The sequence below is a fragment of the Kitasatospora sp. NPDC094016 genome, from assembly GCF_040304045.1.
Classification (GTDB): domain Bacteria; phylum Actinomycetota; class Actinomycetes; order Streptomycetales; family Streptomycetaceae; genus Kitasatospora.
The window spans coordinates 229,556-342,438 of record NZ_JBEOUK010000002.1 but is presented as its reverse complement, the minus strand read 5'-3'; the positions used below and the strand labels follow the sequence as shown (position 1 = coordinate 342,438).

Sequence of the window (112,883 nt, the reverse complement as noted above, 5' to 3'; positions counted from 1 at the left end):
GCGGGCTTCAGCCGCTTGCCGCGTGCTGGCCCTGCCCCGTTCGGTGCTAATAGTTAGACCGATTTTTCGAACAGAGAGAAGCCTTGGGGACGACTCGTGTTCGTCAAGTTTCCATCAAGGAAAGGATCTTGAGGCCACGTCACGTGGTTCCGACAGAGGAACCGGCCGGAGTTCCCCGGGCGGCCCGGCGCTGCCGGTCTCGACCCGGGCCCGGGAGGTGGCCCGTACCGCACAGGACGCCCACCAGGAGGACGCCGCCGTCGACGGCACCGTCTTCGCCACCGCCGCCCCCTCCGGCGGCGCCGAGGTCGGCTTCCACCTGCCACCCGCACCGGAGGGCTGGACGGATGACACTGAGCCGGATTCCCAGGGCCCTGACGGGCCCTGGGTGGCGGTAGGCGTGCCACCAGTGCGATCAGCTGGAAAACGGGCGCCCCGTGGCGGTTCGGGCGAACCCGGAACCGCCACGGGGCGGGTCGTGCCGGTCGTCACCGGACCGGCACGGTCCCCGGCCTGTGCGTCCGGGGCGACCCGGGCGGCCGGAGAGGTGTGCTCAGGAGAGGTGTGCTCAGTTGAAGACCAGGAGGTCGGTGCGCATCGGCAGCGCACTGCCCCAGCCGATGTTGATCTTGAACGTCACCAGTCCGTTGCCGGGGGCGATGCTCGACACCTGGAAGGGCGCCGCGCCGACGAACCGGTTCCCGTTGCTGTCGATCTCGGAGGCCGTGATGACGACCGTCGAGTCGATCCCGATGACGTTCCAGGCGATCTGGAGGTTGAACGTCCCGTTCCCCGGGGTCCACGTCCACCACCCCCGCCACACGGCGCCGACGTTGCCGCCGATCGCCGCGAGGCCCTGGTCCCGGTCGGCGGGCTGCGAACTGCTCGCGATCCGCGGCACCTCGATGGAGGAAGATTCGGCTGCGGCCATGACGGCTCCCCTCGCGCCGGGAGAGCCCCCTTAGGCTCCCCGAATACTTTGAGTGTCCGGCAATGTGCACAGCGTCACAATCACTCGTGCGAGTGAACCCCCGGCGCGCCTCCCCCGGGACTTTCGTTACGGCCTCTGGTCGGGCGGTTCGATGGCGAGGGCGTGCCGGAAGATGTTGCGCGGGTCCCAGCGGGCCTTGATCTGCTGCAGGCGGGGGTAGTTGTCCTTGTAGTACAGGGTGTGCCACGGGGTACCGGAGGTGTTCCACGCCGGGTCGGCGAGGTCGGTGTCCGCGTAGTTGATGTAGGAGCCGTCACTGACCTCGCCGGGGACGGGGACGCCTCCGGTGTCGCGGTACACATCGCGGTAGAAGCCGCGGACCCAGGACAGGCGGGCCGCGTCGTCCGACTCGTCGGCCCAGACGGTGTAGTAGACGGCCTTCATGACCGAGTCGCGCTGGGCGACGGCGGTGGCGTACGGGGGCACCGCGTTGACCTGGCCGCCGTAGCCGACGAGGAGCAGGCCGCACTCCGCACCGCCCGTGCCGTCCGTCAGGTACCGGTAGGCGGTGGCGAGCTGGGGGTCGGTGAGGGAGCGGCGCAGGTAGCCGGCCTTGTCCTTGTAGCGCCGGGTGATCGAGTTGCCGGCCTCGCCGGTCCCCGGCCAGGTGCTGGTGGGCAGCCAGGGCATGGTGCCCCGGAGGGTGGCGGGTTCGGTGGCACCCACGTCGGCGGTCACCGCGCGCACGAAGTCGGTGAGCACCGCGTCGGAACCCGGAACGCCCGCGTCGATCTGCACGACCAGCTCAAGGGTGCCGGACTTGCGGTGTCCGGCGATGAGGACGGCGTACAGGTTCGCCGCGGGGGTGCCCGGTTCGCTGTTGCGCTCGTGCCAGGCGCCGTAGTTGCGCAGCAGGGTGGTGAACGCCCGTTCCGTCATCTTCTCGTCCCAGGTCCAGGCGACCAGGCATCTCCGCAGCTCGCCCGGGGCGCGCGGCAGGAGTGCGGCGGGGTCGCCGTGGGTGCGGGTGCCGGGGCCGAAGGCGTCGGGGTCGGGGTCGGGGGTGTCGGGGCCGGGGGCGTCGGGGGTGTCGCGGGAGCGGAGCCAGTAACGGGTCACGACGCCGAAGTTGCCACCACCGCCGCCGGTGTGGGCCCACCACAGGTCGTGGTTCGGATCGTCCGGGTCCCGGGTGGCGACCACCACCCGGACGGTCCCGTCCCGGTCGGCCACCACCACCTCCACGGCGTGCAGGTAGTCCACGACCGAGCCGTAGGCGCGGGACAGCGGACCGTACCCGCCGCCGGCCAGATGCCCGCCCGCGCCCACCTCCGGGCAGCCGCCGGCCGGGATCGTCACGCCCCAGCCCTTGAACAGGGTCCGGTACACGCGCCCGAGGGTCGCCCCCGGCTGCACCGCGAAGGCACCCATCGCGGGGTCGAAGCCGACGGCGTCCATGGGAGAGAGGTCCAGCAGGAGCTGCACCGCCGGGTCGCCGGTGAAGTTCTCGAAGCAGTGGCCGCCACTGCGCACGGCGATCCGGCGCCCGGAGCGGACGGCGTCGGCGACGGCCCGCACCACCTGCCCGGTGGAGCCGGCCAGGCGGATCTCCTCCGGCCGGCCGACGAAACGGTAGTTGTCGCCCCGCAGCAGGCTGTCGTAGCGGGAGTCATCGGGGCGGACCGTGACCGGCCCGAACGGCCGCTCCTGCGGCCCGCCCCCACCTCCCGCCGGACCACCTTCCGCCGGACCCGGGTCTTGGCGGCCCGCCGCCTCGGCGGGCCCGACGGCCAGGCCGGCGACCGCACCGCCGACCGCCACCGCACCGGCCCGGGCGAGCAGGTGGCGACGCCCCAGCCGTTCGTCTGCCGACCCGTCCATCTCTTCCTCCGTTCACCACGACCATCCGTCAGCGCATGCTACCGGCGCCCGTGACATCCAAATATGCTCACCATGACGATAATTGACGCACAATCAGCAAGACCGATCGTCGACACGCCCGGCCGCCGCCCCCGGCGGACGTTCAGCGGGCGCCGCAGAAGACGGCGTCGAGGAACTTGATGCCCGCCTCGTTCTGCGCCACCTGCTCGGCGCCGTCGCCCCGCGAGGTGTAGGAGAGCGCGACCTGGCGGTCGGCGGTGCCCCACAGCTGGGTGGTGAAGCCGAAGGTGCCGCCGTTGTGGCCCAGCACGGTGGTGCAGGAGAGCTGCGCCCGCGCCAGCCCCATCCCGTAGTCGATCTCGTGCGAGCCCGGCACGGTCTCCAGCACCGTGGTCATCTCGCGCTGCTCCGCCGGGCGCAGCAACTTCCCGTTCAGCAAGGCCCGCTGGAACCGGATCAGGTCATCGGTGGTGGAGATGATCTCTCCGGCGGCGCCCGCCCAGGAGGGGTTCTGGTCGGTGACGTCGATGTCGGTCTTCTTGACGTTTCCGGTGCCTGCGCCGTCCACGGTGGTCCAGTAGCTGTGGGCGTGCGGGCCGGGGATCGTGGTGGAGCGGCCGGGGACCGTGGTCTTCGTCATCCCGAGCGGGCGCAGGATGCGCTGACCGACCTCCTGTCCGTAGGGGTGCCCGGTGACCTGCTCGACGATCAGGCCGAGGATGTCGAAGTTGGTGTTGGAGTAGCCCCATTGGGTGCCGGGCGCGAAGTACGGAGCGTGGGAGACGGAGGCGGTCACCAGCTGGCGCGCGGTGAACGTACGGTTCAACCCGCCCTGGGCCAGCCACGTCCGGAAGACGGCCGGGTCGTTGAGGTCGGGAAAGACGTCGGTGCCCTTGTTGGTGGCGTCGAACAGGCCCGTGCGCTGGTTGAGCAACTGGCGGACGGTGATGTTCTGCCCGTTGGGGACCAGCCCCGGCAGGTGGCTCGACACCGGGTCCTCCAGGCCGAGCCGGTGCTCGCCGACCAGTTGCAGCACCGTGGTGGCGACGAACGTCTTGGTGACGCTGCCGATCCGGAACCGGCCGTCACCACGGACGGGCGCCTGACCGACCAGGTCGGTCACCCCCGTGGTGCCGCGCCACCGCTGGTCACCGTCACGCACCTCGGCGATCGCGGACACCGCCCTGGCGTCGGTCAGCCCGTTGAGGGCGCGTTGCAGCGGACCGCCACGCGGGCGGGCCGACGAAGCCGCGGAGTCCTCGGCTCCCGCCACGGCGGCGGAGGCGGGTGACGCGGACACCGCGAGACAGAAGGCTGCGATCAGGGCACTGGTCAGACGGCGAGACATGGAGCTTCCCTTCACTCGGGCGAACAGGAGTTCGCCACGAGTCAGCCTGTCAGCGCCGCCGCCGAGGGAGCATCACTCCGGATGGGGACCCATCCATCCTTCAACAGGATTACGAAATCAGCACCTTAGGACACCAAAGAGGTACGCGAGGGGTCGTCCGGCGGTCGCATCCGGGGATGCGCCCGCACGCTCGGTCGAGTTGTGGCCGGGGGAGCCTCTGGTCTGGTGGCTCCCGCCGGCGTCGGCACAAGGTCCCACTCTTCGGCCGGTCAGCCGGTCAGCCGGCGTTGATGACCTGGCCGCAGACGATCGTTCCGTTGAGCGTGACCGCTTGACCGAGGTCGGAGGTGGCGACCACCTCCGTGTTCGTCAGCGTGACCGTCCAACTCTCGCCGGTCTTCGTCGCCTTGATACCGGTCGCGTTGTTCTTCACATAGCCGCCGGCGTGGGCGGCGGTGCTGACCGGCATCATCCAGCCGGTGCCCGACTGGACGCCGGCGACGCTCGGGCCGCCGGCGTTCTGGTCCGACGGCGCCTGGAAGGACTCCAGCTCGCCCTTGATGACGGTGCAGGTGCTGTCGGCGGCCTTGATGGAGCCGGACTCCGCGCCGCTGAAGGTCACGTCGGCGCTGCCCTTGCCGGCCTTCCCCGGCGCGCTGGTGGGGGCGCCCGCCGCCGGGGGCGCTGCCGCGTCAGCCGTCGCCGCACCCGCGGACGTCGAGACCGCGGCCCCAGGTGCGGTGGCGCTCTTCGCCGTGCTCGACGATCCGCATCCGGCAAGGGATATCAGCGTCGCACCGGTAATGAGCCCGATGACGACACGTCGTCGGTGGAGTTCGGTCCGTGACATGTTCTCGCCCCTAGATCTCGCGTGTGAGTACTCGCGTGTGAGTACTTGTCGATCACTGCGCAGAGTACGGCAGGCGGCTGTCGGTCGCGGGATGCCGGCCGGATGCCGGGCCGGTGTTCTGCGCTGTGATCGCCATGCCCGGCACCATAGCCTGACGGTCTGACAAAAAGTTTTCGCACGCGAGTTGGTGGACACCGGTCCACCTGGCAGCAGAACGGCCGACCCTGACCCGCCACGCCGGAGGGCCAGGCGGAGCGGGTCGACAGGCTGCTGGCCGGATACCGGGCCGGCACGCTGGCCGGGCGTCGTGCTCGCCGACGACCAGGTGGTCGGGCAGATCAACGACCGCCGGGCCGCACACGGGCCTCTGGAGACCGTGCGACGGCCTGATCGGCGGTTCCGTGTCCTGAGCCGGCGTGCTACCCGGTCAGCGCCGCGTGCAGGGGGGCCAGCAGAGAGAGGTCGTCGGTGGTGACGGTGAGGTGGGTGGCGCCGGCGGACCGCCAGGCGTCGGCGAGGGAGCGCCAGGTGTCCGCCCGGCCGGGGGCGGGGCGGAGGCGGGCCTCGACGCCGAAGGCGCTCCAGTCGCGGCCGGCTTCGGTCACCGCCGTCCTCAGTTCGGCGATGAGTGCGGCACCGCGGTCGACCCGGTTGGCGAGCAGGCCGGACATGGTGAAGCCGTCGGCGAGGGTGGCGATCCGGCGCAGTGAGCCGGGTCTTCCTCCGGTGCGCAGGGTGCCGCCGCCCATCCAGAGGGGTACGCGACGCGGCCGGGGGGTGAGGGTGACGCCGGAGAACGCGACGTGCGCGCCGGCGAAGTCCGCGTCCGGCCGCGTCCACAGCAGGCGCAGCGCCTGGACCTGTTCCTCGAACAGTGCGGCCCGGGTGCCCGGGGCGACGCCGAGGGCGGCGGACTCGGCGGGGTCGGATCCGATGGCGACGCCCAGCCGCAGCCGGTCGCCGCTGAGGTGGGCCAGTTGCGCGGCCTGTTTGGCGGCGAGCACCACCGGGCGGTGCGGCAGGATCGTCATCGCGGTGGCCAGCTCGATCCGGGTGGTGACAGCTGCCAGGAACGCCACCAGCGTCAGGCTCTCGTAGGCGGGAACGCCGGACACCAGGTGTTCGGGGACGGACAGGTGGTCGTACCCGAGGCTCTCCGCCGTCACCGCGAACGCGCGGAGTCCGGCGGGTGAGAGGGCCGTCGGGACGGTCCAACCGAGGCGGAGGGTCATTTGCGGAAGGCCTCCGGGTCGGCGGTGGAGACGAACACCGCGCGCGGGCGTTCGGCGGGCAGCAGCTGGGAGTTGAGGAGGTGGCGCAGTGCCTTCTCACCGCCGGGGAGGGTGCCGGTGACGGACAGGTGGACGTGGAGGACCTGCGTGCCGTCCTCGGTCACCACCTCGGGCACGCAGTGCACGACCCCCGGGATGGCGTGCGCGGCCTGCCGGACGGTGTTCAGTGAGACCTTCTCGCCGCGCAGGACCACGAAGTCCGACAGGCGTCCGTGGAAGGTCAGATAGCCGTCGTCGATCGAGAAGGCGTCCCCGGTGGCAATCGTCCGCGGCCCCAACAGGACTCTGCTGCTGTGCTGCCCGACCCGTCGCAGCAGGACGGTGCCGGATTCGACCAGCAGTTCGCCCACGTCGCCCTGCACCTCGCGCAGTGACGCGCGCACTCCCGGCAGCGGGCGGCCGACCGAGCCGTACCGGTGCGCGGGCTCGGCGTGCGCGGCCAGGGTCGACACGCGTGGTCCGGCCTCGGTGAGCCCGTAGGTCAGGTACAGCTCCGCGCAGGGCCGCACGGCCAGCAGGCGGGCCACCTCCGCGGGTGCGAGCCGGTCCCCGCCGACCGCCAGTGCCCGCAGGCCGCGTGGCACGAGCCCGGGGTCGGCCAGCAGTTGGCGGGCGATCGTCGGGGTCACCGCCGAGTGGGTGACCCCGCGCGCGGTGACGGCGTCGCGGTACGCGGTCGGCGAGAACGGCGGTCCGTCGAGCACCAGTCGCGCCTTGGTCACGTACGCGGCGAGCGCCTGTGCCACGAGGGCGTAGGAGTAGTACAGCGGCAGGTTCACCAGCAGGGTGTCGGCCGGGGTGATGCCGGTGGCGTCGGCGTGCAGGCGGGCGTTGTGCAGGAGCGAGGCCACCCGGTGCACGCACGCGCTGAACATCCCGGAGGTGCCGGAGGTGGACAGCAGGATCTCGCCCGGCCGGTACGGGGTGGTGGGGTGCCCGGTCGGCACGGCCAACGCGCCGCCCACCGGCAGCTGCGGCCCCACGCCGGCCAGCCGGGTGGTCACCACGACGCCGGCCCCGACGTGCCCGGCCAGTGCGCGCACCCGCTGCCACGGCGTGCTCGGCGGCACGGCCAGCGGCACCAGGCCCAGCAGCAGCGACGAGAGCAGCACGCGCAGCAGTTCGACTCCGTTGGTGAGGCAGAGCACGACCGCGTCGCCCGGTGCCAGGCCCAGCCCGGCCAGGTCCGCCAGCACGTCGTCCACCCCGGCCGGGGCGACGCCGCCCGGACCGGCCGGGGTCGCCTCGACCCTGGTCAGGAAGTCGGCCACCCCGGACCGGGTGAGGCTGTTCACCGGTCGTCCCGGGCGCTGGTCAGGACCAGGCAGTGGCACAGCTGTCCGCCTCCCGGGGCGGGTTGCAGGCCGACCAGGAGCACGTGCCGGGCGTGGCCGTCCGCGAGCCAGCCGCCGAGCACCGTGAACGCGACGGGGGTGGCCCGGTCGGGGTGCGCCGCCAGCAGCAGGGACGGCCCGCGCAACCCGTGGCGCAGGGCGGGCAGTCCGGCCAGCACGCCCGGGTTCGCTCCGGCGAAGCGCAGCGGCGACACCCGGGACCTCGGCACCGAGTCGGCGATGCGGCGCATCGTCCGTTCGCTCCCGGTCGCGCTCATGACCAGGATCCCGGTGTCGGCGGCGTCGTCGAGCACGGGTTCGGCGCAGTCCGCCAGCGCCCGGTCCACGGTCTCGGCGACCAGCCAGGCCGCCGGGTCGGCGTAGAAGGACGGCTTGTTCACCGCGTACTCGTCCGGGTCGTCGGCGACCACCGTCGCCGAGCCCAGCACCCGGGTGCCCGTCGGCATGTGTGTCACGCCCTCACCCCTTCGAACAGCAGGCACGTGTTGAACCCGCCGAACCCCAGCGTCAGGCTCAGTCCGGCGCCGGGGCCGACGGGTTGCGCCGATCCCGTGGCCAGCCGCAGCGGGGCCGCCGGATCGCGCAGCCCGAGGACCGGTGGGACCTGTCGGTGGCGCAGTGCCAGGACCGTCGCCACGGCCTCGATGGCCCCGGTCGCGCCCAGGCCGTGTCCGAACGCCCCCTTGGTGGCGAACACCAACGGGCCGTCGGCTCCGAACAGTTCCAGCAGGCTGCGCGCCTCGACCTCGTCGTTGAGCGGTGTGCCGGTCCCGTGGGCGTTGACCACCGCGATGTCCGCGGGTGCCAGGCCCGCGGAGACCAGGCAGCGTTCGACGGCGCGCAGCACGGCGCGTCCGGACGGGTCCGGTGCGGTGAGTCCGGCGGCGTCGTTGGCCGCGCCGGCCCCGCGCAGCCGGGCGTGCACCCGGGCGCCGCGCTCCCGGGCGGAGTCGGGGTGTTCGACCACCACGAAGGCCGCGCCCTCGCCGAGCAGCATCCCGTCGCGCGCCCGGTCGAAGGCCCGCAGGCCGGTGGGGCTCATCGTGCCCAGCGCGGAGTGCCCGAGCCGCTTGGCCTCGGTGACCACGTCCACCCCGCCCGCCACGCAGACCCGCCGCTCGCCCGAGCGCACCAGGGCGTGCGCGACGGCGATCGCGTCCGATCCCGCGGAGCAGGCGGTCATGACGCAGACCGGGGTGCCCGGGTGCCCGATGCCCGCCGCCGCGTCGTCGGCCCAGGCGTGCAGCGTCGGCTCCGCCTCGTCCAGGCAGGCGCCGAAGCTGGTGCCCAGGACGAGGCCGACCTCGGGGTCGGTGGTGGACAGACGCGCGTCCGCGAACGCGGCGGACAGCGTCCGCCCGGCGAGCGCGCGCTGGCGTTCGCCCGCCCGGGTCCCGTACGGCACCGACGCGACGACGGCGGCGGCGGTGTTGCGCAAGGGGTACGGCGAGTGGACGGGCGCCAGGGCCGAATCGCCCGCGCACAGCCGTTCCCACACCGCCTCCTGGTCCCGGCCCAGCGGAGTGTCCCAGGCCAGTCCGGTGATCACCGGGGTCACCGGGGTCACCGGGGTCACCACGGCCGGGCCGCCGCGGGATCGACCTTCGTCCGGCTCATCGCGCCGCGGAATCCGGCGACGGAGCGGCCCTCCACGGTCACCACGGCGGAGAAGGCGAAGGTGGGGCCGGACAGCCGGTCCGCGCGGACGTCGAGCACGACCTGGTCGCCGGGCACGACCGGGGCGAGGAATCGGGACTTGACCGTGCCGACCAGGGTGACCTCGTCGTCGGCGAGCGGATCGCTGCTCAACTGGTAGAGCAGGACGCCGGACTGGGCGAAGGCCTGCATGGTGTGGCTGCCGGGCAGGATCAGCCCCGGGGTCAGGCCGCGCTCGGGCAGGTGCCCGGACAGCGCGCCCATCTCCGCCGAGACGGCGAACATGCTGCGCAGGAACACGCCGGGCTCATGGTCCAGAACCCGGTCGATGAACAGGCGGGGGTGGCGTCCGCGCACCAGGGCCGCGATGGCCGAGGTGCCCAGCGGCCGAGCCTCGCGGACCGTGACGGGAGGGGGCGCCGATTCGTTCGGGTGTCGCATCCGGGACGATTCCTCTCAGGGCCTGTCGCAGCGGTGCCGGTAGGGGCACCGCGCGCCGGGTGTCGGGGGCGACGGCGGCGAAGACGAGGTCGCCGGCCACCAGCGGGGTGCGGGTGCCGTCCTGCTCCTCCCGCAGCAGACGTACCGCGAGGGCGAACCAGGCCGCGCCGACGTGGTCGACCCGGGTGTCCCCGATGATCACGTCGCGGTACACGGCGCTGTTGAGGTAGGTCACCCGCAGGTCGGTGACCACCAGGTCGACGTTCGCCGCGCTGAAGGCGGTCAGACCCGCGTCGTGCGCTTCGAGGTGTTCGGTGCCCGCGGTCTCCATCAGCGAGGTGTAGCGGGAGAAGTGCACGATCCCGGTCGCGTCGGTGTCGACGTGCTCGACCCGGGTGCGGAACCCCGCGCTCACCACAGGGCCCGGGCGCCTGCCGCCACCCGGTCCACGATCTCGTCGGCCTGCGTCCCGGTGGTGATCAGCGGCAGCACGATCCGCAGGGTGGGGTGGACGTAGCGCCGGCCGCCGGAGCGTCTGCCCGCGCCCGCCATGAACTCGGCGTACACGCCCGCTTCGATCAACTCCCGGCGCAGCGCGCCGATCCGGTCCGCCGCCGCGGCGGTCAGTTCCACGCCGAGCATGACCCCGCTCCCGCGGACCTCGGTGAACACGTCCGGGTGGCGGCCCACCAGGGCGTCGTCGAGACGCTTGGCCAGGTCCACGCCGACGTCGGCCGAGCGTCGCAGCAGCCCTTCGGTCTCGATGTGCTCGATGCCGTCGCGGATCACCGCGCAGTTCGGTGGCCGCAGGTCGGAGGTGGTCACGGCGCCGGAGGAGCGGACGGCCAGCTCCGTGCGGGCGATCACCATCGAGGTGGACACCGCGCCCATGCCCAGGAACTTGCCGATGACGGTGATGTCGGTGGGCACCGGTCCGTCCGCGTCGCGCATGGCGAACCAGCTGCCGGTCTTGGCGAACGTCAGCACCTCGTCGGCCACCAGCAGCACGCCGTCGGCCGCGCACCGCCGCGCGAGTTCGCGCAGGTATCCGGGCGGAGGCGCGAGGATGCCCGCGTCGCCCTGGATCGGTTCGACCACGACGGCCAGCAGCCGGTCGGCGGACTCGGCGAAGTACTCGGTCAGGGCGTCGAGGTCGCCGAACGGGATGTGGTGGACCCGGACTCCGTACGGGCCGGCGGTGTCCGCGCCGGGCAGCCCGGCCCGGTAGTACCTGCGGTTGAGCAGCTGCACCAGCCCACTGGTCCAGCCGTGCCAGGCGCCGTGGAAGGCGAGGATGGTGTCGCGCCGCTCCTTGCCCGGGCGGTGGCACAGCCGCCGGCCGTCGAAGCGGGACTCCAGCACCAGCCGCAGCGCCAACTCGTTGCCCTCCGATCCGGAGTTGCGTCCGCTGACGTGGTACCGCCCCGCGGGGAAGTGGTCGGTCCACAACCCGCCGGGGCCGAAGAGCCGGTCGAGGAGCTCCGCCCGTTCCAGCGAGCCCAGTTCGTCGGTGACGTTGCCGACTCCGGTGCCGCGCGCCAGCGCCGCCCGTACGACGGGGTGGCCGCCGCCCAGGGTGGCGCTGGCGTAGCCGCCGCTGGCGTCGAGCAACCTCAGCCGCCTGCCCCGGCGTTCCGGGCTCAGGTCGACCACGTCGAGGTGCAGGCCGCTGCCGCCCACGCAGGCGAACGGGAGCCGGGCCGCCCCGTAGTGGTTGAGGTGCAGGTCCGTGCCGCGCGACAGCACACCGGTCGGGTCCCCGGCGTGGTCGTCACCGGCGACCGGGGCCGTGCTCACGCGGTGGCCGGGGGGCGGTCGGCCCCCGACAGCCGCTCGACCAGTGCCAGCACATCACCGAGGGTGGACAACTCCCCCGCCGCGACGGCCTCGTCGGGGATGCTGATGCCGAACGCCTCTTCACACTGCACGCGCAGTTCCACGAAACCGAGCGAGTCCATGCCGTAATTCTCGCGCAGCCTGTCGTCGAGTCGCATCCGGTCGATCGGCACCTCCACCAGCACCTCGGAGTGCAGAATTCGTTTGATGGTCTGCAAAGGATTCACCAGAACTTCCCCTCTGGGTGGGTTCATTCGAACAGGCGGCGACCGCGCGTCCGGCGTGCGGGAATGCCGAGTGAGATCGCGGAAACGGTCGGACCGAAAGTGGGACGACGCCGATCGAATACAAGGGGGCGTCAGTCATTCACGCTTTATCGAAGCTAGCCGAGGCTTTATCGCCTGTCAATGGTCGCCGATTTACCCGCCACGCACCTTCGAACGCCGTAATCGAGGATTCTTTTGCACGTCAGTTCGACGGCGATTCGGCCATTGCCGAGCCCATGGTCCGTACACCTGCGAAAACCAGCCCGCAGCGCGCTTCCCGAGCGGGCCGGCGCCGACGGCCAGGCGGCAGAATGCACCTTTTGCGAGATTTGAGACGCATCTCCGACTGGCGCATATGTTTCTTGTCCTGGTGAATCATCCCGAACTAGCCTGAGGTCGTCCATTTGTCTGGATGGACGCACAACGCGGGAACGGGCACGCCATCGGGCTCCCCGGTGGCAGCGTCAGGCCTCAACACCCGACTCCCTCCCGGTTCACCGCAAGCGCACCATCCGATGGCGCCGACCACTTCTGCTTCCTGTTCCTGCCGGCCGAAGTCCGCCCCCTTGCACGGCCGTCGGCAGACTCCTTCGAAGGAGCTTCGAAACATCGTGAAAGTCACCCCGGACGCCCTGCGCGGCGTCACCGTGTTCGTCGGCGGCCCGATCCAGCACGCCCTGGTGCCCGGCGGAATGGCGGCGCCGATCCAAGATTTCCTGAGACTGACCATCGACCAGTCGCAGCAGGCCGGCGCCACCGTGCTGTCCGCTCACGTGGCCGAACGGTTCGGTGCCGACACCGCTTCGTTCACCCCCGAGGAGGTGTCCGTGCGCGACTACGCGTGGATGCGCGAATGCGATGTGTTCGTGCCGGTCCTGCCGGTGCTCGACGGCACCCTGCTGCGCACGGACGGCACGCACATCGAACTGGGGTGGGCCAGCGCGCTGGGCCGCCCCATCGTGGGCATCACCGACCAGCCCTTCGCCGAGTCGGCCAGCCACCTGCTCAAGGGGCTCGCCCAGGTCGCCGCCGCAACGTTCCTGTCCGCCAAGGAGATCGCCAAGGACCCGGCACTGCTGGTCGACGGCGTGCTCGCGGCGCTGGGCCGGACCAGGGCGGCGGCCTGACATGACGGCCCCGACCCACCTGCTGGGAATGCACCTGGCCAATCCGGTCGTGGTCGGCTCCGGCCTGCTCACCGACCAGGAGCGCAACATCCGCAGGCTGCTGGACACCGGCGCGGGCGCGGTGGTCACCAAGACCATCCACCCCAACCCGCCGATCGGCCTGGACGAGCGCCTCGTCAGACTGCCCACCGGAATGATCAACAGCACCACCTACTCCAAACGGTCCGTCGATCACTGGGTACGCATCCTGCGCGACCTGACCCGGGACGGACTGCCGGTCATCGCGTCCCTGCACGCCGACAGCCCGGCGGAACTCGCCGAGTTGGCGGCCCGCGTGGAGGCGACGGGCTGCCGGGCACTGGAACTGGGCATCTCCTGCCTCAACGAGGAGGACGGCCTCGACGACACTCCCGAGCGGGTGCACGCCTACACCGCGGCCACCCGCGCTGCGACGCGGGTGCCGTTCTCCGTCAAGCTGGCCAGCGGGGAGGGCCTGCACGCCCGGGCGTTCGCCGCCGCACGGGCCGGCGCCGACGCCGTGACCATCAGCGACACCCTGCCCGCCGCCGCCGTGCACCCGGAGACCGGTGACCTCCAACTCGGCGGCGTGTTCGGCTACTCCGGGCCGGGCATCAAGCCGCTCGTACTGGCCTCCCTGTGGAAGCTGCGCCGAGCCGGGTTCACCCTTCCCGTGCTGGCCTCCGGCGGCGTGCAGTCGGGCCGGGACGTGCACGACTACCTGGCGGTCGGCGCGGTGGCGGCCCAGGTGTACACCGCGCTGCACACCGACATGTACCCCACGCTCGCCCGGATCGTGGCCGAGACCACCGGACCGGGGAACACCAACGCGGGGATCACCGACGCCGGGAACACCGGCCGGGGCCTCGAACCCTCCACCGGCGCGGACCGATCCGGGCAGGTGCGGCCGTGACCCCCCGGAGCGCCGGGCCGCAGCTGTGCGACCTGAGCAGCGCCGACGTCCTGGCGGCCACCACCGGGCGGACCGTGGTGTGGCCGGTGGGAGCCACCGAACAGCACGGTCCGCACCTGCCGCTGTCCGTGGACACCGTGCTGGCCGAAGCGTTCGCCCGGCAGATCGCCTACGAGCTGAACGCCCTGACCCTGCCGACGCAGTCCATCGCGGCGCGATCGCTGCCGCAGAGCGGCGGCGGCCTGGCCTTCCCCGGCACCGTCTACGTACGCGGCCGGTCCCTGCTGGCCTTCCTGGAGGACGCGCTGGAGTCGCTGTGTGCCCTGCCGTGGAGCCGACTGCTGGTCGTCAACGGCCACTTCGAGAACGAGCCGTTCCTCTTCGAGGCCCTCGACGAGGTGGGCCGACGGCCGGCGGCCGCGGGCAAGGAGTTCATCGCGCTGAGCTGGTGGAGCCTGGTCGACACCGACTGGCTGGCCGGGCGAGTGCCGCTCTTCCCGGGGTGGCACGCCGAGCACGCGGGGATCACCGAGACCAGCCTGATGCTCTACCTCCGCCCGGAGCTGGTCTCGCCCGCACGGCCCGACCACGCCGACCCACCCCGCCCGGGGATCTACCTGCACCCCGCCGACGTGAGCCGCACGACCAACCAAGGTGTCCTGTCGAGCACTTCGGGCGCCACCGTCGCCCTGGGCAAGGAGCTCTTCTGGCACGTGGTCTCGGCCGCGGTCGACCTGGTGTCACAGAGCAACGCACTGCTGCACGAGGAGAAGAAATGACCGTCCCCACCCTCTGCGTCAGCAACGCCGTCGACACCCTGCGCGACTTCGCCGTCCGCGCCGACGGCGTCGACGAGCTGCTGTCGGAGTGCTACGCCCAGCAGGACCAGGCGCTGTTCTGGGGGCCGCTGGACAAGATGCTCGTCACCTACGAGCCGATCGGAGACCTGGACTGGCAGCGGAAGTTCCTGGAGATCGACGGTGTGGTGAACCTCAGCCCGGCGGGCCGCACCGGCTCGCTGTTCGCCGACATGCTCGCCGATCCCGAGCTGATGGCCGCCGTGGCCGCCCACGCCGGGCCGGGCCGCAGGCTCCGGCTGATCCCGCACACCACCACCGCCGACCTGTGGCGGTTCACCGAGGCCCTGCGCACCCGGTACGACGTGGTGACCGAGTTGCCGGAGAGCTCGCCGCAGCAGGCCCTCCGGGACCTGCTGGACACCAAGACGGGCCTGCGCGACCTGGCCACCGACCTCGGCATGACCGACGGCCCCTGCCGCATCCCGCCCGGTACGCACTGCGCCGGGAAACAGGACGTGCCGGCGGCAGTCCGGGACATGCTCGCGACCGGCACACCGTGCATCGTCAAGGCGGACCGCGGGGAGGCGAGCCTCGGCCTGCTGATCTTCCGGCCGGGCGACGACGACATCGCCGAACGCCTGGCCGCGAGCACGTTCTACGACGAGGACCCGGTGGTCGTCGAGGAGTTCCTCGACGGCGACATCACCTTCCCGTCCGTGGAGTACATGGTGCCCGCGGACGCCCCGCCCCACCTCTGCTACACGACCGACATGCTGTTCGAGGGCGCCACGCACCTGCGCGGCAACGTCACCGCGCGCGAGCTGCGCAGCGCCTGGTGGTACCGCCCGCTGACCGAGGGCGGACTCCGGCTGGCCGAGGAGATGCAACGGCGAGGCTACCGCGGGCGCTTCGGCATCGACGCGATCGCCCGCGACGGCGTCGTCTACCTGCACGACCTCAACGCCCGCCGTACCGGGTCGAGCCACGTGCACGAATTCGGCGAGCACCTCATCGGCCCCGGCTACCTCGACACCCACGCGGTCGGCAACTACGACTTCTACGGCCTTCCGACCGGGCTGTACCTGCCGGAAGTGCTGCGCCTGCTCGGACCGCTCGTGGCCTCGCCCCGACACACCGACCGGGGTGTGGTCCCGACCGAGCTGACGGACCTTCAAACTGGCAGACTGAGCTGCATGTTCTACGCCCCCGGCCTCGCCGAGCTGCACGACCTGATCGACAGAGCCAGGGCGGCTCTGGACCTCGGCCGGTGAGCAGCACGCTGCCCGTGGTCGGGACGGCCCGGCGCTGGCTGGTGCTGACCGTGGTGCTGCTGTGCTTCCTGCCCGCCGCCGTGGACGTCACCATCCTCACCATCACCGTCCCGACCCTCGCCCACGACCTGCGGGCGTCCCCGACCGAACTGCTGTGGGCGGTGGACGTGTACTCGCTCCTGATGGTCGGACTGGTGCTGGTCAGCGGGCCGTTGGGCGACCGGATCGGACACAAGCGGCTGCTGCTGGCCGGACTGGCCGTCTTCAGCGCGGCCTCGGCGCTGTGCGCGGTGGCACCGGGTCCGCCGGCCCTGATCGGCGCCCGGGCACTGCTGGCGATCGGCGCGTCGATGATCATCCCGGCCACGCTGGCGCTGATCCGGCAGACCTTCGGCGACGGCCGCGACCACGCGGTGGCCATCGGGGCGTGGAGCGCGGTCGCCGCCGGCGCGTCGGCGCTGGGACCGGTGGCCGGCGGCTTCCTGCTCCAGCACTTCTGGTGGGGCTCGATCTTCCTGGTCAACCTGCCGATCGTGGCACTGGCCGTGCCCGCCGTGGCACTGCTGCTGCGCAACGAGGTCGAGTCCGAGCGGCAACCGTGGGAGGCCACCTCGCCCCTGCTCTCGATGGTGGGGTTCCTGGGCTGCGCCTACGCCATCATCGCCTTCACCCACGACGGCGTCGGCATCCCGGAGGTGGTGCTGCCGGCGGCGGCGGGCCTGACCGCGCTGGTGCTGTTCGTGCGACGGCAGCAGCGGATGCCGCACCCGATGCTGGACCTGTCCCTGTTCCGGCTGCCCGGGCTTCGCGCCGGAGTGGTGGCCTCGGTGCTGCCGGTGCTGGTGATGGTCGGCTTCGAACTCCAACTGGTGCAGTACCTGCAGATCGCCGGGGGACTGTCGGCGGAGGCCGCCGCGCTGTACCTGATCCCGATGCCGTTGGCCGCGACGGTGGCGGGGCCGGTGGGCGGACTGCTCCTCTCCCGCCTGGGACAACCGCGCGCGGGCGTGCCCGCCGGCCTGCTGCTCGCGGCGACCGGATACGTCCTGGTCGCCTCCGGCACGGTGGTCCCGCTCGGACTGGCCCTGATCGGGTTCGGCCACGGCCTGGTCCAGATGGTCGCCTCGAACCTGATCATGACCACCGCGCCGTCCTCCCAAGCAGGCGCGGCGGCGGGCATCGAGTCCGTCGCCTACGAGGCCGGCGCCGGCCTGGGGATCGCCGTCTTCGGCACGGTCACCACGGTGGCCTACCGGCTGCTCCTCCCCCCGGGCACGTCGTCGTCCCCGCTGGACGCGGGCGCCTCCCCGGAAACCGCCCGGGCCTTCACCGACGCCTTCCACTCCACCACCTGGCTGGCTGCCGCCCTCACCCTGGCCACGATCCTCCCGGCCACCCCGACGAGGACGTCGACGCGGTCCACAACACCCGGCGCGGCCGCGAACGCCTCGACTTCCCCGGCACCGCCGGGTTCGGGGACGAGCAGCACACCGAGCAGGAGACAGCCGAACGAACGGACCTGACAGCCGTCGTCGACCAGACCGACCAACCGAATCCCCCGGCGCGCGGAGCCCGCTCCGGCCGAACCGGTGGGGCTGAGCGATGTCAGCCTTCGGTAGTAGCCTGCGTGGACGGGCGTCCTCCACGACTGTCCGGCGGGGCGACGCAGAGCCCGTGTGCACGGCGGCCCTGCCGGGATGATCCTGAAGACCAGGGGCGGCAACACGCGAGGCGGCGATGGACACCACACACGCAGCACCGGAAGAGACCGAGGCCTGGGTCGTGGCGCAGCCGGGGCCGGTGGGTACGGCACGCCCGGGGCCGTTGGTGTGGGAGCGGCGGCCGCTGTCCGCACCCGGACCGCAGGAGATCCTGGTGGAGGTGGAGGCCTGCGGGGTGTGCCGTACGGACCTGCACCTGGCGGAGGGGGACCTCGCTCCCCGGGTGGCGAGGTGCTCACCGGGGCACGAAGTGGTCGGGCGCGTGCGGGCGGCCGGTCCCGCGGTCGAGGAGTTCACGGTCGGGGACCGCGCCGGGGTGGCCTGGCTGGCCCGGACCTGCGGCAGCTGCGGGTACTGCCGGACGGGGCGGGAGAACCTCTGCCCGGATTCGCGCTACACCGGCTGGGACCGGCACGGCGGCTACGCCCGCCACGTGGTCGCGGACGCCCGTTTCGCCTACCGCCTGCCCGAAGGGCCGCCCGCCGAGGAACTCGCCCCGCTGCTGTGCGCCGGGATCATCGGCTACCGGGCGCTGGAGCGGGCCGAGCTGCCGCCGGGCGGGCTCCTGGGCATCTACGGCTTCGGCGCGTCCGCGCACCTGACCGCCCAGCTCGCCCTCGCCCGGGGCGCGCGGGTGGCCGCGTTCACCCGGGGTGCGGCGGCGCGACGGCTCGCGCTGGAGCTCGGCGCCGAGTTCGCCGGCGACTCGTCCGACCCGCCCCCCGAACCGCTGGACGCCGCCGTCCTGTTCGCCCCGGCCGGCGGCCTGGTGCCGGTCGCCCTCGCGGCGCTGGACCGGGGCGGCGCGCTCGCGGTGGCCGGCATCCACCTCAGCGACATCCCACCACTCGACTACCAGCGGCACCTCTTCCAGGAACGCACGCTGCGCAGCGTCACCGCCAACACCCGGGCCGACGGACGGGCCTACCTGGCCGAGGCCACCCGCACCCGCCCGGTGGTCCACGTGCGCCGCTACCCGCTGCGGCACGCCGACGCGGCCCTCGGCGACCTCACCGCGGGCCGCGTGACCGGAGTCGCGGTGCTCGTCCCGGAGTAGGCGACGGCGGACCGGGCCCCGTCGGCTGTCCGGCAGTTCGCCCGCCGAATACGGGCGGCAGGGGGGTCACGGACGACCACCGGAGGAAGCGGTTCCGACGGGATCGGCTCCCGAATCGGCGGGGACAGGGGGTCCGGATTCGATCCGAGCGCGGACGAGTTCGACCGGGCCCCGGAACCAGCCCAGTTTCTCCACCCACCAGGTGAGGCCGGCCGCCCGGTACGGGGCGACGACCCTGGCGTCGGTGTTCCGCTGGAACCCGGATGTCTGGCCCTCCATGACGACATCGAACGACTCGTTCTGGACGGCCTGTTGGGCGCGGACGTAGGAGACCACGGCTTCCAGGTCTGCAGGAGGCATCATCTGGGTGTGGCCCACCCCCGCCCGGGTGGGGAAGACGCCGTCCCAGTGCGCGGCCCGCCGCATGGGGCGTCGCGAGGGCCAGGTGCCGGCGATCCACACCGGGATGCGAGGACGTTGCGGGCTCACCGGCTGGAAGGCGAGGTCCGTGACCGTGAACCAGCGGCCGTGGAAGGTGAACGGCCGGCCCGCCCACAGCCCGTCGAGGACGTGGAGGGCTTCGTCCAGTTTCTCCGCACGCACCCGTGGGTCCGGATCATGGCCCAGCGCCTGGAACTCGGCGGCGGAGGAACCCAGGCCGGCGCCGAAGATCAGCCGTCCGCCACTGAGAAGGTCCAGCGCGACGGTCGCGCGGGCGACTTCGGCAGGACGCTTGAGGGCGAGCACGCTCACCATGACGCCGAGTCGCAGGCGCGACGTGTCGGCGGCGATCGCGGCAAGGGTGGTCCACGAATCGGTGACGTGCTCGTCCGGGTGTTCCGCGACCTGGCCGTCCCAGAGGAAGAAGCCGTCCCAGCCGGATTGCTCTGCCAGCACTCCCAGTTCGCGGAGCAGGCGGGGATCCGCGTACTCGCGCCTGTTGGGCAGTCCGACGGCGTATCGCAGCGGCTGCTGTGGCGTGGCGTCCATCGGCTGTCGCCTTCCTGGTCGGACACGACGGTCGCTGACGCAACCGGTTCCAGCCTCGATGATGTCGGCGGCGCGACGACCGGGGCAACCGGAACGGCGCCGCTCCGGTCACCCGGCCAGGTGACCGGAGACAGGCGGGCGGACGCCCTCCGACGCCGTGGCCGCCCGCTGTCCCGGCGTCGGAGGGGCGTCGGAGGGGCGTCGGAGGGGCGTCCGCCCAGGCAGTCACACGGGCACGGATCAGTAGTCGGATTTCCATGACGCGCAGCAGGTCAGCGGTCCCTCCACAGGCGGAGAGCCAGGCGCGGTGCTACGGTCCACTGGGAGCCTGAACCGCCGGCGGCGGTTCCGATGCCCTCCCCGCGTGGCGGCGTCTCCTTCGGCCGGACGGCACGCCACCCTCCCCGACATCAGCGATCAACCGGAGTCCCTCGGCCGCTGCGGGCTACGGCGGGGCGGAGGACGCCTCCGATGCCGGCGAGGCCTGGCCCGCGCCGCCCAGACCTTCCACACCCACCTCCCACACCCATCGCCTTCGGACGGAACAGCGCCGGAGGATTCGAAAGGGAGCAGCGATGTCCGAGAACAGCGCGGCCCCGGCGCCCGGCGACGAGGTCCTGGTGATCGGCGGCGGGTTCACCGGCCTGGCCGCCGCCCACGAGCTCGCCCTGGCCGGGGTGGCCTGCCGGGTGCTGGAGCGTGAGCCGTACGTCGGCGGCCTGGCAGGGTCGTTCGAGGTCGGGGGAGCCCGGCTCGAACGCTTCTACCACCACTGGTTCTCCTCCGATCTGGAGGTCCAGGGGCTGTGCGCGGAACTCGGCTGCTCCCACCTGCTGCAGCCGCACCGGACCCGGACCGGCGTCTACTACGCGAACTCCGTGTACCGGTTGTCGAGCCCGTGGGACGTGCTGCGTTTCGCCCCCCTCCCGCTGCCCGACCGGGTCCGGCTGGGCTGGTCCGCGGTGCGCGCCCACCAGGTGAAGCACTGGCGGGACCTGGAGGACCTCACGGCCCGCGAGTGGCTGTTGGAGCTGAGCGGGCCACAGGTCTACGAGACGGTCTGGCGTCCGCTGCTGGAAGGCAAGTTCGGCCAGTACGCGACCGAGGTCGGCGCCACCTGGATGTGGACCAAGCTCCACCTGCGCGGTGGCAGCCGGTCACACAGCGGCCGCGAGGTCCTCTACTACCTGCGGGGCGGCTGCGCCGCCCTGCTGGACGCGTGGGTCTCGCGCCTTTCCGAACTGGGAGTCCGGATCTGCACGAGCACCCCGGTACGGCAGGTTCTGACCGACGCCCACGGGGTGTGCGGGGTCCGCACCGGGAGCGACGTACTGCCCGCACGGCGGGTCCTGGCCACCACGGCACCGGACCTGCTCGCCGGCTTCCTCTCCCCTGCCGCCGGACCACCGCCCCATCCGAACGTGCCCGCCGTCCGCCGGCGACTGTCCGACATCCCCTACCTCGCCAATCTGTGCCTGGTGCTGCAGAACGACCGGTCCCTGTCGGACACCTACTGGCTCAACGTCACCGACCCGTCGTTCCCCTACGTCGGCGTCATCGAGCACACCAACCTGGAGGCTTCCGACGCCTACGCCGGGCGCCATCTGGTCTACCTGTCCGCCTACCTTCCGACCAGCGCCGAGCTGTACCGGATGGACGACGACGCGGTGTTCCACGCCAGCCTTCCGCACCTGAGCCGGATGTTCCCGCAGTTCCACCGCGACTGGGTCCGGCGCTACCACGTCTGGCGGGCCGATCACGCCCAACCGGTCATCACCCCGCACTACTCCGACCGCATCCCGGCGATGGAGACCGATGTGCCGGGGCTCTACCTGGCCAGCATGGCCCAGGTCTACCCCCAGGACCGGGGCACCAACTACGCCATGCGGCAGGGGCGACACGTCGGCCGCCTGATCGCCGACCGGATGCGCACCGCCCACCGCACCGCCCCCGACCCACGGCTTCCCGACGCCGGGCACGGCACGGGTCCGCAGTCCGGCCCCGAGGAGGGGACGTCATGAACTCCCTGATCAGCATCGAGGATTGCGAGCGGATGCCCATCGCGCGGGTGCACGAGCTCTACCATCGCCATGTCAGCCGGGGCCAGGTGACGCTGCTCTCCGCCTTCGGATTCGGCCGCGATGTCGTGGACAGCGCCTCGGGTTGCTGGATCACCCTGCGCGACGGGCGGCGGGTCCTGGACTTCACCGGCGGGATCGGCGTCCTGAACCACGGCCACAACCACCCCCGCATCCTGGCCGCCCGCCGGCGCTTCCAGGAACTGCAGCGCATGGAGGTGCACAAGAACTACTTCTCCCCGTACGTCGCCGCACTCGGACACAACCTGGCCCAGCTGCTGCCCGCGGACCTCGACGTCAGCTACTTCCCCAACTCGGGCGCGGAGGCCGTCGAGGGCGCCCTCAAGATGGCCTACAAGTACCACCGCGGCCGTCGCGGCACCGTCCTGCACACCGACATCGCCTTCCACGGCAAGCTGCTCGGCGCCGGAAGCCTGACCACCTCGCCGGAGGTGCACTTCAGCTTCCCCAGGATCCCCGGCACGGACGGTTTCGCCTTCGACGACCTTCCCTCCCTCGAACTGGCCCTGGAGCGGCACACCACGCCCGAGGGCGAGAGCGACGTCTACGCGTTGGTCCTGGAACCCTTCAGCGCTTCCAGTCTCCGCGAGTGCTCGGAGGAGTTCCTGCGCGAGGCGCGCCGGCTGTGCACCGAGCACGACATCGTCCTGATCTTCGACGAGGTCTACACCTCCTGGGGCAAGACCGGTTCACTCTTCCACTTCATGCGCCACCCCGGCCTGGTCCCGGACGTGGTGACCACCTCCAAGTCCTTCGGCGGCGGCAAGGCGTCCATCTCCGGCTACGTGGCCAGGGAGCCCGTCTTCCGCCGAGCCTATGACTCGCTCCCCGACGCCACCCTGCACAGCACCACCTACTACGGATTCGGGGAGGAGACGGTCACCGCGCTGGAGGCCGTCGCGATCGCGGTCGAGGACGACTACCCCGCCAGAGCCCGCCGCCTCGGCGAGCGGCTGAGCCGCGGCCTCGCTGCCCTCGCCGCCGCCCACCCGCAGCTGATCGCGGAGGTGCGCGGCGCCGGTGCCCTCCAGGGCGTCGTCCTGCGCCACGGTCCGGCCGGCCTCGGCCACGCGCTGCGCCTGCTGCCGTCCTCCTTCGCGCGCGACCCGCAGGCCGGCGCCAAGCTGGCCACCGCTGCCGTGGTCGCCGCCCTCTACCGCGACCACGGTGTGCTCACCTACTACGGCTCCAACCACGACCTCCCCCTGATCGCCGCGCCTCCGCTGGTGGCCGAGGACTCCGACGTCGACCTCTTCCTGGAGGCCCTGGACGCGGTACTGGCCAAGGGGATGCCCCGTCTCCTGGCGGGCCTGGTCAGGGAGAAGGTCACCGCATGAGCTCCCCGGCGGCCCGTCCGGCCCCGCCCGCCGAAGGGTCCCGTACCGCGCGGGAGCACCGTCGCCTGCGGGTCTGGGAACGGCGCGTACACTCCGCCGGGCTCCCGCCGCTCTGGGCGGGCCGCTGCACGGCCCTGTCCGAACCGTCCCGCCAGGCCGCCGCGGTCCGGCACACGGCCGCCACCTTCGCCGCCCTCCCGAAGCCGTACCGCCTGGTGTTCGCCCTGCTGATGCGGGCGTTCCCGGTCGCCGTTGTCCTCGCGGACCCGACGGGCCCGCTCCGGGGCACCTCGGACCGGGCCCGTCCGCAACGGGTCGCCGACCGGCTGTCCACGGTGCCCGGCTGCGCCGAACTGCTCAGGGTGAGCCTCGCGCTGGCCCTGCACGGCGCCCTGGACGGACCCTCCACCACGCCCCGGCAGGAGCCCCTGTGAGCAGCACAGTCCGCACCGTCCGCTGCGACGCCCTGGTGATCGGCTCGGGAGCCGGAGGCGGCACCGCCGCCCTGGAACTCGCCGGCGCGGGCCGGGAGGTCCGCGTCCTCGAGGAGGGCCCGCTCGTCCCGCAGGCGCGGATCACCCGGGCGTCCCCGGCGGAGAACCTGCGCCTGCTCTACCGCCAGGGCGGTCTGGTGCCCATCCACGGCGCGCCCACCATCCCCTTCGGGGAGGGGCGTTGCGTCGGGGGAACCACCGTGGTCAACGGAGGGCTGCTCTGGCCTCCTTCCGAACACCTGCTGGAGTGCTGGGCGTCCGCGGGCGTCGACGGCTTCCGGGCCCACCACCTCGCCCCCCACCTGGCCGAGGTGGAGCGGCGCCTCGGTGTCATCGACCAGCCGCCCGGGCGGGGAAACCGCGACTCGGTGCTGCTCGCCCAGGCGGCCGACCGACTCGGCTGGCGCTGGGCACCGGCCCGCCGGGCGGTACGAGACTGCCGGCACGCCAACCGGTGCGTCACCGGCTGCCCCACCGGGGCCAAACAGAGCATGCTGGTGAGCTACCTGCCCGCCGCCGAACGGCTCGCAGCGGTCGTCGAGCCCGACACCCGGGTCGTCCGGCTCGAACACGACGGCACCCGGGTCACGGTCGTACACGCCCTGCGCGACGGCCGACGACTGCGCTACCTCCCGCAGACGGTGTTCCTGGCCGCTGGCCCGATCGGAAGCGCGCTGCTGCTGCGGCGCAGCGCCATCGGCGGACGCGGCCCGGGCCGGGCCATCGCGTTCCACGTCAACTTCCGCACAGTGGCGCGATTCAGCGAATCCGTCCGCGCCACCGAGGGCACCATCTTCACCGCGCAACTGCAGGAGTTCGCCGACCGGGGTGTGCGGGTGATGCCCGCGAACCTCACTCCGGGGTCGCTCGCCGCGGCGCTGGCCGCCCACCCCGCCGGGACCGTCGACCGGATGCTGGCCCAGCTGGACCGGATCGCGGTCTACACGACCCAGGTGAGCGTCCAGGGCACCGCACGGCTGCTGGCGGTACCCGGGCTCGGCGCGGTCCTGCGGCACCGCCTGACCGGCAGCGACCGGGACCTCCTCCGCTCCGCCTTCCGGCACACCGCCGAGCTCCTTATGGAGGCCGGCGCGGTCGAACTGCTGCCGCCCGCACCCGTCAGCCTGACCACCGCCGCGCAGGCGGCCGACTTCGCGCTGCACGGCCGGCCCGAGAGCTGGGACCTGATCTCCGTCCACGCCATGGCGTCCTGCCGGATGGGCCCACCCGCCCTGGGCGGAGTGTGCGACGCCCAGGGACGCCCGCACGGCTTCACGAACCTGCGGCTGTGCGACGCGAGCGTCCTGCCGGGCGCCACCGGCATCAGCCCGCAGGAGACCATCATGGGCTTCTCCCACCTGATCACGGCCCGGTACCTGGAGCAGCCCCCCGGCCATCGGCCCGAGGGCACCTGAGCGGCCGTGGTCGGACCGCCTACGAGCGACGCGAGGGGCCTGACGTTCTCGTCCGACAAGGCCGTCGACGTGCCGGACGAATCCCCGACCGGCTCGCCGAGCGTGCGGGTGCTCGCCGTCACCGAGCCCGGCCCCACTGCCGGCCCCTCGGCCGCAGTGGGGCCGGAGCCCACGGCAGGTACTGCACAGAACTCTTGCGGGTTGCCGCCCTGGCCGGCGTCGCGGCGCAGGAGATCGCCCTCACTCGATGCGACACGGAGCAGCCCTGGCCTCAGGCCTCCACGCCGTAGTACTGCGCGAGGAAGCCGATCACGTCGTCCGCGTGCGGGAGCAGCTCCGGCAGGGTTCTAACGGTCGTCGCAACACCTCAGCTCAAGGGGTGCGATGGACTTCGAGATCCGGGCGAGGACGGCGGCCGCCTGCGCCGGGTTGGCGCGGAGCCAGGCGGCCAGGTGCTCTCGGACGGCCTCGGCTACGCAGGCGCGGACCGGTCCGTTGCCCAGTCTGTCGCGGATGGCCCCCAAGAACTCGGGGCGATCGAGCTTCACCGACACGACCGCCGTCAGGCCCGCGCCGAGCTGGGCGGGGGTGAGGTCGAGGTCGGACGGCGTGAGCAACTGCCGCTCGCGGGCGTGGGCGTTGAGCGCGGCCGCCAGGCCGTCGCGGAAGCCGAGCTCGTGCGTGCCGCCGCCGGTGGTCGGCCGGCTGTTGGCGTAGCTTGCGACCCGCTCCTCGCGTGAGTCGCACCAACGGAAGGCCACCTCGACAGCCCCCTCCATTTCGGAGTACTCGCGCTCGAAGCCGATCACGTCCGGGTGGAGGGGGTCGGCGCCCTGCTCGGCGATGTGGTCCCTCGGTCCGCCCGGGAACCGGAAGCGGACGGCCCGGGGCGCCGCGGGGTCGCGGTCATCGGCCAGGGTGATGTCCAAGTCCCGGTTCAGGAAGGCCAGTTCACCGAAGCGCTCGGCCAGCGTGTCGAACGAGAACTCCAGTGTCTCGAAGATCTCGGCATCGGGACGAAAGGTGATCGTCGTCCCACTGCCGTCGGCCGGTCCAGTGCGGGTGGGCGTCGCGACAGCTACGCCTCGCTCGTACTCCAGCACCCAGCGGGCGCCGTCGCGCCGCACCTCGGCCGTCAGACGGCCCGACAGTGCGTTGACGGCAGCCAGTCCCACGCCGAAGTAGCCGCCGGACAGCGAGCGCCGATTGGCCGGCTGCGCCCCGCAGGAGAGCACGGTCAACCGGGCCTCCACCGCAGGGCCGTCGCTGTGGCCGGCGTGCTCGACCGGCAGGCCCGTGCCGTCGTCGGCGACGCGGACGCGACCGTCGGCGGTGAGGGTGATCTCCACACGGCCGGCGGTGCCACTGAGGATCTCGTCCAACGCCCGCTCGGCGGCCTCGAACACCATGTAGTGCAGGCCGCGTTCACCGACCGATCCGATGTACATCCCGGGCCGCTTGCGAACGGCCTCCAGTCCCTCGAGAACCACGATCTTGCCGGCGTCGTACGCGTTTGATTCCTCGCTCATGATGCCCCTTCCGAAGGTGCCCGACAAAGCTCCCCCAGCCTAGGAGATTTCCGAGAAAACACCAGGTCAGAGCCAGTTCGACGAGGTCGCGGACGGGCTCCTGAGGGGCAATCACGAGCGCCCGGCCGGGACGGCTGCGCACTACCGGCGCAATCCGGCCACGGCCCCCTGAGGGGCGCCTGCGGCACCGTTCCGGGCGACCGCGGGGCCACGAGTTCCAAGAATTCCCACGTCGCCCCGGGCGTACAGCGTCTGCCGCTGTCAGACGGGACGCCGAGATGGTGTCAGCGGCCTGTCGTGCAGTCGCCACCTGTGACAACGACCCTGATGACGTACGCGGGCACCACGGATCCCGACGCGCCGACCACCCGCACCGGCGGCGTGCCGCAGTGCGCCACCTGCAACGGACCGATGCACGTCGTCCAGCTCAAGAAAGGACGGGACCACGCCACAGCGATGAACTTCGGCGGTCGCGGCGAGGCCTACGCCTTCGCGTGCGAGCCCTGCGCACAAGCCGTGTTCATGTGGCGATCTGGAGAACCACTGGGGACCCCCACCTGAGCGTCCAGCCTGGTACGGCGAGATCGCCGAGGGCTGCTGGGAGGTAGACGAGTCCGGCATCCAATCGGGCGTTCTGCTGCTGTGGGGAAGCGACGAACACGGTAGCCCGGACTTCTTCCGCGCGGTCGAGGGCGACCCCACCGAGTGGCGGATCACCATCAGCAGTGACCGGGAACTCCGGCTCGACCCCAAGCGCGTCCGGGCCGGGCCGTAAACCCCCGCAGGCCCCGCTCACGCTGAATCGGTGAAGACCGCCAGCGCAGCGTCACGGACGTCCGGCTGGAGATGGCGGCGCAGCGTGTGCAGCACGTCCCGCCAGGCAGTGGGCCAGTCGAGCTGTGCCCCGGTCGTCGTCAGGGTGACGGCGAACAGGCCGGGAGCGAGTCCGTCGTCGGCGGCCAGTCGGCGGGCGGCCTCCAGAGCATGTTCGGGAGCCTCCCGTCGTCCGCATCCGTACTGGCTCAGCAACCCGGCGGTGACCACCGCCAGCGCCGGACGGTCGGCGACCAGGACGGCCAGCTCGGCGAGGCGCTCGCCCAGGTCGGGCGCGTCCTGGTCGAGCGCCGCGACCAGTCGGCGGGTGGCCTCGGGAAGCAGGGCGGGCTCGGTGAGCAGGAGTGAGGCGACCGCGCGCTGGGTGGCTCGGAAGGATTCCGCCGGGGCGCTCGAGTTCCAGAACGAGCCCACGAGCGCGGCGATCCGCCGCCGGGCCGGCTGGTCGCGGCCGGGGAGAGCCGGTTCCCCGGCGTGCACGATCCCGATCAGTGTGGTCAGGGTGTCCGCCAGGACGCTGCCCGGTGCGCAGCCGCCGAGCGGGTGCGGGGCGTCCGACAGCGCCACCCCGGTCACTACCCGGGCGGCTCCCTCCCAGCGGTCCCGCTCGGCGAGGTCGGTGACCAGAGGGGTGAGGGCCCGCACGGCCTCCGGCGCGTACCGGCCCCAGGAGACGAGTTGTCCGCGCGCGGGTGCGGCGACCAAGTGTTCGTCGTCGAGCGACAGCCGGGCCATCAGGCCGGCGAACGCGGGGCGGTGTTCGACGGGTACCTCGTGCGCGCGGAGGTGCCGGACGACCGTCGACCGCAGCTCCGACGGTCCGTCGGCCGTGTCGGTGAGCACGTCCCACAGCGGCAGGTCGGCGATCCGCTCGCTGATCGTCGCCAGCACGGTGGCGCGGACGTCCTGGTGCTGCTCGGGCGCGGCGAACGCCTCACGCAGCAGGGCGGCCGCGTCGGCGAGAACCAGGTGTTCGGCGGCGAGCCGGACGGCCTGCTTGCGGCTGGTCACCTTCACCCCCGGTTCGAGCGCGATCCGGCGTAGTTCCGGACCGAGTTCGGTGCTCCGCGTGAACCAGGCGGCGCGGCCCGCCGCGTACAGGGCGACCCGGGCCCGGTCGTCGGCCGCGTGGGACAGCAACTCGGGCAGCACCTCGGCGGGGCGCTCGGTCCGGGGCAGTGCGGCGAGCGCGGCCTCGGCGAGGACGATCTCGGCGGATTCCGCGTACCGTCGCAACAGCGCCTCGCCGTGGACGGGGACCGAGGCGGCGGCCCGTAGGGCGGCGGCGCGCTCGCTCAGGCCCAGGGTGAGGTCACCGACCGTGCGGGCGAGCTGTTCGACGGCCGCGTGCTGTTGCGCGGGGAGCCAGCGGTCGGCCTTGACGAGGTCGGCCGCGGTCAGGGCAGTGGTGAGCAGGGGGCCGAGCAGGTCGGTGCGGACCGTGGTCAGTACGGCCCGCACCGGGGCCAGGGTGATGGCCGACGGCCTCAGGGCGAGCAGCCGAGCCACGCGTCCGGAGCCGGTGGCGGGGGCGCGCAGCAGCTGTGTGGCGGCCCGTTCGACGGCACGGTCGCTGCCCGAGTGCAGGACCTGCTCCAGGAGTTCGGCGAGGGCGGGGGCGCGTCGTGACCGGGCGCCGAGCGTCTCGGCCAGTGCGAGCAGCAGTGCGGCGTCCCGGGACCGTGCCGAGCGTTCCAGGGCGGCCCTCAGCTCGTCGACCGCCGCGTTTTCGCGCCGTGCGGGGAGGGTGAGGCCCACGCCGCCGGTCCGCTCGACGGTGCGGACGGCCCAGGCGAGCAGTTCGCGGGCGGGGCCGCCCGCGTGCTCGCCGAGGACGCGTCCGGCGAGGCGGACGAGCGCGGCCCGAGTGCCTGCCGAACAGTCCCGGGCCGTCAGGGCGTCGCCGGTCAGCCGCTCCAGCAGCCCGGCGGTGGCGTCGCCGAAGAGCCTCGGCGGCACCGCCGCGACCGCGTCCAGCGCCTCATGCCGGACCGGGTCCTGCTCGTTGCGCAGTCCCGTGAGCAGTTCGAGCGCCTCGGGCAGGGCGCCTGGCTCCCCGGAGAGCACGGCGTGGTGGACCAGCTGTGCCCAGGCCCAGCCCCGGTCCCAGGCGTCGGCCACGCGGGTTTCGGCCAGCAACCTCGGCCGTGCCTCGGCGACCGGCAGCAGGACGAGCGGGACGACGTCCTGGCTGTCCGCTGCCAGCTGGGCCCGCGCCCGCACGTGCCGCTCCTTCGCGGGCAGCACGGCGAGGACTTCGACGGAGTAGCGGTACGGGCCGGGCAGCGCCGCCACCTCGTCGTAGAAGGCGGGCCGCCGGGCCGGGGGCATCTGCCGCAGCAGCGCCAGGTGGGTCTTGTCGTGGCGGTGCGCGAGCGCGGCGAGACCGTCCGGCCGGGCCGCGACCAGCCGGCGGGCCACGTTGACGCGCAGCGGCGGCTCGTGGCGGTGCCGGTCGATCGCGAGCAGCAGGCGGACGGTCCGCCCGGCGGAGACGGCGGCGAGGTCGGCGAGCCGGTCGTGCAGCGGGGCGGGGAGGGCCCGTACGGGGTGGCGCTCCAGCAGCTCCAGCACCCGGGCCGGTTCGCGGGTGGCGGCGGCTGCCAGTCCGAGGGCGTGCCGTTCCCAGAACGCCTGCCGCAACCCGTACGGCAGGTCGGCGAGTCGGTGCTCGGCCTCGTCCAGCACGGCGGCCGGGTGGCGACGCCCGAGCGAGGTGGAGAAGGTGATCGCGTGTGCCAGCGTGGGCAGTTCAGCAGCGACGACCTCGGCGGAGCAGACCGGCAGCAGCCGGGCCGCCTCGGCGGCGCCCCAGCGTATGCGGATGACGGGCACCAACCGCTCAGCCACCGCTGTGCGTCCGGCCCGCAGGATCGCACGGGTCAATTCGCTGCGGACCGCCCTCGGGGCGGTGAGCATCGTGGATTCGAGGTCGTCGCCGGGGAAGGGCAGCTCCCCGATCGCTCGGTGCGCGTAGCGACGCACCACCAGGTCGGGATCGTCGATCCGGTCGATCAGATGGCGCGCCTGCCGCCCGGCGAGGGCGGCCAGCGCGGCGAGCCGACGCTCGTACGGGCCACGGCCGTCCAGCTCGGCGAGCAGGCCCAGCAGGTCGGAGGAGGCGAGGGCGGCGGCGGTGCGAGCCACCTCGCGCAGCCGGAGCGAATGGGGCAGTGGTTCGACGGCGGCGAGCAGCCGGTCGGCAATCAGTCGAGGCATCGGCGACGATTGTGCCCGGCGGATGCGGCAAGGGCACCCGAATATTCGCGGTGGTGCGTTTGCCGGCGGCACAACCCGGTTCGAGAAGGTCGTTCTTCGAGCCGCATGAGCCCGGGGACTACGGCCGCTCAAGCAGGCCGAGGTCCACGAGGCCCATGCCCGGCTCGTGGTCCGCCTGGCCCTCCGCCCGCCGGACGAGGCGTTCTCCGCCACGCTGGACAGTCGGCCGGACCTGCTCCGGATGAACCCCTAGGTGGTCCTGCCGATGAGCCGCTGGACGGAGTCCGGCGGGGCGGCCTGCTTGTCCTTGACGTGGGAGTCGGGGATCGCCGGCCCGTAGACCTGGCGCATGGGGAGCACACCGCCCCAGGCGTTGCCGTGGTCCCAGTCCCGGTCCTCCTGGTTCTCGTGCTCCGGCTCGGCGGCGTGGTGCCGCTTGAGGCGCACCACCGTCGTGTTCTCCGTCAGGCTGATGGAGAGGACCCCGACGGTGGGGGTGTGCTGCTTGTCCGAGTCCAGTTCGCTGGCCTTGCCGCCCTTGCCGTCCTTGATCGGGCGCAGCTCGGGCCACCGGCCCGGGATGACCTGATTGCTGAGCGCCTCGAACGCCTTCGCCCGGTCCGCCGGATCGACCGTCCGGGCGATGCCGTCCACCACCACGGAGCGGTAGTTGAGGGAGGTGCTGATCGCCGCCCGTCCGACGAGCAGGCCGTCGAGCACGGTGACGGCCAGGCATACGTGGACCCAGGCGTCGTTCCACAGCTGCCGAAGTGAGGGCGACAGCTCGGTCTGCGGCGGCCAGTAGACGGAGCCGTGCAGATAGAGGCGCCGCTCGTCCCCCTCCTCGTGGTAGGCGTAGACCATGGGCACGCACCTCGGCCCGCCCGTTTCGGGGTCGACGTGGGCGAGGGTGCAGACGTAGGCCTGTTTGAGGACGGCTGTGGCCGCCGCCAGGTCGGCCGTCTCCTTCGTCCTCTTGAGGTGGCCGCTCATCCGGTCTCCTTCTCGGCGTCCTCCTGGGCCTTGGCCAGGATGGCCTGGGCTGCGCGCTCGGGGTCCTGGCCGTGGAAGGGGCGGTCGAACAGCCAGTTGTAGAGCAACTCCCGGCAGATCTGCGGCTGGTAGGCCGGCACTTCGTGCCCGGAGTCGGGCACCGCGACCTGGGTGACGTTGTTCAGGGTGCGGACGAAGCCCTTCGGGTGGCCCTGCGCCTGCTTCCAGATCAGCCGCGGGGCCTTCTGCCAGCCGTCCTTCATGATCTGGTCGAGGATCTCCTCGGTGCTCTGGTACCCGCAGGCGGTGTCGAAGTCCCCGGTGTAGAGCAGGACCTTGTAGTTCTCCTTCGCGTGGATGAGTTCGGTGTACACCTGCGAGGCATCCGCCATGTTGTCGGCCTTCAGCGCGATGGCCACCGGACCGGAGTTGTCCTCGGACTTCCACTCGTGGTCGACGTGCAGGGCCTCCTTGACGGCGGCGCTGTTGAGGTAGGAGCCCAGTGCACCCGCGGACAGGTCCTCCCAGCGCCGTACGTCGTAGACGTCGAAGTCGCCTCCGTAGGCGAGGATCGCGTTGACCAGGCCGTTTCCGAGATCGGTGGCCTCCTTCATCCTGCCGCCGCTGATGGCGTCCTGGAAGTGCTTGTACGAGGATTCCAGGATGTCCTTCTGGCCCTTGCCGAGGAATCCGGACGCGTAGGCGTAGTCGATCATGACGCGGATCGAGAGTGCCAGGGTGATCCAGCCGTTGCCTACGGAGATCCCCTTCAGATTGACGTGCGTTCCGGGCCTTGCGAGGTTCTTCTGCTGGATCTTTTGGGCGATGTACGGCACGTACTTGCCCGCGTAGCTCTCACCGCAGACGTAGAGGGGGCACTGCTGGTACTCCGGGTACGTTTCGAGGAACTGAACCAGCGCCCGGTGGAAGATCTCGCTGAGTTCGTCCTCGTCCTTGACGTACGTTTCCGGCTTCTTGCAGTAGCTGTATCCCGCGCCGACCGGCTGGTCCCAGTAGATGACGTGGGCTTCCTGGTTCCAGGAGTCGGGGCTGACCGAAATGGTCCCGGCAGCGTCGTCACCGATGCGCAGCGGCCCGTTCTCCAGGAACAGCCCCAGGAGCGACGACGCGCCGGGACCGCCGTTGAGCCAGATCAGCAGAGGGGTCTTCTCGATCAGGTCCTTCTGCTTGCCGGCGTCGACGTGGGGGTCGCAGGTCTGGCTCTCGAAGAACCAGTAAAACAAGCGACTGCTTTCGGTGCCGGGGCCGTCGACGTCCGCGTACCCGGCGTAGGAACGGACCGCCTTCGGGACTCCTTCGTCCTCCTTCTTCTCGGGGTCGGGATAGAAGTGGATCGTCTGGGTGTTGAAGGCGTTCGCCGGGATCGCGTAAACGGGCTGACGAAGCATGGTTCACTTTCCGTTTCGGGAGGGAGGTCAGGACGTCGGCGCAACGCGCCCGGGCAGCGGGCGGACGTAGCGCTCGAAGTGGCGCTCGGTGTGCGCGACCTCTTGGAGGACCCCGATCCGCTGGCCCAGGAGGAGCTGGAGTGCGGGGAACCGCTTCTCTTCGAACAGCAGGATGTTCAGTGAACCGCCGTACTGGAAGTAGCCGATCTCGTCGCCCTTCTTCACGCCGACCGGGTCCGACTCCGCCGTGATGTTGCGGAACGGATCGAGGAACCTCACGGAGCCGATCGAGTTGAGGCCGACGGGCACCAGGGCGACATAGCCTTCGCCGTCCGGTTCCCCGAGGTGGTCCACGTAGGGCGTCTTGATGATGGCGTATCCGCGGCGGAAGTCCTCGAACAGGCTGTAGTCGTACCCGTAGCCGACGTTCCCCTTGTTGAGCAGGTCGGGGAAGTCCCGAATCCCGTAGTAGACGCCGCCGACGTCGTCGCGGGCTTCGACCACCTCGCCGCCGACCGGGGCGTGGTAGCGGTGGTAGGTGTCAGGCATGAGGATGCACGACACGGCCGTGCCGCCGATGAACTTCTCGGCGTACTCGGAGCCGTCGAGCAGCCGGCTGACACTCATGGTCACGGCCGCCTTGATCGGGAGCCAACCGTTCCTTTGCACAGACTCCGCTACGCCACCGCAGAGTTGCCGGAGCTGCTCGTCCAGCTCGCGGGCGGACCGGGCGCGTTGCGCTGTCGCGACGAATAGTGCGTGTCGCAAGCACCGCGTTCCCCCAAGGGGCCGCCACTCCTCCCATGCTGGGGCGGATGCCGCCCCGGCATGGGCGGGTGGAGCTCGACGAGCTGGACGGAGAGTGCTGATGAGTGTGATGGAACGCGTGGACGAGAGGGTCCTGGCGGTGGAGGGGGACGACGAGTCGGACGTCTACCCGGACGACCGGGAGTGGGTGAACACCTGCATCCACACCATCCGCGGCGAACTCGCGCCCAAGGAGACGGCGGTGGACGAGATCCCGCTACCCCCGCAGCTCAACGGGTTGAAGCTGTACATCAAGCGGGAGGCCGACCAGCCGTCCGGCAGCCACAAGCACCGGCTCGCGGCGGCGCTGCTCACCCACGCCCTGGCCAGCGGTTGGCTGGCGAAGGGCCGCCCGGTGGTGGAGGCGTCCAGCGGTTCGACGGCCATCTCCGAGGCGTGGTACTGCCAAAGGCTCGGCATCGACTTCTACGCGGTCGTACCGAAGAGCACGGCCCCGGAGAAGCTGAAGACGATCGAGCAGTACGGCGGCACCGTGGTCCCGGTGTCGGGTGACATCGTCGAGTACGCCCGCCGGGTGGCGAAGCGCTATGACGGCCACTTCATGGACCAGTTCACGTACGCGGAGCGGTCCTACGACTGGCGTGGTGACCACAGTCTCGCGGCGGAACTGCTGAAGGGCCTGCCGGACCTGGACTGGTTCACCATGGGCGCGGGCACCGGCGGCACGACGACCTCGGTGGCCAGGTACGCCCGGTACACCGCCAGGAAACTCCGGGTGTGCGTGCCCGACCCGGAGCACTCCGCGTACTTCGACGGCTGGTACTGGCAGGACCCCACGGTGACCGACCAGGGCTCGCACATCGAGGGCATCGGTCGCCCCAGGGTCGAGGCCTCGTTCGTGCCGACCACGGTCAACCGCATGATCCGCGTCGCCGACGCGGCGTCGATCGCCACCATGCGCTACCTCTCCGACCGGACGGAGTGGGGCATCCACGCCGGGCCCTCGACCGGAACCGGCGTGTTCAGCGCGATCCGGATCCTGCTCGGCATGAACGACGGCCACCAACTCGGAAGCGTCGCCACCGTGATGTGCGACCCGGGCGACCGCTACACGAACGAGTACTACAACGACGCCTGGCTGGCGGAGCAGGGGATCGTCTACAAGCCCTGGTACACCACCATCAAGGACTTCTTCGAGAACGGCGTCTGGGCCCCGCCCGCCTCCGTTCCCCCCGCGCCCCGCCCCACGACGGCCATGTGGAACATGTAGCACCTACGCGCCGGCACGCGGGCCCGGAACGGCGATGGAGCCGTTCCGGGCCCGTTCACGGATTCCCGCCGGGATCGGGGCCGGATCGGCCGCCGACCGCGCGGTGAACGCACGGATCCGGGCTTCCGCCCGCAACGGATGGACGTGGTGTCGCACTTGTCACCCTCCCGACCGCCCGCGGTCTCACTCCGGCTGCGGGCGGTGGTTGTGGAACAGGACGATCCCCTCCATCAGACCCTTCTCCACCACCGCCGGGGTGTCGCGCAGCCACTGGAGTGCTTCCGCGCTGATCGGGGTGCTGGCGACCAGCTTGTAGGAGGCCAGGTAGCCCGCCACGCGTTCCAGGAGCACGCTGTCGTGGATCCGGATCCCCGGCCCGAAGGCGTCGAGGGGATTCCGGCCGCTGGCGCGGTAGCTGTCCATCGTGTGGAACTCCCCGGCGAGTCGACTGCGCTCGGGTGTGAGCCGGTCCGGGGGAATCGTCTTCAGGATCGCGGAGAGCTTCCCCTCGCTCTTGCTGTAGCCGTCGCCCATGGCGAGTTTGAGCGCCGCGGCCGCCTCTTCGCCGAACGCGCGCAACTCGGTGGAGATCTTCCGCTGCGCCATCGTCTGCGGTTTCTCCTGGGACTTGAAACGGCCGGTGACCGAGTCGAGCGCGTGCTGCATCTCGTGGGTCACGGTCGCGGCGAATTCCCGCAGTTCGAGCGGTGAGGCGCCGTCCTTGGGCGGGGTGATCCTCAGCGCGCCGCCCTCTCCCTCGTTGCTGAGCGCGAACAACGCGCGCGCACCCCTGATGTCCGTCTGCTCGTCGATCTCGATGGTGATGGCGGATTCCTCCAGGGCCTTGAACAACTCCCGGTAGGGGACGCTGAATCCGTCACCGTCCTGCTCGCCGGACGCCTGGTGGAGCAGTTCCGCGAAGCGGTCCGGCGAGAGGTGCTGCCGTGACCAGTCGGCCTTGGCGTAGGTGATGGCGCGCTGCACGACCGGCTCACCGGGGCGGGCGGCTGTTGCGTCCCCCGTCCCCCGCTGGGCGGGGACAGCTCCGCTCGACACCCGGGTCGCGTTGGCTTCGGCCTCCCGCTCGAAGCGGTCGGACGGGGAGAAGACCTCGTCGTGGACGGTGGACCGCTGTACCGGTGCGCCCGCCCCGACGGCGGCCTGCGGGTGACCGCACCCCGCACCGTGCTGCTGCCTGGACCGCTCGATCACGCGCGAGACCGCGGCGTTGCCGATGCCGCGCTGCAAGGCGAGGACCGTCTGCGCAGACCCGCCCCCGAGGCTCAGCCCCAGCCGGTCGGCCGCCGGAGCGGCCTTGCGCGGCAGGTAGCGGCGCCGCTGCGGCTCCGACGGCTTGCCGGGGTCTTTCGCGTGCATGGGAACCCCTCCAGAGGCGCGACAGGTGTTCCCTCTGACATATCCGGCCGGACTGTCGCCGCGCAGCACAACGGACGATCGGGCACCATTCTGTGCTCCAAAGGGCACGAGAGGGCCGGGGCGCGCACCCGTGCTGCCCGGTGCGTCCCCGGCCCCGCCGGCGTGATCACAGAGGAGAACACGCCGGTGTCGAACGGATCAGCTGCCGCCGTTGTTACCGCCCCCGTTGTTGCCACCCCCGTTGTTACCGCCACCGCCCCCGTTGTTACCGCCACCGCCGTTGTTACCGCCCCCGCCCCCGTTGTTGCCACCTCCGTTGTTGCCGCCGCCGCCGCTGTCACCACCGCCACCGGTGGTGGGAGGCGGGGAGAGCAGGTTGAGCAGGTCGCCCAGAAGGTTGGGCTTGTAGATGTACGTGTTGCCGCAGTTGTTCGAGAAGCCCGCGTCCTGGCCGACCACGCATGCGATGCCGACGTCTCCGCCACGCCTGTCCGTGCCGCCATGGTCGCCCGAGCCGGCGACGGCCCAGCTCGCGTCCGCGAGAACGAAGGCACTGGCAGCAACTGCGACGACAGCGATTTTCTTGATCATCTCTCCACCTCTCGATTGGTGACCTCGCTTCATGCTGCGGAACCCCCGCATGCCACCACCGCGCGGCAGGACGACAAAATCGCAAAACCCTATAAATTTCACCCATTTCACCCACGACCGGCGGGTTTTCGCCGCAGGGCGATCCGCTCGGCGGGCACGACGGCCAGGTCACGATGCGTCGGTGTGACACGGGCGTCCACCGCAAGGCCGGCGGCCGTGTTCAGGGGGCCGCGAACAGCCGGGGGAAGCCCGGGGCCAGCCACGGTCGGCGGCCCCAGGCGAGCACCTTGCCCCGGGCGAGGGCGCCGGTGGCGGTGTAGCGGCCCAGCGCGATGAGGAAGAACGCCACCGGCCCGGTGAGGATCGTGCAGTCCGGGCGGCGCGGCGGCTCCTGGCTCACCACGGCGACACCGTCCGTGAAGGTCACCGCGAAGCCGCCCAGGCCGCGCACCCGCAGCCGGTAGCAGGCGCTGTGGCCCGCCGCGGCGCGCGCGTCCAGCACCCGGGGCATCGCCGTCCGCAGGAAGGGCATCGTCAGCCCGACGCGGTGCCGGTCGATCGGGTGCGGCCGCCCGAGCGCGACGGCGATGTCGTAGAGGTGGCCCAGCATGTGGGTCAGCAGGTAGGCGCCGAGGGTGTCCAGGTCCATCGGGCCGAGCGGGGTCAGCACCGGCTCGGTGCCGGCACGGGCTCCGGCCGCTGCCGTGAACTCCCTTGCCTGCCGGGCGATCTCCCCGCCGAGCACGGTCAGGTCCCGCTCCGGCCGCCTGGCCAGCGAGGCCGCGTTCGCGGCGGCCAGCGCGCCCGGAGTGCCGTCCCCGTACGGCCGTTCCTCGCCGGCGGCCAGTGCGGCCATCAGCTCGTTGGCCATCGCCAGGTGGGCGGCGGCCTCACCGACCGTCCACTCGGCGCCGGGTATCGGGGTGTCGCCGCGGCCGCCGGCGAGCAGGGCGACGGCCGCGTCGCCGACGGCGGTGACGGCTTCGAAGAGCGCGGTGCGCGCGGCACCGGGGACGTGCTCGGGGAGCGGGAGGGTCATGCTGGTGAAGACTGGCCGACCCCCGCACCGCTGTCCAGGCCCGCGACACGGTCAGGTCCGGCCCCTGACCATCGCGGCCCGCCTGGACGACGAGAGCCGGTCAGCCCGCTGTCGGGCTCCGCAGACCCCTACACGCGGCTGAAGCCGTGGCTGCGCTCCACTTTCGCCACGTGCAGCGTGTAGTTCTGGTACCACTCGGCCTGCCCGCGCTTCTGCGCCGCGCGGTGCTCGACGTTGGTCCGCCACTCCGTGAGGGCGTCGGCGTCGCGGAAGTATCCGACGGTGATGCCCAGGCCGCCGGGAGTCTGGGCGTGGTCCATCCCCAGGTACCCGGGGACGTCCTTCACCAGGTCTTCCATGCGGGCGTTGGTCTCGCTGTAACCGCCCTGCTCCTGGGTTCGCACTGTCGTGAAGACGGCCAGGTAGTAGGGGGGTTCATAGGCCTCGACGGGCGCGACAGGTGCTTCGGGGTGATCGCTCATGGCGCCACCGTAAGGCGGGATGCGCCGAACGATCCAGCTCTTTCCTGGACGGCGACGCGCATGGCGTCCTCGTCCCGGTGCCGGCTCCCGGGGGTGGCGGCGGGGGCGAAGGCGAGGGCGGTGTTGTGGCCGCCGAATCCGGCCGAGGTGCTCAGCACGAGGTGGAGGCGCTGGCGGCGGGGGCCGCCGTGGACCAGGTCGATCGCGCCGGTGTCCCGGTCGGGGACGGCGAACCCCGCGGTGGCGGGGACGAGTTGGTGCTGCACGGTGAGCACCGCCAGGGCGGCTTCGATGGCACCGGCGGCGCCCATCGTGTGGCCGAGCGCGCCCTTGGCGGAGGTGACGGACGGGGGGCGCCGGGCGAAGAGCCGGTCGATCAGGCGGGCCTCCGCGGAGTCGTTGAGCGGGGTGCTCGTGCCGTGGGCGTTGACGTGGTCGACGTCGTCGGGGCAGGCGCCGGCCTCGGCGAGGGCCAGCCGGGCGGCCGCTTCGAGTCCGCGGGCTTCCGGGTGCGGTGCGACGGGGTGGTAGGCGTCGGCGGCGGTTCCGCTGCCGACCAGCAGGGCTCTGGGCGTGGCCTGCCGCGACGTCGCGTCCGACCGGCGTTCCAGGACGAGGAAGCCCGCTCCCTCGCCGATGACGAAGCCGTCGCGGTCCGCGTCGAACGGGCGGGAGGCGCGGGCGGGGTCGGTGGTGCGGGAGAGGGCCTTCATCCGGGCGAATCCGGCGACGCAGACCGGAGTGATCATGGCGTCGGTGCCGCCGGCCAGGGCGATGTCGCAGGCTCCGGTGTGGAGCAGCAGGGCTGCGGTGTGGATGGCGGCGGCCCCGGAGGCGCAGGCGGTGGCGGTGTGCAGCACCGGGCCCGTCGTGCCGAGCTCGATGGCGAGTTGAGCTGCTGCCATGTTCGGCAGGAAGGCGGGGAGCGCCAGTGCGGACACGGCGGAGGGGCCCAGGGTGCGGAGTCGTTCCGCCGCGTGTTCGTAGCTGCCGACTCCTCCGGCGGCGGAGCCGAGGACCAGGGCGACCCTGGCGCCGTCCCAGCGCGCGGGTTCGAGGCCCGCGTCGGCGACGGCCTCCCGCGCGGCGGCGATGGCGAAGCGGGTGGCGCGGTCCAGCCGCCAGGGCTGGCGGCCGCCGACCAGCGCCGCGGAGTCGCCGGGGACCCGGCAGGAGAGGACGACGGGGAGCCCGGCGAGCGCCGGGTCGGGTGCGGCCGTGCTGCGGGCGTCGAGGACGCCTCGCCAGGTCGGCTCCGCCCCGTGACCGGCCGGGGTGACCAGGCCGATCCCGGTGACGGCGAGCGGTGGGCGGGACGCGGTCATGCGGCTGGGCCGGGCGGCTGCTCGGGGCCGACGGACGGATCGAGCTGGACGGAGGCGACGGGCCTGACGGGCTGCGCGAGCAGGGCGTGGATGCGGTCGACGAGTTGGCCCACCGTCACGTCGGCGGCGGAGTCGAGGTCGTCGTCCAGGGCGACGCCCCAGTGTTCCTGGAGGGTGACGACGAGTTCGATCCGGGCGAGGGAGTCGAGGTCGAGCTCGTCGAGGGCGGCGTTGTCGCCGATCGTGCCGGAGGGGGTGTCGAACTTCTCGGTGAGCAGGGTGACCAGGTGCTCGCGGACGGGGTTCACGGTGGGCTGACCTCCTCGTGGTCGTGGTCGTGGTCGCGGTCGTGGTCGTGGCGCGGGGGCCGGGGTTCCGGGGCGGCCGTCCGTACGGGTGCGTCCGGCCACAGCAGGGTGGCGGAGGCCCAGGTGAGACCGCCGCCGAACGCGGTGAGCAGGGTCGGGGCGCCCGGGCGGCAGGCCCCTCGGGCGGCGGCGTCGGCGAGGGCGAGCGGTACGGAGGCGCCCGCCGTGTTGCCGACGTCGCGGATGTTGCCGAAGCGGTGCCGTGGCGCGATGCCGAGGCGGTCGGCGACGGCGTCCAGGATCCGCTGGTTGGCCTGGTGCCCGATGAAGGCCTGGACCTCGCGGGCCTGCCAGCCGGTCGCGGCCAGGACGGCCCCGGCGGAGGCGGCCATCCGGCGTACGGCGTGGGCGTAGACCTGGCGCCCGCGCATCCGGAAGTAGCGGTCGCCGCGCCCGGCGGCTTCGGTGGCGGGGAGTCGCGAGCCGCCTGCGGCCACGGTGATCAGGTCGTACTCGCCGCCGTCGCTGCCCCAGTCGGTCTCCAGCAGGGCCCCGGGTTCGGTGGTGTCCCCGGGGCGGAGCACCACCGCGGCGGCGGCGTCGCCGAAGAGCGGTGCGGTGTCGCGGTCGAAGGGGTCGACGATGGCCGAGTACTTCTCGGCCGCGACCACCAAGGGGGTGCGGCAGGCGCCGCTGCGGAGCAGGCCGGAGGCCGTGGCCAGGCCGTAGAGGAAGCCCGAGCAGACGGCCGCGAGGTCGAACGCGGGGACCGGTCCGAGGCCGAGGCGGTGGGCGACCTCCGGTGCGGTGGCCGGGCAGGGGCGGTCCGGCGTGGTGGTGGCCAGCAGGAGCAGGTCCGGGCGCAGGCCCGGGGAGCCGGTGGAGTCGATCGCGGCGCGCGCGGCGGCCGTGGCCAGGTCCCCGGTGCTGATGTCGGGTCCGGCCAGACGCCGGCGGTGGATGCCGGTCCGGCCGGTGATCCACTCGTCGGTGGTGTCCAGGCCGCCCCGGACGATGATCTGGCTGTTGGTCACCTCCTGGGGCGGGAGGCTGGAGCCGAGGCCGGCGATCACCGCCGTGGCACGGTGGCCGGGGGCGGCGACGAGGGGTGGGGAGGTCATGCCGCGGCGAACGGGGAGGGCGGCTTGGGGGTGCCCGCAAGGCCGCCGTCGGGGACCGAGAGGCCGCCGTCCAGGGCGATCGCCTGCCCGGTGAGGAAGGCGGAGGCGGGCGAGGCCAGGAACAGCGCCGCCGCGGCGACCTCCTCCAGTTCGGCCCAGCGCCCCATGGGCACGTGGGCCAGCAGCCAGTCGGTGAGCGCGGCGTTGGTGTGGACGGCGGCCGTCATGTCGGTGCGGACCCAGCCCGGGCACAGCGCGTTGACCCGGATCCCGCTGCGGGCCCAGCCGACCGCGAGACTCCGGGCGAGGGAGACCTGGGCGGCCTTGGTCGCGGCGTAGACCTCCATCATGGGCGTGCCGACCAGACCCGCGACCGAGGACATCAGCACCAGGCTGGCGCCGTCCGACCGCGCCAGGTACGGGTGGGCGTGTCGGCAGATCGCGGCGGTGGCGTTGAGGTTGACCGCGACCACCTCGTCCCAGACGTGCTGCGGGAGGTGCTGCAGCGGTGCGAGGAGTGTGCTGCCGTCGAGGTTGGTGGGCAGGATGCCGGCGTTGTGGACGACGATGTCGAGGCCGCCCAGGGCCTGGGCGGCCTGGTCGACGATGGCGGCCTGCCCGGTGTCGGCGAGGTCGCCGGGCACCAGGACGGGGGTGCCCCCGTAGCGGGCCACCTGGTCGGCGGTGTGCTTCAGCGCGGGCCCGGTGCGGGCGGAGAGGGCGAGCCGGGCCCCGGCCTGGGCGAGCGCGACGGCGACGGCCTGGCCGATGCCGCGCGAGGAGCCGGTCACCAAGGCGCGGCGGCCGTCGAGGCGGAAGCGGTTGAGGATGGTCATGGGGGTGTTCCTCCGGTTCCGGCGGGGCGTCAGTCGGTGGCGTTCCGGGCGGGGGTGTCCTGGACGGGGGTGTCCCGGGCCGGGGTTTTCGGGTCGCCGCTGTCCCGGACGGGCGCGCGCAGGGAGCGGGCGCCCGTCCAGGTGAGCAGGGCGCTGCCCCAGGTCAGACCGGCGCCGAAGACGCAGACGAGTACGCGGGCCCGGTCGGCGAGCAGGCCGCGGGCGGCGGCGTCGGCCAGCGCGAAGGGGGCGGAGGCCGCGCCGATGTTGCCCGTCAGGTCTCCGGTGATGTGCAGGCGTTCGGCCGGGATGCCGATCCGGTCCGCGACGGCGCGCAGGAGCAGCGGGTTGGGCTGGTGGGTGATGAAGGCGTCGATGTCCTTGAGGTCGAGGCCGTGGTCGGTGAGGGCCTGGTCGACGAGGTGGGGGAAGATCTCGGCGATGAAGTCGCGCACGACCCGGCCGTCCATGTGGATGTGGTGCAGCCCGGCGTTCAGGCTCTCGGGGCCGGCGGGTATCCGGCTGCCGCCGCCGGGGATCAGCACGTGGTGCGCGCCGCGGCCGTCCGAGCCGAGGCGGAAGCCGTGGAAGCCCGCGTCGTCGTGGACGGGGCCCAGGACGGCTGCGGCGGCGCCGTCGGCGAAGAGGACGGCGGTGCCGCGGTGGGCGGGGTCGACGAACTTCGAGTAGGCCTCGACGCCGACGACCGCCGCGTACCGGGTGCCGGGGGTCGTGGCCAGCCAGGCGTGCGCGACCTTGGCCGCGAACAGCCAGCCGGAGCAGGCCGCGCTGACGTCGAGTGCGACGGCGTTGCCGGCGCCGGTGAGGGCCTGGACGCGGCAGGCGGTGGCCGGCCCGAGTTCGTCGGGCGTGGAGGTCGCCGCGACGACGAGGTCGAGCCGCTCCGGCGGGATGCCGGCGGCCTCGCAGGCGGCCAGTACGGCGGCCGCTGCCAGGTCCGAGGCGGCCTCGTCGGGTGCGGCCCGATGCCGTTCGACCACGCCGGTGCGCTCGGTGATCCAGGTGGCCGAGACACCGGCGGGCGGGCCGACCTCGTGGTTGCCCCGGACCTCGGCGGGCAGGTACGTGCCCATGCCCAGGACGCCGGTCATGGGGGGCTTCCTTCGGTTCACGACGTGCTCCCGGTGCGATCGGAGGAGCTGGCGGAGGAGCTGGCGGGGGCGCCGTGGGCGGCCAGGAGCGCGGCGGCGTAGTCGGGCTCGTCGAGGGCGGTGCGGGCGAGGCCCGCCCCGGGGTCGAGGGCGGCCACGATGTCCGGCAGGGCCTGACGCAACCGGTCGCACAGGGCGTCCATGGCGGCGGGCAGGGCGCGTACGGCCGAGGGGGTGAGCACGCCGGTCGCCAGCAGGGGACCGGCCAGGCGCCGGGCCTGGCGCAGGCCGTCGAGCGCGGCGAGTTCGGCCGCCCGCGGAACGGGCCACCCCCGCCCGTGCGCGGCGTTCCCCTCCACCGCGGCCTCGGCCGCGAGCCGGCGGGCCTGGACGTCCCCCAGCTCCAGGGCGTCCTCCAGCAGCGGGTTCCACACCTCCAGGTCTCGCCGGAGCGAGCCGTGGAGCGCCTCGGTACGGGCCGACGCCGCGGCGGCGAGGTCGTCGGCGAGCCGGTCCTGCAGCGCGGTGACGACCGCGGGCCACCACGCCGCGCCGGTCGGGTCGGCCGAAGACAGGCCCGGGTCGGCCGAAAACGGGCCCTGGTCGGCCGGGAACCGGCCCGGACCGGCCCTCCGCCGATCGGGGCGTGCCCGCTCCTCGGCGAGGGCGCGGCCCGCGTCGAGCAGGATGAGGGTGTTGTCGCCGCCCGCGTTGTCGAAGGCGCGGGCGAAGCCGAGGTAGCCCGGCAGCCGGTTGTGGTCGAAGAGGCCCGACACCCCGCAGCAGTGCTGGAGGGAGTCGACGAGCTCCGCCACGGCCCGGGTGCTGTGCGCCTTGTGGAGGGCGAGCGAGCGGTCGACCGCGGCCCAGGGGGAGAAGGTCATCGCCGTGCCCGGCCCGCCGGAGGGGCTTGCGGCGCGCAGGTCCGCCCACGCGGACAGGGCCGCCCGGGCCGTGCAGCGCAGGGAGAAGGCGGCGGCCAGCGCTCCGACGACGGCGTGCTGCTGGGTGCGGTACTCCAGGACCGGGCTTCCGGGCGCCAGCCGGCCGTGCGAGCGGCGGCCCGCGCTGAACCGCCAGGCCATCGCCGCGCTGCGGCCCGCCAGGCCCGCCATCGCGGACGGCAGGGTGGCCCACAGCCCCTGGCCGCAGCTCAGGGTCCGCTGGAGACGGGCGTCGACGCTCGGCTGCGGGTCGTGCAGCACGCCCGTGGCGTCGATCCCGGCCCCGTCCGCCAGCCAGCGGTCGTACGGGATCCGGGCGCCGTGGAACCGGACGAGGCCGTAGGGCAGCGGGAGCGCGCCCACCGGGAGCGGGCCGGAGACGGACACGCCCGGTGCCGGGCGGCCGTCGGCCCCCGTGATGTCGACGAGGAAGGAGAACACTCCCCCGTCCCGGGCGCCCGTCAGCAGCCGTGCGCAGACCACCGCCTGCTGGGGCAGGCCGAACGCCGCGACGGAGGAGAACTTCGCGGCCCGGTGGTCCGGGGTGTGCAGCGTGAACGCGCGGTGGGCCGGGTCGAACCGGGCCTCGGTGCGGATCCCGAGGTGGCTGCCGGCGTCGCCGATCTCGGTGACCAGGAAGGAGCCCTTGGTGCGTGCGTGCGCGAGTGCGCCGTCCGGGTCCGCGGCCTTGCCGCCCAGGAGGACCAGCGAGCCGACGCACAGGGTGTAGTGGGAGAGGAAGGTCTGATAGAGCGATGGATCCGCCAGTGCCGTCGCCTCGCTGAGCGCGGCCAGCAGTTCCGCGTCGGCGACCACCTCGGCCGCCGGCGGCAGCGAGGCCGCCAGGCGGGCCAGCCGCCGGTGCGCGCTGACGTCCGTGCGCAGGGCCGCCGCCCCGTGTTCGGCCCGGTGGTCCGCCAGGAGCCGTCCGAACTCCGAGGCCCGCCAGGGAGGGAGCAGCGCCGAGAGGCGGGTCAGGACGTCGATCGCGCCGGCCTCCTCGCCGGGCCTCCGTTCGGTGTTCAAGAGTCCCCCCGTGCGGCCGTCGTGGTCGGGTGGTGGTGGTGCGACGTGCCCTCCCCCGGCGCGGCGGGAGGCGGGCAGGAGCACGGGGGCGGCAGCGGCGCCCGGGGGCCGGTCGGCCACCGGCCGTCGGCGACCGGCGCGAGCGCGTCCTGCCGCGGGTCGATCCTGCGCACGCTGTTCGTCAGCGTGCTGCCGGTGCCCGCCTCGACGACCAGCGAGGCGTCCGCCATCGACGCGCCGAACACCGCGGGCAGGTCGAAGGGCCTGACCAGGCACGCGGACAGGGCGCTCGGCAGATCGCTGTCCGCGCGGTAGAACCGGCCGGCCACCGCCGAGTACACCGGTCGGCGCGGCGGGGACAGGCGCAGCCGCCGGGCGAAGTGCGCGAACGCACCGGCCTCGTGGACGAGAGCCGGGTGGTGGCTCATGAACGGGAGCCGCAGCCGCTGCGCCCCCACGCCGTGCGCCGTCGCCGACCGTTCGACGACGGCGAGCCCGTCGAGCGGGCCGGAGACCACCGTCTCCCCGCCGTGGTTGACGCAGGCCACCACCACGCCCGTGCCCGGCCCGGCGGCCGCGAGCAGCCGGCGGGTGGTGGCCGGGCCCGCGCCCAGCAGCGTCATGCCGCCGCCGTGGCCGGTCAGCAACTGCCCGAGCCGGCAGGCCAGACGGGCCCCGTCGGCGACCGAGCAGCATCCGGCCGCGGTCAGCGCGGGGATCTCGCCGAAGCTGACCGCCAGGAGACGGTGCGCCCGGCAGCCGTCGGCTTCGAGTGCGCGGTGCACCGCCAACGACACACCGAACAGCGCGAGTTGCACGGTCCCGGCCGGCTCGGCGGCCAGCGCGCCGGTGCTGGGCGGGGAGTCGCCTGTCAGGTGGGATCCACCACCCGAACGGGAGCCGCCGGTCAGGTGGGATCCACCACCCGAACCGGAGCCGCCGGTCAGGTGGGATCCACCTGCCAGCCGGGGGCCGATCGGCGCCACCCCGAACTCGGCGGCGACCACGTCGGCCTCCTCGAAGACCTCGGCGACCGCGCGTGCCAGCGACCCGACGCGGGCAAGCGTCCGCAACAGTGGGGTCAGACTGAAATCCCCCTGCCCTGGGAACATGTGAACGAACTTTCCGGTGGCCGTGGGACTCTGCGGACGCTGCGGGCCGGACATCACGGATTCCGCCTCCACCCTGGGGCACGTTCGAAGAAACGCCCCGACGTCACCGATGGTGGAGTCGGCGGCCACCCCCGCGGGCCTTTTTCGAGGGCTGTCCCGTCAAGCTTTTCCGGGTGTCAACTTTCAAGGAATCAAATCGAGTTGAGAATCCCGTCCGGGTATCCCGGCGGCGCTGCGAGCGGATAGCATGGCGGGATGTGCGCAGCGCGACCGCGTACCGCGGAGGCCGGACCGGGCCGCCGTGAGCGCGGCGTCGACGACCCGCCGGGAGAGACATGGCCGTCCGCCGTGTGCCGAACGCCCGCCTTCGCGAACTCCTCGAAGAAGCCCGATGGACCGGAGAGCAACTGGCCCGGGCCGTCAATCAGATCGGCGCCGAATCCGGATGGGCCCGGGCCTACGGGCGCGCCTCGGTGCACCAGTGGCTCACCGGAGCCGTTCCCCGCAAGCCCGCCCCCCACCTCGTCTGCGCGGCGCTGGGCCGTCGGCTCCGACGGCCCGTCACCCTGGCCGACGCCGGATTCGGAGACCCGCCGCCGGACACCCCGGTGCCGGGCACCCCGGCGCCGGATTCCCCGGCGGTGCTCGCGCGGCTCGCGGCGGCGGCCGTCGCACCCGATCGCCACGGGAGCCTCCTCTCCTACCAGCCGCCGCCCGCCCCGTCCGGAAACCCGATCGACCTGCCCGAAGGCCTGGCCGAACGCCCGACCGACCCGTCGGCACCCGCGAGCGGGCAGGCGCCCCCGGCCCAGCCGGACGCGCTCGCCCTGCTGCTGCCCGTCTTCTCCGCGATCGACCGCGTCCACGGCGGAGGCCATGCCCGCACCGCACTCGCCGCGTTCCTCGCGACCACGGCGGCGCCCATGCTCGCCGCACCCGCCCCGCCCGTCCGGCACTTCGGCATCCTCGGAGCCACTGCCCGGCTGTGCTACCTGTGCGCCTTCATGCACGTCGACGACGACCTCAACGGCCTCGCCGGCCAGTACTACCGCCTCGCCCTCGACCTGGCCCGGCACGCCGGCGACACGGCCGCCCAGGCGATGACCCTGCGCGCCATGGCCACCCAGGCCTACGAACTCGGCCACCGGCGCCAGAGCCTGCGCCTGGCGCAAGCCGCCGCCGACTGCCGCATCAGCTCCTCGGCGCCGCGGCTGCGCGCCTCCGTCCTGGGGCAACTCGCCCTGTCCGAGGCCGCCGTCGGCGATCGGACGGCCGCGCTGCGCCACATCGGCGACGCCCGCGACCTCCTCACGAACGCCACGGGCCCGCCACCACCGATCGGCGACTACCACCGCGCCTCGTGGGACCACCAGCGGGCCCTCGTCGGAGTCGAACTCGGCGATCCCGCCGGGGCGATCAAGCTCCTGGAGGTGTCCGCCGCCCGCAGGCCCCGGGGCGAGTCCCGCTCCCGTGCCGTCATCCTCAGCAGGCTGGCCGAGCGCCAGCTGGCGGCCGGACACATCGAATCCGCCTGCGCCACCTGGCACGAGTTCCTCGACGTCTACCCGCTGCTGGCCTCCCGCCGGGCCCACCTGGCCAGGGCGCGGATGCCCGGGCTCCTGCTCCCCCACCGCCGACGGCCGGCCGCGGACCACCTCATCCAACGGGCCACCGCCCTGGGGCGTGCCTGACGATGCGCACACGCGGTAGCGGGCCGAGCCGGCTCCCCGTCAGGACCGGCGCGGAGTCCGCGCGAGGACGTCGGTCGCGACCTCCGTGACCGTACGGTGGTAGGCCACACTCACCGGCCCCAGGCCGCCGATCGCCCCGACCACGGCGTCCGTCGCGTCCACAGCGCCCTCGGCAGCCCGCAGCGGGGCGATCACACCGACGGTCGCCGCCGCCGCGATCTCCTCCGGCCGCAGGGCGTTCAGACCGTTGAACGCCACGAACGCGCCGGAGCGGATCGACGCCGCCAGGGTGCTGCCGGCGGAGACCAGCACCAGGTCGCTGGACTCCGCCACCGCACGGACGGCGCGCCGCCGGTCGGAGGAGCGGTAGCACCATTGATCGGGGTGCTGGCCTCGAAGGAGCGGGAACCGCGCGCGCAGCACCCCGAGGATCTCCGCGACCTCCTCGACCGGTGAGCACGGGTGCTGGACGAAGGACAGCCGCTCGGGATCGACGGCCCGCAGGGCCTGCGCCCCGGCCGCGTCGGGCACCCGGACCCGCCCCGCCTGCTGCGCGGCGGGACCAGCCGGGGCGAGACCGCCGCCGCCGAGCACGAGGACCGTGTCCCCGCGAGCCTCGTACTGCCGGACGGCGGCCCAACTCGCGGCCGCCCGCGGACACTCGGCCTGCCCCGCGCCCCCTGCGGGTGCGGCAAGCCGGTTCAGGGGCTGGGGCGGGACGGCCGGAGTCGGCCCGCACGCGGGCGCCGACGCGCAGACGATCAGCCGCCTGGTCCGCACCGTGGCCGACCAGACGCGGACGGCCTCCGCCGCCACCGCCTCCTGGCGGGCCGGAGCGATCACGGCGATCCCCACCACGGCCCCGTCCAGGTCGATGTAGGTCGTGGCGAACAGCCGCCCGCCCCGGCCCGCCGGCAGGATCCCGCCGGCATCGATCCGGGAGGCGAAACCGCGCTCGTGGAGCCACCCGGCCACGAGCGGGGCCGCCGGGCAGGTCACCGGTCCGCGCGTCGGATGGACGTAGCCGGACAGGACGGTGACCGGACCGTCAGGGCCCGATGCCACGTCGGACTGCTCCGTCAACCGGGACCGGTTCATGCCGGCTCCTCCCCAGGGTGGATGGCCACGTCGTTCGGCTCCGGCGAAGATCCCGGATGCCGTTGGTGATCTTCCGAGTGTGCCCGGTGAAGCCGCGTCGGCGAGGGGGACAGCGCCGTGGACAACGGTGTCGCCGGCGGGTGTCCGGCAGGCGCAGCCGGCGGCGGGGCGGCGGGGGCAGCGGGGGCCGGAGCGGGCGGCGGGCCGGATGTGAAAGTCGGATTCTCCATGAATCCGACCGAAGGTTCGCCGTATACGAATGGAAGTCGCATTGTCCTGGTGGCCGGACGGCCGGAATCCACTCCACCCCACCATGGTTCAGCGGCAACAGCATTAACCTGAACGCCGCATTCGGACAAGCGGCCGAGTCGACCAAGTGGGCCGCTAATTCCCTTGCGGTGGAGACGAGTTGAACGAAGATCCGACCGGTCGCGCCGGGCGCCCGGGCGCATCTCCGGAGTTCGGGGCACGGGTACGGTGCGCACGCGAATAGTCCAGCCTGCGACGGCCTGCGTGGCGCGATGCCACCGGCGCTGGAATATTGCTAGAAGTGACGGCAGTCACACGCAATGGAGTTCGATGTGCGCTTCGCGACACGCGATGTCCGCCGCTCGGTCATCGTCAGCCTCATGGGTACCACGCTCGTCTGGTACGACTTCTTCCTCTACGTCAACGCTTCGGTGCTGGTCTTCAAGCACCAGTTCTTCCCCTACCTCTCGCCCTTCGCGGCGACCCTCACCGGCATCGGCCTCTACGGGGCCGCGCTGGTGGCACGGCCGGTCGGCGGGGCGCTCTTCGGGCACCTCGGCGACCGCCACGGCAGGCGCCCCGCCCTGGTCGGCGCGCTGCTGCTGACCGGGGCCTCCACCGGCCTGGTCGGGCTGCTGCCCGGCTACGGCCAGATCGGCTTCGCCTCCCCCCTCCTGCTGGTCACGCTGCGCCTGCTCCAGGGGCTCGGCCTGGGCGGCGCGTGGGGGGCCGCCACCGTCGTCGCGCACGAGTGCGCCGAGCCGGGGCGCCGGGGGCTGGTGTCGAGCTGGGCCCAGATCGGCGCGCCGGCGGGCAACCTGCTGGCGTTCGGCGCCATGACGGCGGTCTCCGGTGCGCTGACACCCGCACAGTTCATGACCTGGGGCTGGCGACTGCCCTTCCTGCTCTCCGCCGTGCTGGTGGTGGTGGGACTGTGGGCCCGGGCGCGGATCGAGGAGACCCCCGCCTTCCGGACGCTCGCCCTCACCGACGCCCGCAGCAGGCGGCCGGTCGTCGAACTGATCGCCCGGCACCGCAGACAGCTGCTGACCACCACGGCGATCACCGCCGGAGCCGACGTCGTGCTCTTCGGCTTCTCGTTCAACTACGTCCTCACCCTGCTGCGCGTCGCCGGTCTGTCGCTCAACGCCCTGATCGCGCTCTCGCTTCTCGCCCCGCTCGCGCTGATCGCCCTGATCCCGTTCTTCGGCGCGCTGTCCGACCGCTACGGGAGACGGCGGGTCTGCCTGGCCGGGACCATCACCATGGCGCTCTGGGCCGCCGCGTTCGCGCCCCTGCTGCGCTTCGGCTCTCCCCCGGTCCTGGTGCTCGCCTACCTGCTGTCGCTGGTGGGCTTCGCCGCGATGTACGCCCCCCAGGCGGCCCTGGTCTCCGAGCTCTTCCCGAGCCGCGTGCGCCTGAGCGGAACCGCCGTCGGCTACCAGTTGGGCGGGCTCCTCGGCGGCACCCTCGCCACCTACCTGACCGCCGAGGCCACCGACTGGTTCAAGTCCCCGGCCGTGACCCCGCTCTACGTCCTCGCCGTCCTGGTGGTCAGCGGGACGGCGCTCCTCACCCTCGCGCGCCACGGCGAGGACGACGGCTCCCCCGCGGCGGCCGGGCCCTCACCGTCGGGCTCCGGGTTCCCCACCCCGTCGAGCCGTCCCACAGCACCGGCCCCCGGACTCCCCGGGTGAGCCGGCCCCCAGCACCATCGGGTTCCCCCACCCCAAGAAAGGCACGACCCCATGAAACACCCCATCGGTATCGCGGCCGCCGCCCTCGCGGCCGGCACCCTGGTCGCCGGACTGCTCGTGTTCGACACCTCCGCCGCCGGAGTGCCCCAGGTCATCACCTGCGAGGACAGCTTCACGATGACCTTCAGCTCCGGCCTCACGCTCGTCCCCCAGGACAACATCACGGCCACCCTCGGCAACCCCAAATTGCTCAACTGCACCGGTGACGCCCCCATCACCCAGGCCGACTACGTGGGGACCGGCCTCGGCAACGGCGTGACCTGCGCGGCCGGCGACTACCAGAACGCGCCCGGCACCCTGCAGCGCGTCACCTGGGAGACCGCGAACGGCCAGCCCACCACCGAGGACCCGGGCACCACCGACTTCACCTGGGACATGCAGCCGATCCAGGACCTGCTCAAGTCGAGCAACCCCCTCAGCGGCGGCATCACCGCGGGCCGATACAAGGGCGCCACCTGGACGGTGGTCCTCGACCCGGTCAAGTCCAACATCGACCTCACCGCCTGTAACACCCCGACCGGTCTGAAGTCGATGACGCTGGACGGGACGGTCACCATCACGCTGCCCACCGGCACGCAGTCCCCCACGCCGACACCGACCTCCACATCCAGCCCGACCGCCACATCCAGCCCCACGTCCACCGCCACCCCCACATCCACCGCCACGCCCACGGTCACCCCCACGCCCACGGTCACCCCCACCGCCAGGCCCATGCCCGTCGTCCCCTTCGTCCCCGCACAGGACGCCTGATCGCGGACGAGCGCCCCACCACCGCGCTCCCGCAAGCCCCGCCCCTCGCTGCGGAGCGGGCGGTGCCCGGCGGGCTCGGGCCGGGCGGCACGGACCTCCTGGATCCGGCCTGACGCAATGCCGGGCCGCGACGCCGACCAAGCCGGCGTCGGGGCCCGGCCCGCCGGTCCAGGGCCTGTCCGGCACGATCCGCCGGACAGACCCCCTAATAGGTGAGGGTGATGCAGCCGCTGCCGCCCGCGGTGCCCTCGGTGCCGTCCTCGCCGGGGGTCTGGGGGTTGTCGAAGTTGCCGACGTAGTCCTGGCCGTCGCCGCCGTCGCCGCCGTCCCCTCCGTCGCCGGTGCCCACGGGGCAGGCGGCCGACGCAGGAGCCCCCGCCACACCGCCTTCGCCCCCCTCGCCTCCCGTGCTGCCGGGGACGGTGTCGCCGACGGTGGCCGGTGTCACGTCGGCGCCTTCCTCCCCGACGGCTCCGAGCTCACCGTCGGATCCGCCTGCGCCGCTGGGCCGGCCGCCCGCGCAGGCGGAGGCGGAGGCGGTCCCTCCGCCGTGGCCGCCCTCGCCCCGGGCGCCTCCGAGCACGCTGCCCGCGCCGCCGCCACCGGGGCGTGACCCGCCGTCCACGGCCGCCAGGACGACTCCGCCGCCGGTGAGGGTGGACCGGCCGCCGGCGCCCCCGTCACCGCCCCCGTCGCCCGGGTCGGCCTCCTCACCGCTGGCACCTCCCGCTCCACCGGCTCCGCCGGTGCCGACGGCCAGGGTCAGCACCTCGCCGGGGGTGACGGCCAGGGTGCAGGTGACCCGGGCGCCTCCCCCGCCGCCGCCTCCCGCTCCTCCGCCGCCACCGCTCTTGAAGAGGCCGGTGCCACCTCCTCCGCCCCCGCCGCCTCCACCGGCCCCCGCTGCGACGAGGGTGACGGTGATGCCGGTGACACCGTCCGGGACGGTGAACGTGGCGTCGGTGATGAAGGTCCGGGTGGTCGCGTCCCGGGCGAGAGCGGTCACGCCGACGGGCAGGACCAGCGCCCCCGCAAGGCATCCGGACCTGAGGGCGGCGCGCACCCTTCGGGGGCGGGCGGGCCTCGCACGGGCTCCGGCCGTCACCCCATGGTCGTAGCTCATGCTCAAACAGTGCTGTGGCCGCGGTTGTCCCGCGACACCGGAGAGTGGATCGGGTGACCCGGCCCGGCCGCGGCGGGGCGCCGACGGCAACCACCTGGCCGCCCGTCCCGCTGTCCGGGTGAGACACGGAGTGCGCCGGCAGCGCACGAATGCCGATTGGTCGAACACGGACGATTCTTGGCGGCAAGGCACGACGCCGATGGACAGAGAGAAGGACGACTGATGAGACGTTTGATGGTGGCGGCCCTCGCGGGCGGGTTGCTGTCGGTGGCGATCCCCGGCGTGGCCGGGACCGCGCAGGCGACGGAGGTCCTGGACAACCTGACCTGTACAGGGCCGGTGACGCTGACGTTCCAGAACCCGCTGACCAACGCGGTGGTATCGAACTCGTACACGGTCAGCGGCAGCCTCAACGACTGTTACAGCGCCGCCGGGACCAACTCGAACGTCGATCACGGCACGATCTCCTCGGTCGGCACCGGGACGTTCTCCTGCCAGGGCTACCACCCCTTCTCCGGAGTGGCGATCTTCACCTGGTACGACGTCGGCAACAAGGTGCTCGGCCAGACCACCGTCTCCTTCAAGGGCGGGGAGAAGGGCAACTCGGGCAGCAGCGAGGCGACCAACGACGAAACCGGCGTCACGGACGTGACCAGTACCCTCCTGCCCCTCAACAGCTACCAGGGCAGCTTCGACATCAGCAACATCACCGGCTCCTGTGACACCGGGGTGACGGCCCTGACCGGGAACCACGAGGTGGACTTCAGCCTCGCCTCGCTCTGAGCGGCACGGCACGACCTCTCGCGTCGGCACCGGGTACCGTCCGGTACCCGGTGCCGTCGTTGCGCGCAGCCGAAGGCTGAATCCGCCGTGAAGTTCCCACCCCGCCAAGCGCGTTGACCGATCCGCGACACAACCCTGTGTCAGGGTACGAACCATCGGGCTGGAAGCCCACCTCACCGCTACGTGCCGTTGGAGGCGCAGACATGGTCGATGGAATCCGCGAAGAGGAAGAGTCCGGCAGGCCGGGGGCAACGCCGGTGGCACGCCGAAGCCTCCTCAGGGCCGCAGGACTGGGTGCGGCCGTGGTGGGCCTGGGCGGAGCCGTGCCGGCGGCAGCCGCAGCCGAGGACCGGTCCGTGGCCCCCGCGGGTGCCACTCGTCAGCCGGACGCGCTGAACAGCGTGAACCTGTACTGCTCGGCGGACGCGGGCACCTACATGGGCGGCGGGACGGCCACCGTGCAGGTCACGATCGGCAACTTCAGCGGCACCGCGGCCACCGGACCGGTGTCGCTGAAGGTCATCACCCCGTTCTACGCCAACGTCGCGGCGCTGCCGTCCGTCAGCGGCGGCACCTCCCGCTGGCTGTACCAGAACAGCGCGCCCAACGTGCCCTCCGTCATCCAGGTCTCGTTCAACGGCTTCCCGGCGAACACGGCCCTGACCGTGCCCGTCACCTTCACCCTGCTGCCCGGCGCCCCCAACATCCCCCCGATCGGCCGGGCCATCTTCACCACCGACGCGAACAACACCACCGACATGGACAGCGATCTGACCCGCAACGTGTGGGAGTTCGGCTTCGTCCGCTCCAGCCTGGGCGCCCCGCCCCCCGGCAACGCCAACCTCTACTTCACCTCCCCGCAGCTCCCCCTGATCGCCGGAGGTGCGTCGGCCGAGATCCCGTTCCACTTCTTCAACGGCGCCGGCACCCTGTTCGACGGCACCCAGAGCCCCGCGGACTTCACCTTCTCCACCCCCTTCTACACCCAGATCCCCACCGACGGCCGCCCGCCCGGCCTCACCACGCTCTACCAGAACAACGACCCCGCCATCCCCTCCGTCTACCAGCTCTCCGTCCCCCCGGGGCTCGGCGCCCTCGGGCCGCAGACCCCCGCCACCATCGGCATCCCCTACCTGATGCAGAGCGGCGGCCCGAGGGAGTACACCGTCTCCTCCGCCATGATCACCCCCACCGGCGGCGACACCCAGGGCGACCTCTCCATCGCCCACCACCACTTCGGCATGGTCTCCGTCGTCGACACCGCCGTGTAGCCCGGTCGGAGCACCGGTACTGCTCCTGGTGTCCCGCGCCGGATCCCCGGCGCGGGACACCGGTGCGCCGGGGCCGCTCCGCACACCGCCGGGCGCCCGGCCCACCCGGAACCCACCCGCGCGCTCACTCCACCGCTTCCAGGCCCGCCAACGGCCCCGGCCGGGGCCCGCTCGGCGCCGCCGGCCGCCGCAAGCGCGGTGCCCACCAGTTGAGTTCGCCGAGCAGGCGCATGGTGGCGGGGACCAGCAGCATGCGCACCACGGTGGCGTCGACGGCCACGGCCACCAGGACACCGAGGGCGATCTCCTTCACGGTGGCGACGGGGCTGGTCGCGAAGGCCCCGGCGACCAGCACGATCAGGGCCGCCGCGGCCGAGATCAGCCCGCCGGTGCGCCCGAGGCCGGTCACCACGGCGTTCGCGTTGTCCATCCCGCCGCGGTGGAGCTCGCGGATCTGCGCGATCAGGAAGAGCTCGTAGTCGACGGAGAGCGAGAAGACGAACATCAGCATGATGGCGGCCTCCAACACGCCGACGTACCCGGTGGGTTGAAGGCCCAGCAGCCGGGCGCCGTGGCCGTCCTGAACGGTCCAGGTGACGGCCGCGAAGGCGATGCCGAGGGACATCGTCGTGGTGATGACCGCCTTGAGCGGGACCAGCAGCGACCGGAAGGCCAGGAAGAGCAGGCCGAGCGTGACCACCAGCAGGTACCCGACCAGCGCCGGGAGCCTGCCCTTCACCGTGTCCAGGACGTCGACGTTGGCCGCGGCCGGTCCGCCGACCAGGACCCGGCCGCCGTCGGGCGGGTCGAGCGCCCGCACGGCGCGCACCAGTCGCTCGGCGGCGGGAGCGTCCGGAACCGTGTCGGTGGCGACGGTCAGCAGCGCGCTGTGCGCGGTGGTGACGCGCAGCCGGACGTCCTGGGCGCCCGGCAGTCCGGCGAGCCGCTGCTGCCAGCGGGCCAGCGCGGCCTTGCCCAGCTCGCCGCTGATGTCGTCCCGCAGGTGGGCGACGACCTGGAGTTGGTCGAGCCCGGCCGCCGGGAAGTCCGCGTGCAGCAGCTCCTGTGCTCTGCGGCTGGCCGCCCCGGCGGGCAGGGTCCGCTGGTCGCTCGCGGCGAGGTGCAGACCGACGACCGGGAGGCTCAGCACGGCGATCACCGCGACGGCGGCGGTGAGCCAGGCCCACGGGTGCGTGACGGCGCTCCGGCCGAGCCGGTACCAGAATCCCGCCTCCTCGCCCTCCGCCCAGGCACGTCCGAGACCGGCCCGCCCGAAGCCGGGCAGCCGCACGCACCCGGCCTCGACACGCGGGCCGAGCACGGCCAGCACGGCGGGCAGCATGGTGAGGCTGGCGGCGCCGGCCAGCGCGACGGTGACGGCGGCGCCGATGCCGAGGGAGCGGGTGATGGGGAACGGAAGCAGGGTCAGGCCCAGGACGGCGAGCGAGATGGCCGTCGCGGAGTACAGCACGGTGTGCCCGGCGGAGGCCATGGTGGCGGCGACGGCCCGGTGCGGGTCGCCCCGGTGGCGCAGCTCGCGCCGGAAGCGGACGACGACGAACAGGGCGTAGTCGACGGACAGCCCGAGAGCGATCATGACGACGACGTTGCGGGTGATGTAGCTGACCGGCACCAGGGGGGCGAGCACGCGCAGCACCGCGAAGGACATCGCGAGGCTCGCGCCGGCCACGGCCAGCGGCAGCAGGGCCGCGGCGAGGCTGCCGAAGAAGAGCAGCAGCAGCAGGAACAGCAGGGGGAAGACGTAGAGCTCGGCGCGGGTGAGGTCCTCGTCGACAGTGCGGTCCAGGTCGGCCTGGAGCGGTACCTGCCCGGCGTAGGAGACGGTGAGCCCGTCCGCGTGCAGCAGTCGGCGCAGCCGCTCGTAGGAGGCGGTCCTGGCCTGGTCGCCGGTGCCGGCCAGTCCGACGACCACGCAGGCCTCGTGCCCGTCGGCGGAGACGAGATCCCGCGTGCCGGTGTTCCAGTAGTGCTGGGCACCCGTCAGCACGGTCCTGGGCACGGTGGCGAGCGCGGAGCGCACGGCTTCGCCGAACTCCAGGTCGTCCACGGTGAGGGTCTCGCTGCGGAAGACCACGATCGTGCTGGTGCCGCCCGCGTTGTAGTGGTGTTCGATGGCTTCGATCGCCCGGCCGGACTCGGCCCCGGGGTTGGTGAAACCGCCGTGGGAAAGCCGCGCGGGCAGCCCGGCCCCGGCGACCGCGGCGACGGCCAGCAGCAGGGCGGTGGTCCACAGCACCGCCCAGCGGTGGCGGGCGACGAGTGCGCCGAGCCGGGCCCCGGTGCCGCCGGGCGGCGCCGGGGTGGTTCGGACCATGCCTGCCCTGGGGTCAGTCCCGGCGCAGGGCGAGGACGACATTGTGGCCTCCAAAGCCGAAGGAGTGGCTGACCGCCGCGTCGATGCGCTGCCGGCGCGCCGTCCCGGTGACGCAGTCGATGTCGAACTCGGCGATGTCGGGGGTGAGGTTGGCGACCGGCGGTACCAGCCCGCGTTCAACGGTCAGCACGGTGAGCGCCGCCTCGATCGCGCCGGCCGCGCCGAGGCTGTGGCCGAGCACGCCCTTGGGGGCGGTGACGCTGGGCCGGTGCGGCAGGACACGGGCGATCAGGCCGGCCTCGGCGGCGTCGTTGAGCGGGGTGGAGGTGCCATGGGCGTTGACGTGGCCGATGTCGCCGGCGCCCAGGCCCGCACTGCGCAGCGCCGTACGCAGCGCCTGCTCGGCACCGGCGGCGCCCTGGGGCGGCGCGGTCGGGTGGTAGGCGTCGTTGCTGGCGCCGTGTCCGGCGAGCACGGCGCGCGCCGGGGCACCGCGCGCCTTCGCGTCCGCGGCGCGCTCCAGGACGAGCACGGCGGCGCCCTCGGCCAGGACGAAGCCGTCCCGGTCGGCGGCGAACGGCCGGGAGGCGCCCGGCACGTCGTGCCCGCGCGCCGACAGGGTGCCCATCCGGTGGAACCCGGTCGCCACCAGCGGGCTGAGGGCGGCTTCGGCGCCACCGGCCAGGACGAGGTCGCAGGACCCGGCGACCAGCAGGTCGTGGGCGATGGACAGGGCCGTGGCACCGGAGGCGCAGGCGGTGGCGCAGGCGAGCGTGGGGCCGCGCGCGCCGAACTCCTGGGCCACCTCGCCGACGGCCATGTTGCCGATGACCATCGGGATCAGCGTCGGCGAGACGTGGGCCGGCCCGCGCTGGTGGAGTCGGCGCAGCTGGTCCTCCCAGTGGGGGGCGCCGCCGAAGCCCACCCCGAGCACGACGGCGACCCGGGCGCCGTCCCACCCGCCGGTGTCCAGTCCCGCGTTCTGGACGGCCTCCCGGGCCGCGAGCAGCGCGAGCTTGCTGAACCGTCCGATCCGCCAGGCCTTCTTGCGCCCGACCGCCGTGTCCAGGTCCATGGCGGGGATGCGGCAGGAGAACGTCACCGGGGCGGCGTCGAGGTCCGGGTCCGGTGACGCGGTGGGTGCGCCGGCGCAGACCCGCTGCCAGGTCTCCTCGGCGCCGATCCCGGCCGGGGTGACGAGCCCCAGGCCGGTGACGGCGATCTCGGGGCGGTTCACGCGACGGGTTCGGTCGCGTCGCCGAGTCGGGCCTGGACGATCCGGGCGACGTCGATGAGCGTGCTCTGCCGGTCGGCGTCCTCCTGGCTGATCAGGATGCCGAACTCGTCCTGGAGCACGAAGGCGAACTCGGCCAGCGCGAGGGAGTCGACGTCCATCTCCTCGAACGTGGCGTCGGGGCTGATGACGTCGGCGGATACGCCGAACCGCTCGACGAGCAGGGTCTGGGCGGTGTCGCAGACGTCGTCCACGGAGAGCGTCGTGTCCATCGTGGTTCCTTTCCGGAGTGTGAGGGGGCGGGCTCAGCCGCCGGTGGTGCGGTGGTGACGGGTCAGCTCGGCCATGGCCTGGTCGAACGTGGTGGGTGGCTCGAAGCCGAGGTCGCGCCGGGCCGCCGTGAGGTCGAACCAGTGCGGCCGGGTGAGCTGGTGGAGCAGGAATCGGCTGAGGCCGTGGTCGGTGTGACGGCGGAGCACCGTCGTGGTGGCGTCGGCCAGGACGGCGGCGGCCAGCGCGACGGGGTAGGGCACCGGGCGCCAGCTCGCGTGGCGTCCGGCTGCGGCGAGGAGCCTGGTCACCACCTCGCGCAGGGGCCGCGGTTCGCCCTGGGCGACGAAGTAGGCCCGCCCGGCCGCCGGGTGGCCCGGTCGCAGCCGGTCCAGCGCGAGCAGGTGGGCGTGGGCCGCGGTGGCGAGGTGGCAGGTGTCGACGAGGTTGGTGCCGCGGCCCGGCATCAGCAGTCGCCCGGCTTCGGTCGCCCGCAGCAGGGCGGGCAGGAAGTGCGGGTCGCCGGGCCCCCAGATCAGGTGGGGGCGCAGCACCGTGGTCGCCAGGTCCGGGCCGTTGGCGGCAAGGACGGCCGCCTCCGCCTCGGCCTTGGTGCGGGGGTAGGCGGCCGAGTGGCTCCGGGGCCCGGGCAGGGACTCGTCCCCTCCCATGACGCCTTCGGGGGTGAAGGCCACGCTGGCAGTGGAGGTATAGACCAGCTGGCCGATACCGAGGGCACGGCAGGCGGTCAGGACGTGCCGGGTGCCGTCGACGTTGACCGCGCGGTACGGCTGCTCGGGCCCCCGGACCCCGGCCAGGGCCGCGTTGTGGATCACCGCCTCGCACCCGGCGAGGGCTCGCCGGACCGTATCCGGGTCGGCGATGTCGCCCAGGTGCTGACGGACCCCGAGCCGCTCCAGCTCCGGACTCCAGCGGCGGTTCAGCGAGACCGCCGCGTCGCCGCGCCCGGTGAGGCGGCGGCACAGCTCCAGACCGAGGAAGCCGCTGCCCCCGGTGACCAGGACCCTCATCGCCCGCCTTCCGGCACGGCGCCCGGGCCTCGCCGGCGCAGCTGTCGGCGGGCCCAGCGGGCGAGGCGGTCGCGGTCGACGCGCGAGTTGTGCCTCGGGTCGGTGGGCAGCCGGCGATGGACCAGCACGGTGGCGATCCGGTGGCCGCCCGGCACCGCCGACAGGGCGTGCCGAAGCCCCTGGACGACGGCCGTCGCCGAGTTGGCCGACGATGGCGCCAACTCCACGCACAGCACCGGCCGTTGACGGCCTGCGGGCCCGAGGCCGATCAGTGCGGTGCGGCCGATGCCGGGCACCGCGTCGGCGATCCGCTCGACCACGGCGGTGTCGAGCGCGAACCCGGCTCCGTGCACCCGGTGCGCGGCGCGCCCGAGGAACCACAGCCGGCCGCTCTCGTCGAGCCAGCCGAGATCGCCGGTGCAGTGCAAGACGTCCTCGCCGGTGCCGACCTTGGCGGCCGCGTTCGCTCCCGGGCGGGCGTGGTAGGCCCGGCTGACCTGCGGGCCGCCGACCGTGATCTCTCCGTAACTCCCCTGTGGCATCGGTCGGTTGTACGACACGGGGCCGGCCGGCACCAGGACGTGGGCCTCGATGCCGGGCACCGGGCGGCCCAGGCAGACCCCGCGGTGGGCGTGCAGCGGTTCCGCGTGCGCGGCGGCCAGTTCGGCGCTGTCGATCACGCTGACCGGCAGGCATTCGGTGGCGCCGTACGCGCTGAGCAGCGTCGCCTCCTCCGGCAGCGCCCGGCGCAGCGCACGCACCAGCCGTTCGGACGGCGGGGCGCCGAAGGAACAGGCCAGCCGCACCGGGGCGAGCGACAGACGGCCCTGCTCGCACTCCCCGGCCAGGGCCCGCAGCACCGCCGGGGAGGCGCACACCACCGAGGCGAAGTGCTCGGTGACGGCGCGCGCGAGGTCGGCGCCCCGGGTGCGGGCCGGTCTGAGGTGGTTCACGGCCGGGACGACGGTGGTGGCGCCGGTGGCCGGCCCGAACAGGGCGAAGGGCAGGAACCCGGCGAGCAGCACCTCGCCCGGGCCCAGCCCCAGCAGCCCGGCGATCGAGCGGACCTGGGCGGCCAGCTGCCGGTGCTCGTACTCCACGCCCTTGGGCACTCCGGTGGAGCCGGAGGTGAAGGCGATCAGCGCGAGCGAGGCGGCGGGCGGCGGACTCGGCCACGGCGGCTCCGACCGCTCCAGTTCCAACTCCGACCCCGGCTCCGGTCGGCGCGCGCGCCACGCGCGGCCCGTGAGCAGCGAGACGGTGACGTGCGGGCGGGCCCAGCCGAGCAGCAGCCGGGCCAGCTGGGCGAGCGGGTCGCCGATGAACACCTCGGGCCGCGTCTCGTCCAGACAGGCCCGCAGCGCCGGACGGGGCAGCGCCGGGTCGATCAGCACCGGCACCGCACCGAGGGCGAGCAGCCCGTACACGGTGGTCACCAGGTCGTACGGGTCGCGGGCCATCACCACGGCCTTCTGCCCGGCGCCGACGCCCGCCTCGCGCAGTTCGCGGATGCGCGCCCGGCAGGCGGCCTCCAGCGTCGCGAAGTCGACGGTGTGCCAACGGCCGCGCGGGGCGGGCCAGACGAGCGCGGCGCGGTCCGGTTGCAGGCCGGCCCAGCCGGCCAGGTGGGCGGCGAGCGTCTCCGGCCAGGCGTCCCGCGCCTCGGTCGCCCCGGGGGCCGCGCTCACCACCGCAGGGCCATGACGCCGAGGCTGGTGCCGCTGGCCAGGCCGAGGATCCCCACCAGATCGCCCTCGTGCAGCCGGCCCTGCTCCTGCGCGAGCGCCAGTTGCAGCGGGATGGTGGCGGTGGCGACGTTGCCGTAGTGGGGGAAGGTGGGGATCACGGCCTCGACGGGGATGCCGGCGCTGGAGCAGAGGTCGCGGGTCATGGCCGCCGAGGGCTGGTGGACGCAGAACAGCGCACAGTCGGCCACGGAGCCGACCAGTTCGCCCGCAGCCTTGAAGGCCTGTTCCCGCAGCTCGGCGAAGGAGGCCGTCAACGCGGCGTCGTCGACCTCCAACTCATGCATCCGGCCGGTGGTGTACGGGCTGCGCAGCACCGCGCTCGGCCAGGCGGCGGGGTTGGCGAAGAAGCGGCTGCCGAGGATGCCGGGGCGTTCGCTCGCCTCCACCAGCACGGCCGCCCCCATGTCGCCCAGCGTGAGACTGGCCAGCGCCGATGCGAGCCGACCGCGGTCCGGAACGCGCCAGCGGGTGATCCGGCTGGGTGTCTCCCCGGTGACCACCAGCACCCGCCGGTAGGAACCGAGCCTGATCAGCGCGTCCACGCTCTCCAGGGCGCTGAGCACGCCGTTGCAGGCGTTCATCAGATCGAAGACCGGTGCCGTGACGCCGAGTTCGGCGGCCACCACGTTCGCGGTCGCCGGCTCGTCGAGGTCTTTGTTGATCCCGGTGTAGACGAGCAGGTCGATGGCCTCGGGCGGGAGGCCGGCGTCGCGCAGGACGGCGGCACCCGCCCGGGCCGCCAGGTCCGAGGGCATTTCCTCCGGCGCCGCCACGCACCGCTCGCGCAGCCCGAACATGTGCTCCAGCAGTCCCGCCGGCAGCGCGGCCCCGGGGCTCTGGCGGCGCAGCTCCTCCTCGATCTCGCGGGAACTCTGGCGGGCCTCGGGGACGTGGACCCGCACGTGACTGATCCTGCTGTGGGGCGAGGGCATGGGCACCTTTCCGTGATGGTTCGTCATCGCGTGGACAGGAAGCGCCGAAGCGGCCCGGTCAGGGACTCGCCGGCGTCCTCCAGGACGAAGTGGCCCGCGTCGGCGAAGGCGTGCACCTCGGCGTGCGGGAGTCTGCGCCGCCACTCCCGCAGGACGAGCGGTGTGAACACCGGGTCGCGCAGGCCCCAGCCGATGAACACCGGCAGCCCGGCGAGCTCGGCGCTGTCGCCGCCGGGATCGACCAGGGACCAGGCGGGGTCCGCGCCGCTGCGCGGGATCTGCCGAAGGAAGTCCCGCACCGCGCGGCGCTGCCACGCGCTGCGGTACGGCCGCAGATAGGCGGAGCGGACCTCGGCGGGCAGCGGCCGGACCACCCCGGCCCGCAGCGCCGCCCGGGGGAAGACGTTCAGCAGGTGCGCCGCCGCACCGAGCGGCCGGACGTCGCGCAGCAGGGCCAGCGAGCGCGGCAGCCGGTAGCCCTCGGGCCACCGGAAACCCACGCTGTTCAGCACGACCAGCTTCGCGACCAGCCCGGGGTGCCGCCGCGCCCAGGCCAGACCGATCGGCCCTCCCCAGTCGTGCACCGCCAGGGTCCAGCCCGCCGACGGTGCCCGGCGCTGCTCGATCAGGTGGGCCGCCAGCGCGTCGAGGTGCTCCAGCCGTTGCGCGAGTGGAATCGGACCGGCACCGGCCCTGCGCTGGGAGAGCCCCATGCCCAGCTGGTCCGGCACGATGCAGCGGAAATCCCCGGCCAATGCGGTGATCAGACGCCGCCACAGATATCCCCACGTCGGGTTTCCGTGCAGCATGAGCACGACGTCGCCGGATCCGTGGTCGACGTAGTGCAGTCCGGATCTCTCCTCGCGCCGCCAGTGCTCCGCACCCGGAAAACCGGGCAGCCGATCTGCGGCCGGGGTGCGGGAGCGGCGAATCGGAAGAGGCGGACTGGGCGGCATCGGGGTCTCCTCTGGTCCGCAGGGCGGCCCGGCGGGCAGGCACTGAAAAGGTCTGCCGCAGAACGTAACCCGGCGCCGGCGGAAGACCCGGCAAGTACACGCTGCTATCCCTCGACTGCCCGACAGTAAAGGTCGTTCACGATCTTCAGTAGCAAAAAGTCAACGCCACAGGAGCCTGAGGGTGCACTGCGACAGTCGGATCAATATCGCACCGTAAAGGCGAATCCGACCCCGCCCGGATCGCACAGCGCCCCACCGGAAGTGAATCTGACAGCAGCAGTTCGTACACATAAACAAAGGAGAGCAACTATGGGCGCTCAAACCACCGCCCCCGGCACACCGTCCGGACCGCGCACCGGAAACTCCTCGGTCCGGCGGTGGCGTCTCGCCACCGTCCCGCTCGCCCTGGCCGCCACCGTCGCCGGCGCCGGCCTGCTCCTCCAGCAGGCCGACCCCACCTCGGCCGCCGCCAGCGAGTCCACCGGCCACCGCGACACGCTCCTGACCAAGCTCACCTGCTCCGGGCAGGCCGTCGGCACCAGCAGCGCGCCGATCACGAACACGGCCGGGACCGTGTCCCTCTCCGGGGTCGGCACGTTCGACGAGTGTTTCGCCGAGAACGGCGGGCCCACGAACGTGCTGTCGGCGACGTTGACCTTCGCCGGCACCGGCACGCTCTCGTGTACCTCCCCCAGTACGTTCAGCGGCACCGAGACCATCACCTGGTACAGCGGGCTGAACCAGACCGGCAGCGTCGTCGGGACCTCCACCGTGACCACCAACGGCGCACAGGACGTCGAAGGCGACCCCGCGCACGGGGACATCCTCAACTCGAGCGACGGCACGGTGTCCCTCGAAAGCAAGGTCCTGCCGCTCGCCGGTGTTCTCACCACCTTCGAGCCCACCAGTGACATCAGCCACTGCTCCAACGGCCTGAGCAGCCTCACCGCGAAGCACGACGCCCAGTTCTCCAGCCTCCTCTGATCCCCCTCAGCCGCCCGACTTCACAGAACAGGAACACCATGCCCTCGCACTCCTGGGACTCCGACCCCGTGCCGACGCGGGAAACAGCGCCGTCCAAGCCCCGCCGGTGGCGCCTGGCCGCCGTCCCGCTCGCCCTGGCCGCCCTGGCCGCCACCTCGGCCGTGCTCCTCCAGCAGCCCGCCCCCGCCTCGGCCGCCGACACGCCGGTCGTGACCGACGGGGCCAACGGGGCCGCCGAAACCCGGGCCAACCCCCTGCTCCGGCTCATGTGCAACGCCAGGGGTACGGTCCAGAGCACCGCGCCGATCACGGACACCCCCGCTGCCGTCGACCTGTCCATGAACGACGGCGCCATCGGCAGGTGCCTGACGAAGAACGGCGGCCCCAGCCTGTCCGCCGGATCGGTCTCCCTCACCGGGTCGGCGACCCTCTCCTGCAAGCAACTCGGCCAGGTCACCGGCACCATCGTCGTCAACTGGGCCGACGCGAACGGCAACCCGGCCGGCACCTCCACCATCAACGCCTCGGGCATGCAGGACGTCGAGGGCGACCCCTCGAAGAACGAGATCTCCAACAGCCTCAACGGCACGGTCACCCTCGACAGCTCCGTCCTGCCCGGCGCCACCGTCACCGGCACCCTCTTCCCGGTGGTGGACATCACGAGCTGCAGCAACGGAACCACCTCCAGCCTCCCGGCGAATATGGTCATGCGCTTCAACCTCTGAGGCTCCCTCGGTACCCGGCCGGGGCGCGGCACCTGCCGTGCCCCGGCGTCGGACGATCCGGGTCAGGGGATCCCGCCCTCGCCGCGGGCAGCCGCCGATCACCGCCGGGTGCCCGGCCCGACGCTCTCAACGCCTTTGGTGGACGAGGGTGAGGCGAGCCGGGTAGCGGCGGCACGGTGGCGGCAGGTCGTACCTCCTGTGCGACAAGCCCTGGCGGGAACGGCCCCGGGTCAGCTCGGGGAGCCGGACCAGATGACGTCCTTGCGCAGCCGCCCGAGACCGTAGTCGAACTGGGCGGAGAACCGGTCGGCCGCGCTGCCCGGCAGGGCGTACGCCGTCAGACCGGTGGCCTCCTCGCCCGGGGCCAGCGAGCCTCGGAGGATCTTCATCCGTCCGCTTCCGTCGATCAGCGTGAAGACGAGGTTGCCCTTGGCGTCCCTGACGGTGGGCAGCCCCGACCCGTCGAGCGAGACCTCCTGCGACCCGGTGTTGACGACGGTGATCCGCACCTGGATGATCTTGGCGTCCTTGGGGGTGTCCGACACCCTGTCACTCGGAACGTACGGCGTCGGCGCGGCCATCGTGACCTTCAGGCCGTCCCCGTACGTGTAGGACTGGCCGAACGACAGGCGCCGGGCCCGCTCGTCCGCGGCCGCCGTCTCCTGCTCGGCCTCGGCCCGCTTCCGCTCGGCCTCGATCCGCTCCCGCTCCTTCGCCACCCGCGCGTTGGCGGCCTGGGTCGCGGCATCGGCGCGGGCGCGCGCGGCGTTCTCCTCCGCCCGCCGCTCCTCGTTGGCCGCCTGGACCCGCGTCACGACGAACACCCCGGCACCGGCCGAGACCAGCAGACCGGAAATGCCCAGGATCACGCCCGCGAGCGCCATCGCCCGGTTGGTCGCCAGGCCCTTGCGGACGTAGCCCAGCCCGATGGCGCCGAAGACCACGGCGAGCAGGGCCGGCAGCCAGGACAGCCAGAAGAAGATGACGGCCAGGCTGAGGACGCCACCGACGATCCCGAGCACCATGGCCGCGGTGCCCAGGCCGTTGCGAGGCTGCGGCGCCGGCATCGGATACGCGTACGGCGGCCAGTACGGGACGTTCGGAGCCCCGACAGGGGGCGCGGCGGGGGGCGCAGCAGGGGCGGGGGCAGCGGTCGGGGCAGGCACCGTGGCCTCGCCCTGACCCGGAGCCTCGCCCTCACTCCGATCCGGGCTCGGCGCTGCCCAGGCATGGGTGTCGGCCGGCCCCTCGGCGGACTTCGGGCTGTCGGGCAGGGCGGGAACGGTCATGCAGAATCCTTCAGGCACTTGAGATGATGAGCGGCTGTTCGGCCTCGACGCCAAAGGATCACCTGATCCCCCGACGACAGCGACCGGATGTCCGCGAAGCGATCACCACCCCAGGCCGGACCCGCACGTCGACACCCTGGGACGGGACACCGACGGGGTCGGCGGGTGATCAACATACAGGTGCCCGGTGACAGCTCCGACGTCGCGGTCCAAGCTCAAGCCAGGAACGGTCAAGCCACCTGAAAGGGAAAACACCCGCCATGGCCATCAGGACCGCACTCGTCACCGGGACCAGCCGCCCGGCCGGACTCGGCTTCGCCGTCGCCCGCGAGCTCGCCGAACAGGGCTACCACGTCATCCTCACCGCCCGCGACCACTCCACGGCGGAACCGCTGGCCGCCCGACTGCGCCAGGACGGGCACGCGGCCACCGCCCTGCGGCTGGACCTGTCCGACCACGCCGGCATCCACGAAGCGGCCGACCACCTGACCCGGGCCTTCGGCCACCTCGACGTCCTGGTCAACAACGCCAGCGCCATGCCCGACTTCCAGGTCCTGTCCGCGATGGACGCCGACATGGACGCGGTGCGCACCGCACTGGAAGTCACCGTGATCGGCCCGTGGGCCCTGACCCAGGCGATGCTGCCACTGCTGACCGCCGCGCCCGCGGCCCGGATCGTGAACGTCTCGAGTCTGTCCGCCCAGCAGATCGCCACCGGCCTCGACCTCGGCGCGTCGCTGCGCGCCCCGGCCTACTCGATGGCCAAGTACCTGCTCAACGCCCTGACCACGGTGCTCGCCCGGGACCTGGCGGACACCCCGATCCTCGTCAACGCCGTCGACCCCGGCAACACCGCCACCCACCCCGAACGCGGTGACGACGCAACCGACCGCCCGGCCGCCGAAAGCGCCCGCGACATCGTCCGGGCCGCCACCCTCGGCGCCGACGGGCCCACCGGACAGCTGTTCAGCAACGGACGACCCGTTGCCTGACGCCACGTTCACACCGCCCACGGCGGCCTCCGCACAGGGGCCTCCCCGCGCCGAGCGACACCGTGCACCCAATCCCCAGCCTCAGTCGCTTCAGTCCCTGCCGCCGCTCTGACCTGCGTCAATGCGCAGCGACCGAAGGGACCGGACAGCCCGTGGAAGCCGACGGTCGCTCGATCCGCCCTGGACGACTCCAGCCGTGCGCGCCCGAACAGCCGGCGCCTGAGCTGAGACGGTCAGCGCCCGGGTGGAGTCGGTTCAGGGGGCCGTCGCGGGAACGAGGTGGTCGAGTCCCTGCGCGCTGCCCGTCGCGGCCTCGATCGAGCGCGGCAGCATGATGCCCTCGTAGGCGCGGACGGCGTCGTCGACGCCGGGTTCGGTGGCGAGGGCGTGGGCGAGGTCGGAGCCGTCGAGCATGGCGAGGTTGGCGCCCTGTCCGACCGGGGGCATCAGGTGCGCGGCGTCGCCGAGCAGCGTGACGCCGGGAACGTGCTGCCAGGTGTGCGGGGCGGGCAGGACGAACAGGGGCCGGCTGACGAACCCGCTGTCGCCGTTGCGCAGGACGTGGCGCAGGCTCTCGTCCCAGCCGTCGAACGCCCTCAGCAGGTGCGTCCGCACGGCCCGCTGGTCGCCGAGGTCGATACCGGCGGCCGCGTGCCAAGCCTCCGGCACGCGCAGCGCGATGTAGACGCGGATGTGGCCGTTGCTGTTGCGCTGGGCGACCAGGGACCTGCCGGCGCCCTTCGCCAGCATCGATCCGTTGCCGACCAGCCGCGCGAGGTCGGGGTGGCGGGTGTCGCAGTGGTCGAATCCGGTCTCGACGAAGGTGACACCGGTGTAGCCGGGTACGGCGGGCGACAGGGCCGGGCGGACGCGCGACCAGGCGCCGTCGGCACCGACCACCAGGTCGAAGTCCTCGGCGGTACCGTCACCGAAGCGCAGCCGGCAGGTGCCGTCCGTCAGTGGGGTGACCCCGCTGACGGCGCGGTCCCATCGCACCGTGCCCTCGGCGATCGAGTCCAGGAGCAGGCCGCGCAGTTGGCCCCGGTCGATCTCCGGCCGGCCGCCGTCGGCGGAAGGCCCCTGCTGCGCCAGGAGTGCGGCGGTGGCGAAGTCGAGCACGCGCCACGCGTCTCCTTCGGGGCGGGCGAGGGCGTGGAACCGGTCGAGGAGCCCCGCCGCGCGCAGGGCGGCCTGGCCGGTGTCGGCGTGCAGGTCGAGGGTGCCGCCCTGCGGACGGGCGTCGGCGGATGCCTCGCGTTCGAACACGGTGACGGAGCGGCCGTGTTGCTGCAGGACCCGGGCGCAGGTGAGGCCGCCCAGGCCGGCGCCGACGATCGCGATGCGGGGATGGCGGGGGTGGCGGGGATCGCGGACAGAGTTCATGGAAGTGCCCCTCGGGAGGTGGGTGGGCCGCTGGGAGGCCCGACACCACCAAGAAAGCACACTCGCTAAATAAGCGCAATGACTAAACTTTTGCAGCGGATGCACTTCGCCGGTAAGGTGGGCACGTGACCGAACCGACCGGGCGCCGCGAGCGCAAGAAGGCCCAGACCCGCCAGTCCCTGGCCGACGCCGCACTCGGCCTCTTCCTCGAACGCGGCTACGACCAGGTCGGCGTCAAGGACGTCGCCGACGCCGCCGACGTCTCGGTGACCACCCTGTTCAAGCACTTCTCCGGCAAGGAAGCCCTGGTCTTCGACCAGGAGGACGACATCGAAGCAGCACTCGTCGCCACCGTCCGCGACCGCACCCCCGGCACGTCCATCCCGCAGGCGCTGCGCGAACACCTCCTGCTGGCGCAGACCCAGTTCGCCGTCCACACCGCGGACCCGCGGTTCGCCGACTTCACGCGCATGGTCCAGGAGACCCCCGCGCTGCGCGACTACGCCCACCGCATGTGGACGCGCCACGAAACCGCCCTGGCGCGAGCCATCGCCGAGGCCGTCGCCGCCCCCGAGGACGACGTCAGCTGCGCCGCCCTCGCCCGTTTCGCCCTTGAGGCCCGCAGCCTCATCCTGCGGCACCCTGAACCGCGCCGAGCCGCCGACGAGGCCTTCGCCCTGCTCGAACACGGCTGGACAGCCTCCCACCCGGGCGACCCCGCCGGTCCGCCCCTGCCTGACACGGCAGCCCGGAGGACGCGGGCATGATTCCTCTCCCTGTGCTGCCCCCGGGGGCCACGTGGTGCGACACCGGCACAGGTGTCTTCTGCTACGCGGCCCGGGTCGAAGGGCGATGGTGGGTCCTGCGACTCAACGACTTTCCCGAGCATCCCCTCTACACCTTCTTCATCGACGCACAGGTCGTCGGTGACGTGACCGATGATCCGGCCGTCTGGCAGCAGCTGCCGAGCCCTGAGGCGCTCCCCGCGCTCCCCGCGCTCTCCGCGCCGGAGCTCACGGAGGTACTCCGCCTCATGGCCGGCCTCGGCCCCTACGGCGCCGAGGCCGGTACCCCGTGCACAGGCGACCGGTGCACCTGCAGCATCCTCACGGACGGGTACGCGGCCCAGCTCAACACCCCTCCACCGACTTCTGCGGGGCAGCAGTAGGACGATCGGCGGCCGCGGGCGTTGTGGGCCGGCGCCGTCCGCGCCGCCCGGGTCCGCTCTTCTCCGTGCCCTGGCGGTCCGGGGCCACCAGAGTGCCGGTGGACACGGGCGCCTATGATCGGCCGGGGGCGGATCCGCCCGTTCGCGCACCACCCGCCGGATGCCACCGTCGAGGCAGGCCCACGGGAACGGATCGCGGGAACGGGCCACGGGGGCGGACCAAGGGGTGAGGCACGGAGGGCTTCCGGGTCCGGCTGCCGCCCTGCGGACGGGGCTCCCCCACGGAGGGCCGCGGTACCGGCCCCGCCGTCCGACCCACGGCACGCACCCCGGCCGGCCCGCCGCACCGCCGACCCGAATGGAGACCGATGTCCGAGATAACCGCCGAGGAGCCGCGTCAGAGCACGGCCGACCCCACGGTCCTGATTCTGGCCGCGATGGCGGCGGTGATGGCCGCACTCTCGGTCCGCATCCTGATGCTGGACAACGAGTCGACGGACTTCTACTACTTCCTCGGGCCCTGGTACCAGTACATCGCGAACAACGGCGGTTTCCACGCTCTCAGCGGCACCGGCTTCTCGGACTACAACGTCCCCTACCTGTACCTGATGGCCGCGCTCACCTACCTTCCGGTGGCCGCGCTGACGGGCATCAAGTGCATCTCGATCCTGTTCGACCTGGCGCTGGCGTACTACACGTTCCGCATCGTCTCCCTGCGGTCGCCGCAGCAGCCCTGGCGGGCCCTCGGCGCGGCGGTGATCGTCCTCTTCCTCCCCACGGTCGTGACCAACAGCGGCTGGTGGGGCCAGGCCGACGCGATCTTCACGACCTTCCTGGTCGGCGGCGTCTACCACATCCTGCGCGACCGGCCCTGGTGGGCCTGCTCGTTCTTCGGGATCGCGCTGGCGTTCAAGCTCCAGGCGATCTTCCTGTTCCCGCTCCTGCTCGTCCTGGTGCTGGCGCGACGGATCCCGTGGCGAAGCCTGCTGGCCATCCCGGCGGTGTACGTGGCGCTCGACATCCCCGCCATGCTGCTCGGCTCCGACCCCTGGCAGCTGCTGACGGTGTACGCCCGGCAGCCGGACACGTACAAGGACCTCACGCTCAACGCGCCGTCGGTCTACCAGTTCGTCTCGGTGCCGTTCGAGGAGCAGGACGGCGTACGGCACGCAGGTGTGCTGGTCGCGGGCGCGCTGGTGCTGGTGCTGATCGGGCTGGCGGTCTGGGCCATCCGCCGCGCCGGCGGGGCGGCGGCGCCGAAGAACGGACCGGCAGTACGGGAGGGGCAGCCGAAGCTCACGGACACGGGGCTCCTGCTGCTGGCCGCCGTCTTCGCGATCGCGGTGCCGTTCCTGCTGCCGTCCATGCACGAGCGCTACTTCTACGTGGCGGACGTGATCAGCGTGATCATCGCCTTCCAGCTGCCCCGGCGGCTCTGGTACGTGCCGGTCCTGGTCCAGCTGTCGTCCTTCGGCAGTTACCTCAAGTTCATCGCCCCCAGCGTGTCGCCGTACCTGTCGATGCCGGCCCACGGCGTGCTGATGCTGCTGGCGCTGATGGCCGTACTCCGGGCCGCCCTCGGGGAGTTCCGGCGCTCGTGGACTCCGGGCGACCTCGAACCGGCCCCGGGGCCGGGGGCGCTGACCGCGTAGGTTCGCCGCAGCGCCCGGTCACGCGCCTTCGGGCGGTGGCCTTCCTCCCCCGCGGGGGCTCCCTCGACCTGATGGGCCCCTCTCGCGTCAACTGCGCTTGACGCGAGAGGGGCCCATCGTGCCGTGGCGGTACGGGAGTTGACCACGAGCGCTCTACCCTTGGGGCCATGAAACCGCAGTACGTCACCATGGCCCTCGCAGGCCTTCTGATCGGAATCCTCGCGTTCGGCGCCGGCTGGTACACGGCCCGCGCCCGGGAGACCGCTCCGGCCCCGACCTACATCATGGTCACGCCGGAGCCGGTCACCGCAGGCACGATCTCCCCTCCCGCCTCGGTCGGCGCGCGGTAGGGCTACTGGCGAACGGCCCAGAAGCGGTCGGCCATGTCGTCGTAGCCGACCGACGCGGACAGGGACTCCGGCGGCTCCTTCCAGAGCATCTGCCACTGGCCGTCGCCCGGGTCGTTGTCCACGATCACCTCCAGGCCGCGGGCGGTGTTGACCCAGCTGCTGGTCTGGTCGCGGAACCCGTAGTCGGCGAAGTACACCGGCCTGTCCTCGTGGAAGAGGTTGAACTGCAGCCTCCTGCCACCCCAGTTCTTGTCGGCGTAGAAGCAGTAGTAGGAGGGTTCGCTGGTCGGGGCCGGGCACTTCTTCCAGTCCGCGCCCCTGGCGGACCGACGGTGATGGTCCCCGCTCCACGGCGGAGCCTGCGCCTCGCCCGGCAGCGGCAGGACCACCACCGCCCCGTCCGGGTAGGTGATCTCGTTGGCGGCGGTCTGCTTACCGTCCTTGCTCGCGGTGAGTTGGGCGTCCACCGCCTGCTGCAGCAGGTCGCGGTCACCGCGGGCCAGGTTTCTGATGGCGGGCCGCGCGTCCTCGCCCGTACTGGGCGCGGCGGCGGCCCGCGCTCCGAGGGGCACAGCCAGGAGCACGAAGGCCACGACCCCACGAACGAGGAGACTGCGGACTTGAGAGTGCGTCATATTCCAACGGTAGCGATACGCATACGATATGTGATGCTCGCGTCTCGATCAGGGGCGCGAAACGGCACGCACGCGCTGATCGATCGAGACCTGCGCCCGGAAGTGCATCTGCTGCTCGCCCGGGCTCGTCCGCACTCGTTCAGGCGCGGGGCTCGGCGCACGGCCCGGAAATCATGTCGACCGTGCTCGCCTCGTCCGGTACGGTCGCGGAGTTGTCTCGCTGCCGGGAGCCCGTGCGGTTCGCGTGTGGCCTCCCCGGCGGTTCCCCGGCTGAGAGCAGGTGTTCGTCATGGCGTGTCGTATCGGTGAGTTGGTGCTCGGTTGCCGCGACCCCGAGGTGCTGGCGCGGTTCTGGTGCGAGGTCCTGGACTTCGTCGTGCTCGGTCGCGAGGACGACGGCTCGATGGAGATCGGGCCGCGCGAAGGGTTCGGCGGTGCGCAGCCGACGATCTTCCTCAGTCGCCGGGACGAGCCGGAGGCGGGCAAGTCCCGGCTGCACATCGACGTGAACCCCACCGACCGCGATCAGGACGCCGAACTCGAACGCCTCTTGGCGCTCGGCGCACGCCCGGCCGACATCGGCCAGACCGGGCAGGAGCAGTGGCATGTCCTGACCGACCCCGAGGGCAATGAGTTCTGCCTGCTCAAGGCCCGCATCGACCCGCTCTGATGCGCGTCGGCCACAGCTCGGCGCCAGGTTCCGGACGCCCGGGGCGGGCCGCCGCGCAGTCCAGAGCGGCGGGGGTGTCGTGATCGTGCGGTGAGCGAGGTCTCCGGCACAGGGCCCGTCGGCCAGGAAGGACCTGGACGCCGGAGACCTCATGGCCGGGTGTTGACGAAGAACTCCGCGCCGGAGGTTCCCGGTCCTCCGTGCCGCTACTCGGTGCGGCTCCGGAGCGCGGCAATGGTCTCCTCGACCAGCAGCCGCGCCTCGGCCACCGTTGCCGCCAGCAGTTCGGCGCTCGCTCCGGGCGCCCCCAGCAGGTGGCGGACTCGCGGGCCGAAGCCGGTCGGCGCGGCCGGTAGCGTCTCGGCGGCGGCCAGCGCGCCCTTCTCGTTGAGGCACCAGCGCCGGTCGTCGGCGAACATCGCCTGCACCAGTACGCCGACGGCGCGGGACAGGCAGAGCGAGACGTACAGCGTGTCCGCCCGTACCGCGCCCTTCGCTGCGGCGGCGACCAGGAATTCCGCCTCCCAGGCTCCCGCCGTCAAGGCCTCTCGCAACGGCTCGGGGTAGGCCTCGGCCAGCTGTTGAAGATTCGTCAGCTCGCGGGTGGGGTCGGTCAGGACCTGGCCGAGTGCCACCTCGCCCGCGTAGCAGGGCGACCAGAAGCCGAGGGGATGCCCTGCCTGCACGCCGACTTCGTACCGGCCCTCGCGGCAGTCCGCCCACACCTGCTCGACCCGGTCCACGTCCCGCAGGATCCAGTCCACCGCCACACCGTCGACGTGCAGCCACGCGCCGCCGTTCACCCACGGGCCCCAGCCGCCCGGGCCTGCCACCTCCACCTCGGGGCCGGCCAGCGCGCGCAACGCGGCGAGATCGAGCCCGCCACGGTAGTAGACGCCGAGGTCCCAGTCCGAATCCGGCCGGTGCTCTCCGCGGGCCCGGCTGCCGCCGAGCATGACTCCGACGACGCCCGGCACCTCGGCCAGGCGGTTGGCCATCTCCTCGACGATCGCTCGCACGGGGCGAGTCTGGCAGTCACCAACGCGTCGGGCCAGCGATTTGCGCCAGCAGTCGGCCGAATGCGAGGGCTTCGGGGGCGGGTGCGTCCGTCGGGCCTGATCGGGATCTCGGTGCCGGAGCCGGTGGTCGGCTCCGGCACCAAGGCCGCTGCCCGACAGGCCAGTTGGCCGCAGGGTGCGGCGTCAGACCTGGTAGCGGTCCGGGGCGAGCAGGTGCAGGTGTTCGGCGACCCAGTCCGAGGTGTGGCGCAGGCCCTCGTCCAGGCCGACCCGGGGCTGCCAGCCGGCCAGGTCGCGCGCCTTGCGGTTGTCGGAGAGCAGCCGCTCGACCTCGCTGCCGCCGGGGCGCAGCCGGGTCGGGTCGACGACGATGTCGGCGTCCCGGCCGGAGGCGACGATCAGGGCCTTGGCCAGGTCGCCGATGGACACCTCGCTGCCGGTGCCGAGGTTGACCGTCTCGCCGAGCACGCGGTCGGCGCGGGCGATGGCCAGGAAGCCCTCCGCAGTGTCGGTGGCGTACGTGAAGTCCCGGGTGGGGGTGGTCGAGCCGAGCCTGATCTCCCGTGCGCCGGAGTGGAGTTGGGCCAGGATGGTGGGGATGACGGCGCGGGCGGACTGGCGCGGGCCGTAGGTGTTGAACGGGCGGACGACGGCGACCGGCAGTTCGAAGGCGTGCCAGTAGGAGAGTGCCATCATGTCCGCGCCGATCTTCGAGGCGGAGTACGGGGACTGCGGCTGGAGCGGGTGGTGCTCGTCGATGGGTGCGGTGATCGCGGTCCCGTACACCTCGCTGGTGGAGGTGTGCACCAGGCGGGCGCCGTGCCGCAGGCAGGCGGCGGCGACGTTCTGGGTGCCCACGACGTTGGTCTGCACGTAGGCCTCGGGGGCCTGGTAGCTGTAGGGGATGCCGATCAGCGCGGCGAGGTGGAAGACGGTGTCGCAGCCGGCGACGGCGTCCAGGACCCGGCCGGCGTCGCGGACGTCTCCGGCGAGCATCTCGACGGGGCTGTCGGGGTCGGCCAGGTAGTGGGCGAGGTATCCGCGCTCGGCGTACGGCTTGTAGTGGACCAGGGCCCGGACGCGGGCGCCGCGGGCGACCAGCAGGTCGACGAGGGTGCTGCCGATGAAGCCTTCGGCGCCGGTGACCAGGACGGTCCGGCCGGTCCAGTCCTGGTGTGCGGCGGGGGTGTTGGGGTGGGCGGGGCGGTTCATTGTGGTCCTCCGGTGGTTCGGGGCGGGTGGTCGGCGGTCAGCAGTCAGGTGGTCAGCAGTCAGGTGGTCAGCGGTCAGGTGGTCAGCGGTCAAGCGGTCAGCGGTCGTACGGACCGGGGACGGGGGCCGGGACGGCGGGCGGCGCGGGCGCCGGGGTCCGGCCGATGACGCGGAGCACCTTGGCGGCCAGCAGGTCGGCGGCACGCGCGTGCTCGCCCGGGTCGGCGGCCTGCGCCATCGCGGCGAGCCGGGCCGGATCGGCGAGCAGCGGTTCCACCAGGGCGGCCAGCCGTTCGCCGGTGCACTCGCCGTCCGGCAGCAGCAGGCCGGCGCCGGCGTCGGAGAGGACGCGCGCGTTGTGGGTCTGGTGGTCGTGCGGCGCGTGCGGGTAGGGCACCAGCACGGCGGGCATCCGGAGGCTGGAGAGTTCGGCGACGGTGGCCGCGCCGGCCCGGCACACCATGAGGTCGGCGGCCGCGTAGGCGAAGTCCATCCGGTCCAGGTAGGCGACGGCGTGCGCCGCGGGGTTGCCGTCCAGCGCGGCCCGGACCTGCGCCAGCGCGGCCGGGCCGGTCTTGATCAGCAGCCGCCGGTCGGTGCGGTGGCGCCAGCGTCCGGCCAGCTCGACGGCGGCCGCGGTGAGGCGGGCGGCGCCGAGGCTGCCGCCGTTGAAGACCAGCAGCCGGACGCCGTCCGGGACGGCGAAGTGCCGACGGGCCTCGGCGCGCAGCGCCGCCCGGTCGAGCTGGGCGACGGCGCCGACCAGCGGCATCCCGACGGTCTGTGCCGAGCGGCCGGCGGGCAGGTGCTCGCGGGTGCGGTCGAAGGCGAGCGCGATGTGCGGGGTGAGCCGGGCGGCGAAGCGGTTGGCCCGCCCGGGCACCGCGTTCGACTCGTGCACCACGCTCGGCAGCCCGGCCATCCTGGCACCGACGATGACCGGCGCGCTCGGGTAGCCGCCCATGCCGACCGCGACCTGCGCGCCCTGGGCCCGCAGGATCTCCCGGCAGTCCCGGCCGGAGCGCAGCAGCGCCGCGGGCAGCAGGTAGCGGCGCGCGCCGAGGGAGGCGTCGAAGGGGATCATGTCGACGGTGTGCAGCCGGTAGCCGGCCTGCGGGATGAGGGTGGTCTCCAGTCCGCGTTCGGTGCCGACGAAGGAGATCACGGCCCGCGGGTCGGCTCTGCGCAGCGCCTCGGCCAGCGCGAGGCCCGGGTAGATGTGTCCGCCGGTGCCGCCGGCGCCGATCACCACCGACAGGGGGCGGGCCGGATCGTGGTGGGCGTGGTTGCCGTGTTCTGTCCGCATGCCGTCGAGCTTGCTGAGGCCGCCTAAGAGACTTCTCAGAGCCGTTCTGCGGGGGTCGTCGGCAGGGGAGACGGGCGAGCTAAGAGGTTTCTCAGATTCGTTCTGAGAGGGTTGCCCGCATGAGCAACGGGCAAAGGGTGCTGGTCGTCGACGACGATCCGGAGGTACGGGCCGCCGTCGAGGACGGGCTGGCCGTCGAGGGCTACCAGGTGCGCGGCGCCGCCGACGGGCTGGCGGCGCTGAGCGAGGTGGCCGGCTGGCAGCCCGACGCGATGGTCCTCGACCTGATGATGCCCGTCCTCGACGGGCTGGCCGTCTGCCGCCGGCTGCGGGCCCTGGGCGACCGGCTCCCGATCCTGGTGCTGACCGCGCGCGACTCGGTGAGCGACCGCGTCGACGGCCTCGACGCGGGGGCCGACGACTATCTGATCAAACCGTTCGCGCTGGACGAGTTGACCGCCCGGCTGCGCGCCCTGCTGCGGCGCAGCGCCCCGGCCGCCGAGGACCCCGGCTACCGCTTCGCCGACCTGGAGGTCGACCCGGCCACCCGGACCGGGAGCAGGGCCGGGCGGCCGGTGGAGTTCTCGCGCACCGAGTTCGCGCTGCTGGAGGTGCTGCTGCGCCACCCCGGCCAGGTGCTCCCGCGCGAGGTGATCATGGAGCGGGTGTGGGGCGCCGACTTCGGCCCCGACTCCAACTCCCTCGCCGTCTACGTCGGTTACCTGCGCCGCAAGCTGGAGGCCGGCGGCGAACCCCGGCTCGTGCACACGGTGCACGGGGTCGGCTACCGGCTGGACCGGGCTTGAGGGCGCACGCACGCTGGCGGCGCCGGCGCCCGCTGCGCACCCGGCTGGCGCTCGCCTGCACGGCAGCGGTCGCCGTGGTGGCGCTCGGGATCAGCGCGGCCGCGTTCAGCATCGTCCGCTACGAGCTCAACCACCAGCTCGACCAGCACCTCACCCAGCAGGCCACCCTGGTGCAGCAGCAGCACCGCGACCAGGGGCCGCAGGTCGTCTACGGCGAGTGCAACTTCCTGGCCGCCCCGGCCTGCGCCCAGATCGTCTCCGCCGACCCCGGCAAGGCGCCGACCGAGCCGTACCTGCTGCCCGTCACGCCGGCCACCCGCCAGGTCGCGAACCGGCAGCGGGCCGGCTACTTCACCGACCTCACCATCGACGGCCACCCGGCCCGGATGCTCACCACCCCGATGATCGCGGCGCCGCCCGGCGCCCGGCAGGCCGTCCAGGTCGCGCTGCGCGCCGACAGCGTCCAGGAGGGGGTGCGGCAGGCCGGCGCGCTGATGGCAGCCGTCGCGGCGGCGGGCCTGCTGCTGGCCGCCGTACTCGGGCGCACCGTGGCCCGCACCGCCCTCGCCCCGGTCGCCCGGCTGACCCGCACCGCCGAGCGGATCGCCGACACCCGGGACGCGGGGCTGCGGATCGAGCTGCCGCCCGGGCGTCGCGAGGACGAACTGACCAGGCTGGCCGGCAGTTTCAACACCATGCTGGGCGAACTGGAGCAGTCCGTGGCCGCCCAGCGCAGGCTCGTCGCCGACGCCTCGCACGAGCTGCGCACCCCGCTGACGGCGCTGCGCACCAACGCCGAACTGCTGGCCCGAGCCGACCGGTTGACCGAGGGCCAGCGGGAGCGGGCGGCGGCCGCGCTGCATCGCCAGCTGCGTGAGGTGACCGGCTTGGTGAACGACCTCATCGAACTGGCCCGCGACGAGGAGCCGCAGCCGCTGCTCGAACAGGTCGCGGTCGGCCGGCTCGTCGAGCACTGCGTCGACACCGCGCGCGGCCACTGGCCGGCGATCGCCTTCACCCTGGACGACGACGCGGACGGCTACGCGGGCCGCGCCACCACCGAGCGCACCGTCCCCGGCGTGCCGGCCCGGCTGGCCCGGCTGGTCTCCAACCTCCTCGACAACGCGGCCAAGTTCAGCCCGCCGGGCGCCACGGTCGAGGTCCGGCTCACCGCGGGACTGGAACTGACCGTCCGCGACCACGGCCCCGGCATCGCGCCCGAGGACCTGCCGTACGTCTTCGACCGCTTCTACCGGGCCTCCGCCGCCCGCGCCCTGCCCGGCTCCGGGCTCGGGCTCGCCATGGCGCGGCAGATCGCCCACGCGCACGGGGCCACCCTCACCGCCGAGGCCGCCCCCGGCGGCGGGGCGCTGTTCCGCCTGCGGCTGCCGGGCTGAGCGGGCCGCGACGGCCCGCGGTCCGGCGGCCCGACCGCCGGGCAGCGTGCCCGGGCGGTGCGGCTCCCGGACGACCACGGCGTCGGGGATGCGGGGTCTGCCCTCCCCCGCCGCGTTCCAGGTGTCGCCCGCGACGGCCCGTACGCGCACCTGGTAGGTGTGGCGTCGTAGGGCTGGCCGGTGACCTGCCAGGAGAGGTCGAACCGGTAGGCGGGGACGGGGCCGAACGTGGGCAACCATCCCGACGGTCCTCACCAAAGTCCGGGGCGCCACGACCGCCGCGGCCGCAGCCATGCCGTCCGGCATCGGCCGACGCATCGCCGAACCGCCGGCGTATCGCTTAGCGGGGCCTGAGTCCGTCGACGACGATGTCCAGCATCCGGTTCAGCTGGGGGCGCTGCTCGGGCGCGCCGGCCACGGAGAGCAAACCGGCGAGGATGCCGCCCACCTCGACCGGGTCGATGTCGTTGCGCAGCTCTCCTGCTGTGGCGCCGGCCTCGAGCACCATCGTCAGAACCTGCTGGACCTCGTCGCAGACCGGTCCGGTGCCGAAGCGGCCGGACGCGCTCATGGCGACCAGGGCCTCGCAGATGCCGCGTCGTTCACCGGCCCAGTCGGCGAATCGGAGCATCCACGCGTGGAGGGCCTGCGTGGGCGGCTTGGTGGCCAGCAGGGTGCGGGCATCTTCGCGCAAGGACCGGATCTGGCCCCGGTAGACCTCTTCGACCAGATCTTCACGGGTGGGGAAGTGCCGGTACAGGGTGGCGTTCCCCACTCCCGCGCGTTTGGCGATCGCGTCCAGCGAGACCGCGCGTCCGGACGCGAAGGCTTCGGCGGCCGTGGCGATCAGCTGCTCGCGGTTGCGCTGCGCGTCGGCGCGCAGAGTGCTGCGTGGAGGTGTCATGACCTTCGCGATCGTGAGTGTCGGATGAGGCTCGAAAACGATTCGGGGATGTCCCCGTTTCAGTGTACGGTGAGACAAACGGGGAGTTCCCCGGTTACGGGCGGTCTCACCCATCGCTTCGGCAACGAAGGGTTTGCCATGCCTACAGCTCTCATCACCGGGGGAACGACCGGGATCGGCGGAGCGACGGCCGAGCTCAACAAGCCGGGGGTGTCCGAGAGCGCCCGGGACGCCATGCGCTCGAAGGCCCCCTTCGAGCGCTTCGGATCCAGCCAGAAGGTCGCGGAAGCAGTCGCCTTCCTCGCCTCGGACGCCGCCGGCTACATCACCGGCCAGGACATCACCGTGGCCGGCGACACCACGAACCACGCCTCACAGGAGAACACGATGGCACTCACTCTCGACACTTATCGGCTGCTGGGCCGCTCCGGACTCCGGGTCTCACCGCTGGCGCTGGGCACGGCGACCTTCGGCACCGAGTGGGGCTGGGGCGCCGAGCGCGACGAGGCGCGCAAGCTCTTCGACCGCTACACCGAGCTCGGCGGCAACTTCTTCGACACCGCCAGCACCTACACCAACGGCAGCTCCGAGCGACTGCTCGGCGAATTCGCCCGCACCAACCGCGACAAGCTGGTGCTGGCGACGAAGTACTCGACGCTGCGCCGGCCCGGTGACCCGAATTCCGGGGGTACCCACCGCAAGAGCATGCTGGCGTCGGTGGAAGCCAGTCTGCAGCAGCTGAACACCGACTACATCGATCTGCTCTACGTGAACGTATGGGACTTCAGGACGCCGGTGGAGGAGATCCTGCGGGGCCTGGACGACCTGGTGAGGCAGGGCAAGGTGCTGTACGTGGCGATCTCCAGCGCCCCGGCCTGGCAGGTGTCGCGCATGCAGGCGATCGCCGACCTGCGCGGCTGGTCGCCACTGGTCGCGCTGGAGACCGAGTACAGCCTGATCGAGCGCACCGCGGAGCGTGACCTGATCCCGATGGCACGCGAGATGGGACTCGGCGTGGTCCCCTTCTCCCCGCTGGGCGGCGGGGTGCTCACCGGCAAGTACAGCCGGGAGGACCAGAACCAGGCGGGCTCCGTGGTCGGCGAGACCGCCAGCAGCCGCAAGAGCCTCAACGTCGCCCTGGGATCGGTCACCGACCGCAACCTCGCCATTGCCGATGCGGTGAAGGAGGTGGCCTCGGAGCTGGGCCGCACACCCGCCCAGGTCGCACTGGCCTGGACCCTGAACGCCCCGGGCGTGACGGCACCCATCATCGGCGCCCGCACCATCGCGCAGCTGGAGGACAATCTGGGTGCTCTGCAGGTCGACCTCACCCCTTCCCAGCTGGCCCGCCTCGATGAGGTCAGCGCCATCGACCTCGGCAATCCGCACGGCATGCTCGCCAGCGATCACATCCGCACGGTCACCACAGGGGACATGAAGATCGAAACCCTCGGCTGATTCGCTTCATGAACAGCGACATCCAGATATATCGACATGTTTTGACGATGGAACGGAGCAGCCTCGGTCATGGGTAAGTACAGCGAAAAGAATGTGGTGATCACGGGTGGCAGCAGCGGCATGGGGCTCGCGCTGGCGGAGCTGCTGGTGCAAGGCGGAGCCCGCGTGGTGATCACCGGCCGTTCTCAGGCCAAGCTCGACGCGGCACGCGAGCGGCTCGGCGAGAATGCCGTGGCCGTCCGGGCGGATGTGGCCTCACTGTCCGACCTGGATATGCTCGCCGGCCGTGTGAGGAGCGAGCTCGGCTCGATCGAGGCTCTGTTCGTCAACGCCGGCATCTCACCCCTCACGCCCCTCGAGTCGACGACCGAGGACGTGTACGACGCGCTGTTCGCGATCAACGTCAAGGGCGCCTTCTTCACTGTGCAGAAGCTCGCCCCGCTGCTGAGCGCGAACGCCGGCATCGTCCTCACCACCTCGATCGCGAACGCCATCGGCATGGTGGACATCAGCGTCTACGCGGCCGGCAAGGCGGCGCTGCGCTCGATGGCCCGCTCCTTCTCCCGCGAGCTGCTTCCGCGGGGAATCCGTGTCAATGCGATCAGCCCGGGTCCCATCGACTCGGGGATTCTGGAAACGATGAACTTGTCCGAAGAGGCCGCCGACCAGTTCAGGGCGGAGCGGACCGCGAGCAACCCCATGAAGCGCTACGGCACGGTCGAAGAGTTCGCCAAGGCGGCCGCATTCCTCGCCTTCGATGCCACGTACACCACCGGCATCGAGCTGGCCGTGGATGGCGGCGAGACCCAGCTCTGAGCTCGCCTGCCGTCCCGCCACGGGCGTGAGGCCCGCTACCACGGCGGTTTCAGGGGGCGCTGCACCACGTGGTCGTGTCGATCAGGCCGCGAGCAGTTCATGCGGGCGCTCGGCTGAGGTTTCCCAGCCGAGCGTCTTGCGTGGGCCCTTCTCAGGGGGAGGTGGTCGTTCGGCCCGAGGACACGGTCCGTGTGGTTCGGGCACTGTCATCCGTAGGGACGCTCCCACTCACCGTATCGATTGTGCGCGGATTGCCACCGCCATGTAACAGCCAGCGATGATCAAGGGGCGGCACAGGATCGGGCCCACCGGCCGGGACCGCGCGGCGAAACCCCGGACGGGCATCGCTCCGGGTGAGAGGTTCGCCTGTTCGGCTCAGCGAGGATGACGGCCAGGAGACGGCGCCCGGAGACCCTCCTAGCGTTGGACCCCGGGAGACTGCATCCCCGCGGAGCCCGACCGAGGACCTCTCGCCCATCGGCCACCGCTCACCCCGAACCCGGCAGTCGACTTCCACCGTGACCACGCAGGGTCCGGGTCGAAGGAGATGAAGGACATGAACACCACGCGCACCGCCCGCACGCCCGCGACACCCGCACTGAACGGGTGCCGGACATCACGCCGCCGCCTTCGGGCACGGATCGGGCTCGCCGCGACCACCACGGCCCTGTCGCTGCTGCCGATCGCCCCGTCCCCCGCCAGCGCGGCACCCCACCTCCCGCTCACACAGATCGTGCGGGAGGCCAAGGCGAAGGCGCAGCAGGAGCACCCCGGCTCGCAGTTCTACGACGCGGACGCCGTCCTGCTGACACCCACGACCAACCCCAATGACGTCCAGGCCTGGTGGATCCGCTTCCGGGCCAAGGGCTCGGAGCCGTCCTTCGAGTACAAGTACTCGACCACCGGTCAGTACCAGAGCACGCAGCCGTGGCGCGTCCCCATCGGGATCCAGGCCATCTCCCCGTTCACCATGACGGAGGTCCAGGCCCACGATCTGGCCGTCAAGGCCGGGCACACCGGCGCATTCAAGCCCCTGTACCTCAATGAGCCCGTCGTGCAGAACCCGCATCCCACCTACTACTTCTGCATTCCCAGCGAGGGCAGGACGGTGGCGGTGGACACCGTGACGGGCCACGTCACCACGCCGTGGTCGTGCTAGTGACCACGGTGTGAGCCCTGTTCGGTGGCCGTCACCCAGCGGGGGTGGCGGCCATCGGCGGCGCAAAGGGCCGCTGCCGCACGGACCGGCTGTCCGTCCGGTCCCGGCGCCGTTCTTGCCCGTCGCTCGGAGGGCGCCGCAGTGGCCGTCGAGGGGGAAGCAGGTTTCCGTGGCCCCCGCGTGGCCCCTCACGCCGATGGCACCGGCCCCTGCGGCGGGGGCCGGTGCCATGGTCCGGGTGGTGCGCTCGGGCACCGTCAGGGTGGGACGTGGATCCAGGGTGTCAGCCCTGGCGCGCGCCCGTGACCTTCCCCGTGAGGAGGGGGCCGTCCAGCCACTGGTCCTCCTTGAGGATGTACACCTGCATCCGCAGGGACTTCTCGGCCCCGGTCAGCGCGTTGGGGAGCGTGGGCACGGACACTTCGGTGCTCGTCCCGCCCTTGGGGACGGACACCCAGAGGGAGGGGCTGTTCGCGGACAGGGGCCGCTCCGGGTCGGCTTGTTCACCGAGTTTGGAGAGCCATTCCTTGTCGACGTCCTTCGTGGACAGCTCCGTGCCCTCGCTCACCGGCTGGAAGTCGAACCGCGTCTCGATGGTGGTGTCGGCGGGCTCCGAGAGCTCCACCTTCCAGGTGAGCTTCTGGCCCTTGGTGACCGAGTCGGCGACCGGGGTCACGGTGACCGTGGGCATGGGGACGTCGTTCTCGACGAGCACGCCCCCGAAGGCGCTGCCGACCGCCGTGCCGCTCACCGCCTTGGCCGCAACCTCGTGGCGGAGGTCGTGGTTGTAGCGGGTACTGCCCTTGACCGTGATCGACACGCCTACGGAGCCGCCGGCCTTCACCGTTTCGGTGTGGACGGTGGACTCGTGGGTCTCCGGGTCGCGGACGGCGAGCTTGATCACGCCGGTGCCCTCGCCGGCGACCTGGACGGGCACGTTGTAGGTGCGGGTGCCGGAGCCGCCCTTCTTGACCGTCAGCTTGCCGATGTCGACACGCGGGAGCGCGACGGGGCTCACCGCCGGGGTGCCGGGGCGCCAGCCCCAGGCGTCCATCAGCCAGAGCTCGCCGGAGCTGTTGCGCGGGATGAGCTCCAGCGACTGCGCCTGCTTCAGGTCGACACCGGCGCTGACGGCGGCCTTCAGCGGGACGCGGACCTCACGCGCCCAGTGCGCGGCCGTCGAGTTGGAGCCGGGAAGGCCGTCGACGGTGACCTGGCCGAGCTTCACCCGCTTGCCGGAGGTGTCGGTGAGGGCGACGTCGAGTCGGGTGCCCCGGGTGTTCGGCGGCACCATCACCCGCAGGGCGAGCGCGTCGGAGCCCGCCAGTGAGAAGGAGTGCTCCGGCGTCAGGCGGACCGGGGTGCCCGGCTTGGTCCAGCGGGCCGTGACCGCGTTGCGGCCCGGCTCACTGGTGGTGTCCGCCCAGGACGCGAAGTGCGGCGACCTACCGGGACCGGAGTCCGTCCTACAGGCCTGGGTGGTGTTCGTCGTGATCTGCTGGCACACGCGCCCGTTCGTCACCGAGAGCGGGTCGTCGGGCCGGATCGCCGGGGTGCGGTTGCCGCCGACGGCGTGGGTCAGCACCCGGACGGGGCCGGCCGAGGGCGCGCTCCGGTCGGAGCCGTCGAGCAGCGGGCGGACCCGGTCGTCGCCCGCGAGGAAGAGCCGCGCGGCCGCGGCGATGTAGGTGGCGCCCGCCGTCTGCTGCTGCTGGGCACTCAGCCGGGTCTCGGCCTGTGGCGAGCAGACCGGGTCCGGGTTGTTCCTGTCGTCCCAGAAGTCGTCGGCGGCCGGGGCCTCGGCCTGGCCGGGCGTCCACTCCGTGTTGAAGAAGTTGTGGTTGGCGCCGACCATGTACACCGCGCTGTGCAGCGCCGTGCCCTGGCCGATGCCCCGGGTGCCGTCGAGGTAGATCTGGCCCTGAAGATCGCTCACATCGCCGTCGCAGCCCGGCAGGACGGCCATGGAGGGCACGTCGGGCGCGGGGTTCTGGCCGAAGCTGGTGGAGCCGATCAGGACGGTGCCGCGGATCCGCCAGTCCACCGGCCCCCGGTAGCCGTCCTCGGCGGGCGGCGGCGGGGAGACGCTGTCGAGAGCCGCCAGGTTGACGCCCTCGCCGCCCCGGGAGTGGCCGACCAGGAGTACCTTCGAGAGGTCTGCGGGCTCCGTCGCGCGCACGGCCTCGGGGGCCTTCGCGGGGTTCGCACCCCACTCCGCCCAGCGGGCGAGGTGCTGGCGCACCAGGGACGAACGGGCTTGCGCCCCGAAGTCGGCCGCGCGGCCGTCCTGCGCGTTGACACCGTTCGCGGAGATGGAAACCGTCACATAGCCCTGGGATGCCAGGCGCTCCTGGTCGTACAGAAAGCCGCGGTAGCTCGGGACCTCCTTCTTGTCCGGCTTGCACGGCCACTCCATGCCCGCGCTGTTCTTGCCGGGCTCGTAGCAGGTGGCATTGCGGCCGTGGAGGAAGAGCGCCAGCGGTCGCTTCCCCGGCGCGTCCGTCGGGCCGACGACCGTGGCGCGCATCTCCACGGGCTCGGCGTAGCCCGGCAGCCTCACCGACTCCAGGGTGTACTCGCCGCTGATGGTGTGGAACGCACCGGCGACACCGGGGTCGACCGGGTTGGCGGGGAACAGGTCCTGGGGCGCCGCCACGGCCGACGAGCGCAGGTGACCAGGTGCCTCGTCGGCCCTTGCGGCGTCCAGCCGCCGCGAACCGGCGACCACCTGGAGTTCGCTCACCGGTCCGACCCTCGCCCCGTCGAGGGGGAGCCGGAAGGTGCGTTGGTCGGGGGAAGGCTTCGGGACGCCGAGGGTCCGCTCCCCCGAGCGGAACTTGACCAGGGCGCCGCCCATGCCCACGGGCTCGGGCGAGCTCCAGATCAGCTCCCCGCCCTCGACCCGCCACCCCTCCGGCAGCCGCTCCCCGAAGGCGCCCGGCGGCGCGCCGGGTATGGACTCGGTAACCGGTTGCGCGTGCGCCGGCCCTGGCGCACCCGCAGCCAGCGCTACGGCTGCCAGGGCAGCCGCCAGTGCGCGTGAGAGCTGTCTCACGATGATGTCTCCTCGTCGTTGGTCGCGTGGCTCTGTCCACGAGAACGGGCGAATCGAAATGTTCACGACTGCGAAATGTTCACGACTGATGGACAAAGCCGTCCAGGGCAGTCGTCGTCCACGCTCCCCGCCTCCGCGCGTGTCCCGACCCCGCAGCTCAGGGGCGCTGATGCAGCTGCGCCGACTCCGCCGGGGTGCCGTTCACGGTGACGGAGGAGACCTGGAAGCCCTTGAGGTCCGGGGAGAGGCGGTCCAGCGACCGCAGGGCCCGGGCGGTGACGGTCGTGTCCCCCGTCAACAGGTCGGGCCGCGCCGGGTCGTAGGCGATCCGGACGTCGTGGTCCGCCCCGTCGTAGCCGGCGTTGCCGTCGTCGGGGAAGTACGGGTCCCCGATCCCGACCGCTCCCGCGGGGACGGTGGTCAGGGCGACGCCGAGGACGGTGGCGGCCGCCACCAGGGGGGCGGCCTTGCGGTCGGCGGCGGGGACGGTTGACAGCAGCAGGGCGGCCCCGATGACGCGGGCCGTGAGGGACACCAGGCGGCGGGAGGGCATGACGCGGGAGCCTTTCGGAGGCTGGGCCGGGGCACTCCCCCGGCGGGTTCCACCACCCTGGTCCGTCGATGTCAGGAACTTGTCGAGAGGCTGTCAGGAACCGGTGGGAGTACCTCCGGAGGCACATGTCGTGGTCGTCGAGGACGATCCCGAGCAGGCCGACCTGGCCCGCCTGTACCTGGAGCGGAAAGGGCACCGCGTGGTCGTCGTCCACGACGGCCGGGCCGCGCTGGAGCAGGCCCGGCGCGGCCCGGCGGACCTCCTGGTCCTCGACGTGATGATGCCCGTCATGGACGGGCTCGACGTCTGCCGCGCCCTGCGTGCCGAATCCGCCCTGCCGGTGAAGAGCACGGCGGTGACCAACCGCAGGAGCGCGTCGTCGTCGGGGAAGACCTGGACGACGTCGGTGCGGCGTTTGATCTCGCGGTTGATCCGTTCCAGCGGGTTGGTGGGCAGGGGCGGACCAACGGGCAGACACCGCCGCAGGAACCGCCGGCACGCGTCACCCCCCAGGCGTCGCGCTCAGGCCGGGTTCGGCCGGCCGGGGGTGAGGGCACCCGCCAAGGCGAGGGCAGGGCGCGGGCCCCGCCCGGGTGAGCCGTCAACTGTCCGGCGGACAAGGCCCATCGGCTTCTGGGACAGGATCGGGATACTTCCCGCACCTGCCTGTGAACGACCCTCGCCTACGGTGATCACACCCGGTGAACCTCACCGGCCGAACGACATCGGGAGACCTCATGCGCACGCGCCGCCTCGCCCTCACCGCCGCCGCCGTCGCGGCGCTCGCCGCCACCGCGACGGCCTGCGGGCCGGACAACAGCGCCACGGGCTCCACCGCCGCCAGCCCCGCGGCCACCGCCGCCGCGCCCACCGGGGCCGCGACCGCTGGGGCCGCACCCACCGGGGCCGTGCCGACGAAGGCCGCCGACGCGCCCACGACGCCCTCCGCGCCGAAGTCGTCCTCCACACCGAAGTCGCCCGGCGCGCCCTCCGCCCCCGCCGCCGACAAGAGCGGCTACGGCCAGGCCTGCGGCGCCAACGACCTCGCCCTCAGCGCGAAGGCCGAATCCCAGGCCGGCGGCTACCTCCTGATCACGGCCAAGGCCAAGCCGGGCATCACCTGCACGCTCCCCGGCACCCACCCCACCATCGCGTTCGGCTCGCGCGGCATCGAGGCCGCCAACGCTGAGCAGTCCACCGGCGAGCCGATCACCCTGAGCGGCGCCAAGGTCGCGTACGCGGGCATCATGACGAAGACCACCAACACCAACCAGGCGATCCAGTTCACCGACGTCATCGTGGGCATCGGCAACGCCGACCCCGACCCCGCCAGCATCGCCGTCGGCACCACGCCGGTCGACAAGCCGATCGTCACCAACTGGCACACCGTCGCGAAGGACGCCGTCCCCGGCCTCTGACGACCATTCACCGACGGGGCGCCGCGCGGCGACCACCGTACGGGCCCGCGCTGTTCAGCTCAGGAAGTCGACGCGGTCTATGAGGCCTTCGCGCACCCGGTAGGCCACCAGGACGCGGACCGGCTCGTCGGCCAGGCCGTGGGCGACTTCGTGGTCGACCACCCAGTCGCCTTCACTGAGCCGCCCCACGATCTCGGCGCGGCAGCGGCCCTTGGCGAACTGTCCGGCGTACCTGTCACGCAGCGCCTGCCGGCCCTGCAGCCGGCTGCCGTCGGCCCGGTGGATCGTGATGTCCTCGGCATAGGTGGCGACGAAGGCGTCGATGTCGTGGCTGTTGTAGGCGGCGAGCTGCTGCTCGACCACGTCGCGCGGTTCGGTCATGTGATTGATCGTTCCTTCCTCGGTGCACGGGTTACGTGTTACGTGTGACGGGTTTCGGCCGGGTTCAGGCGGGTTCAGGCGGGTTCAGGCCGCGAGGCGGCGGGTGGCGAGTTCGGCGTAGAGCGCGGCCCCGTCGGGGAGCACCGCGTCGTCGAACTCCGCGTAGGGCGAGTGGTTCACCGGCAGGTCGTCGGGGTCGGTGCCCTTCGGGGCGGCGCCGAGCCACACGAGCGATCCCGGCACCGCGTCCAGGACCCGGGAGAAGTCCTCCGATCCGGTCATCGGGTTCGGCATCGACCGGAAGCGCTCCTCGCCGAAGACCTCCCGGACGGTGTCCGCCAGGAAGTCGGTCTCGGCCCCGTCGGTCACCGTCACCGGGTACTGGGGAAGGTACTCGACCTCGGCCCGCAGGCCGTGGGCGGCCGCGATGGCCCTGACCAGCTCCACCGTGGTGTCGGCGGCCCTGGACTGCGCCTCGGCGGAGAAGGTGCGCACGGTCGCCTCGAAGTAGGCGGTCTCGGGGATGATGTTGCGCTGGGTACCGGCCTGGATCAGCCCGACGGTGACCACCACCGGATCGAACACGTCGAAGCGGCGGGTCACCATGGTCTGCAGGGCGGTGACCATCTCGCAGGCCGCCGGGATGGGGTCCTTGGCCCGGTGCGGTACCGAGCCGTGGCCGCCCGCGCCGTGGACGGTCACGTTCAGCGCGGTGGAAGCGGCCATGATCGGCCCGCGCCGGGAGCCGAACTCCCCGTGCCGCATGACCGACGACACGTGCAGGGCGTAGGCGGCGACCGGGCGCCTGCCTGCCGCGTCGAGCACGCCCTCGGCCAGCATGGCTCCGGCTCCGTCCCACCCCTCCTCGCCCGGCTGGAACATGAAGACCACGTCGCCGTGGAGCTGTTCCCGCCGTGCGGCCAGCAGGTGTGCGGCACCCGCGAGCATGGTGGTGTGCAGGTCGTGTCCGCAGGCGTGCATGGCCCCGTTGTCGGCGGCGAACGGCAGCGGGGCCTTCTCGGCGACCGGCAGGCCGTCCATGTCGCCGCGCAGCAGCACCGCCGGCCCCGGTCGGCCGCCGCGCAGCACCGCGGTGACCGAACTCAGCGCGGAGCCCTGGCTCACCTCCAGCGGCAGTCCGTCCAGGGCCCGCAGCACCCGCTCCTGGGTGCGCGGGAGGTCCAGGCCCAACTCGGGGAACCGGTGCAGGTCGTGGCGCAGCCGGACCAGGTCCGGGGCCAGAGCGAGAGCGTCGTCGTGCAGGGACACGGGCACCTCCGTCGATCCCGCGCGTGGCGGGAACTTGTCGGGAACTTGTGCAGAGCGATCTTGTTCCGTGATTCTGGATCTCGCGGCGGGATCTGCCCGCGATTTCGCAGGATCACGCCACCAGGAGGCCCTTCGATGAACGAATCCACCGGCAGCCGACGGTGACCGGCGCCGAGGTGACCGACTCCGAGACAACCGACGCCGAGACGACCGGCGCCGAGGTGGCGGTGGACGAGCTGGACCTCGCCCTGGTGAACGCGCTGCAGCTGCGGCCCCGCGCGCCCTGGTCGCTGCTCGGCCAGACGCTCGGGATCAGCCCGGTCACCGCCGCCCGCCGCTGGCGCCGGCTCTCGCAGGCCGGGATCGCCTGGGTGACCGCCTACGGTCTGCCGCACCCCGAGGACCGCGGGTGCGTCGCCTACCTCGACCTCGACTGCGCTCCCGGCCGACTCCGGCAGATCGCCGACGAACTGGCCGAGGACCCGCACGTGATGAGCATCGAACACGTCGCCCAGGGCTGCGACCTCGCCGTCACCGTGGCCTTCGCCGACCTGGCGACGGTCTCCCGGTACACCGCCGAACGGCTCGGCCGACTCCCCGGGGTCAACGCCGTCCGCGTCCACCTGGCGACCGGCTTCTACGCCGAGGGGATCCGCTGGCGACTGGACTCACTGGACCCCGCCCAGCGCGTGGAACTGCACGACGATCACCCGGCCGGCCACGGGCCGCCGTCCGGCGTACGAGCCGAAGTCCGCGAAGAAGAGCGGGAGTTGCTCATCAGACTGGGCGTCGACGGCCGCCTCGGCCAAGCCGAGCTGGCCGCCGCCACCGGGCTCAGCCCGTCCACGCTGCGCCGACGCCTCGACCGGCTGGCCGCCTCCGACGCGATCCGCTTCCGCTGCGAGATCGCCGCCCGCGACGCCGGCCGCCCGGTCCTGGCGACCTTCCGGGCCGACCTTCCCCCGGACCGGCTCGACGAGGTCGGCCCCCAGCTCGCCAGACTCCCCGAGGTCCGGTTGTGCGTGTCCGTCACCGGCCCGCACAACCTCCTACTCTCCGTCTGGCAGCGCTCCCTCGCCGACGTCCAGCGGCTGGAGGCCGTCCTCGCCCGCAGGTTCCCCGACCTGAGGGTGGCCGAGCGTCGCGTGTCGCTGCGCACCGTGAAGCGGATGGGCCGGATCCTCGACGCGGACGGACGCGCCGTCCGCGCCGTTCCGCTGGACATCTGGCGGGACCCGATCCCGGTCTCCTGACGGCCGTTCAGGTCGGTCCCTGCTTCAACGCGCCGTCTCCAGGAGCCGCGGGCCGCCTCGCACGGGCCCGGCGGCCCGCCCGTGTGTTCCGGCCATTTCCGGGCGTAGGCGCCCGTACCGGTCGCCCCGGCGGGCAGGATGGCCGACGGTCCGCGCCACTGCCCGGCCGGGCCCCGCAGACCGATCGGAAGGCAGGGACCAGCCATGCCCAAGAGCGCACGGCGATGCACCGTGGCGGCGACCCTCTGCGCCGCACTCATCGGCGCAGTCGGCCTCCTCGCACCATCCGCCCAGGCCCAGGTACAGGCCCCGGCGACCGTGTCGTCGACGGCGGACCGGCCCCGGGACACCACCACGCCCCCGGGCACCGAGGGGCAGTCCACCACGGTCACCCGTCCCGACGGCACCCAGGCGCGGTTCGCGGTCTTCGCGACCGACGACGGCACCGGCGGGACCATCTGGTACCAGACGCAGTCGTCCTCCGGTGGCCCGTTCGGCGCCTGGAGCCAGGTCAACGGCATGAGCCTCAGCTACCGGAACCAGGTGCTCACCGCCGTCGCGGACGCCGACGGCGCGCTGGAGGTGTTCACCATCGGGTACCAGTCGTCGGTCCTGGTCCGGATGCACCAGGCGGGCCCGGACGGGCCGTGGTCGGCGCCCGAGCCCTTCGGCCCCACCGGGGGGCTGGTGCCGAGGTTCTTCGGGGTGCCGGTGGCCTTCCAGCGGGCGAACGGCGCGCCGGCCTTCTTCCAGGTCTACCAGGGCGCGGCCAGCCCGCAGTTGTACGTCAACGAGCAGAGCACCCCGGGCGTCTGGGGCTCCTGGACCAACCTGGGCACCGGTCCGCTGCCGGAGGCGGTGGCCACCCCCTCCACCGTCACCGAGTCGGCCGACGGGAGGCTGACGGTGGTCGCGCACATGTGGAACGGCCCCTCGTTGTCCGCCGAGATCTCCGAGCAGACCCCGGGCGGCGCCTGGGGCCCCTGGCGCGACTGCCGCAACGGCGGCTGCGCCGGAGGCTGACCGTCGGGGGGTGGCCGCCGGCAGCCACCCCCGGAAGCGCCACGTGGCGGCCGGGAGGCCGAGCGCACCCCCTGACAGCGCCACCCCACGCCGACCTGCCCGACGGCCTCGACCACCCCCGGGCCCGAGCCTCCCGAGGCGCTGACGCAGACTGGGAGACGAACCACACCCGACCGACCGGAGGACGACACTCATGGCCGACCGGCCCCTGACGCTGATGGCAGTGCACGCCCACCCCGACGACGAGGCCACCTCGACCGGCGGCGTCCTCGCCCGCTACGCCGCCGAGGGCATCCGCACCGTCCTCGTCACCTGTACCGACGGCGCCTGCGGCGACGGCCCCGGCGGCGCCAAGCCGGGCGAGGAGGGCCACGACCCCGCCGCCGTCGCCGAACTGCGCCGCCAGGAACTCGAAGCCAGCTGCCGGATCCTCGGGGTCGACCACCTCGAACTGCTCGGCTACGGCGACTCCGGGATGATGGGCTGGCCCGCCAACGACGCCCCGGGATCGTTCTGGAGCACCCCCGTCGCCGACGGCGCCGCCCAGCTCGCCGACCTGATGCTCCGCTACCGGCCCGACGTCGTCGTGACCTACGACGAGAACGGCTTCTACGGCCACCCCGACCACATCCAGGCCAACCGCATCACCATGGCCGCCCTCACCCAGGCCGCCCTGACGCCCAAGGTGTACTGGACCACGGCGCCGCACTCGATGATGCAGCGCTTCGGCGAGCTCATGCGCGAGTTCGGCGCCGACGGGGGCGACGGGGCCGACGGGGCCGACGGGGACAACCCGGAGCCCACCGGCGAGGTCGTGGAGCTGCCCCCGATCGGGCTGCCCGACGAGGAGATCACCACCTGGGTGGACGCCACCGCCTTCGGCGGGCAGAAGTACGACGCGCTGCTCGCGCACGCCAGCCAGGGCGAGAACATCTTCTTCCTGAAGATGGGCCGGGAGCGGTTCACCGAGCTGATGGGCGTGGAGACGTTCGTCCGGGTCCTCGACACCACCGGCGCGGCGCTGCCCGAGAAGGACCTGTTCACCGGCCTGCGCTGAGCCCCAGGGTGAGCCGCAGGGTGAGCCGCAGGGCAGGCCCGGGGCCTCGGACTGAACGATGCAGGCCACGCCCGGAAGGACGTGGCCGCTTCCGCTCGGGGGCAGTCGGCGAGGGTCCGGACCTGGACCGGAACCCCGGCCGCCGGTACCCGTGCCCGCTCCGCTGACCGGAGCGGGCACGGGCCACCACGATCAGCGGGTGGTGTAGCCGCCGTTGGCGAACACGGTCTGCCCGTTGATCCACCAGCCGTCGGTCCAGCCGTCGGCGAGCAGGAACTTCACGAGCGGGGCGATGTCCTCGATCCCGGTGAGCATCCCGTTCATGGCGCACGGCCTGCGGTAGGCGACGGAGTCGTCGGTCTCGGCCGGGTAGAAGAACGAGGTGTCCATCGGGCCGGGGGCGACGTTGCCGCCGTCACCACGCTGTTCGACGGACTCGCCGCCGCGGCCGGGCAGGGCGGGTAGCCGTATTCGCCGGCCTGCTTGGTGCCCGTCCGCCGACGGCACCGCTTTCTCCTCCCCGGACCGGAAAGGAACCACCCCATGACCGCCCCGCACGCCTTTCCACTGGAACCCACCCCGATCCACGTGCCCGACGAGGTCCTCGACGACCTGCGCACCCGTCTCACACTGACGCGTCCCCCGCTGGACGAGGGGAACGAGGACTGGTCCTACGGCGTCCCGGACAGCTACCTCCGTGAGCTGGTCGCCTACTGGCGGGACGGCTACGACTGGCGCAAGGCCGAGGCCGCCATCAACGTCCACGAGCACTACCGGGTGAGCGTCGCCGGCGTCCCGGTGCACTTCATGCGCAAGCCCGGCCGCGGCCCCCGCCCGATCCCGTTGATCCTCACCCACGGCTGGCCGTGGACGTTCTGGCACTGGTCGAAGGTGATCGACCCGCTCGCCGACCCGGCCGCGTTCGGCGGCGACCCAGCCGACGCGTTCGACGTCATCGTGCCCTCCCTGCCCGGCTTCGGCTTCCCCGGCCCGCTCACCGGCTTTCCGGACGTCAACTTCTGGAAGGTCTCCGACCTCTGGCACACCCTGATGACCGAGACCCTGGGATACGGGAAGTACGCCGCCGGGGGCTGCGACATCGGCGGGATCGTCTCCAGCCAGCTCGGCCACAAGTACGCCGACGAGCTGTACGGCATCCACATCGGCTCCGGACTGCCGCTCGACTTCTTCACCGGACCCCGCGCCTGGGACTTCGCCCGGAACCGGCCCCTCACCGACGACCAGCCCGCCGACGTCCGCGCCCGCACCATCGAGCTGGACCACCGCTCGGCGTCCCACCTCGCCGTGCACACGCTCGACGGCGCCACCCTGGCCCACGGGCTGAGCGACTCGCCCGCCGGGCTGCTCGCCTGGCTGCTGGAGCGCTGGAACGCCTGGAGCGACAACGGCGGAGACGTCGAATCCGTCTTCACCAAGGACGACCTGCTCACCCACGCCACGATCTACTGGGTGAACAACTCCATCGCCACGTCGATGCGTTACTACGCCAACGCCAACCGCTACCCCTGGACCCCCGCCCACGACCGCACCCCGGCCGTCCAGGCCCCGGTCGGCCTCACCCTCGTCACGTACGAGAACCCGCCCGGCATCCACACCGCCGACGAACGCGTCCGGGCGTTCAGGACCGGCCCGCAGGCCGACTGGTTCAACCACGTCAACGTCAACGCCCACGACCACGGCGGCCACTTCATCCCCTGGGAGAATCCCCACGCCTGGGTCGGCGACCTGCGCCGCACCTTCCACGACCGCAGGCCCTGAACAACCCTGCCGGCTACGGGATCAGGGGTACTGGAAGGCGACCTCCGGGTCGGCCGGTCACGGGCCGTCGAGAAGTGGCTGCGGGTTGCCGCGCAGGTGCGGGTCGAAGAAGGCCCCGACGTAGGCGCGGGTGATCTCCTCCGCGCGCTGTGCCGGCGTCGGCACGGCGGGGCCGGTCACGCCCAACTGTGCGGCGAGGACGGGGAAGGGGATGAGGCATCCCAGCGGACGAGGGCTGACGAGCCGGCGCGACAGGCCGGACGGGCCGAGGCGGCAGGCCGTTCCGCCCCCGTGCGGAACGGCCCACCGACGGCTCCCGCTACTTCAGCAGGAAGTCGTACACCGCCTGCCGTCCGGCCGGGTTCGCCGCCCGGTTCTGCACCGAGTGCGCCGCCCCGGGCACGATCACGATCTGCGGGTCGTGTGCCGACTCGGCCTGCTGGTACAGCACTTCGTACGGCGTGGACAGGTCCCGGTCGCCGCCGAGCAGCAGCACCGGCACGTCCGGCAGCTTGCGGTGCTCCGACGGCGCCGGCGGCACCCGCTCGCGCGGCCAGTCGAGGCAGACCAGGAGGCTGCCGAGCCCGGTCGCGGTCGCCGGGTCGTACGGCCAGGTCTGCTCGGCGGTCAGCCGCTGCCGGGTGCGTTCCAGCACCGCCGCGCGGCCCGCGACGGGGGTGTCGGTGGTGCCCCACGGGAAGCGCGAGTCGGCGCACAGGGCTGCGGAGTGCAGCCCCTGGCTGAGTTCCTCGGCCGGGGCGGCGTCGACCTGCTGGTGGACGAGCTCGAAGAAGTCCTGGAGCTTCGCGGGCTGCCCGGCGGCGGCCTCGTGCAGGATCTCCGGGACCGCGCCGTAGTCCGGGTCGATGAACTCGTAGCCGGTGAGCGCACTCAGGATCTGCGCCCCGTTGCCGTACCGCCGAACCGTGGCCGCGAGGTCCGCGGCCGGGTCGGTGGTGCAGCCGGTGGCCCGGCAGGCGGCCCGCAGGACCCGGGCGGTCGCGGGCAGGGCGGCCAGGTCGAGGGGGTCGAAACCCTGTTGCGGCACCACCGAGTCGAGCACCAGCCGGGCCACGCGCGCCGGGTGGGCGAGCGCGTACCGCTCGGCGACGATGGTGCCGTACGAGACGCCGTCCAGGGTGAGGCGCCGGTCGCCGAGGGCGCGGCGCAGCAGGTCGATGTCGGCGACGGTGTCCGCGGTGCTGTAGTGGCGGGCGTTCGGGCCCAGGGCGGCGGCGCAGTCGGTGATCGACTGTTTGCGCGGCGCGGCGAGGTCGGAGGAGCCCATGTCCTCCTGGAGGCCCGGGCACTGGAGCGCGCCCCGGCCGGTGCCGCGCTGGTCGTACATCACCAGGCGGTAGTCCTTGAGGACGGGTTCCAGCTTGCCCGCGATCCGTTTCATCGTGGGGACGCCGGGCTGGCCGGGGCCGCCGGTGAGGAAGAGCAGGTCGCCCTTGGGTGCCGTGGTGTTGCCGGTGACGGCCACCTGGAGGTCGAGGGTGCCGGGGGTGGCGCCGCTGTGGTCGAACGGGACGGTGAGGGTCCCGCAGGTGAACTCGGGTGCGTCCGGGCAGGGCGCCTGGCCGGTGATCCCGCCGGCGCGGGCCGGTCCGACCGTGGCGGCGGAGCCGACTGCGGGGGTGGCCAGGGTGGTCCCGGCGGCCACCGCGACGGCGCCCAGCAGAGCGGCGATACGGCCGCGCTTGCTCGTCATGTTCGTCCTTCCGCTCGCGCCGCGCCCGGGCTGACGCGGTCACGGAAGCAGCCTGCGCCCCACGGCACTTCGATGGCGAGCATCCGGGCGGGATTCGACCTGGAAGGCGGACGGAACCGTGTCCGCTGCCCCCCCCCACACCCTCGTGCTGCGCCACGACGGCACGCCTCGCCGACGTCCTCAAGAACGGATGAGGAGTTCGGTGAGGTCCGCCAGCGCGGCGTCCCACCCGTGGGCCAGCACCACGCCGGCGGGGTTCAGCACCACCTCGTCGACTCCGGCCGTCCCGTAGGCGGCGAGCTCGGTCGCCAGCTGGTCCGGCGAGCCGTAGAGGAAGACACCGGACTCGACGAGTTCGCGGGCGCCGGCCACCGGGTCGCGGGTGTCCAGGTGCAGGCCCGCGCGGCGGAGCATGTCGGCGTAGTGCGGCGCGCCCAGGTGCCGGCCCGCGCCGTGCTGGGCCAGCACCATCGGGTGGCGGCCCGGCCGGGCGACGGCGGCGTGCACCACGGTCACCACTCTCGGCGGGGCCGCCGCCCGGCCCGTCGTCGCCGCGCCTTCGGCCAGGGCGGGGACGAGGACCTCGGCCACGTACCGGGGCGGGGTCATCCAGGTGATCGCGACGTCCGCGACCCGCCCGGCCGCGCGGGCCATGGCGGGTCGCAGGACGCCCGCGCCCAGCTCGACCGCCGGCGGGTGCTCCCCGTGCGGGAGTCGGAGCCCGGGCGCGGCGGGGCCGGGGCCCGGGGCGGGCGGCCCGGCCGACCGGCCGTCCAACAGCGTGCGGACGGCGCCGACGTAGTCCGCCACGGCCTCGGCCGGCCGGGCGTAGGGGGCGCCCAGCAGGCCGCCGACGAGCGAGGGTTCGCCCGCGCCGTAGCCGATCACCGGCCGGTGTCCGGTGAGCACGGCCAGGGACTGGGCCTGGGCGGCCGCCTCGAAGGGGTGCCGCAGGGCCGTCAGCGTGACCGAGAGCCCGACCGGGATCCGCTGCCCCGTACCGGCCAGCCAGGCCAGCGCCTGGTGGCTCTCCACCGCCAGGGACTGCCCGAGCCAGAGCCGGTCGGCCGCGCCGGCGCCCACCAGCGAGGCCAGCGCCGTCAGCGCGGCGAGGTCGGCCCGGTCGCGGAGGGCGTGCGGGAAGAGGACGGAGATCCGCATGCCGCTCAGCCGTTCCGCGAGGGGTCGGTGGGGTCGGTGGCCGCGTCGCGCAGCGATCGGGCGACGGAGGCGGCGAGGGCCGGTCCGCCTGATCCGGCCGGGCCGTCCGGGGCGGCCGCGTGTCGCAGTACTCCTTCGGCCACCGCCGCCGCCCGGTGCTGGCCGAAGCTCCGGCCGCGCCACCCGGCCCTGGTGTCGCCGGGCTCGTCGGCGGTGGCGATGCCCGGCCCCAACGGGTGGGCGAAGACCGAGGTCCGCGTTCCGAGGCCGGGCAGGTCGCGCAGGGCCGCCGCCAAGGCCGTCAACTCGTCGGCGTGGGACCGGGGGAGGTAGAGCACGAGCGCGTCGCGACGCGGGTACGACCAGGGCCGGGACAGGATCTTGGCCCGGTACCGCAGCGAGCGGGCGGCCAGCTCCCGGAGCAGCGCCGCCCAGAGCGCGGGCGCGGCGGTGGGGTCCTCGACGTGCAGGTAGAGCCGCCGCAGCGACTCGCCCTCGTGCGGCCCGCCGTGCGGCCCGTCCACCAGCAGGAAGCCGGGCGACAGCGCGGGGCGGACGGCGGGCAGCTCGACGGTCACGGACGTGTCCGCCGGTCGCGGGCCGTCGCTCCGGACGGCGGTGGCCGGGACGCGGACCGTCACGCCGCCCAACTCGACCGTGAACTCCGTGGCGGCGCCCCCGGTTCCGGTCCCGCACTCGGCTCCGGCCCCGGCTGCGGCCCCGGCCTCGGTCCCGGTCCCGGTCGGGACGGCGGCGCGCAGGTGGGCGGGGGCGAGCGTGTCCGCGTGCGGTGTCGCCGAGATCAGCTGCCGCTCGAACTCCACGTCACGGCGGGGCAGTCGGGTGGCGGTGCCGGATCGGTCGAGGCGCGACCGGTCGAGGCCGGCGTGCCACTGCTCGTAGAGCGCCGTGCCCAGGGCGATCCGCAGGCCGCGCGGTGAGTCGGCGCTGATGCGGTGGCCGTCCACCGTGACGGCCTGCGGGTACTCGGTGAGATCGATGCCGGTGAGTGCGGCCGCGAGCTGTTCGGACACGTGCGTCATGACGCCACCAGCCCGATCGCCTCGATGAACCGGTCCGGGGCGAGCAGTGCCCCGCGTCCCACACCGGCGATGCCGCGCTGAACCGCGCTCAGGGTGGGCCGGACGCCGGCGGTGGCCATGGTGCGGTCGAAGAGGTGCCAGCCGGCGTACCCGACCACCCGCTCCGCGAGTTCGGGATCGAGCCGGTCGGCGTGCTGCCGGTAGCCCTGCCAGAAGGCGCCGATCACCGGGAGGACGGCGGCCAGTTCGCGCTCTCCGCTGCGCATGAGGGCGCCGTGGGCGTCGGCGGGTCGGCCGCCGTCAGTGAGGTCGGGGCCGGGGCCGGGGCCGGGGCCGGTCACGTCGACCTCGGCGTCGACCTCGGCGTCGACCTCGTCGGTGTCGACGCCGGTGAACATCCGGCTCGCCGCGCGGTACAGCCACTGCCCGACGAAGCCGCCGAGGTCGATCGCCGGGTCGGCGAGCTGGAACTCCTCCCAGTCGGTCAGCTGGAGCGTGCCGTCGCAGAGCAGGAACTGGTCCAGCCGCAGGTCGCCGTGGACCGGGAAGTGGTCGGCGGCGGCCGAGCGGGCGTCCAACTCGCGCAGGGCGCCGTGCAGTCGGCGGTCCTGCTGGAGCAGGCCCCAGAGGGCCAGTTCGGCGCCGCTGCTCGCCGTGTACTCGGCCACGGTCAGCGCGGCCAGCCGGTGGCCGGTGCGCGTGCCGGGGCGGGGCTTCGGTCGGACGTCGGCCGTCGGGAAGCCGTGCAGCTCGGCGAGCGCCCGGCCGGCCCGCCAGGCGAGTCCGGTGTCGAAGCCGTCCTTGTCGGCGAGGGTGTTCCCGGTGACGGCGTCCGCCAGCAGGTCGAAGACCAGCACCAACCGCTTCCGGTCGCCGCCGAGCAGCGCCGGCGACTCCCAGGAGAGTGCGCCGGCCCCGGTCCGGGCCGACTCGAAGGCGCAGGAGCGGTCGTAGCGGTCGGTTCCGTCGGGAGCCTGGCCGTCGAGTCGTTTGATGAAGACGCCGGTGCCGTCCGTGGTGCGTCCCGCCCACGAGTCGTTGCGGCCGAGATGACTCACCAGGCTGTCCGGGTCCAGCGGGGCGAAACCCAACGCGGCCAGTGCCACCGGCACTTCGGGCGCGTACTCGAAGATGCCCGGGGTGCGGCCGGGGCCGGCCCGGTCGGCTGCCGGCGTGGCCGGTGGGGTCGAGACTGTCGCTGCCATGGCGGCCACGCTAGGGATCCCGACCGGCGGTCACCACGGGCAGGATCGTGCCATGCCAGGGCGGGCAAGGGGCAGGATGCCCCCACTTTCCTGCTACTGGGCACCGGCATCGAACGCCTGATCTGCTGGGGGCGGTCGAGGAACCCGCTCCTCGCCCGAAATCCGAAGCCGAATCCGGGCCCGATCCGAGCTCGAATCCGACGAGTCGAGAGGATGACCATGAGCTCTGCTGACCTGATGGGCGGCTACGCCGCCTACACCACCCCGAACGCGGCGATCGAGGAGCTCGCCAGCACCGGCATCACGGCCGAGTTGGAGTTCACCCCGGTCCTCACGGTCACCCCGTGGACCGAGGCGATCTCCCTGGTGGTGGTCTCCATCGCCACCCAGCTGTGATCCGCTCGCAGACCTGATTCCCCCTCCATCTCAAGGGAGTTCGACATGAGTACTGCTGACCTGATGGGCGGCTACGCCGCCTACACCACCCCGAACGCCGCGATCGCGGAGCTCGCCAGCACCGGCGTCGCCGGCGTCCCGGCGGAGCTGGAGGTCACCCCGACCGTCTCGCTCGTCGTCCTCTCGCTCGTCACGATCACCATCATCGGCTGACGGACCCGTCGAGCGTCACGTCGTCCGGGCCTCGCGGCGCGCTGCGGGCGGGGCCCGGCCGGCGGCCGGAGCGGTGCACCCAGCCGGCGACGCCGACCCGCGAGGAGCACTGCAACCGCCGCATCGTCTCGCGGAGGTGGTTGACCACCGTCCACTCCGAGATGCCCAGGCGGCGCGCGATCTGATGGTTGCTCAGTCCGTCGGCCACCAGCAGCGAGACCTCCAGTTGCCGACTGGTCAGTTGCCGCCTCGGCGGTGCTTCGGCGGAGTCCGGCTCGGCGGAGTCCGGCTCGGCGGAGTGCGGCTCGGCGAGGGGGAGGACGAGGGAGAGGGAGCAGAGCAGGTCCAGGAGCGCGGTGGCCGCGCCGGTCGCCAGCGCGTGGGCGAACTCGTCCTCGGCGAGGCGGCGGCGGATGCCGGGCAGCAGCCGGGCGGTGGCCAGGTCGGGATCCGCAGGGTCGCCGGGGATACCGGCTCGCCCCGGATGGAAGCTGCCCAGCAGCCGGGCGGCGTCGGCCGCCCGCGCCGGTGCGGGGCGCAGCGGACTCGCGACCAGGCCGACCAGCGCACCGAGCGTGGCGACCGCGCCGAGTGGGCGCAGGTGGGCCAGCCCCTCGACGTAGTGGGCGCGGGACGCGGACGGATCGCCCCCGGCGGCGGCGAGCAGGCCCAGGTGCAGCAGGGCCGTGCCGACCAGCAGCACGTCCCCCCGGCGCCGGGCCGCGGTCAGCACCCGGCCCGCCAGTGCGCCACCGGGCCCGGTCCGACCGAGCCGGAACCCGACCAGGGCGGCCTCCAACTCGACGCGCAGGGCCTTCGGTTCGTCACCGGCCGCACGGAGGAGCGCTGCTGCCCCGGTGAGGGCGGCGAGGGTACGCTCGGGGTCCCGGTCGCATCCGGTCAGACCCCGCAGCCGTAGGAGTCGGGCCGCCGTGGAGGGTTCATCGGGCGCGGTCCGGAATCGGTCCGGCCGGGATGAGGCCGCCTCGGCTTCGTCCAGCAGGGAACTCGCCAACTCGTGGTCGCCGTCGAGCAGTCGGGCCTCGGCGCGGATCAGCGCGAGCCGGACCCGCGCTCGCCCACCGGTGATGCCGGTGGGATCGGCGGGATCGGCGGGATCGGCGGGATCGGCGGGACTGGTGGCGCCGAGCGGCACGGCGGGCCGGTCGGCCCAGTCCGGGCCGAGGCCTGCGACTCGGGCGTGGGCGAGCAACTGCTCCATCAGGTCGAGGGCCTCGGCGGTGAACCCGAACCGGGTCAGTGTGTCGACCGCCAGCCGGAGGTTGGCCTCCTCGACGCGCAGGGCGAGCAGGGCCGTCGGCTGGTCGCCGGCGGCCAGCCGCCGGGCGGCCCCGGCGGCGAGCCGGGCGTAGTAGCGCGCATGGCGGAGCATGAGGACGACGAGTGGGCCGCCGGCAGGCCGGACCTCGGGCAGGTCGCCGAACGGCACGTACAGTCGCGTCTCGGCCGCACCGTCCAGTCGGCCGGACGGCCGGTCCTCCAGCGTCAGCGACTGCCGATCGAGCAGGGCCCCCAACGCCGCCGGGAAGGCGCTCAGCGCGATCCCGGACACCGCCCGGAGCGCCTCGGGCCCGAACCCGCCGGCGAACAGGGGTGTGCAGGACATCAGCCGCGCCGCGTCGGCGCCGAGCGGGCCGCACCGCCCTGATGGTCGCCCCGCCTCTCGCCCCGGCGACCGTCCCGGCGACCGGTCCGCCGACGGAACGGGCAGCGGGACGGGCGGCGGGCCAGGCGGCTCGACATAGGCGGCCACCAGGCGGCCTCCCCCCGCCCCGCCGAGTGCGGCCAGCACGGTGCCGACGCCCTCCAGCGCCGCCACCCGGGCCGCGAGCACCAACGCCCCTGGCAGGCCCCGGAGTTCCACGCAGATCCGGCCCACGGTCTGCTGGTTCCGGGAGGTCACCGTGAAGCCCGGACTCCAGGCCCGCCGGGCGGCCGTGAAGACCTGTACCGCGGGAGTGCGGCAGAAGGCGTCCAGGTCGGTCGGCGACCAGTCCACCGGAACGGCCAGTGGGTCCACCCGGTACGCCACGCCGCCGCCGGCGGGCGGCAGCCGACCGGTGGCGAGCAGCTTCACCCCACGCGGGGCGCACCGGGCCAGCAGCGCCAGGTAGTCGTCCGGCTCGACCTGATCGACCGTCAGCAGCTCGGCTGGTCCCGGGGTTCCGGCCGCCCCGCCCGCCGCCCGGTACTGCTCGGCGACCGCGAACGCCAGCCGGGTCTTGCCGCTGCCCGGCAGGCCGTGCAGCAGCACGCCGGGTACGGCGGGGTCGGCGAGCAGCCGCAGCAGTTCGGCCGTCTCACGTGCTCGCCCGAACAGTTCACCCGTGAAGGCCCGGTGGTCCGCGGGCTCCTGCCGGGGGACGCCGGACTCGAACAAGATGGTCATGGACGGCTCCAGGGCCGGCTCCGCCCGCCTACACGGCGCGGGCGCGCCGGCGGGATCGTCCGTACTGATCCTGGACGGCGGCGGCGGCCGGCGGTATCCCAGACTTCTGGGACGCCGCCGGTCCGGCATCGCCGGTTCAGCGTCGCCGGTTCGGCATCGGTGCGTGGCCGACCGTCGGGACGGCGAGCGCAGACCGCCGCCCGGGGCCGTCACGGGGCCGTCACGGGGCCGTCACGGAGCCGTCCACCGCCGGGCTCGCACGGCGGCCCCGTTCCGCGCGCTCAACCCCTCGTCCGGGCCGGCCCGCCGTCCGGTTCCGGACTCACCGCAGTCGCCGGTGCCGGCGGTGGTGGCCCGCGTGGTGGTGGTGCCGGTTGCGCCGTCGCCGTCGCCACCGCCGTCGACCGACTCCCGCCGCCGAGGCTCCGGCCGCCGACGCTCCGGTGGACCGGGACGAGTCGGCGAAGGCGTCGTCCGACTCCCGGCCGGAGTCCTTCGATCCCGCGGGCAGCACGTCGATCCGGCCCATCTGGCCGTGCGAGGAGTGCACCATGTGGTGGCAGTGGTAGACGTACTCGCCCGGATATTCGCCCCAGGTCATGGCGATCCGGACGCTCTCCCCCGGGTGGACCGTGACGGTGTCCTTCAGTCCGGCCTCGGCCGGGCCGACCGGCACCCCGTCACGGTCCAGCACGCGGAACTGCACCAGGTGGGTGTGGAAGGAGTGGGGGGCGTGGAAGACCCCGGCCGGCGGGCGGGTGAGGTGGTTGCGGATCGTCCAGATCTCGCTGCTGCCGACGGTGGTCCGCACGTCGGTCCGCTTCGGGTCGTACTTGCGCCCGTTGATCCTGGCGTCCGGGAAGGTCGTCAGCGCGAACTCCCGGTGCACCGTCGCCTTCGGGATCGGCGGCAGGGTGGCCAGGACGTCCGGGATCCGGCTCCGGTCCTCGGCCGTCCGGGTGATGTCGAAGCGCAGCACCTCGGTCCGCTCGCTCTCCAGCGCGGCCGTGTTCTCCAGCACCACCGATCCGCCGACCGGGTAGCGGGCGAAGTCGACCACGATCTCGGCGCGCTCCGCGCCGGTCAGGGTCAGCTCGTGCAGCGTCACCGGCGCGGCGAGCAGTCCGCCGTCGGAGGCGATCTGGGTGAACGGCTGGCCGTCGGCGAGGCGCAGCGACACATGGCGGTTGGGCGAGACGTTGAAGACCCGCAGCCGGTACTTGCGCGCGGCCACCTGGAAGTAGGGCCGCTCCTTGCCGTTGACCAGCATGTGCGGGCACGCGTACGGGTCGGTGTAGACCAGCCTGCCGTCGGTCTCGATCCGGGCGTCCCGGATCAGCAGCGGGATGTCGAACTCGCCGTTCGGCAGCGGCAGGCCGCTCTCGTGCGGGTCGCTGAGCAGGTAGGCGCCGGCCAGGCCGCGGTAGACGTTCTCGGCCTCCAGCTCGTGCGCGTGGTCGTGGTACCAGAGCGAGGCGGCCACCTGCGAGTTGGGGTAGCGGTACTCGCGGGTCTCGCCGGGCTTGACGAGGTCCATCGGCAGGCCGTCGTAGCGCGAGTGCACATGGCCGCCGTGCAGGTGGACGGAGGTGTGCACGCGCAGGTCGTTGGTCTGCTGGACCACCACCTCCCGGCCCCTGACCGCCCGGATGGTCGGACCGGGGAAGCAGCCGCCGAAGGTCCGGACGGTGGTCAGCAGCCCCTTGACGATCTCCGCCTGGGTATCGGCCATCCGCAGCCGGTACAGGTCCGAGGAGTCCGTCCGCGACACCGGGCTCAGCACGGGGGGCACCGGCATGGCGTGCTCGAAGGGGGTGATCCGGGCGGCCGACCGCTTGGCCTCCGACCTGGGCGGCGCGGCTTGCGCGGCCGGAGCGGCCGGCAACGCCAGGGACGAGACCCGGGCCCCGCCCGGTGCGCGGTCCCAGGGGAAGAGGACCGCCGGGCCGCCTATCGCGGCGGCTTTCAAAAGGTCTCGTCGGTTCAGCATTCCCGGTCTTTCCGTCCAGGGCCGGGCGGTCGGTACGCCGCCGGGCCAGTGGTCGCCGGTCGTGGTTTCCGGCGGCCCTGCTCGGTGGCCGCCGCGCGCACGACGGCGCGGGCCGGGCGTGTCGGACCGTAGCGCCGACGCGACGTTCCGTCACTGCCCGTTGGCTCAGTATCGGCGAGCTTCTCGCGCTCCGCAGCGCGACCGCACCTGCCCGGACGCGGGGCCCGGGCCCCGGCCCCGGCCTCCTGAACGACGGACGCGGGGGCCGGGCACCTGGTGCCCGGCCCCCGCGTCCGTCGTTCAGGATTCGGGCGACGCCCAGGTGCCCAGGGACATCTCGGCGGTGATCCCCGGGCCGAACCCGGCCAGCAGCCCTTGGTGGCCTTCGAGGGCCGACTTCTCGTCGAACATCCGGGCCAGGGCGTCGAGCACGACCGCGCTGGCGATGTTGCCGTACTGGGTGAGGGTGGCCCGGCTGAAGCGGAACGCCTCGGGCGGCACCTCCAGGAAGCGGCTGAGGTCGTCCAGGATCCGTGGGCCGCCGGCGTGGACGATGTAGAAGTCCAGCGTGCCCACGTCCCACTGGTGCTGCTGCGCCACCGCGCGCAGGGCCGGGCTGAGCGGCTCCATCGTCCCCGGCACCCTCTTGTCCAGCTGGAAGTGGAATCCGGTGGGGCGGACCGCGTAGGAGATCCACTCCTCGGTGTTCGGGATGAGGTACGAGCCGTTGCGTTCCAACCGCATTCCGGTCCCGCCCTCACCCCGGACCACGGCGGCGGCGATCCCGTCGCCGAACAGGCCGTTGGACAGCAGCGAGCCCACGCCCAGGTCCGTGGGCTGGTAGCACAGCGAGCAGAACTCGCAGGCCACGATCAGCACGTTGGCGCCCGGGTAGGCCGAGCAGAAGTCATGGGCCCGGTTCACCGCCGCGCCGCCGGCCGCACACCCCAGTTGGGCGATCGGCAGCTGCCGGGTCTCCGGCCGGAAGCCCAGCCTGTTGATCAGCCACGCCGTGAGCGACGGCATCATGAAACCGGTGCACGACACATAGACGATCAAGTCGATCTGGGACGCCTCCACTTGGGCCTGCTCGAGGGCCCTGACCACCACCGCCGGGACGCGGTCCTTCGACTCCGCCGCGAAGACGGCGCTCCGTTCGTCCCACCCCGGGTGTTTCAGCACCACCTCGATGGGTTGGATCAGGTGCCGCTTGCGCACTCCGGTGTTCTTGATGAGACGCAGCGCCAGTTCGAGCTGTGGGTGGTCGGGGTGGAGCCTGCGCGCCAGCTCGATGGTCTCCTCGTTGGTGATGACGTGCTCGGGTACATCTATCGCCGGTTTGCACAGAACTGCCACGGCACTTCCTCCAGACGGGCGGTGTTCCCGGTGCGACCCTGGCGGGGCGGGATTTCACCACTCGACGGCAGCCGCTGCGAGCCGGACGCGCGGAGGGCGCGGGCGGCGGGACGCACCGGGCGGGACCCAACTCAGCGGCCGACGAGCCGACCGGGCGAGGATCGGATGATCGCGGTGCGGGCGGTCGTGCTGGCCGCAAGTTGGTTCAGGCCACCTAGCCCAATTTACGGAAGGCGGGCCCGTCCCGCACGTCGGCCCGCACACCCCGGGGTGTGCGGGCCGACGTGCGCGGTGCTTCCGGCACTCACCAGGTGACCGGCAGCGCCAGCGGATAGCGCCAGATGGACGTGGTGTTCCACGCCAGCTCCGCGGCCGGCTTGGCCAGCGCGATCCTGGGAAAGCGCTCCAGCAGGGTCCCGAGGGCGACTTCGAGTTCGGTGACGGCCAGCGGCGCGCCGAGGCAGTGGTGCGCGCCCCAGCCGAAGGTCATGTGGGAGGGGCTGGTCCGCTCCAGGTCCAGCTCGTCGGGCCGGTCGAACCGGCGGCCGTCCCGGTTGGCCGTCAGGTAGGAGACGTGCACGATGTCCCCCGCCGGGATCGTCACCCCGCTGAGCTCCACGTCCTCAAGGGCCACCCGGGGGATGCCGACGCCCTTGCGGAAGGGGATGAAGCGCAGCAGCTCCTGGAGCGTCCGGGAGAGCGTCTCGGGCCGCTCGCGCAGTGCGGCGAGCACGTCGGGGCGGCTGAGGATGGTGTACGAGAGGTTGCCGAGCTCGTACGTCGTGGTGTCCTGGCCCGTGATCAGCAGGACCATGGCCATCACGGTGAGTTCCTTCTCGTCGAGGACCTCGTCGCCGTCGCGGGCCGTGGCCAGCACGCTGATCAGGTCGTCGCCGGGGTTCCTGCGCCGTTCGGCGGTCAGCTCGGCGAAGTACGCCCGCAGGTCGGCCTTGGCGCGCACCGCGTTCGGCTTGTTGGCCAGGCTCACGTCCATCATCGTCCGGGCGTTGGCGCGCAACTGCGCGCTGTCGGCCTCGGGGATCTCCAGGACCTCGCAGATCGTGATCAGCGGGAGCGGGTGGGCCAGGTGCTCCATGAGGTCGGCCGGGGGGCCCTGGTCCCGCATGCGGTCCAGCAGCCCGTTCACGACGTGCTGGGTACGCTCCCTCATCCGCTCGATGTGGTCGGGGGTGAAGCCCTTGGACACCAGGCTGCGCAGGCGGGCGCTGGCGGGCGGGTCCATGACGTTGATCGCCTCGGCCTGGACGATGGGCTCGGGGGTCATGCGCGGAAAGTCCCGGCCGACGATGGCGTGGCGGCTGAACCGCCGGTCGGTGGTGACCGTGCGCACGTCGTCGTAGCCCGTGACGAGCCAGGCCTCCCCTTCGCCGTAGGGGAGGCGGATGCGGCTGACCGGTGCGTCGTTCATGAGCTGCCGGAGCGTCGGGTCGAACTCTAGGGTCTCGGCGAAGTCGAACGGGCAGTTCCGTGCGCTGGAGTCGGTGGACATGCGGACCTCCAGGTCTGGGCCGCGCGGGCCGGATGGGGGAGGCGGACGGAATGCACCGGTACCCGATCGGTCGGCCGCACACACCGGCGGACGGGCGAGAGCGCCGGTAATTCATCCGGTCCGATCAGCGGCTCGGCTCCACCCGCGCCGGGGCCTGCCACCGGTCGGTGGCAGGCCCCGGCCCCGGGGGCCTCAGCCCTCCCCGATGGCCCGGTGCCCGTGCCGGAAGAGCGGGGCGCGGGTGTCGAAGGGCACGTCCTCGCGGGAGGCGGCGACGGCGGCGTCCGAGCAGGGGAGGTCGAACGGGAGCGTCGCGGTCATCGGGGCCCGGCCGAGCGCGGCGTCCAGCACGACCTCGTCCGCGGCGCCGAACTCGCCGATCAGCAGCGCCGCGTGCGGGGCGAGCGGGGTGAGCACGGCGGGCCGCTCCAGCTGGGCGGCGAACACCGTGGGCACGGTCGCGGCCAGCGCGGTGAGCCGGTCGACCTCGGCCGGCTCGAACTCCAGCGAGCCGCTGTGGAAGTGCTGCTCCAGCAGTCCTTCCCGCCGCTCGTACGGGGTGGCGAGGCGGATCACGGCCAGCTCGGCCCGCTCCGGGTCCTCGACCAGGGTGCCGTACCCGGCGGCGACGGCGGGGTCGATGCCCTCGACGTACAGCCGGGTGGCGGTGCGCGGCTCGCCGGCCAGGTGGACCACCGAGCGGCGCTGGACCTCGCGGCCGAGCGCCCGGCCCTGCGGGGCGCCGACCAGGTCGGCGGCGGCCTCCGGGTCGACGTACGGGTCGGCGAAGAGGCCGAGGCGGAACTTGTCGCGCAGGATGCGGCGGACCGACTCGTCGAGCCGGGCCTCGGTGACCGCGCCGGAGCGGACGGCGGCCAGGATCAGCTCCGGGTCCGTCTCGCCGCCGAGCTGGTCGGCGCCCGCGTCCAGGGTGAGCACGACCTGCTCGGCGACGGGCAGCTCCTCGACGCCCCAGTGCCGCGGGGGCAGCGTGACCACTCCGGGGACGTCCATGCCGGTGATGGCGTTGAAGTCGGTGCAGACCACGCCGTCGAAGCCGTAGCGCCCGCGCAGCAGACCGGTGATGACGTCCCGGTTGAAGTTGGCGCCGACCTCGGCGAGGCCGCTGCCGGAGGGGATCGCGTAGGCGGGCATGATCTGCGCGGTGCCTGCGGCGAAGGCGGCCTCGAAGGGGCGCAGGTGGGTCTCGAACTCGCCACCGGGGTAGACCAGTCGGCGTCCGGCGGCGAAGTGCGAGTCCTCGCCGCCGGCCTGCGGGCCGCCGCCGGGGAAGTGCTTGGTCATGCAGGCGACGCTGTCCGGGCCGATCGGCCCGCCCTGGAGACCCTCGATGTAGGCGGTGATCATCCGCGAGGCGCGCTCCGGGTCCTCCCCGAAGGTGCCGCTGATCCGGGCCCAGCGGGGCTCGGTGGCGAGGTCGGCCATCGGGTGGATGGCCACCCGGATGCCGACGGCGCACAGCTCGCGGCGGATCAGGTCGGCGTAGCGGCGCACCAGGTCGGGGTCGTCGGTGGCGGCGAGGCCGATCGGCTCGGGGCCGGTGCTGAAGCCGCCGCCGGTGTGGGCGGTGGCCGGGTTGGCGGTGAAGCCGTGCCGGGGGTCGGAGGAGAGGGTGACGGGGATGCCCAGCCGGCCGGCCGCGGCGAGGTCCTGGACGTGGTTGTTCCACTCGGCCATCGCGCGCGGGTCGGGGACGGCCATCATGGCGAAGTGGGTGAGGCCGCGCTCGGTGATCAGGCGGGCGCCGGAGGGGAACGGGCCCTGGTCGCCGGGGAGCATCCGGCCGTGCAGCATCAGCGCGGCCTTCTCCTGCAAGGTCATCCGGGTGAGGAGGTCCTCGACCCGCTCCTCGACGGGCAGCCGCGGGTCCTCGTAGGGCTCCATGGTGCCGTTGTGGTTGAGGTCGCGGAAGGGCGTGCCGTCGGTGTGCCGCAGCAGGGTCAGCATGCCGTCACCTCGGCGGTGTTCGACGCGGCGGTACGGGCGGCGGTACCGGCCTCGGCGCTGGCGGCGGTGCGGGCGGCGGCGCTGGCGGCGGCCTTGGCGCGGAAGGCGTCCAGGGTCTCGGCGGGGACCCCGCAGGCGGTCAGGAAGCCCTCGGCGCCGCCGTGCTCGGCGCGGACCAGGCCGAGGAAGGTGCTCATCGCCCCGGCGGGCGCCTCCAGCAGCGGGGCGGGGACGACCAGCCGGCCGGCCTCGACCTCGTTGAGGGCGGCGCGGTTGCGGTCGGCGAGGCCGGCCCAGATCTGCTCGATCGCCTCGTTGGTGCGGGCGTAGTCGGCGACGATCTCCTCGGCGGGCACCCCGAGCAGCTCCAGCAGCAGCGCGATGAGCAGCCCGGTGCGGTCCTTGCCGGCCGCGCAGTGCACCAGCACGCCGCCCGGGCGGACGGCTGCCTCGACGGCGGCGGCCAGCCGCTGCGGCGCGGACTCGGCCATCAGCAGGTAGAAGGCGCCGAGGTCCTCGGCGGTGGTCATGGCCCGCATGGCCTGCGCCAGTTCGTCGTTGGTCGGCTCGACCCGGGCGGGGACGACGGCGATGCCGGCGGCCTCGGCGGCGGCCCAGTCCTCGGGGCGGCTCTCGGACTCGCCGCGGAGGTCGACGACGGTGGTGATGCCGTGCTCGCGCAGCTGGGCGACGACGGCCTCGTCGGCGGCGGGGAAGGGCTGGGCGGAGCGGAACAGGGTGCCGGGACGGATCCACCGGCTCGCGGGGTCGGCGAGCGCTGCGGGGTCGCGGAAGTTGACCAGGGACATGCGGGGGCCTTTCAGGAAGTGCGAAGCAGGTGGTGAAGGTGCGCGGCGGGCCGCGCGAGGGGGGAGGAGAAGGGCCGGGCGGGGACGACGAAGGGCGCGCGGTGCCGTCCGGACGGCCGGCGGCATCGCCCGGTGGTGTCGGGGTGTAGGGCTGTAGGGCTGTAGGGCTGTAGGGGTGCAGGGCTGTCGGCTCGGGTCAGCCGGCGGTGTCGAGCACGTCCCGGTAGGCCTTGTGCCAGTCGGCCACCGTGCCGGTCTCGGACGAGATCAGGACGTGGTGGCGCACCATGCCGCCGAACTGCGCGCCGAGCGCGGTCGGGCGCAGGTCGGTGGCCGGGTCGACGCCGAGCCGCTCGGCCGCGATGGTGACGGTGCGTTCGGTGAAGCCGTCGATCACGACCACGGCGTAGTTGTGCACGGAACCCTGCACCTCGATCAGGCTCCGGCGCAGCCGGCGGCGGCGCTCGGTGTGCTCGACGGGCTCTTCCAGCCGGCCGCCGGTGGCGGTCAGCGCGTGGTCGAGCGCGGCCCAGAGCGGGAGTTCGGCGGGGGCGGCGGCGAAGGCGTCGAGGATGGCCTGGCCGAAGTCCCAGCCGAACAGCAGAGCCTCCTTGGCCGGGTAGTAGCGGAAGAACGTGCGGTGGGCGATGTCGGCGCGGCGGCAGATCTGGTCCACGGTGGTGTGCTCGAAGCCCTGCTCCTCGAAGAGGTCGAGCGCCGCGGTGCGGATGCTGTCGCGGGTGCGCGCCTTCTTGCGGTCGCGCATGCCCTGCTCCGCCGCGGTGTCCGTCCCCTGCATGGTTCTTCCGTTTCCTCTCGGTGAGTTGAGTGTGGATGGGGCCGCCGAGGGGGCGGCTGTCAGTACCGAATCACGTCCGACCGTGCTCGCTCAAGGCGAGCGCCGACTCTTCCGGGTTCCGTCATCTGAAATTTGCACAACTGCCTTTTGGCAGTACTGCCACTTCCGGAATGGTGTGGGGCGTCGGCGGCCGCACTCCCCCAGGCCGCCCCCACTCCCCCGAACCGAGGAACCATGAAGCGGCACTACCTCCTGGCATCGGCGGCCCTCGCCACCGCGCTCACCCTCACCGCCTGCTCCGCCTCCGACGACGCGGTCTCCGGCGCCGCCGGGAACACCGGCGCGGCGAACGACGGGCCTGCCGTGGACGGCGGCACGCTCAAGATCGGCCTGGACCGGCCGTTCGCCAAGCTCGACCCGGCCGACGGCACCCTGACCTCGATGCCGATGATGGTCCTCGCCAACGCCCTGTACGACCCGCTGATGGTCAACGGCGACAACGGCGCCGTCCAGCCCTATCTCGCCAAGTCCTTCACCCCCAACGCGGACGCCACGGTCTGGACCCTCGACCTGCACGAGGGCGTGAAGTTCAGCGACGGCAAGCCGCTGGACGCCCAGGCCGTCGCCGACCACGTCACCCGGCTCGCCAAGCCGGAGAGCAAGTGCGCGTGCGCCATCGACGCGGCCACCATCGGCGCCACCGCCGTCTCCGGCCCGACCACCCTCACCTTCACCCTCAAGGCGCCCGACGCCGCCTTCCCGAACCTGTTCACCCGATCCCTCGGCTACGTCTCCGAGGCCCCGGCCGGCGACTCCCCCGCCGTCGGCTCCGGCCCGTACACCGTGGAGAGCGTGCAGCCCGGAGTCTCCGTCACCCTCGCCCGCAACCCCGCGTACTGGGGCGCCAAGGGCCACGCCGACAAGCTCGTCTACCGGGTGCTCACCGACACCGACAGCCGCTACCAGTCGCTGCGC

General features: G+C 72.9%; 99 protein-coding genes and 3 pseudogenes (1 of these 102 cut by a window edge). 39 read left to right on the top strand and 63 right to left on the bottom strand.

The window, feature by feature from the left end:
- Nucleotides 1-568 precede the first annotated feature (568 nt).
- From ABT015_RS03295 to amcB, 12 genes are all read right to left on the bottom strand, one after another.
- A complete protein-coding gene (locus ABT015_RS03295) occupies nt 569-931 on the bottom strand; it encodes a hypothetical protein (protein WP_350876241.1) in 363 nt (120 codons plus the stop codon).
- Between the two features lie 126 nt (nt 932-1,057).
- Nucleotides 1,058-2,812 (bottom strand): FAD-binding oxidoreductase, encoded by a 1,755-nt coding sequence (locus ABT015_RS03290; RefSeq protein WP_350876239.1) that lies wholly within the window; start codon nt 2,810-2,812, stop codon nt 1,058-1,060.
- A 142-nt stretch (nt 2,813-2,954) separates the two neighbouring features.
- On the bottom strand, nt 2,955-4,160 hold the full coding sequence (locus ABT015_RS03285; protein ID WP_350876237.1) for a serine hydrolase domain-containing protein: 1,206 nt from the start codon (nt 4,158-4,160) through the stop codon (nt 2,955-2,957).
- 277 nt (nt 4,161-4,437) lie between these two features.
- A complete protein-coding gene (locus tag ABT015_RS03280) occupies nt 4,438-4,782 on the bottom strand; it encodes a hypothetical protein (protein WP_350876235.1) in 345 nt (114 codons plus the stop codon).
- 647 nt (nt 4,783-5,429) lie between these two features.
- Nucleotides 5,430-6,242, bottom strand: coding sequence for a TIGR03619 family F420-dependent LLM class oxidoreductase (locus ABT015_RS03275; RefSeq protein ID WP_350876233.1), 813 nt, complete (start codon nt 6,240-6,242; stop codon nt 5,430-5,432).
- The gene (gene amcH / locus ABT015_RS03270) at nt 6,239-7,597 is read right to left on the bottom strand and encodes an adenylate-forming 2-oxoglutaryl-ACP ligase AmcH (protein ID WP_350876230.1); all 1,359 of its coding nucleotides are present in this window, start codon (nt 7,595-7,597) and stop codon (nt 6,239-6,241) included. Before amcH ends, ABT015_RS03275 begins: the two co-directional genes overlap by 4 nt.
- Entirely contained in the window at nt 7,594-8,103 is a 510-nt protein-coding gene (gene amcG / locus ABT015_RS03265; RefSeq protein WP_350876340.1) for a cispentacin moiety biosynthesis protein AmcG, read from the bottom strand. Before amcG ends, amcH begins: the two co-directional genes overlap by 4 nt.
- Before the next feature lie 5 nt (nt 8,104-8,108).
- Nucleotides 8,109-9,224, bottom strand: coding sequence for a cispentacin biosynthesis acyltransferase subunit AmcF (gene amcF / locus ABT015_RS03260; protein WP_350876228.1), 1,116 nt, complete (start codon nt 9,222-9,224; stop codon nt 8,109-8,111).
- 5 nt (nt 9,225-9,229) lie between these two features.
- On the bottom strand, nt 9,230-9,670 hold the full coding sequence (gene amcE, locus ABT015_RS03255; RefSeq protein ID WP_502897256.1) for a cispentacin biosynthesis cyclizing decarboxylase AmcE: 441 nt from the start codon (nt 9,668-9,670) through the stop codon (nt 9,230-9,232).
- Nucleotides 9,621-10,169, bottom strand: coding sequence for an acyl-CoA thioesterase (locus ABT015_RS03250; protein WP_350876224.1), 549 nt, complete (start codon nt 10,167-10,169; stop codon nt 9,621-9,623). Before ABT015_RS03250 ends, amcE begins: the two co-directional genes overlap by 50 nt.
- Entirely contained in the window at nt 10,166-11,551 is a 1,386-nt protein-coding gene (amcC, locus tag ABT015_RS03245) for an amipurimycin biosynthesis protein AmcC (protein WP_350876222.1), read from the bottom strand. The genes ABT015_RS03250 and amcC overlap by 4 nt, the downstream gene beginning before the upstream one ends.
- Complete coding sequence (amcB, locus tag ABT015_RS03240; protein WP_350876220.1) at nt 11,548-11,817, bottom strand: cispentacin biosynthesis acyl carrier protein AmcB; 270 nt, start codon at nt 11,815-11,817, stop codon at nt 11,548-11,550. The genes amcC and amcB overlap by 4 nt, the downstream gene beginning before the upstream one ends.
- A 650-nt stretch (nt 11,818-12,467) precedes the next feature.
- Here amcB and ABT015_RS03235 point away from each other — a divergent pair.
- The 6 genes from ABT015_RS03235 (at nt 12,468) to ABT015_RS03210 (ending at nt 18,763) form a co-directional block, all read left to right on the top strand.
- The gene (locus tag ABT015_RS03235) at nt 12,468-12,983 is read left to right on the top strand and encodes a hypothetical protein (RefSeq protein ID WP_350876218.1); all 516 of its coding nucleotides are present in this window, start codon (nt 12,468-12,470) and stop codon (nt 12,981-12,983) included.
- Nucleotide 12,984: 1 nt separating this feature from the next.
- Nucleotides 12,985-13,914: a beta/alpha barrel domain-containing protein gene (locus ABT015_RS03230; RefSeq protein ID WP_350876216.1), complete on the top strand. Its 930-nt coding sequence runs from the start codon at nt 12,985-12,987 to the stop codon at nt 13,912-13,914.
- Complete coding sequence (locus ABT015_RS03225; protein ID WP_350876214.1) at nt 13,911-14,693, top strand: creatininase family protein; 783 nt, start codon at nt 13,911-13,913, stop codon at nt 14,691-14,693. Before ABT015_RS03230 ends, ABT015_RS03225 begins: the two co-directional genes overlap by 4 nt.
- Nucleotides 14,690-15,985 carry an ATP-grasp domain-containing protein gene (locus ABT015_RS03220; RefSeq protein ID WP_350876212.1) on the top strand — a complete coding sequence of 432 codons (1,296 nt, stop codon included), beginning with the start codon at nt 14,690-14,692 and terminating at the stop codon, nt 15,983-15,985. The genes ABT015_RS03225 and ABT015_RS03220 overlap by 4 nt, the downstream gene beginning before the upstream one ends.
- A complete protein-coding gene (locus ABT015_RS03215; protein ID WP_350876210.1) occupies nt 15,982-17,508 on the top strand; it encodes an MFS transporter in 1,527 nt (508 codons plus the stop codon). The genes ABT015_RS03220 and ABT015_RS03215 overlap by 4 nt, the downstream gene beginning before the upstream one ends.
- 214 nt (nt 17,509-17,722) lie before the next feature.
- Nucleotides 17,723-18,763: a zinc-dependent alcohol dehydrogenase family protein gene (locus tag ABT015_RS03210; RefSeq protein WP_350876208.1), complete on the top strand. Its 1,041-nt coding sequence runs from the start codon at nt 17,723-17,725 to the stop codon at nt 18,761-18,763.
- A gap of 66 nt (nt 18,764-18,829) precedes the next feature.
- On the opposite strand, the gene ABT015_RS03205 is transcribed toward ABT015_RS03210, so the two are convergent.
- Nucleotides 18,830-19,753, bottom strand: a complete 924-nt coding sequence (locus ABT015_RS03205) for an LLM class flavin-dependent oxidoreductase (protein WP_350876206.1) — start codon at nt 19,751-19,753, stop codon at nt 18,830-18,832.
- Between the two features lie 575 nt (nt 19,754-20,328).
- Here ABT015_RS03205 and ABT015_RS03200 point away from each other — a divergent pair.
- From ABT015_RS03200 to ABT015_RS03185, 4 genes are read left to right on the top strand one after another with little or no spacing between them, the layout of a single operon-like run.
- Nucleotides 20,329-21,774, top strand: a complete 1,446-nt coding sequence (locus tag ABT015_RS03200; RefSeq protein WP_350876204.1) for an NAD(P)/FAD-dependent oxidoreductase — start codon at nt 20,329-20,331, stop codon at nt 21,772-21,774.
- On the top strand, nt 21,771-23,189 hold the full coding sequence (locus tag ABT015_RS03195) for an aspartate aminotransferase family protein (RefSeq protein ID WP_350876202.1): 1,419 nt from the start codon (nt 21,771-21,773) through the stop codon (nt 23,187-23,189). Before ABT015_RS03200 ends, ABT015_RS03195 begins: the two co-directional genes overlap by 4 nt.
- Entirely contained in the window at nt 23,186-23,623 is a 438-nt protein-coding gene (locus tag ABT015_RS03190; RefSeq protein WP_350876200.1) for a hypothetical protein, read from the top strand. Before ABT015_RS03195 ends, ABT015_RS03190 begins: the two co-directional genes overlap by 4 nt.
- On the top strand, nt 23,620-25,098 hold the full coding sequence (locus ABT015_RS03185; protein ID WP_350876198.1) for a GMC family oxidoreductase N-terminal domain-containing protein: 1,479 nt from the start codon (nt 23,620-23,622) through the stop codon (nt 25,096-25,098). Before ABT015_RS03190 ends, ABT015_RS03185 begins: the two co-directional genes overlap by 4 nt.
- A gap of 347 nt (nt 25,099-25,445) precedes the next feature.
- Here ABT015_RS03185 and ABT015_RS03180 read toward each other — a convergent pair whose 3' ends face one another.
- On the bottom strand, nt 25,446-26,627 hold the full coding sequence (locus ABT015_RS03180) for an ATP-binding protein (protein WP_350876196.1): 1,182 nt from the start codon (nt 26,625-26,627) through the stop codon (nt 25,446-25,448).
- Between the two features lie 312 nt (nt 26,628-26,939).
- Between ABT015_RS03180 and ABT015_RS03175 the strand changes: the two genes are divergently transcribed.
- Entirely contained in the window at nt 26,940-27,188 is a 249-nt protein-coding gene (locus ABT015_RS03175) for a hypothetical protein (RefSeq protein WP_350876194.1), read from the top strand.
- Nucleotides 27,189-27,419: 231 nt separating this feature from the next.
- Here the strand turns inward: ABT015_RS03175 and ABT015_RS03170 are convergent, their stop codons facing one another.
- The 4 genes from ABT015_RS03170 to ABT015_RS03155 form a co-directional block, all read right to left on the bottom strand.
- A complete protein-coding gene (locus tag ABT015_RS03170) occupies nt 27,420-30,680 on the bottom strand; it encodes a hypothetical protein (RefSeq protein ID WP_350876192.1) in 3,261 nt (1,086 codons plus the stop codon).
- Between the two features lie 249 nt (nt 30,681-30,929).
- The gene (locus tag ABT015_RS03165) at nt 30,930-31,673 is read right to left on the bottom strand and encodes a pyridoxamine 5'-phosphate oxidase family protein (RefSeq protein ID WP_350876190.1); all 744 of its coding nucleotides are present in this window, start codon (nt 31,671-31,673) and stop codon (nt 30,930-30,932) included.
- Nucleotides 31,670-33,082 (bottom strand): S10 family serine carboxypeptidase-like protein, encoded by a 1,413-nt coding sequence (locus ABT015_RS03160; RefSeq protein ID WP_350876188.1) that lies wholly within the window; start codon nt 33,080-33,082, stop codon nt 31,670-31,672. Before ABT015_RS03160 ends, ABT015_RS03165 begins: the two co-directional genes overlap by 4 nt.
- 27 nt (nt 33,083-33,109) lie before the next feature.
- Nucleotides 33,110-33,751, bottom strand: a complete 642-nt coding sequence (locus ABT015_RS03155) for a phosphatidylserine decarboxylase (protein ID WP_350876186.1) — start codon at nt 33,749-33,751, stop codon at nt 33,110-33,112.
- A gap of 217 nt (nt 33,752-33,968) precedes the next feature.
- Here ABT015_RS03155 and ABT015_RS03150 point away from each other — a divergent pair, with 217 nt between their 5' ends.
- Complete coding sequence (locus ABT015_RS03150) at nt 33,969-35,120, top strand: PLP-dependent cysteine synthase family protein (RefSeq protein ID WP_350876184.1); 1,152 nt, start codon at nt 33,969-33,971, stop codon at nt 35,118-35,120.
- Between the two features lie 183 nt (nt 35,121-35,303).
- Here ABT015_RS03150 and ABT015_RS03145 read toward each other — a convergent pair whose 3' ends face one another.
- The 11 genes from ABT015_RS03145 to ABT015_RS03095 form a co-directional block, all read right to left on the bottom strand.
- Entirely contained in the window at nt 35,304-36,497 is a 1,194-nt protein-coding gene (locus tag ABT015_RS03145) for a hypothetical protein (RefSeq protein WP_350876182.1), read from the bottom strand.
- 198 nt (nt 36,498-36,695) lie between these two features.
- On the bottom strand, nt 36,696-37,088 hold the full coding sequence (locus ABT015_RS03140; protein ID WP_350876180.1) for a hypothetical protein: 393 nt from the start codon (nt 37,086-37,088) through the stop codon (nt 36,696-36,698).
- A gap of 220 nt (nt 37,089-37,308) precedes the next feature.
- The gene (locus tag ABT015_RS03135; protein ID WP_350876178.1) at nt 37,309-38,127 is read right to left on the bottom strand and encodes a maleylpyruvate isomerase family mycothiol-dependent enzyme; all 819 of its coding nucleotides are present in this window, start codon (nt 38,125-38,127) and stop codon (nt 37,309-37,311) included.
- A 128-nt stretch (nt 38,128-38,255) separates the two neighbouring features.
- A complete protein-coding gene (locus ABT015_RS03130) occupies nt 38,256-38,609 on the bottom strand; it encodes an antibiotic biosynthesis monooxygenase family protein (protein WP_350876176.1) in 354 nt (117 codons plus the stop codon).
- On the bottom strand, nt 38,606-39,934 hold the full coding sequence (locus ABT015_RS03125; RefSeq protein WP_350876174.1) for a beta-ketoacyl-[acyl-carrier-protein] synthase family protein: 1,329 nt from the start codon (nt 39,932-39,934) through the stop codon (nt 38,606-38,608). Before ABT015_RS03125 ends, ABT015_RS03130 begins: the two co-directional genes overlap by 4 nt.
- Complete coding sequence (locus ABT015_RS03120; protein WP_350876172.1) at nt 39,931-40,242, bottom strand: acyl carrier protein; 312 nt, start codon at nt 40,240-40,242, stop codon at nt 39,931-39,933. Before ABT015_RS03120 ends, ABT015_RS03125 begins: the two co-directional genes overlap by 4 nt.
- Nucleotides 40,239-41,363 (bottom strand): beta-ketoacyl-ACP synthase 3, encoded by a 1,125-nt coding sequence (locus tag ABT015_RS03115; RefSeq protein ID WP_350876170.1) that lies wholly within the window; start codon nt 41,361-41,363, stop codon nt 40,239-40,241. The genes ABT015_RS03120 and ABT015_RS03115 overlap by 4 nt, the downstream gene beginning before the upstream one ends.
- Nucleotides 41,360-42,199, bottom strand: a complete 840-nt coding sequence (locus tag ABT015_RS03110; RefSeq protein WP_350876168.1) for an SDR family NAD(P)-dependent oxidoreductase — start codon at nt 42,197-42,199, stop codon at nt 41,360-41,362. The genes ABT015_RS03115 and ABT015_RS03110 overlap by 4 nt, the downstream gene beginning before the upstream one ends.
- Nucleotides 42,200-42,228: 29 nt before the next feature.
- Nucleotides 42,229-43,311, bottom strand: a complete 1,083-nt coding sequence (locus ABT015_RS03105) for a 3-oxoacyl-ACP synthase III family protein (RefSeq protein ID WP_350876166.1) — start codon at nt 43,309-43,311, stop codon at nt 42,229-42,231.
- Nucleotides 43,312-43,328: 17 nt separating this feature from the next.
- Nucleotides 43,329-45,281: an acyl-CoA dehydrogenase family protein gene (locus tag ABT015_RS03100; protein ID WP_350876164.1), complete on the bottom strand. Its 1,953-nt coding sequence runs from the start codon at nt 45,279-45,281 to the stop codon at nt 43,329-43,331.
- Complete coding sequence (locus ABT015_RS03095; RefSeq protein WP_350876162.1) at nt 45,278-46,354, bottom strand: ACP S-malonyltransferase; 1,077 nt, start codon at nt 46,352-46,354, stop codon at nt 45,278-45,280. The genes ABT015_RS03100 and ABT015_RS03095 overlap by 4 nt, the downstream gene beginning before the upstream one ends.
- A 374-nt stretch (nt 46,355-46,728) precedes the next feature.
- On the opposite strand from ABT015_RS03095, the gene ABT015_RS03090 reads away from it, so the two are divergent.
- A complete protein-coding gene (locus ABT015_RS03090) occupies nt 46,729-48,084 on the top strand; it encodes an NsdA family TPR-like regulatory protein (protein WP_350876160.1) in 1,356 nt (451 codons plus the stop codon).
- 39 nt (nt 48,085-48,123) lie between these two features.
- On the opposite strand, the gene ABT015_RS03085 is transcribed toward ABT015_RS03090, so the two are convergent.
- The gene (locus tag ABT015_RS03085; protein WP_350876158.1) at nt 48,124-49,182 is read right to left on the bottom strand and encodes a hypothetical protein; all 1,059 of its coding nucleotides are present in this window, start codon (nt 49,180-49,182) and stop codon (nt 48,124-48,126) included.
- Nucleotides 49,183-49,811: 629 nt separating this feature from the next.
- On the opposite strand from ABT015_RS03085, the gene ABT015_RS03080 reads away from it, so the two are divergent.
- Together ABT015_RS03080 and ABT015_RS03075 are read left to right on the top strand one after the other, a co-directional pair.
- Nucleotides 49,812-51,128, top strand: coding sequence for an MFS transporter (locus ABT015_RS03080; protein ID WP_350876156.1), 1,317 nt, complete (start codon nt 49,812-49,814; stop codon nt 51,126-51,128).
- A 51-nt stretch (nt 51,129-51,179) separates the two neighbouring features.
- Nucleotides 51,180-51,938 (top strand): hypothetical protein, encoded by a 759-nt coding sequence (locus ABT015_RS03075; protein ID WP_350876154.1) that lies wholly within the window; start codon nt 51,180-51,182, stop codon nt 51,936-51,938.
- A gap of 205 nt (nt 51,939-52,143) precedes the next feature.
- Here the strand turns inward: ABT015_RS03075 and ABT015_RS03070 are convergent, their stop codons facing one another.
- Entirely contained in the window at nt 52,144-53,061 is a 918-nt protein-coding gene (locus tag ABT015_RS03070) for a hypothetical protein (RefSeq protein WP_350876152.1), read from the bottom strand.
- A 222-nt stretch (nt 53,062-53,283) separates the two neighbouring features.
- On the opposite strand from ABT015_RS03070, the gene ABT015_RS03065 reads away from it, so the two are divergent.
- Complete coding sequence (locus tag ABT015_RS03065) at nt 53,284-53,844, top strand: hypothetical protein (protein WP_350876150.1); 561 nt, start codon at nt 53,284-53,286, stop codon at nt 53,842-53,844.
- A 356-nt stretch (nt 53,845-54,200) separates the two neighbouring features.
- The gene (locus tag ABT015_RS03060) at nt 54,201-55,115 is read left to right on the top strand and encodes a hypothetical protein (protein WP_350876148.1); all 915 of its coding nucleotides are present in this window, start codon (nt 54,201-54,203) and stop codon (nt 55,113-55,115) included.
- A 124-nt stretch (nt 55,116-55,239) separates the two neighbouring features.
- Here ABT015_RS03060 and ABT015_RS03055 read toward each other — a convergent pair whose 3' ends face one another.
- Genes ABT015_RS03055 through ABT015_RS03025 form a run of 7 tightly spaced genes read right to left on the bottom strand, consistent with a single transcriptional unit; the run spans nt 55,240 to nt 63,474 of the window.
- Nucleotides 55,240-57,450 (bottom strand): MMPL family transporter, encoded by a 2,211-nt coding sequence (locus ABT015_RS03055; RefSeq protein ID WP_350876146.1) that lies wholly within the window; start codon nt 57,448-57,450, stop codon nt 55,240-55,242.
- A 13-nt stretch (nt 57,451-57,463) separates the two neighbouring features.
- Nucleotides 57,464-58,687: a beta-ketoacyl-[acyl-carrier-protein] synthase family protein gene (locus ABT015_RS03050; RefSeq protein ID WP_350876144.1), complete on the bottom strand. Its 1,224-nt coding sequence runs from the start codon at nt 58,685-58,687 to the stop codon at nt 57,464-57,466.
- A complete protein-coding gene (locus tag ABT015_RS03045; protein WP_350876141.1) occupies nt 58,684-58,956 on the bottom strand; it encodes an acyl carrier protein in 273 nt (90 codons plus the stop codon). Before ABT015_RS03045 ends, ABT015_RS03050 begins: the two co-directional genes overlap by 4 nt.
- A 33-nt stretch (nt 58,957-58,989) precedes the next feature.
- Nucleotides 58,990-59,985, bottom strand: a complete 996-nt coding sequence (locus tag ABT015_RS03040; RefSeq protein ID WP_350876139.1) for an NAD-dependent epimerase/dehydratase family protein — start codon at nt 59,983-59,985, stop codon at nt 58,990-58,992.
- Complete coding sequence (locus tag ABT015_RS03035; protein WP_350876137.1) at nt 59,982-61,673, bottom strand: AMP-binding protein; 1,692 nt, start codon at nt 61,671-61,673, stop codon at nt 59,982-59,984. The genes ABT015_RS03040 and ABT015_RS03035 overlap by 4 nt, the downstream gene beginning before the upstream one ends.
- Nucleotides 61,670-62,665, bottom strand: coding sequence for a 3-oxoacyl-ACP synthase III family protein (locus ABT015_RS03030; RefSeq protein WP_350876135.1), 996 nt, complete (start codon nt 62,663-62,665; stop codon nt 61,670-61,672). The genes ABT015_RS03035 and ABT015_RS03030 overlap by 4 nt, the downstream gene beginning before the upstream one ends.
- 23 nt (nt 62,666-62,688) lie before the next feature.
- A complete protein-coding gene (locus tag ABT015_RS03025; RefSeq protein WP_350876338.1) occupies nt 62,689-63,474 on the bottom strand; it encodes an alpha/beta fold hydrolase in 786 nt (261 codons plus the stop codon).
- Nucleotides 63,475-63,930: 456 nt separating this feature from the next.
- On the opposite strand from ABT015_RS03025, the gene ABT015_RS03020 reads away from it, so the two are divergent.
- Entirely contained in the window at nt 63,931-64,605 is a 675-nt protein-coding gene (locus tag ABT015_RS03020) for a hypothetical protein (RefSeq protein ID WP_350876133.1), read from the top strand.
- 38 nt (nt 64,606-64,643) lie between these two features.
- On the top strand, nt 64,644-65,330 hold the full coding sequence (locus ABT015_RS03015; protein WP_350876131.1) for a hypothetical protein: 687 nt from the start codon (nt 64,644-64,646) through the stop codon (nt 65,328-65,330).
- Between the two features lie 230 nt (nt 65,331-65,560).
- Here ABT015_RS03015 and ABT015_RS03010 read toward each other — a convergent pair whose 3' ends face one another.
- A complete protein-coding gene (locus ABT015_RS03010) occupies nt 65,561-66,397 on the bottom strand; it encodes a DUF4190 domain-containing protein (RefSeq protein WP_350876129.1) in 837 nt (278 codons plus the stop codon).
- A 482-nt stretch (nt 66,398-66,879) separates the two neighbouring features.
- On the opposite strand from ABT015_RS03010, the gene ABT015_RS03005 reads away from it, so the two are divergent.
- Complete coding sequence (locus tag ABT015_RS03005) at nt 66,880-67,611, top strand: SDR family NAD(P)-dependent oxidoreductase (RefSeq protein ID WP_350876127.1); 732 nt, start codon at nt 66,880-66,882, stop codon at nt 67,609-67,611.
- 255 nt (nt 67,612-67,866) lie between these two features.
- On the opposite strand, the gene ABT015_RS03000 is transcribed toward ABT015_RS03005, so the two are convergent.
- Nucleotides 67,867-68,994 carry an FAD-dependent oxidoreductase gene (locus ABT015_RS03000; RefSeq protein ID WP_350876124.1) on the bottom strand — a complete coding sequence of 376 codons (1,128 nt, stop codon included), beginning with the start codon at nt 68,992-68,994 and terminating at the stop codon, nt 67,867-67,869.
- Between the two features lie 125 nt (nt 68,995-69,119).
- Here ABT015_RS03000 and ABT015_RS02995 point away from each other — a divergent pair, with 125 nt between their 5' ends.
- The 4 genes from ABT015_RS02995 to ABT015_RS02980 all read left to right on the top strand — a co-directional run bounded on the left by ABT015_RS02995 (nt 69,120) and on the right by ABT015_RS02980 (nt 72,164).
- Nucleotides 69,120-69,761 carry a TetR/AcrR family transcriptional regulator gene (locus tag ABT015_RS02995; protein WP_350876122.1) on the top strand — a complete coding sequence of 214 codons (642 nt, stop codon included), beginning with the start codon at nt 69,120-69,122 and terminating at the stop codon, nt 69,759-69,761.
- Nucleotides 69,758-70,162: a hypothetical protein gene (locus ABT015_RS02990; RefSeq protein WP_350876120.1), complete on the top strand. Its 405-nt coding sequence runs from the start codon at nt 69,758-69,760 to the stop codon at nt 70,160-70,162. The genes ABT015_RS02995 and ABT015_RS02990 overlap by 4 nt, the downstream gene beginning before the upstream one ends.
- 368 nt (nt 70,163-70,530) lie before the next feature.
- A complete protein-coding gene (locus ABT015_RS02985) occupies nt 70,531-71,814 on the top strand; it encodes a glycosyltransferase 87 family protein (RefSeq protein WP_350876118.1) in 1,284 nt (427 codons plus the stop codon).
- Between the two features lie 167 nt (nt 71,815-71,981).
- The gene (locus ABT015_RS02980; RefSeq protein WP_350876116.1) at nt 71,982-72,164 is read left to right on the top strand and encodes a hypothetical protein; all 183 of its coding nucleotides are present in this window, start codon (nt 71,982-71,984) and stop codon (nt 72,162-72,164) included.
- 2 nt (nt 72,165-72,166) lie between these two features.
- Here the strand turns inward: ABT015_RS02980 and ABT015_RS02975 are convergent, their stop codons facing one another.
- A complete protein-coding gene (locus tag ABT015_RS02975; RefSeq protein WP_350876114.1) occupies nt 72,167-72,799 on the bottom strand; it encodes a peptidase inhibitor family I36 protein in 633 nt (210 codons plus the stop codon).
- 289 nt (nt 72,800-73,088) lie between these two features.
- On the opposite strand from ABT015_RS02975, the gene ABT015_RS02970 reads away from it, so the two are divergent.
- On the top strand, nt 73,089-73,469 hold the full coding sequence (locus tag ABT015_RS02970; RefSeq protein ID WP_350876112.1) for a VOC family protein: 381 nt from the start codon (nt 73,089-73,091) through the stop codon (nt 73,467-73,469).
- 206 nt (nt 73,470-73,675) lie between these two features.
- Here the strand turns inward: ABT015_RS02970 and ABT015_RS02965 are convergent, their stop codons facing one another.
- From ABT015_RS02965 to ABT015_RS02955, 3 genes are all read right to left on the bottom strand, one after another.
- Entirely contained in the window at nt 73,676-74,467 is a 792-nt protein-coding gene (locus ABT015_RS02965; protein WP_350876336.1) for a nucleotidyltransferase domain-containing protein, read from the bottom strand.
- Between the two features lie 204 nt (nt 74,468-74,671).
- Complete coding sequence (locus ABT015_RS02960) at nt 74,672-75,700, bottom strand: SDR family NAD(P)-dependent oxidoreductase (RefSeq protein WP_350876110.1); 1,029 nt, start codon at nt 75,698-75,700, stop codon at nt 74,672-74,674.
- Between the two features lie 97 nt (nt 75,701-75,797).
- The gene (locus tag ABT015_RS02955; RefSeq protein WP_350876108.1) at nt 75,798-77,006 is read right to left on the bottom strand and encodes a UDP-N-acetylglucosamine--N-acetylmuramyl-(pentapeptide) pyrophosphoryl-undecaprenol N-acetylglucosamine transferase; all 1,209 of its coding nucleotides are present in this window, start codon (nt 77,004-77,006) and stop codon (nt 75,798-75,800) included.
- Between the two features lie 119 nt (nt 77,007-77,125).
- On the opposite strand from ABT015_RS02955, the gene ABT015_RS02950 reads away from it, so the two are divergent.
- Entirely contained in the window at nt 77,126-77,812 is a 687-nt protein-coding gene (locus tag ABT015_RS02950) for a response regulator transcription factor (protein ID WP_350876106.1), read from the top strand.
- Nucleotides 77,809-79,209 carry a sensor histidine kinase gene (locus ABT015_RS02945; RefSeq protein WP_350876104.1) on the top strand — a complete coding sequence of 467 codons (1,401 nt, stop codon included), beginning with the start codon at nt 77,809-77,811 and terminating at the stop codon, nt 79,207-79,209. The genes ABT015_RS02950 and ABT015_RS02945 overlap by 4 nt, the downstream gene beginning before the upstream one ends.
- 340 nt (nt 79,210-79,549) lie before the next feature.
- On the opposite strand, the gene ABT015_RS02940 is transcribed toward ABT015_RS02945, so the two are convergent.
- Nucleotides 79,550-80,113, bottom strand: a complete 564-nt coding sequence (locus ABT015_RS02940) for a TetR/AcrR family transcriptional regulator (RefSeq protein WP_350876102.1) — start codon at nt 80,111-80,113, stop codon at nt 79,550-79,552.
- Between the two features lie 138 nt (nt 80,114-80,251).
- Here ABT015_RS02940 and ABT015_RS02935 point away from each other — a divergent pair, with 138 nt between their 5' ends.
- From ABT015_RS02935 to ABT015_RS02925, 3 genes are all read left to right on the top strand, one after another.
- Complete coding sequence (locus ABT015_RS02935; RefSeq protein ID WP_350876100.1) at nt 80,252-81,571, top strand: aldo/keto reductase; 1,320 nt, start codon at nt 80,252-80,254, stop codon at nt 81,569-81,571.
- A gap of 69 nt (nt 81,572-81,640) precedes the next feature.
- Nucleotides 81,641-82,387: an SDR family oxidoreductase gene (locus ABT015_RS02930; protein ID WP_350876097.1), complete on the top strand. Its 747-nt coding sequence runs from the start codon at nt 81,641-81,643 to the stop codon at nt 82,385-82,387.
- A gap of 556 nt (nt 82,388-82,943) precedes the next feature.
- A complete protein-coding gene (locus ABT015_RS02925) occupies nt 82,944-83,546 on the top strand; it encodes a hypothetical protein (RefSeq protein ID WP_350876095.1) in 603 nt (200 codons plus the stop codon).
- A 283-nt stretch (nt 83,547-83,829) separates the two neighbouring features.
- Here ABT015_RS02925 and ABT015_RS02920 read toward each other — a convergent pair whose 3' ends face one another.
- Together ABT015_RS02920 and ABT015_RS02915 are read right to left on the bottom strand one after the other, a co-directional pair.
- On the bottom strand, nt 83,830-86,601 hold the full coding sequence (locus tag ABT015_RS02920; protein WP_350876093.1) for an alpha/beta hydrolase: 2,772 nt from the start codon (nt 86,599-86,601) through the stop codon (nt 83,830-83,832).
- Nucleotides 86,602-86,758: 157 nt separating this feature from the next.
- Nucleotides 86,759-87,154 carry a hypothetical protein gene (locus ABT015_RS02915; protein ID WP_350876091.1) on the bottom strand — a complete coding sequence of 132 codons (396 nt, stop codon included), beginning with the start codon at nt 87,152-87,154 and terminating at the stop codon, nt 86,759-86,761.
- On the opposite strand from ABT015_RS02915, the pseudogene ABT015_RS02910 reads away from it, so the two are divergent.
- Nucleotides 87,114-87,464, top strand: a pseudogene (locus ABT015_RS02910) (response regulator); the annotation flags it as partial. The gene ABT015_RS02915 and the pseudogene ABT015_RS02910 overlap by 41 nt on opposite strands.
- Before the next feature lie 35 nt (nt 87,465-87,499).
- Here the strand turns inward: ABT015_RS02910 and ABT015_RS02905 are convergent.
- A pseudogene (locus ABT015_RS02905) lies at nt 87,500-87,604 on the bottom strand (transposase); the annotation flags it as partial.
- Nucleotides 87,605-87,891: 287 nt separating this feature from the next.
- Between ABT015_RS02905 and ABT015_RS02900 the strand changes: the two are divergent.
- Nucleotides 87,892-88,572 (top strand): DUF4232 domain-containing protein, encoded by a 681-nt coding sequence (locus ABT015_RS02900; RefSeq protein ID WP_350876088.1) that lies wholly within the window; start codon nt 87,892-87,894, stop codon nt 88,570-88,572.
- 54 nt (nt 88,573-88,626) lie between these two features.
- Here ABT015_RS02900 and ABT015_RS02895 read toward each other — a convergent pair whose 3' ends face one another.
- Complete coding sequence (locus ABT015_RS02895; RefSeq protein ID WP_350876086.1) at nt 88,627-88,953, bottom strand: nuclear transport factor 2 family protein; 327 nt, start codon at nt 88,951-88,953, stop codon at nt 88,627-88,629.
- Between the two features lie 84 nt (nt 88,954-89,037).
- The gene (locus ABT015_RS02890; protein ID WP_350876084.1) at nt 89,038-90,222 is read right to left on the bottom strand and encodes a M20 metallopeptidase family protein; all 1,185 of its coding nucleotides are present in this window, start codon (nt 90,220-90,222) and stop codon (nt 89,038-89,040) included.
- Nucleotides 90,223-90,398: 176 nt separating this feature from the next.
- Here ABT015_RS02890 and ABT015_RS02885 point away from each other — a divergent pair, with 176 nt between their 5' ends.
- The 3 genes from ABT015_RS02885 to ABT015_RS02875 all read left to right on the top strand — a co-directional run bounded on the left by ABT015_RS02885 (nt 90,399) and on the right by ABT015_RS02875 (nt 93,555).
- Entirely contained in the window at nt 90,399-91,475 is a 1,077-nt protein-coding gene (locus ABT015_RS02885) for an Lrp/AsnC family transcriptional regulator (RefSeq protein WP_350876082.1), read from the top strand.
- 204 nt (nt 91,476-91,679) lie between these two features.
- On the top strand, nt 91,680-92,498 hold the full coding sequence (locus ABT015_RS02880) for a PLL family lectin (RefSeq protein WP_350876080.1): 819 nt from the start codon (nt 91,680-91,682) through the stop codon (nt 92,496-92,498).
- 193 nt (nt 92,499-92,691) lie between these two features.
- Nucleotides 92,692-93,555, top strand: coding sequence for a PIG-L family deacetylase (locus ABT015_RS02875; protein ID WP_350876078.1), 864 nt, complete (start codon nt 92,692-92,694; stop codon nt 93,553-93,555).
- Between the two features lie 192 nt (nt 93,556-93,747).
- On the opposite strand, the pseudogene ABT015_RS02870 reads toward ABT015_RS02875, so the two are convergent.
- Nucleotides 93,748-93,963 (bottom strand): annotated as a pseudogene (locus tag ABT015_RS02870) (SDR family oxidoreductase); the annotation flags it as partial.
- Nucleotides 93,964-94,098: 135 nt separating this feature from the next.
- Between ABT015_RS02870 and ABT015_RS02865 the strand changes: the two are divergent.
- The gene (locus tag ABT015_RS02865) at nt 94,099-95,334 is read left to right on the top strand and encodes an epoxide hydrolase family protein (protein ID WP_350876075.1); all 1,236 of its coding nucleotides are present in this window, start codon (nt 94,099-94,101) and stop codon (nt 95,332-95,334) included.
- A 57-nt stretch (nt 95,335-95,391) separates the two neighbouring features.
- On the opposite strand, the gene ABT015_RS02860 is transcribed toward ABT015_RS02865, so the two are convergent.
- The 5 genes from ABT015_RS02860 to ABT015_RS02840 form a co-directional block, all read right to left on the bottom strand.
- Entirely contained in the window at nt 95,392-95,514 is a 123-nt protein-coding gene (locus tag ABT015_RS02860) for a hypothetical protein (RefSeq protein WP_350876073.1), read from the bottom strand.
- A 139-nt stretch (nt 95,515-95,653) separates the two neighbouring features.
- Complete coding sequence (locus ABT015_RS02855) at nt 95,654-97,048, bottom strand: alpha/beta hydrolase (protein ID WP_350876071.1); 1,395 nt, start codon at nt 97,046-97,048, stop codon at nt 95,654-95,656.
- Nucleotides 97,049-97,228: 180 nt separating this feature from the next.
- A complete protein-coding gene (locus ABT015_RS02850; protein ID WP_350876069.1) occupies nt 97,229-98,209 on the bottom strand; it encodes an LLM class flavin-dependent oxidoreductase in 981 nt (326 codons plus the stop codon).
- Between the two features lie 5 nt (nt 98,210-98,214).
- On the bottom strand, nt 98,215-99,252 hold the full coding sequence (locus ABT015_RS02845) for a T3SS effector HopA1 family protein (protein ID WP_350876067.1): 1,038 nt from the start codon (nt 99,250-99,252) through the stop codon (nt 98,215-98,217).
- Nucleotides 99,249-100,457: a choline kinase gene (locus tag ABT015_RS02840; protein ID WP_350876065.1), complete on the bottom strand. Its 1,209-nt coding sequence runs from the start codon at nt 100,455-100,457 to the stop codon at nt 99,249-99,251. Before ABT015_RS02840 ends, ABT015_RS02845 begins: the two co-directional genes overlap by 4 nt.
- A gap of 219 nt (nt 100,458-100,676) precedes the next feature.
- On the opposite strand from ABT015_RS02840, the gene ABT015_RS02835 reads away from it, so the two are divergent.
- Nucleotides 100,677-100,853, top strand: coding sequence for a hypothetical protein (locus ABT015_RS02835; protein WP_350876063.1), 177 nt, complete (start codon nt 100,677-100,679; stop codon nt 100,851-100,853).
- A gap of 45 nt (nt 100,854-100,898) precedes the next feature.
- Entirely contained in the window at nt 100,899-101,066 is a 168-nt protein-coding gene (locus ABT015_RS02830; protein ID WP_350876060.1) for a hypothetical protein, read from the top strand.
- Here ABT015_RS02830 and ABT015_RS02825 read toward each other — a convergent pair.
- The 7 genes from ABT015_RS02825 to ABT015_RS02795 form a co-directional block, all read right to left on the bottom strand.
- On the bottom strand, nt 101,056-103,476 hold the full coding sequence (locus tag ABT015_RS02825) for a LuxR C-terminal-related transcriptional regulator (RefSeq protein ID WP_350876058.1): 2,421 nt from the start codon (nt 103,474-103,476) through the stop codon (nt 101,056-101,058). The genes ABT015_RS02830 and ABT015_RS02825 overlap by 11 nt on opposite strands.
- A 322-nt stretch (nt 103,477-103,798) precedes the next feature.
- Entirely contained in the window at nt 103,799-105,466 is a 1,668-nt protein-coding gene (locus tag ABT015_RS02820) for a multicopper oxidase family protein (protein WP_350876056.1), read from the bottom strand.
- A gap of 300 nt (nt 105,467-105,766) precedes the next feature.
- A complete protein-coding gene (locus ABT015_RS02815; protein ID WP_350876054.1) occupies nt 105,767-106,822 on the bottom strand; it encodes a type III polyketide synthase in 1,056 nt (351 codons plus the stop codon).
- 304 nt (nt 106,823-107,126) lie between these two features.
- Nucleotides 107,127-108,332 carry a cytochrome P450 gene (locus ABT015_RS02810; protein ID WP_350876052.1) on the bottom strand — a complete coding sequence of 402 codons (1,206 nt, stop codon included), beginning with the start codon at nt 108,330-108,332 and terminating at the stop codon, nt 107,127-107,129.
- 192 nt (nt 108,333-108,524) lie between these two features.
- Nucleotides 108,525-110,300 carry a glycoside hydrolase family 3 protein gene (locus ABT015_RS02805; RefSeq protein ID WP_350876050.1) on the bottom strand — a complete coding sequence of 592 codons (1,776 nt, stop codon included), beginning with the start codon at nt 110,298-110,300 and terminating at the stop codon, nt 108,525-108,527.
- Complete coding sequence (locus ABT015_RS02800; RefSeq protein ID WP_350876048.1) at nt 110,294-111,109, bottom strand: tyrosine-protein phosphatase; 816 nt, start codon at nt 111,107-111,109, stop codon at nt 110,294-110,296. Before ABT015_RS02800 ends, ABT015_RS02805 begins: the two co-directional genes overlap by 7 nt.
- Nucleotides 111,110-111,305: 196 nt before the next feature.
- Nucleotides 111,306-111,908, bottom strand: a complete 603-nt coding sequence (locus tag ABT015_RS02795) for a TetR family transcriptional regulator (protein ID WP_350876046.1) — start codon at nt 111,906-111,908, stop codon at nt 111,306-111,308.
- Between the two features lie 234 nt (nt 111,909-112,142).
- Here ABT015_RS02795 and ABT015_RS02790 point away from each other — a divergent pair, with 234 nt between their 5' ends.
- Nucleotides 112,143-112,883: the beginning of an ABC transporter substrate-binding protein gene (locus ABT015_RS02790; protein WP_350876044.1), read on the top strand. Its footprint extends 807 nt past the window's final position; the window shows 741 of its 1,548 coding nt (coding positions 1-741); it begins with the start codon at nt 112,143-112,145; the stop codon falls past the right edge of the window.

Bases quoted from the DNA above. Each gene is read 5' to 3' on its own strand.
- ABT015_RS03165 (WP_350876190.1), bottom strand. From the start codon at position 31,673: ATGAGCGGCCACCTCAAGAGGACGAAGGAGACGGCCGACCTGGCGGCG.
- ABT015_RS03085 (WP_350876158.1), bottom strand. From the start codon at position 49,182: ATGAACCGGTCCCGGTTGACGGAGCAGTCCGACGTGGCATCGGGCCCT.
- ABT015_RS03020 (WP_350876133.1), top strand. From the start codon at position 63,931: ATGGGCGCTCAAACCACCGCCCCCGGCACACCGTCCGGACCGCGCACC.
- ABT015_RS02930 (WP_350876097.1), top strand. From the start codon at position 81,641: ATGGGTAAGTACAGCGAAAAGAATGTGGTGATCACGGGTGGCAGCAGC.
- ABT015_RS02940 (WP_350876102.1), bottom strand. From the start codon at position 80,113: ATGACACCTCCACGCAGCACTCTGCGCGCCGACGCGCAGCGCAACCGC.
- ABT015_RS03025 (WP_350876338.1), bottom strand. From the start codon at position 63,474: ATGCTGCACGGAAACCCGACGTGGGGATATCTGTGGCGGCGTCTGATC.
- ABT015_RS03000 (WP_350876124.1), bottom strand. From the start codon at position 68,994: ATGAACTCTGTCCGCGATCCCCGCCACCCCCGCCATCCCCGCATCGCG.
- amcG (WP_350876340.1), bottom strand. From the start codon at position 8,103: ATGCCGACGGGCACCCGGGTGCTGGGCTCGGCGACGGTGGTCGCCGAC.
- ABT015_RS03290 (WP_350876239.1), bottom strand. From the start codon at position 2,812: ATGGACGGGTCGGCAGACGAACGGCTGGGGCGTCGCCACCTGCTCGCC.
- ABT015_RS02985 (WP_350876118.1), top strand. From the start codon at position 70,531: ATGTCCGAGATAACCGCCGAGGAGCCGCGTCAGAGCACGGCCGACCCC.
- ABT015_RS02970 (WP_350876112.1), top strand. From the start codon at position 73,089: ATGGCGTGTCGTATCGGTGAGTTGGTGCTCGGTTGCCGCGACCCCGAG.
- ABT015_RS03140 (WP_350876180.1), bottom strand. From the start codon at position 37,088: ATGATCAAGAAAATCGCTGTCGTCGCAGTTGCTGCCAGTGCCTTCGTT.
- ABT015_RS02810 (WP_350876052.1), bottom strand. From the start codon at position 108,332: ATGTCCACCGACTCCAGCGCACGGAACTGCCCGTTCGACTTCGCCGAG.
- ABT015_RS03135 (WP_350876178.1), bottom strand. From the start codon at position 38,127: ATGACCCTCCCGCTCCCCGAGCACGTCCCCGGTGCCGCGCGCACCGCG.
- ABT015_RS02955 (WP_350876108.1), bottom strand. From the start codon at position 77,006: ATGCGGACAGAACACGGCAACCACGCCCACCACGATCCGGCCCGCCCC.
- ABT015_RS03005 (WP_350876127.1), top strand. From the start codon at position 66,880: ATGGCCATCAGGACCGCACTCGTCACCGGGACCAGCCGCCCGGCCGGA.
- ABT015_RS02835 (WP_350876063.1), top strand. From the start codon at position 100,677: ATGAGCTCTGCTGACCTGATGGGCGGCTACGCCGCCTACACCACCCCG.
- ABT015_RS03030 (WP_350876135.1), bottom strand. From the start codon at position 62,665: ATGCCCTCGCCCCACAGCAGGATCAGTCACGTGCGGGTCCACGTCCCC.
- ABT015_RS02965 (WP_350876336.1), bottom strand. From the start codon at position 74,467: ATGGCCAACCGCCTGGCCGAGGTGCCGGGCGTCGTCGGAGTCATGCTC.
- ABT015_RS02805 (WP_350876050.1), bottom strand. From the start codon at position 110,300: ATGCTGACCCTGCTGCGGCACACCGACGGCACGCCCTTCCGCGACCTC.
- ABT015_RS02950 (WP_350876106.1), top strand. From the start codon at position 77,126: ATGAGCAACGGGCAAAGGGTGCTGGTCGTCGACGACGATCCGGAGGTA.
- ABT015_RS02990 (WP_350876120.1), top strand. From the start codon at position 69,758: ATGATTCCTCTCCCTGTGCTGCCCCCGGGGGCCACGTGGTGCGACACC.
- ABT015_RS03080 (WP_350876156.1), top strand. From the start codon at position 49,812: ATGGGTACCACGCTCGTCTGGTACGACTTCTTCCTCTACGTCAACGCT.
- ABT015_RS02895 (WP_350876086.1), bottom strand. From the start codon at position 88,953: ATGACCGAACCGCGCGACGTGGTCGAGCAGCAGCTCGCCGCCTACAAC.
- ABT015_RS03200 (WP_350876204.1), top strand. From the start codon at position 20,329: ATGTCCGAGAACAGCGCGGCCCCGGCGCCCGGCGACGAGGTCCTGGTG.
- ABT015_RS02800 (WP_350876048.1), bottom strand. From the start codon at position 111,109: ATGTCCCTGGTCAACTTCCGCGACCCCGCAGCGCTCGCCGACCCCGCG.
- ABT015_RS02855 (WP_350876071.1), bottom strand. From the start codon at position 97,048: ATGACGAGCAAGCGCGGCCGTATCGCCGCTCTGCTGGGCGCCGTCGCG.
- ABT015_RS03275 (WP_350876233.1), bottom strand. From the start codon at position 6,242: ATGACCCTCCGCCTCGGTTGGACCGTCCCGACGGCCCTCTCACCCGCC.
- ABT015_RS03295 (WP_350876241.1), bottom strand. From the start codon at position 931: ATGGCCGCAGCCGAATCTTCCTCCATCGAGGTGCCGCGGATCGCGAGC.
- ABT015_RS02795 (WP_350876046.1), bottom strand. From the start codon at position 111,908: ATGCAGGGGACGGACACCGCGGCGGAGCAGGGCATGCGCGACCGCAAG.
- ABT015_RS02975 (WP_350876114.1), bottom strand. From the start codon at position 72,799: ATGACGCACTCTCAAGTCCGCAGTCTCCTCGTTCGTGGGGTCGTGGCC.
- ABT015_RS03220 (WP_350876212.1), top strand. From the start codon at position 14,690: ATGACCGTCCCCACCCTCTGCGTCAGCAACGCCGTCGACACCCTGCGC.
- ABT015_RS03170 (WP_350876192.1), bottom strand. From the start codon at position 30,680: ATGCCTCGACTGATTGCCGACCGGCTGCTCGCCGCCGTCGAACCACTG.
- ABT015_RS02935 (WP_350876100.1), top strand. From the start codon at position 80,252: ATGCCTACAGCTCTCATCACCGGGGGAACGACCGGGATCGGCGGAGCG.
- ABT015_RS02850 (WP_350876069.1), bottom strand. From the start codon at position 98,209: ATGCGGATCTCCGTCCTCTTCCCGCACGCCCTCCGCGACCGGGCCGAC.
- ABT015_RS03055 (WP_350876146.1), bottom strand. From the start codon at position 57,450: ATGGTCCGAACCACCCCGGCGCCGCCCGGCGGCACCGGGGCCCGGCTC.
- ABT015_RS02825 (WP_350876058.1), bottom strand. From the start codon at position 103,476: ATGACCATCTTGTTCGAGTCCGGCGTCCCCCGGCAGGAGCCCGCGGAC.
- ABT015_RS03105 (WP_350876166.1), bottom strand. From the start codon at position 43,311: ATGACCGGCGTCCTGGGCATGGGCACGTACCTGCCCGCCGAGGTCCGG.
- ABT015_RS03065 (WP_350876150.1), top strand. From the start codon at position 53,284: ATGAGACGTTTGATGGTGGCGGCCCTCGCGGGCGGGTTGCTGTCGGTG.
- ABT015_RS03075 (WP_350876154.1), top strand. From the start codon at position 51,180: ATGAAACACCCCATCGGTATCGCGGCCGCCGCCCTCGCGGCCGGCACC.
- ABT015_RS03285 (WP_350876237.1), bottom strand. From the start codon at position 4,160: ATGTCTCGCCGTCTGACCAGTGCCCTGATCGCAGCCTTCTGTCTCGCG.
- ABT015_RS03160 (WP_350876188.1), bottom strand. From the start codon at position 33,082: ATGCTTCGTCAGCCCGTTTACGCGATCCCGGCGAACGCCTTCAACACC.
- ABT015_RS03045 (WP_350876141.1), bottom strand. From the start codon at position 58,956: ATGGACACGACGCTCTCCGTGGACGACGTCTGCGACACCGCCCAGACC.
- ABT015_RS03125 (WP_350876174.1), bottom strand. From the start codon at position 39,934: ATGACCGCGTCCCGCCCACCGCTCGCCGTCACCGGGATCGGCCTGGTC.
- ABT015_RS02840 (WP_350876065.1), bottom strand. From the start codon at position 100,457: ATGGCAGCGACAGTCTCGACCCCACCGGCCACGCCGGCAGCCGACCGG.
- ABT015_RS02900 (WP_350876088.1), top strand. From the start codon at position 87,892: ATGCGCACGCGCCGCCTCGCCCTCACCGCCGCCGCCGTCGCGGCGCTC.
- ABT015_RS02865 (WP_350876075.1), top strand. From the start codon at position 94,099: ATGACCGCCCCGCACGCCTTTCCACTGGAACCCACCCCGATCCACGTG.
- ABT015_RS03110 (WP_350876168.1), bottom strand. From the start codon at position 42,199: ATGACCATCCTCAACCGCTTCCGCCTCGACGGCCGCCGCGCCTTGGTG.
- ABT015_RS03015 (WP_350876131.1), top strand. From the start codon at position 64,644: ATGCCCTCGCACTCCTGGGACTCCGACCCCGTGCCGACGCGGGAAACA.
- ABT015_RS03190 (WP_350876200.1), top strand. From the start codon at position 23,186: ATGAGCTCCCCGGCGGCCCGTCCGGCCCCGCCCGCCGAAGGGTCCCGT.
- ABT015_RS03010 (WP_350876129.1), bottom strand. From the start codon at position 66,397: ATGCCGGCGCCGCAGCCTCGCAACGGCCTGGGCACCGCGGCCATGGTG.
- ABT015_RS03130 (WP_350876176.1), bottom strand. From the start codon at position 38,609: ATGAGCGATCACCCCGAAGCACCTGTCGCGCCCGTCGAGGCCTATGAA.
- ABT015_RS03070 (WP_350876152.1), bottom strand. From the start codon at position 53,061: ATGAGCTACGACCATGGGGTGACGGCCGGAGCCCGTGCGAGGCCCGCC.
- ABT015_RS03090 (WP_350876160.1), top strand. From the start codon at position 46,729: ATGGCCGTCCGCCGTGTGCCGAACGCCCGCCTTCGCGAACTCCTCGAA.
- ABT015_RS03195 (WP_350876202.1), top strand. From the start codon at position 21,771: ATGAACTCCCTGATCAGCATCGAGGATTGCGAGCGGATGCCCATCGCG.
- ABT015_RS02880 (WP_350876080.1), top strand. From the start codon at position 91,680: ATGCCCAAGAGCGCACGGCGATGCACCGTGGCGGCGACCCTCTGCGCC.
- ABT015_RS03145 (WP_350876182.1), bottom strand. From the start codon at position 36,497: ATGCACGCGAAAGACCCCGGCAAGCCGTCGGAGCCGCAGCGGCGCCGC.
- ABT015_RS02830 (WP_350876060.1), top strand. From the start codon at position 100,899: ATGAGTACTGCTGACCTGATGGGCGGCTACGCCGCCTACACCACCCCG.
- ABT015_RS03115 (WP_350876170.1), bottom strand. From the start codon at position 41,363: ATGACCTCCCCACCCCTCGTCGCCGCCCCCGGCCACCGTGCCACGGCG.
- ABT015_RS02960 (WP_350876110.1), bottom strand. From the start codon at position 75,700: ATGAACCGCCCCGCCCACCCCAACACCCCCGCCGCACACCAGGACTGG.
- ABT015_RS02875 (WP_350876078.1), top strand. From the start codon at position 92,692: ATGGCCGACCGGCCCCTGACGCTGATGGCAGTGCACGCCCACCCCGAC.
- ABT015_RS02925 (WP_350876095.1), top strand. From the start codon at position 82,944: ATGAACACCACGCGCACCGCCCGCACGCCCGCGACACCCGCACTGAAC.
- ABT015_RS03040 (WP_350876139.1), bottom strand. From the start codon at position 59,985: ATGAGGGTCCTGGTCACCGGGGGCAGCGGCTTCCTCGGTCTGGAGCTG.
- ABT015_RS03205 (WP_350876206.1), bottom strand. From the start codon at position 19,753: ATGGACGCCACGCCACAGCAGCCGCTGCGATACGCCGTCGGACTGCCC.
- ABT015_RS03210 (WP_350876208.1), top strand. From the start codon at position 17,723: ATGGACACCACACACGCAGCACCGGAAGAGACCGAGGCCTGGGTCGTG.
- ABT015_RS03180 (WP_350876196.1), bottom strand. From the start codon at position 26,627: ATGAGCGAGGAATCAAACGCGTACGACGCCGGCAAGATCGTGGTTCTC.
- ABT015_RS02845 (WP_350876067.1), bottom strand. From the start codon at position 99,252: ATGACGCACGTGTCCGAACAGCTCGCGGCCGCACTCACCGGCATCGAT.
- ABT015_RS02915 (WP_350876091.1), bottom strand. From the start codon at position 87,154: ATGCCCTCCCGCCGCCTGGTGTCCCTCACGGCCCGCGTCATCGGGGCC.
- ABT015_RS02980 (WP_350876116.1), top strand. From the start codon at position 71,982: ATGAAACCGCAGTACGTCACCATGGCCCTCGCAGGCCTTCTGATCGGA.
- ABT015_RS02820 (WP_350876056.1), bottom strand. From the start codon at position 105,466: ATGCTGAACCGACGAGACCTTTTGAAAGCCGCCGCGATAGGCGGCCCG.
- ABT015_RS03230 (WP_350876216.1), top strand. From the start codon at position 12,985: ATGACGGCCCCGACCCACCTGCTGGGAATGCACCTGGCCAATCCGGTC.